We start from the raw sequence: 110,674 nt of genomic DNA on the forward strand, positions 1-110,674 counted from the left end.
CCGATGGTAGTGTGGGGCTTCCCCATGTGAGAGTAGGTCATCGTCAAGATTCATTTCGCAAAACCCCTATCTGCGCGAGCAGGTAGGGGTTTTGTCTTTTCCGCGTTTCTAAGCCAACGCCGGCTCTGTTGTGCAACACGCAGCGTGGGTGCGGGGGATCGTGTCGCCTGCGGAAAATGTGACCCGAACATCGATACAGTTCCTCATAATGGCCGTCTCCCACAATTCGAGTCGGAACACTAGAATAGAGCCGACGCATCCATTCAGAACCCCTTTATGCCCAACCCTGTCGATCCCGAAGCGCTCGCACAGCTGCCGCTGGACGAACTCGTGGCCTGCCACGAGTGCGACCTGTTGATGCGCAAGACCACGCTGCAGCATGACGAGAAGGCCTTGTGCCCGCGCTGCGGCTACGAGCTGTACGCTCATCGCCACAACCTGATCAACCGTAGCCTGGCCCTGGTCCTGACCGCCCTGCTGCTGTACGTGCCGGCCAATTTCCTGCCGATCATGCAATTGCACCTGCTCGGCCAGACCTCCGACGACACCGTCTGGAGCGGTGTATTAGGCCTATACAACTCAGAGATGCGCGGCATCGCCGTGGTGGTGTTCCTGTGCAGCATGGCCATCCCTTTGCTCAAGCTGCTCTGCCAGCTGATGGTGCTGTTGAGCATCCGCCTGGATATTGGCCGCAGCTATGGCCTGCTGATCTATCGTATCTATCACCACCTGCGTGAATGGGGCATGCTCGAGGTCTACTTCATGGGCGTGCTGGTGGCCATCGTCAAGCTGGTCGACCTGGCCGAGCTGAGCATCGGCCTGGGCCTGTTCTGCTTCATCAGCCTGTTGCTGGTGCAGGTATGGCTCGAGGTGGTCATGTCGCCACACCAGATCTGGGTGGCCTTGTCGGGGGAGGATGTCCATGCGGGCGATTGATGCAGGCATCCTGGTCTGCAATGAATGTCACCAGCTGAACCGCCAGGAGCCGGACAGCACCTCGCAGGCTTGCACCCGCTGCGGCGCGGTGGTGCATGCCCGGCGGCCCAACAGCATCGTGCGCACCTGGGCGCTGCTGATAACGGCCATGGTGCTCTATATCCCGGCCAATGTGCTGCCGATCATGACCGTCAGCGCGCTCGGCCAGGGCAGCCCGGACACCATCATGTCCGGCGTCATCACCTTGATGAAGCACGGCATGCTGCCGATCGCCGCTGTGGTGTTCATCGCCAGCATCCTGGTGCCGACCTTCAAGCTGGTCGGCATCGCCCTGCTGCTGTACTCGGTGCAGCGCCACCAGCCGCTCTCGGCACGTCAGCGCATCCTGATGTACCGCTTCATCGAATTCATCGGTCGCTGGTCGATGCTGGACATCTTCGTCATCGCCATCCTGGTCGCGGTGGTGAATTTCGGGCGCATCGCCAGTGTCGAAGCCAACCTGGGCGCCGTCGCCTTCGCCACCGTGGTGATCCTGACGATGCTCGCCGCTTTAACTTTCGATCCCCGACTGATCTGGGATAACACGGAGTCGGATGACGACCATGAGTGATTTGCCTACGGCTAAAACCCGGCCTGCTTCGAATTGGTCGGCCATCTGGATCCTGCCGCTGATTGCCCTGGCGATCGGCGGCTGGCTGGCCTGGCAGGCCTATCGCGATGCTGGTATCGAGATCCAGGTGCGCTTCGAGAGTGGCGAGGGCATCGTCGCCAACAAGACCGAGGTCATCTACAAGGGCATGTCGGTGGGCAAGGTCACCGCCCTGGTGCTGGATGACAAGGGTGACAACCGTGGCGTTGTCGCCACCATCGAGATGCGCAAGGAAGCGGGCCCGCACCTGACCAAGGGCACGCGTTTCTGGCTGGTCAAGCCAAGTGTCAGCTTGGCGGGTATCTCGGGCCTGGAGACGTTGGTCTCGGGTAACTACATCGCCGTTGATCCCGGGGAGGGGGAGCCGACCAAGCGTTTCACCGCGCTCAAGGAAGCTCCGCCGTTGTCCGATTCCGAGCCGGGCCTGCACCTTACCCTCAAGGCCGAGCGCCTGGGTTCGCTCAATCGTGACAGTCCGGTGTTCTACAAACAGATCCAGGTGGGTCGGGTGAAGAGCTATCGCCTGTCCGAGGACCAGGGCACGGTGGAGATCAAGGTGTTCATTGCGCCCGCTTACGCCAGCCTGGTACGTAAACACACGCGGTTCTGGAACGCCAGCGGGGTCAGCATCGACGCCGACCTGTCCGGCGTGAAGGTGCGCACCGAATCGCTCTCGAGCATCGTTGCCGGCGGCATCGCCTTTGCCACGCCAGAGAACCGCAAGGACAGCCCGCCCACCGACCCAAGCCTGCCGTTCCGTCTTTACGAAGACTTCGATGCCGCCCAGGCCGGTATCCGGGTCAAGGTCAAGCTGAGCGATTTCGAGGGGTTGCAGAAGGGCCGTACACCGGTGCTGTACAAAGGTATCCAGGTGGGATCGCTGAAGGAACTGAAAGTCGAAGGCGACCTCTCCACGGCCATGGCCGAGCTGACCATGGATCCCCTGGCCGAGGACTACCTGGTTGAAGGCACTCAGTTCTGGGTGGTCAAGCCGTCCATCTCCCTGGCCGGCATCACCGGTCTCGAGGCCTTGGTGAAGGGCAACTACATTGCCGTGCGCCCGGGTGAGCCAGGTGCCAAGCCGCTGCGCGAATTCGAGGCGCGTCCCAAGGCGCCGCCGCTGGACCTGAAGGCGCCGGGCCTGCACATGGTGCTGTTCGCCGACACCCTGGGTTCGCTGGAGGTAGGCAGCCCGGTGATGTATCGCCAGGTGCGGGTGGGAAGCGTGCAGAGTTACCAGTTCGCTCGCAACAGCAAACGCATCCTGATCGGCGTCCATATTGAGAAGGAGTACGCCAACCTGGTAAACGGCTCCACGCGCTTCTGGAATGCCAGCGGCATCACCCTGACTGGCGGGCTGTCGGGCATCCAGGTCAAGAGCGAGTCGCTGCAGACGCTGATGGCGGGTGGTATCGCCTTCGATACGCCGAAACCGGATGTGCCGCTCAAGCGCCATATTCCGCGTTTCCGCCTGCACGAGAGCCAGGATGCGGCCAACCGTGCCGGTACCTTGATCACTATCCGTGTGGACCGTGCCGAAGGCTTGAAGCCGGGCACGCCGATCCGTTTTCGTGGCCTGGATGTGGGCAGTGTCGAGAGCGTCGACCTGACCGCTGATCTGCAGGCCGTGGTGCTGCGTGCACGGATCACCCAAGCGGCCGAGCGTATCGCCCGTGCCGGCACCCAGTTCTGGGTGGTCAAGCCGGCCTTGGGGCTGGTGCGTACCCAGAACCTCGACACCTTGATCGGCGGCCAATATTTGGAGGTGTTGCCGGCGCTCAAGGACAAGGGGCCGCAGCGTGACTTCATCGCCCTGAGTGATGCGCCGGAGGTGAAAGGCGAGGAGGTCGGCCTGCCGCTGACCCTGAGCGCGGCGCGCCGCGGCTCGATCAAGCCGGGTGTGCCGGTGACCTATCGAGAGGTCACGGTGGGCAAGGTCACCGGCTTCGAGTTGGGCCAGACCGCCGACCGTGTGCTTATCCACATCCTGATCGAACCGCGTTACGCCGGGCTGGTTCGTGGCGGCAGCCGTTTCTGGAACAGCAGCGGGTTCGGCTTCGACTGGGGGCTGTTCAAGGGCGCCACGGTGCGCACCGAGTCGGTGGAGACCCTGATCGAGGGCGGAATTGCCTTCGCCACCCCGGACGGCGAACAGATGGGTAACCCGGCGCGGCCGCAGCAGACCTTCGCCTTGTTCGACAAGGCCGAGGATGCTTGGCTGGAGTGGGCGCCGAAGATTCAGATTGGTAAGTGATCGAACGGTTGGCCTGGTACCTGTAGGAGCGGCCTCGTGTCGCGAAAGGGCTGCACGGCAGCCCCAGGATTTCAGTGCAGACGCACAATCGCCGGGGCCGCTTTGCGGCCCTTTCGCGACGCAACGCCGCTCTTACAGATAGAGGAGTGTGGAGAGAAATCACAGGTATAAAAAAACCGACCCTAGGGTCGGTTTTTTCGACAAGAACGTCGCTTAGGCAGCTGCAGCTTCTTTCAGCGCCTTGATGTGGCCATTCAGACGGCCTTTGTGGCGAGCAGCTTTGTTCTTGTGGATGATACCTTTGTCGGCCATACGGTCGATTACAGGTACAGCCAGAACGTAAGCGGCTTGCGCTTTTTCGGCGTCTTTTGCGTCGATGGCTTTGACTACATTCTTGATGTAGGTGCGGACCATGGAACGCAGGCTGGCGTTGTGGCTGCGACGCTTCTCAGCCTGTTTTGCACGTTTCTTGGCGGAAGGTGAGTTGGCCACCGTCGAGCTCCTCGAAAGACTTTAGGTAAATAGCAAACAAAATAGGCCGCGAATCATGCCGATGAGTCGAGCGGATGTCAAGGCCACCTGCAGGGTTCCGCCGAGTGGTGAGCCAGCAGGAGGGAAATATTCCTTTCTGCCGCACGACCTGTAAACTCGGGAATTTTTGGCTCCCCTGCGAAGGCGCGGGAGTATCGCACATTCGGACGCTGTCTGGCAGCGCCCTCTGTCCCTGGCGTGAAATTTTTCGATGAACCTGCTCAAATCCCTGGCTGCAGTCAGCTCCATCACCATGATTTCCCGGGTGCTCGGCTTCGTGCGCGATACCATCCTGGCACGGGTGTTCGGCGCCGGCATCGCCACCGACGCCTTCTTCATCGCCTTCAAACTGCCCAACCTGTTGCGGCGGATCTTCGCCGAGGGGGCCTTCTCCCAGGCCTTCGTGCCGATCCTGGCCGAATACAAGACCCAGCAGGGCGAGGAGGCCACCCGTACCTTCATCGCCTATGTGAGCGGCCTGCTGACCCTGGTCCTGGCCCTGGTCACGGTGATCGGCATCCTTGCTGCGCCGTGGGTGGTCTGGGCCACCGCGCCGGGCTTCGTCGACAGCGCGCAAAAGTACGAGCTGACCACCGCGCTGTTGCGGGTGACGTTTCCTTATATATTGCTGATCTCGTTGTCGTCGCTGGTCGGCGCGATTCTCAATACCTGGAACCGCTTCAGTGTGCCGGCGTTCACGCCCACGCTGCTCAATGTGGCGATGATCGCCTTCGCCGTGCTGCTGACGCCGTACTTCGACCCGCCGATCATGGCCTTGGGCTGGGGCGTGCTGGCCGGTGGCCTGGCGCAGCTTTTGTACCAGCTGCCAGCGCTGAGGAAGATCGGCATGCTCGTGCTGCCACGCCTGAACCTGCGCGACAGCGGCGTGTGGCGCGTGCTCAAGCAGATGCTGCCGGCCATCCTGGGGGTGTCGGTGAGCCAGATTTCGCTGATCATCAACACCATCTTCGCCTCGTTCCTGGTGGCAGGCTCGGTGTCATGGATGTACTACGCCGACCGTCTGATGGAGCTGCCGTCCGGTGTGCTCGGCGTGGCCCTGGGCACCATCCTGCTGCCGACCCTGGCCAAGACCTATGCCAACAAGGATCGCGAGGAGTACTCGCGGATCCTCGACTGGGGCCTGCGCCTGTGCTTCCTGCTGGTGCTGCCCTGCACCCTGGCCCTGGCCATCCTTGCCGAGCCGCTGACCGTGGCGTTGTTCCAGTACGGCAAGTTCACCGCCTTCGACGCTGCCATGACCCAGCGCGCGCTCATCGCCTATTCGGTGGGCTTGCTGGCGATCATCCTGGTCAAGGTGCTGGCACCTGGCTTCTATGCGCAGCAGAATATCCGCACGCCGGTGAAGATCGCGGTCTTCACCCTGGTCTGCACCCAACTGTTCAACCTGGCCCTGGTCGGCCCGCTGGCCCATGCCGGGCTGGCCCTGGCCATCAGCCTGGGCGCGTGCCTGAACGCCGGCCTGCTGTTCTGGAAACTGCGCAGCCAGCAGCTGTTCCAGCCGCAGCCGGGCTGGATGCCGTTCCTGCTCAAGCTGGTGCTGGCCGTGACCCTGATGTCGGGCGTGCTGCTGCTGGGCATGCATTACCTGCCGGCCTGGGAACAGGGCAACATGCTTGCGCGCTTCCTGCGTCTCGGGGCGCTGATTGCCGCGGGCGTGGTGACCTACTTCGGCTGCCTGTTCCTGTGCGGGTTCCGCCCACGGCATTTCGCCCGCAAGGCGTTGCATTGAGGCGCATGAGGGGTCAGGCGTCGGTTTTTCGCATTCCATGCCCCCTGGGGGCGCTGCTGCCTGTCACCAGCGCCCGGGTGTGGTTATAATCGGCCACTTTATGAGCAAGAAGCGCGTTATGCAGCTGGTTCGAGGTCTTCACAACCTGCGCCCCGAGCACCGGGGCTGTGTCGCCACCATTGGCAACTTCGACGGGGTCCACCGCGGCCACCAGGCGATCCTCGCACGCCTGCGCGAACGCGGCCAGGCGCTGGGCCTGCCCACCTGCGTGGTGATCTTCGAGCCGCAGCCGCGCGAGTACTTCGCCCCGCAGAGCGCTCCGGCGCGCCTGGCCCGTCTGCGCGACAAGGTCGAGCTGCTGGCCGGCGAGGGCATCGACCGGGTCCTGTGCCTGTCGTTCAACCAGCGCCTGAGCCAGCTCAGCGCCGAGCAGTTCGTCAAGGCGGTGCTGGTCGATGGCCTGGGCGTGCGCCATCTCGAAGTGGGTGACGACTTCCGCTTCGGCTGCGACCGCGCCGGCGACTTCGCCTTCCTCACCGAGGCTGGCAAACGCCACGGCTTCACCGTCGAGGCGGCCAACACCGTGATCCAGGACGGCCTGCGGGTCAGCAGCACCGAAGTGCGCAAGGCCCTGGCCGAAGGCGACTTCGAGCTGGCCGAGCACCTGCTGGGCCGTCCGTACCGCATCACCGGGCGCGTGCTGCATGGCCAGAAGCTGGCCCGCCAGCTCGGCACCCCCACCGCCAACATCCAGCTCAAGCGCCGTCGCGTGCCGTTGTCCGGGGTCTACCTGGCCAGCATCGAAATCGACGGCAAGGCCTGGCCGGGTGTCGGCAATATCGGAGTGCGCCCCACCGTCGCCGGTGACGGGCGTCCTCACCTGGAGATTCATCTCCTGGACTACGCCGGCGACCTGTATGGCCGGCGCCTGACGGTGGAATTCCACCACAAGCTGCGTGAAGAGCAGCGTTTCGCCTCCCTGGAGGCGCTGAAGTCGGCGATCGACGCGGACATCGCCGCCGCACGTGCCCACTGGCACGCTCAACCGCTAACGAAGAGCCTGAAATGACCGACTACAAAGCCACGCTTAACCTTCCGGACACCGCCTTCCCCATGAAGGCCGGCCTGCCTCAGCGCGAACCGCAGATCCTGCAGCGCTGGGACAGTATTGGCCTGTACGGTAAGCTGCGCGAGATTGGCAAGGATCGTCCGAAGTTCGTCCTGCACGACGGCCCGCCCTATGCCAACGGCAAGATCCACATCGGTCATGCGCTGAACAAGATTCTCAAGGACATGATTGTCCGCTCCAAGACCCTGTCCGGTTTCGACGCGCCGTATGTGCCGGGCTGGGACTGCCACGGCCTGCCGATCGAGCACAAGGTCGAGGTCACCCACGGCAAGCACCTGACCGCCGACCGTACCCGCGAGCTGTGCCGCGAGTATGCCGCCGAGCAGATCGAAGGGCAGAAGACCGAGTTCATCCGCCTGGGCGTGCTGGGCGACTGGGACAACCCGTACAAGACCATGAACTTCGCCAACGAGGCCGGTGAAATCCGCGCCCTGGCCGAGATGGTCAAGCAGGGCTTCGTGTTCAAGGGCCTCAAGCCTGTGAACTGGTGTTTCGATTGCGGCTCCGCCCTGGCTGAAGCCGAGGTCGAGTACGCCGACAAGAAATCCCAGACCATCGACGTCGCCTTCCCGGTGGTCGATGCCGACAAGCTGGCCGCCGCCTTTGGCCTGGGCGCGCTGGCCAAGCCCGCCGCCATCGTGATCTGGACCACCACCCCGTGGACCATCCCGGCCAACCAGGCGCTGAACATCCACCCGGACTTCAAGTACGCCCTGGTCGATACCGGCGAGCGCCTGCTGGTGCTGGCCGAAGAGCTGGTCGAGTCGTGCCTCAAGCGCTACAACCTGGAAGGCTCGATCATCGCCACCGCTCCAGGCTCGGCCCTGGAACTGATCAACTTCCGCCACCCGTTCTACGACCGCCTGTCGCCGATCTACCTGGCCGACTACGTCGAGCTGGGCGCCGGTACCGGCGTGGTGCACTCCTCGCCAGCCTACGGTGAAGACGACTTCGTCACCTGCAAGCGCTATGGCATGGTCAACGACGACATCCTCACCCCGGTGCAGAGCAACGGCGTGTATGTCGAGTCGCTGCCGTTCTTCGGCGGCCAGTTCATCTGGAAGGCCAACCCGGCCATCGTTGAAAAGCTCAGTGAAGTCGGTGCGCTGATGCACACCGAGACCATCAGCCACAGCTACATGCACTGCTGGCGCCACAAGACCCCGCTGATCTACCGCGCCACCGCGCAGTGGTTCGTCGGCATGGACAAGCAACCGAGCACTGGCGAGCCGCTGCGTGAGCGCGCGCTCAAGGCCATCGAAGAGACCAAGTTCGTTCCGGCCTGGGGCCAGGCGCGCCTGCACTCGATGATCGCCAACCGCCCGGACTGGTGCATCTCGCGTCAGCGCAACTGGGGCGTGCCGATCCCGTTCTTCCTCGACAAGCAGACCGGCGAGCTGCACCCGCGCACCGTCGAGCTGATGGAAGAAGTCGCCAAGCGCGTCGAGCAGGAAGGCATCGAGGCCTGGTTCAAGCTGGACGCTGCCGAGCTGCTCGGTGACGAGGCTGGCCAGTACGACAAGATCACCGACACCCTCGATGTGTGGTTCGACTCTGGCACCACCCACTGGCACGTGCTGCGCGGCTCCCACGACATCGGCCACGCCACCGGCCCGCGCGCCGACCTGTACCTGGAAGGCTCCGACCAGCACCGTGGCTGGTTCCACTCCTCGTTGCTCACCGGTTGCGCCATCGACGGCCACGCGCCGTACCGCGAGCTGCTGACCCACGGCTTCACCGTGGACGAGAACGGCCGCAAGATGTCCAAGTCGCTGGGCAACACCATCGAGCCGCAGAAGGTCAACGACACCCTGGGTGCCGACATCCTGCGCCTGTGGGTCTCGGCCACCGACTACTCCGGCGAGATGGCGGTTTCCGAGCAGATCCTGCAGCGCAGCGCCGATGCCTATCGCCGCATCCGCAACACCGCGCGCTTCCTGCTTTCCAACCTGTCCGGCTTCGACCCGGCCCGCGACCTGCTGCCGGCCGAAGACATGCTGGCCCTGGACCGTTGGGCGGTCGACCGCACCCTGCTGCTGCAGCGCGAGCTGGAAGAGCACTACAGCGAGTACCGTTTCTGGAACGTCTACTCGAAGATCCACAACTTCTGCGTGCAGGAGCTGGGCGGCTTCTACCTCGACATCATCAAGGACCGCCAGTACACCACCGGCGCCAACAGTGTTGCCCGCCGCTCGTGCCAGACCGCGCTGTACCACATCAGCGAGGCGCTGGTGCGCTGGATCGCGCCGATCCTGGCGTTCACCGCCGACGAGATCTGGCAGTACCTGCCGGGCGAGCGCAACGAGTCGGTGATGCTCAACACCTGGTACCAGGGCCTGGCCGAGCTGCCGGCCGACGCCGAGCTGGACCGTGCCTACTGGGATCGCGTGATGGCCGTTAAAGCCGCGGTCAACAAGGAGCTGGAAAACCAGCGTACCGCCAAGGTCATCGGCGGCAACCTGCAGGCCGAAGTCACCCTGTTCGCCGAAGAGGGCCTGACCGCCGACCTGAACAAGCTCGGCGACGAGCTGCGCTTCGTGCTGATCACCTCGGCCGCCAGCGTGGTGCCGTTCGTCCAGGCGCCGGCCGATGCCGTGACAACCGAAGTCGAAGGACTCAAGCTGAAAGTGGTCAAGTCCGGCCATGCCAAGTGCGGCCGTTGCTGGCACTTCCGCGCCGATGTGGGCAGCCACCCGGAGCATCCGGAGATCTGCGCCCGTTGCGTCGACAACCTGAGCGGTTCGGGTGAGGTGCGCCACTATGCCTAATGCTCCTGCAGGGCGCTTCGGGCGCCTTGCCTGGCTCTGGCTGAGCCTGGTGGTCCTGGTCCTTGACCAGGCCACCAAGCTGTACTTCGACAACGAGCTGACCATGTACCAGCAGATCGTGGTCATTCCCGACTACTTCAGCTGGACCCTGGCCTACAACACCGGCGCCGCGTTCAGCTTCCTGGCCGACAGCTCCGGCTGGCAGCGCTGGCTGTTCGCGCTGATTGCCGTGGTGGTCAGTGCCGTGCTGGTGGTCTGGCTCAAGCGCCTGGGGCGCAACGAGACCTGGCTGGCCGTGGCCCTGGCCCTGGTGCTGGGCGGCGCGCTGGGTAACCTGTACGACCGCGTCGTGCTGGGCCATGTGGTCGACTTCATCCTGGTGCACTGGCAGAACCGCTACTACTTCCCGGCCTTCAACCTGGCCGACAGCGCGATCACCGTGGGCGCGGTGATGCTGGCGCTGGACATGTTCAAGAGCAAGAAGTCCGAGGAAGCCGTCCATGACTGAGACCCGCATTGGCCAGAACACCGAAGTCACCCTGCACTTCGCGCTGCACCTGGAAAACGGCGACACCGTCGACAGCACCTTCGACAAGGCCCCGGCCGTGTTCAAGGTCGGCGACGGCAACCTGCTGCCGGGCTTCGAGACGGCCCTGTTCGGCTTCAAGGCCGGTGACCAGCGCAAGCTGACCATCGCCCCTGAGAACGCCTTCGGCCAGCACAACCCGCAGAACGTGCAGGTGATGCCGCGCTCGCAGTTCGAAGGCATGGAGCTGTCCGAAGGGCTGCTGGTGATCTTCAACGACGCCGCCAACACCGAGCTTCCAGGCGTGGTCAAGGCGTTCGACGACAACCAGGTGACCATCGATTTCAACCATCCACTGGCTGGCAAGACCCTGAGCTTCGAGGTGCAGATCCTCGACGTGAAGGCCGTGTGAGCCTGGAGCCGAGCATGCAAATCAAACTCGCCAACCCGCGCGGCTTCTGCGCGGGGGTCGACCGGGCGATCGAGATCGTCAACCGCGCCCTGGAAGTCTTTGGCCCGCCGATCTACGTGCGCCACGAAGTGGTGCACAACAAGTTCGTGGTCGAGGACCTGCGCAACCGTGGCGCGATCTTCGTCGAAGAGCTGGACCAGGTGCCGGACGACGTCATCGTCATCTTCAGTGCCCATGGCGTTTCCCAGGCCGTGCGCCAGGAAGCCGCCGGCCGTGGCCTGAAGGTGTTCGACGCCACCTGCCCGCTGGTGACCAAGGTGCATATCGAGGTTGCCAAGTACAGCCGCGATGGCCGTGAGACCATTCTCATCGGCCACGAGGGGCACCCGGAAGTCGAAGGCACCATGGGCCAGTACGACGCCAGCAACGGCGGTGCCATCTACCTCGTCGAGGACGAGGACGATGTCGCCAGGTTGCAGGTGCGCAACCCTGATCACCTGGCCTTCGTCACCCAGACTACCCTGTCGATGGATGACACCAGCCGGGTGATCGACGCCCTGCGCGAACGCTTCCCGAACATCGGCGGCCCGCGCAAGGACGACATCTGCTACGCCACCCAGAACCGCCAGGATGCCGTCAAGCAACTGGCCGACGAGTGCGACGTGGTATTGGTGGTCGGCAGCCCCAACAGCTCCAACTCCAACCGCCTGCGCGAGCTGGCCGAGCGCATGAGCACACCGGCCTACCTGATCGACGGCGCCGAGGACCTGCAACGCAGCTGGTTCGACGGGGCCGAGCGCATCGGCATCACCGCCGGGGCCTCGGCGCCCGAGGTGCTGGTGCGTGGCGTGATCGACCAGCTCAAGGCCTGGGGCGCGACCGGCGCCGAAGAGCTCGACGGGCGCGAGGAGAACATCACCTTCTCCATGCCCAAGGAGCTGCGGGTTCGCTCGATCTGAGTCAGTCCGGTGCACAGCGGCGGCCCTCGTTGCTGCGCAGGCTGACCCGGCCACTGGGGCTGAGCACCACCTGATGACGGCTGTCGAGGGTGGTGCGCGGGCAGATGTCCAGCGTGGTGCCGACGAAGCCCACCCCCAGCGGCGCCCCCCGGGCGCTGAACCTCACGACCCGGTACGAGGTCGTGGCAATCTTCAGTGGCCTGTGCAGGCGATGTTCCTGTAACCGTTCGCCATCCTGTTCCAGCACCACCCGCCAGCCTTTGCCCCAATCTTCCTCCAGTGGCCTGACCAGCACGGCCTGGTGTCTCAGCGCTGCCTGGTTGCGGGCGCCGCGCAGGGTCTGCGCCAGCTCCCTGGCCACGGCACCGACGTAAAGCTCATCGCTGAACTTGGTGTAGGCCGATATGCCCTGGTGTGTCAGAAGGCTCAGCACGCCTAGTGCGAACATCATTTGTATCAGTGTTACGCCTTGTTGCCCCACGCTGCATTCCTCCCTGGAAGTGCTTCTCTGTAGCTTCCAGGGTGCCTGGCAAGGGCGCCAGTCGGCCGGTTCGTGTTGTGGGCGAGGAAAGATCCCAGGAGGGGCAATGGACGTGAGGGAAAGGGGCATGACGCTGCTGGAGGTGCTGCTGGCCGTCACGGTGCTGACACTGGGGCTGTTTGCATCGGCGGCCTTGCAGTTGCGCGGGCTGCAGGCGGTCGAGGGGGCGCGGCGGGAAGGGCAGGCGTTACAACTGGCCCAGGGCATGTTGGAGCGCGTGAGGGCAGCGGAGGCGATCGAGGCGGGCGAGGAAGCGGCCTGGCAGTTGCGTCTGACCCAGGTGCTCGGTGGTGCGGCGCAGGGGCGTATGAACCTGGCCGGGGGCGTGCTGGTGCTGGACGTCGATTGGCCGGGCATGGGCGAGGGGCGGCAGTCGCTGAGCGTGCAGGGCAGGGTGCTGCCATGAGGCGTCGGCAGACGGGGCTGGGCCTGGTCGAGGCACTGCTGGCCCTGGCACTGGGCCTGATGCTGCTGGTGGCAGCTGGCCAGGTGTTCGTCTCGGCGTATCAGGCCTGGCGACTGCAGGGCGCGGCGGCGCGCCTGCAGGATGACGCGCGCCTGGCCTTGCAGCGAATGGCCGAGGATATCCGCCAGGCGGGGATGTTCGGTTGTCTGCGTCTTGAAACCGAGGACTTCACCGATCCTGGCGCGGCCCAGGCCTTCGCGTCGCCCATAGAGGTCACCGGCGACAGCCTGACCCTGGTCGGCGCTGAGTTGCCCGGGTTGCTCGGCAGCCCGGACTGGACCGTGCTCAGCGACTGCCGCAGTTGGGCGCGCGTGCAGCCCGGGCAGCACGTCGGGGACGGCGAGTTGCTGGCGCTGCCGGTGCGTCGGGTAACCTACCGGGTGCGCAACGGCAGCCTGATGCTCACCAGCAATGCGCAGCATGCCAGCCTCATCGACCAGGTGCGGGCGCTGGAGGTCAGCCGTGTCGAGGCGGGAGCGGGCGAGCGGCTGGATATCCGCCTGACCTTGCATGACCGGCAGCACGGGCTTGAACAGCACCATTCACTGAGCGTGGCCTTGCGCAACCCGGGAGCCGGGTCGTGACGGGCCAGCGCGGTATCGTCCTGATGCTGGCGTTGATCCTGAGCCTGCTGTTCGGCCTGCTGGCAACCTTGGCCCTGCGCGAGGCGCTTTTGCAGCAACGTCAGGCAGGCGATCAGTTGGCCGGCGCGCGGGCCTTCGAGCAGGCGGAGGCGGCCTTGATCGAGGGCGCAGAACTGCTTGCAGGCGGCATCCCGGCCCGATGCCAGGCCTGTCCGCCACCCAGTCCACCTGATACGCAGCCTTCTCCACCCTGGCTGGCGACCCGCAGTGGCTTCGTTTACCTGCAAACCCTGGGAGACAGCCTGCGTGTCGCGGGTCAGCCCGTCGGGGGCAGGCTGACGCTGGTCCGGGTGACGGCGGTGGGCCTTCAAGCCCGCGGGCGGCAACTGCTGGAGGCGGTCTATGCCATCGACGGTGACGGCGCGGTGAAACGGATCAGCTGGCGCCAGCGCCTGGGGGAGGGCTGAGATGCAGCGCGGCCTTGGTCTGATCGAATTATTGATTGTCGTGGCGCTGATCGGCATGCTGGCAGCCATTGCCTACCCCAGCTACAGCGACCAGTTGCGCCGCGCCGCACGAAGCGAAGCGGTCGGCCTACTGCAGGACGCGGCATTGCGCCTGGAGCAGCACCGCGCACGCGTGGGCGGTTATGCCGACAACGAGCAACTGAGCACCGTGTTGCCCGCGGGCACGCGCTACTACCGCCTGCAGGCCTGGCGCGACACTGACCGTTTCAGCTTGCGCGCCAGCCGCACACCCGAAGCCTTCATGGCGGATGACCGCTGCGGCGACTTCCTGCTCGATCAGGCGGGCGTGCGCGATAACACGGGCGCGGGCGACCAGGCGTGCTGGGGAAGCTGAAGATCATGAGGTGCCCAGGCACCGTGGAATTACTTCAGGTGTTGGATCGAACCATGAGCAAGCAAGTAGTGATTGTCGGCGGCGGTGTCATCGGCCTGCTGACCGCGTTCAACCTGGCGGCGGATGTCGATCAGGTGGTGGTGTGCGACCAGGGCGAGGTGGGTCGGGAGTCTTCCTGGGCCGGTGGCGGGATCGTCTCGCCGCTGTACCCGTGGCGCTACAGCCCGGCGGTGACCGCCCTGGCACACTGGTCGCAGGATTTTTATCCACAGCTGGGCGAGCGTCTGTTCGCCAGCACCGGGGTCGACCCCGAGGTGCACACCACCGGCCTGTACTGGCTGGATCTGGAAGACGAAGCCGAGGCCCTGGCCTGGGCCGCTCGCGAGCATCGCCCGCTCAGTGCGGTGGATATCTCGGCGGCCTATGACGCCGTGCCGGTGCTTGGTCCGGGTTACCGCCATGCCATCTACATGGCGGGCGTGGCCAACGTGCGCAACCCGCGGTTGGTGAAGTCGCTGAAGGCCGCGCTGCAGGCGCTGGCGAACGTGACCCTGCGCGAGCATTGCCAGATCAGCGGTTTCGTCCATGACGGTGGCCGCGTTACCGGTGTGCAGACCGAGGACGGAGTGATCGCCGCCGACGATGTGGTGCTCAGCGCCGGAGCCTGGAGCGGTGACCTGCTGCAGACCCTCGGGCTGACGCTGCCGGTGGAGCCGGTGAAGGGGCAGATGATCCTGTTCAAGTGCGCCGAGGACTTCTTGCCGAGCATGGTCCTGGCCAAGGGGCGCTATGCGATCCCGCGCCGCGACGGGCATGTCCTGGTGGGCAGTACCCTGGAGCATGCCGGCTATGACAAGACCCCGACCGGTGATGCGTTGGCGAGCCTGAAGGCCTCGGCGGTGGAGTTGCTGCCGGCGCTGGCTGATGCCGAGGTGGTGGGGCATTGGGCTGGCCTGCGCCCAGGGTCGCCGGAAGGCATCCCGTACATCGGCGCGGTGCCGGGGCATGAGGGGCTATGGCTGAACTGCGGGCATTACCGCAACGGGCTGGTGCTGGCGCCGGCGTCGTGCCAGCTGTTCGGTGATTTGCTGCTGGGGCGCGAGCCGATCATCGATCCGGCGCCGTATGCGCCTGGGGGGCGGTTGGGCTGAGCGCATAGGGCTCATGCCTATTCACGGTAGGAGATTGCACAGCCCTTCCGGGCTGTGCGTCGGTCAGCGTTGCTGGCCTGGCCCTTGCTCCAGATGCTGCTGGCTGCAATACCACTCCTGGCCCCGCGATAACGCCCGGTCATTGGGCAGGTGAACGCCGCAATGGGCGCAGCGCACCATCTTCAGCGGATCCTGCAGGCGCGGCTCGGCAGGTGATTGCTGACTGGTCTTGAACTTGCGCCACAGCCAGAACGCGGCGGCGATCAGGGCGATCCAGAAGAGTAGGCGAACCATGGTGTCCAGCTTGTCGAGAAAAGAAGCCGACAGTCTAGGACGCAGGCATGAAAAAAGGGAGGCCTCGGGCCTCCCTTTCTTTGCGTGCGTGGTATCAGTCGAACAGACCGAAGGTCATGTAGCTGAACCAGGAACGGTCCTTCTCGGCTTCCTTCGGACCTTCCGGCAGGATCGGGTCGCCGTTCTCGTCCTTGGGCAGCAGCTCTTCGGGCATTTCCGAGCGAGCATCCTGGAACTGCTTGACCACGTCCTGGTTGGCGCGGGTCTCGCCCGGTGGCAGCGGCGCCTGGGTGTCGATCAGGCCCAAGGTGGCCTTGGACAGCCACGAGCGGTTGCCGTTTTCGTCCACCTTGGTGACGAACTGGCCATCGACCAGACTCGGGTGGTCCGGGTAGTTGAGCTTGAGAGTCTCGAGGCTGGTGGCCGCCAGTTCGTCCAGGTGCATGCGCTGGTACGACTCGACCATCACTGCCAGGCCATCACCCACCGACGGGGTTTCCTGGAAGTTCTCCACCACGTAGCGGCCACGGTTGGCGGCGGCGACATAGGCCTCGCGGCTCAGGTAGTAGTTGGCCACGTGGATTTCGTAGGAGGCCAGCAGGTTGCGCAGGTAGATCATGCGCTGCTTGGCGTCCGGGGCGTAGCGGCTGTTGGGGAAGCGGCTGGTCAGCTGGGCGAACTCGTTGTACGAGTCGCGGGCGGCGCCCGGGTCACGCTTGGTCATGTCCAGCGGCAGGAAGCGCGCCAGCAGGCCACGGTCCTGGTCGAACGAGGTCAGGCCCTTGAGGTAGTAGGCGTAGTCGACGTTCGGGTGCTGCGGGTGCAGGCGGATGAAGCGCTCGGCGGCGGATTTGGCGGCCTCGGGCTCGGAGTTCTTGTAGTTGGCGTAGATCAGCTCGAGCTGGGCCTGGTCGGCGTAGCGGCCGAACGGGTAGCGCGACTCCAGGGCCTTGAGCTTGTTCACGGCGCTGGTGTAGCTGGAGTTGTCCAGGTCGGCCTGCGCCTGCTGGTACAGCTCGGCCTCGCTGAGGTTCTCGTCAATGACTTCCTTGTTCGAGGAACAGGCAGCGGTGAGCCCGAGGATGGCGATCAGCAGCAGGTGTTTCACTTGCATGGCGGCTTGCGTCCCTTTGACGGCCGCTGTCTTGGGCGGTGCCGTCCTGTTATGATGAGCGCCCCCGGCCAAACCCCGGGGCAAAAGAAGCCGTATTTAACCACAAGCGCGCAGCCGAAACCAAAGGCTGAACGCCCGTCGATTCGAGCATGTCCGAGATCATTCAACTTAGCGCAGAGGTCCCGTCCGAACTGGGCGGCCAACGCCTCGACCAGGTCGCCGCCCAATTGTTCGCCGAGTACTCGCGTTCGCGCCTGTCCTCGTGGATCAAGGATGGCCGCCTGACCGTCGATGGCGCGGTGCTGCGACCGCGCGACACCGTCCACACCGGCTCCATCCTGGCCCTCGAAGCCGAGCAGGAGGCCCAGGGCGAATGGGTGGCTCAGGACATCGAGCTGGACATCGTCTACGAGGACGACCAGATCCTGGTGATCAACAAGCCGGCCGGGCTGGTGGTCCACCCGGCGGCCGGTCACCCCGACGGCACCTTGCTCAACGCCCTGCTGCACCATGTCCCGGACATCGTCAACGTGCCGCGCGCCGGCATCGTGCACCGCCTGGACAAGGACACCACCGGCCTGATGGTGGTGGCCAAGACCCTGCAGGCGCAAACCAACCTCGTCGACCAGCTGCAAAAACGTTCGGTCAGCCGTATCTACGAGTGCATCGTGGTCGGCGTGGTGATCGCCGGCGGCAAGATCGACGCGCCGATCGGCCGTCACGGCGGCGAGCGCCAGCGCATGGCGGTGACCGAGGGCGGCAAGCCGGCCGTCAGCCACTACCGCGTGCTCAAGCGCTTCCGTTCGCACACCCATGTGCGGGTCAAGCTGGAAACCGGCCGCACCCACCAGATCCGTGTGCACATGGCCCATGTCGGCTATCCGCTGGTCGGTGACCAGACCTACGGTGCACGCTTCCGCATCCCACCGGCCGCCAGCGTGGCCATGGTCGAGGCGGTCAAGCACTTCCCGCGTCAGGCCCTGCACGCGCGTTTCCTGGCGCTGGACCACCCGACCACGGGTGAGCGCATGGAATGGAAGTCGGAGTTGCCGGACGACTTCCAGTGGCTGCTGTCGCTGCTTGACCAGGACCGCGAGAGCTTCATCGGATGAGTGGCCTGGCGCAGTCGCTGATCCTTCCCGACTGGCCGGCCCCGGCCTCGGTTCGCGCCTGTGTCACCACCCGCGAGGGCGGCGTCAGCCTGCCGCCCTACGCCTCCTTCAATCTCGGTGACCACGTGGGCGATGACCCGCAGGCGGTCGCCGAGAACCGTCGTCGCCTGAGTGACGAATTCGCCATCCAGCCCGCCTGGCTCAAGCAGGTGCATGGGCTGGTGGTGGCCGACGCCAACCCCGCCGTGGTTGCCGAAGCCGATGCCAGCTGGACCGACCAGCCGGGCATCGCTTGCACTGTGATGACTGCCGATTGCCTGCCTGCACTGTTCTGCGACCGCGCCGGTACCCGTGTCGCGGCCGCCCATGCCGGCTGGCGCGGGCTGGCCGGTGGCGTGCTGGAGGCCACCCTTGACCGCCTGGCGCTGGCGCCTGAAGAGGTATTGGTGTGGCTGGGGCCCGCCATCGGGCCGCAGGCGTTCGAGGTGGGGCTGGAAGTGCGCGATGCCTTCACTGCCGTGCATCCCGAGGCGGCTGAGGCGTTTGTCGAGGGCGAGCGTGCGGGCAAGCTGATGGCCGATATCTACCAGCTGGCGCGGATCCGCCTGGCGGCGCGTGGCGTTACCGCCGTTTATGGTGGCGGGTTCTGCACGGTCAGCGACTCGCGTTTCTTCTCTTATCGCCGCACCCCGCAGGGTGGGCGCTTTGCTTCGTTGGTCTGGTTGCAGCCGCGCTGACCTTACGCTCCCATGTTGCCTGACGTCACTGGTGCTGACCTCTGTCAACCCCGCTACGCTTGAATCTTCCAGAATCACCCTTATGTATTGGTCATCTCAGGCAGGTTCTTCATTACAGGTGCTGTCCATCGCTCCGCCTGCCCTTTAAAGGAAGGTATCCCCCATGCGAATAGACCGACTGACCAGCAAGCTGCAACTGGCATTATCCGACTCCCAATCCCTGGCCGTGGGCATGGACCACCCGGCCATCGAGCCCCTGCACCTGATGCAGGCGCTGATCGACCAGCAGGGCGGCTCGATCAAGCCGCTGCTGATGCAGGTCGGCTTTGACATCAACAGCCTGCGCAAGGCGTTGACCAAGGAGCTCGACCAACTGCCGAAAATCCAGAACCCCACGGGCGATGTGAACATGTCCCAGGACCTGGCTCGCCTGCTCAACCAGGCCGACCGCCTGGCCCAGCAGAAGGGCGACCAGTTCATCTCCAGCGAGCTGGTGCTGCTCGCCGCCATGGACGAGAACAGCAAGGTCGGCAAGCTGCTGCTCGGCCAGGGCGTGAGCAAGAAGGCCCTGGAGAACGCCATCAACAACCTGCGCGGCGGCGCGGCGGTGAACGACGCCAATGCCGAGGAATCGCGCCAGGCCCTGGACAAGTACACCGTTGACCTCACCAAGCGCGCCGAAGAGGGCAAGCTGGACCCGGTGATCGGCCGTGACGACGAGATCCGCCGCACCATCCAGGTGCTGCAACGCCGCACCAAGAACAACCCGGTGCTGATCGGCGAACCCGGCGTGGGCAAGACCGCCATCGCCGAGGGGCTGGCCCAGCGCATCATCAACGGCGAGGTGCCCGATGGCCTGAAAGGCAAGCGCCTGCTGGCCCTGGACATGGGCGCGCTGATTGCTGGCGCCAAGTACCGCGGCGAGTTCGAAGAGCGCCTCAAAGGCCTGCTCAACGAACTGAGCAAGCAGGAAGGCCAGATCATCCTGTTCATCGACGAGCTGCACACCATGGTCGGCGCCGGTAAAGGCGAAGGCGCCATGGATGCCGGCAACATGCTCAAGCCGGCCCTGGCCCGTGGCGAGCTGCATTGCGTCGGTGCCACCACGCTCAACGAGTACCGCCAGTTCATCGAGAAGGACGCCGCCCTCGAGCGCCGTTTCCAGAAGGTGCTGGTCGAGGAGCCGAGCGAGGAAGACACCATCGCCATCCTGCGCGGCCTGAAAGAACGCTATGAAGTGCACCACAAGGTGGCCATCACCGACGGCGCGATCATCGCCGCGGCCAAGCTCAGCCACCGCTACATCACCGACCGCCAGCTGCCGGACAAGGCCATCGACCTGATCGACGAAGCGGCCAGCCGCATCCGCATGGAGATCGACTCCAAGCCGGAAGTGCTCGACCGCCTCGACCGTCGCTTGATCCAACTGAAGGTGGAATCCCAGGCGCTGAAGAAAGAAGAGGACGAAGCGGCGAAGAAACGCCTGGAAAAACTGACTGAGGAAATCGACCGCCTGGAGCGCGAGTACGCCGACCTCGAAGAGATCTGGGCCTCGGAAAAAGCCGAGGTGCAGGGCTCGGCGCAGATCCAGCAGAAGATCGAGCAGTCGCGCCAGGAACTGGAAGCCGCGCGACGCAAGGGCGACCTCAGCCGCATGGCCGAGCTGCAGTACGGGGTGATCCCGGACCTGGAGCGCAGCCTGCAGATGGTCGACCAGCACGGCAAGACCGACAACCAGCTGCTGCGCAACAAGGTGACCGAGGAAGAAATCGCCGAAGTGGTGTCCAAGTGGACCGGCATCCCGGTGGCCAAGATGCTCGAAGGCGAGCGCGAGAAGCTGCTGAAGATGGAAAGCCTGTTGCATGAGCGGGTGATCGGCCAGGACGAGGCGGTGACCGCCGTGGCCAACGCCGTGCGCCGTTCCCGCGCCGGGCTGTCCGATCCGAACCGCCCCAGCGGCTCGTTCCTGTTCCTCGGGCCTACCGGCGTGGGCAAGACCGAACTGTGCAAGGCGCTGGCCGAGTTCCTGTTCGACACCGAAGAGGCCATGGTGCGCATCGACATGTCCGAGTTCATGGAGAAACACTCGGTGGCTCGCCTGATCGGCGCACCGCCAGGCTATGTGGGTTATGAAGAGGGCGGCTACCTGACCGAGGCCGTGCGTCGCAAGCCGTACTCGGTGGTGCTGCTCGACGAGGTGGAGAAGGCCCACCCGGATGTGTTCAACGTGTTGCTGCAGGTGCTGGAAGACGGTCGCCTGACCGACAGCCACGGCCGCACCGTGGACTTCCGCAACACGGTGATCGTGATGACCTCCAACCTGGGCTCGGCGCAGATCCAGGAACTGGCCGGTGATCGCGAAGCGCAGCGCGCGGCGGTGATGGACGCGGTGGGTTCGCACTTCCGTCCGGAGTTCATCAACCGCATCGACGAGGTGGTGGTGTTCGAGCCGCTGGGCCGCGAGCAGATCGCCGGTATCACCGAGATCCAGCTCGGCCGCCTGCGTGGCCGCCTGGCCGAGCGCGAGCTGTCGCTGAGCCTGAGCCCGGAGGCATTGGACAAGCTGATCGCCGTCGGTTACGACCCGGTGTATGGCGCACGGCCGCTCAAGCGTGCGATCCAGCGCTGGATCGAGAACCCGCTGGCGCAGTTGATCCTGTCTGGCGAGTTCTTGCCGGGTGCGGCGATCACCGCGAAGGTGCAGGGCGAGGAAATCGTCTTCGCCTGATCACGGCAGTAGTTGAAGAGCCCCGCGAAAGCGGGGCTTTTTTATGTGGGCTTTCCCGACGCCATAGCGGGCTTGCCCCGCGATAAGGCCAGTGCAGGCGCCGCAAACCCCTGATTTTTCGGCTTCCTACCTAACTTGCTGAAAATTTTGAAAAAAGTGCTTGCACAAAACTCAGAGTGCCCCTAATATTCGCCCCGCTGTCAGGCACTGAGCGAATCACCAGCAACATCGGAGATCGCAAAACAACTTACAAATCAGTAAGTTGAACGAAAAAAAGTGGTTGACAAGCAAAACGAAGAATGTAGAATAGCCGGCCTCAGCAGCGACAACGCGAAAGCGAAGCAGCTAAAGAGTTCGAAGCTAACACAGACTTCGAAGCAGTAAAGATGTACCGAAGTTCAGTTCCGCGATAGCTCAGTCGGTAGAGCAAATGACTGTTAATCATTGGGTCCCTGGTTCGAGTCCAGGTCGCGGAGCCAATCTCGGGGTGTAGCGCAGTCCGGTAGCGCGCCTGCTTTGGGAGCAGGATGTCAGGAGTTCGAATCCCCTCACCCCGACCATTTTCCGGGTCGTTAGCTCAGTTGGTAGAGCAGTTGGCTTTTAACCAATTGGTCGTAGGTTCGAATCCTACACGACCCACCATGTAAAAAGGGCATCTCGACTGAGATGCCCTTTTTCTTTTGTCCGCGATTTATCTCCCCGCCCTTTGCTACCCTGTGGCCTTTGCCCGCAGGAGCGCCCGCGCATGCCACTCAAAGCCAGTGTTTTCATCGCCACCAGCCTGGACGGCTACATCGCCCGCGAAGACGGCGGCCTCGACTGGCTGATGGGCGCTACCCAGTCCGCTGACGACCATGGCTATGCCGGGTTCATGGCGGGCGTCGATACGCTGGTGATGGGGCGCGGGACGTTCGACAAGGTCATGACCTTTGGCGAGTGGCCGTATCCGGATACCCGGGTGGTGGTGGTCAGCAGTACCCTCGAGGCGCTGCCCAGAGGTGTGCCAGAGCGCGTCGAGCTGCACCCGGGGCCGATCCCGGCGTTGCTCGAGCACCTGCAGGCCACGGGCGCGAAAAGCCTGTACCTGGATGGCGGCAAGCTGATCCAGGGGTTCTTGCGCGAGGGGTTGGTGGACGAGCTGACCATCACCCGCATTCCCGTGCTGCTGGGGCAGGGGATACCGTTGTTCGGCGTGTTGGCGAAGGATGTGCTGTTGCAGCACATGAGGACGACCAGCTACGAGAGCGGGTTTGTGCAGAGCACGTATCGCGTGGTGCGTTGAATCGCTGGGGCTGCACTGCAGCCCCAGGATCTTGAAGCCTCAGTGCAGCTTCAGACGCGGCTCGGTGCCCCGGCCAATCTTGCTGCCCAGCATCAGCATCAAGGTGCGGAAGGTCCCGTACAGCGCCATCTGGTGCATACGATACAGCGACACATAGAACATCCGCGCCAGCCAGCCTTCCAGCTTCACGCTGCCCATCAGGTTGCCCATCAAGTTACCCACAGCCGAGAAGCGCGACAGTGACACCAGCGAGCCGTAGTCCTTGTACTCGTAGGTCGGCAGCGCCTTGTTCTCCAGGCGCAGCTTGAGGCTCTTGGCCAGCAGCGAGGCCTGCTGGTGCGCGGCCTGGGCCCTTGGCGGCACATTGCGGTCGCTGCCCGGTTGCGGGCAGGCGGCGCAGTCGCCGAAGGCGAAGATGTTGTCGTCCAGGGTAGTCTGCAAGGTCGGGCGCACCACCAGCTGGTTGATGCGGTTGGTCTCCAGGCCATCGATGTCCTTGAGGAAGCCCGGCGCGCGAATGCCTGCCGCCCAGACCTTCAAGCTGGCCTGGATCACTTCGCCCGAGGCGGTCTTCAGGCCATCGGCGGTCACTTCGCTGACCGCGGCGTTGGTCATCACCGTCACCCCGAGTTTTTCCAGGGTCTTGTGCACCGGCACGCTGATGCGCTCCGGCAGCGCCGGCAGCACCCGCGGGCCCGCTTCGATGATAGTGATGTGCATGTCTTTGGGCTGGATCTTGTCCAGGCCGTAGGCTGCCAGCTCATGGGCCGCGTTGTGCAGCTCGGCCGCCAGCTCAACACCGGTGGCGCCCGCGCCGACGATGGCCACGCTGATCTGCTCGCTGGCCACGTCGCCCGCGTGGGCACGCAGGTAGTGGTTGAGCAGCTGCTGGTGGAAGCGCTCGGCCTGCTTGCGGCTGTCGAGGAACAGGCAGTGCTGCGCCGCGCCCAAGGTGCCGAAGTCGTTGGTGTTGCTGCCTACGGCGATCACCAGGGTGTCGTAGCCGAGGGTGCGCGCAGGTAGCAGCTCGCGGCCCTCGTCGTCGAGGGTCGCGGCCAGCTGGATCAGTTTGTTCTCGCGGTCCAGGCCACTCATGCGGCCCATCTGGAAGTTGAAGTGGTTCCACTTGGCCTGGGCCACGTAGTTCAGCTCGTCTTCCGAGGAGTTCAGCGAGCCGGCCGCCACTTCGTGCAGCAGGGGCTTCCAGATGTGCGTCAGGTTGGCATCAACCAGGGTGATCTCGGCCTGTTTGCGCTTGCCCAGGCTTTTACCCAGGCGGGTCGCCAGTTCCAGGCCGCCGGCGCCGCCGCCGACAATCACGATGCGATGAGTCATGGGGATATCTCACAAGTTTTACGGAATTCGTGGACACAAGGTCCGGCCGCATCCGGCACGAGGGGCGGGCGAGCGCAAGGCAGCTCATAGCACCAGTCCACTCAGCAGGCGGCTCAACAGGCCCAGACCGATGGTCACGGCCACCACCAGCAGCAGGAGCAGCCATGGCCGGAAAGGCCGGCGCTCGACTTGATGCTGGGGGGCACTCAGATACTCATCGACGCGACGCTGATCTTCGGGATTCAGGCGGCTGGTCATGGTGGGCCTCGTCAGATAGACGTTTGTGACTGCGTGTACGCCACAGCGTTCACGCAAACGCATGGATCGAATGATAATGCTTTCTATCCCTGGCGCCGAGTGTACGTGAACGCAAAGACACCCGGCACTGGATCAAAGACTGATGCCTACGTCGAACACGATGCTGCGCCCCAGGTTGCCGCGCAGGAAATCCGGCGCGTCCGGATGGGCGAACAGCACCCGGGCGAAGGTCGGCCCCACCAGCGACAGCGAGCGCCAACCCTGGCGCAGGTACTCGGTGGGCGGCGGGAAATGGCTGTTGAGGTCGAGCACTTCGCGCTTGAGACTGGCGAAGGCGATGATGTCCAGATCGCCCAGATCCAGCCCGCGTTCGCGGTAGTTGTGTGATTTCTTGCGCAGCGTCGGCGCCAGGCGCGCCAGCAGTTCCTGGGCGCTGATCCGCCGGGGCCGCTGCTCGCGGCGCACCAGCTGGGCCAGGGAAAACGCGCTGCGCCGCCGTTGCAGCTCCTCGCGCCACTCGTCGTTGAGCCGGCGGCCCTCGTCGAGCACGAAGAACACTTCGAATGCCGCGTCGCGGAACAGCACGTCCGGCGGCTCCTGCCCGGCCGGGGTGAAGTCCTCGCTGCGGTAGGGAATGTTCAGCCCTTGCAGCAGGCGCTGGCAGACCCAACGCTCGCGCTCCCATTTGCGGGCATTGGACAGGAACGCATTGGCTTGTTCGGCCTGGATGGTAAGCAGGCGCAGGTAGTCTGAGTCATCCATGGGGACAAGCTTAGTCGCTAATTGATGACGGTAAGATGCTGTTTGTGCGTGGGAATCAGCCCAGCACCAGCCATTGCTGGAACACGCCGAGCAAATGCAGCAACCCGCCGCCCAGGCAGATCGCCGAACTGACCGCGATGAAACGCCGGCTGCGTCCGGTGCCGGCCAGCAACAACGGGCCCAGCAGGCCACGGGCCAGGTACACCAGGGTGATCAGGCAGATGATCGGCATCAGCAACGGCAAGGGTGCGATCATGCCGGCCGCCGACAGCGCGTAGGCGGCCCAGACCAGCAGTACCGATGAGATCACCAGGGTGACCAGGGCAGGGTAGGCGCGCCCTTGTTCGGCGGCCCGGGCCATGCGCTCGCCCGCGCCGAACAGACGGTACCAGCGCGGCCCCACGGCGATGACCATCAGGTGCAGTACCCCCGCGATGGCGCTGAACAGCGCGCCCAGCAGCAAGGGCAGGTTGATGCCTTCGGTCATCGGGGATGCGTCCTGCAGCGAAAGGAGTTGCCAGCCTATAGCAACCGGACGAAAGGGAGAATGGGTGTAGACTCAGGCTTGTCCACATGGCCGACAGGGATATTGTTCAGGTGATCAGCGCACAGGTCTTGTCCAGCACCAGCCTCACCCTTGGCTGGCTCGGTTACGTGCCCCTGCTGGTCTGGGCCGCCAGCCGCACGCGCTGGGTGGAGCTGTTTACCGACACCCGCCGCCAGCACCTGCTGTTCGGTACGGTGTTCTGCCTGTTCGTGCTGTGGCTGGTGCGGCGTGATTTCGATACCGGCGTGTCGTACCACTTCATCGGCATGACCGCCGTGACCCTGCTGCTGGATTGGCCGCTGGCGGTGCTCGGTGGCTTCCTGGCTCAGCTTGGCCTGTTGCTGCTCGGCCGCCAGGACCTTGCCGCCATCGGTGTCAATGGCCTGCTGATCGTTGGCTTGCCGGTGCTGGTCACCGAGGTGTGCGCGATCCTGGTCGAGCGCGCCCAGCCGCGTAACCTGTTTGTGTATATCTTCTGTTGCGGTTTTTTCCCCGCCGCGCTGACCGTGCTGGTATGCCTGGCGGCCGGGCTGGGGGTGTTGTGGATGGACGAGCGGTTCGCCATGCCGGAGTGGCTCAGCGACTTTGTTGGTTACCTGTGGTTGATGATGTTCCCCGAGGCGTTCATCAATGGCACGGTGATCAGTGCCTTGGTGGTGTTCTGCCCCGAGTGGCTGGAGACGTTCAACCGCACTCGTTATTTGCAGGCGCCGTGGAAGGATGAAGAGCGGTGATGCTTTCTGGGGCTGCTCTGCAGCCCTTTCGCGACACAAGGCCGCTCACAGGGGAATGCGATCACTTGTAGGAGCGGCCTTGTGTCGCGAAAGGGCCGCAAAGCGGCCCCAACAACGTCGAACCTATCAGCGTTCTAAAAACGCCTACCTCAATGCCGCGGCTCCAGATCCCCCGAATACAGCTCATCCTCGGACTCTTCGGCCCCCGCGATCTTATGCTCCTCGGCCGCCCAGGCCCCCAGGTCGATCAGCTTGCAGCGGTCCGAGCAGAACGGCCGGAACGGGCTCTTCTCCCCCCATTCCACAGGCGCCCCACAGGTCGGGCAATCAACGGTCATCGGCTGGCTCATGGCTGGCCTCCTCGCAAAGTCAGGTAAAAGTGGTGCAGGCGGTCGATCTCGTCGTGCAGCGATTGCAGGTCACGATCATTGACCACCACGTCATCGGCATGGCGCAGGCGCTCTTCCCGGGCCAACTGGGCCTTGAGAATCGCCTGCACCTGCTCAGGATTGGTGTTGTCCCGCTGCAAGGTGCGCTGCACCTGCAACTCGGTCGGCGCATCGATCACCAAGATGCGCTGGGTCTTGCTGAACTGCCCCGACTCGATCAACAGCGGCGACACATACACCGCATAGGGCGTCTCGGCCTTGGCCAGGTAGCTGAAGATCTCCTGGCCGATCAACGGGTGCAGCAGCTGCTCCAACCATTGCCGTTGCGCAGGGTCGGCGAAGATCTGCTGGCGCAAGGCGCCACGGTCGAGCTGGCCGTCCTCGAGCAATACGCCTGGGCCGAAGCGTTCGACGATGCTGGCCAGGGCAGGGCGCCCCGGCTCGACAACCCAGCGCGCGGCCTGGTCGGCATCGACCAGGTGCACGCCCAGCTCGACGAAACGCTCGGCGGCGGCGCTCTTGCCGCTGCCGATGCCGCCGGTCAGGCCGAGAATCCAGGGGGTGAAAGGCGCTGTGCTCATCAGGTTCCAAGCAGTTGCAGGTAAGAAGCGACTATTTCATCACCCCAGAGCACTGCGATCCACCCCGCAATGGCCAGATAAGGCCCGAAAGGAAGCGCAGCGCCCATTTGCGTGCGCTTCAGACGCACCAGCGTCAGCCCGATCAGCGCCCCTACCAAGGAGGCCAGCATCAAAGTCAGCGGCAAAATCTGCCAACCGCCCCAGGCCCCGAGCATGGCCAGCAGCTTGAAGTCGCCAAAGCCCATGCCCTCCTTGCCGGTTACCAGCTTGAACACCCAGTACACCGTCCACAAACTCAGGTAGCCCGCCACCGCGCCCCACACCGCGTCGGCCAGCGGCACCAGCAGCCCGAAAGCATTGACCACCAGCCCCAGCCACAACAGCGGCAGCACCAGCACATCCGGCAGCAACTGGTGCTCGGCATCGATCAGGCTCAAGCCGATCAAGCCCCAGGTCAGCAGCATCACCGCCAGCGCCTCCACGCCCGGCCCGAAATGCCAGGCCACCAGCAGCGACAACAGGGCGGTGGCCAGCTCCACCAGTGGATAATGCGCACTGATCCGCGTCTTGCACCCCGAGCAACGCCCGCGCAAGGCCAGGTAACTCAGTACCGGAATGTTTTCCCACGCCCGGATCGGGCGCTGGCAATGCGGGCAACGCGACGCCGGCAGGCACAGGTCGAAGCGCTCGTGCTCGGCCTGCGGCAGCCCCAGCACCTCCTGCGCCTCGCGCTGCCACTGGCGCTCGAGCATCAGCGGCAGCCGATACGCCAGCACATTGAGAAAACTGCCCACCAGCAACCCCAGCACCGCGGCCAGGGTATAGAAGAACGGCGGATGATCGACGACGACGGCCCAGGCATTCATGTTCAGATCAGGCTACCCAACTGGAAGATCGGCAAGTACATCGCCACGACAAGGCCCCCCACCAGCAGCCCGAGGATCAGCACGATGGCCGGCTCCAGCAGCGTGGTCAACTGCTCCAGCGCCTGGCTCACCTGCTCTTCGTAATGTAGCGCGGCCTTGTCCAGCATGGTGTCGAGGGTGCCGCTGGCCTCGCCGACCGCCACCAGCTGGCGCAGCAGCGGCGGGAACAGCCCGTCCGCCTCCATTGCCTGTTGCAAGCTTGCCCCGTTGGCCACACCCTGGCGCAACGCCAGGATCGCCCGCTCATGCAGGCAGTTGCCACTGACCGGCGCCACCGTTGCCAGCGCATCCAGCAACGCCACGCCCGCTGTATAAGAAGTCGCCAGGCTGCGCGCAAACCGCGCCAACGCCGCCTGCCCGAGCAAGGTGCCAACCACCGGCACCCGCAGCCCCCAGCGCACCATCCACAGCCGTGCAGGCAAATGCCGCCGATAAACCTCCCGCCCGCCAACCCCCAACACAGTTATCAACAGCACCAACCACCCCACGTGATTGCCCAGCCCTGTGGATAAATCGATCACCCACTGCGTAAACGCCGGCAGCGCCTTGTCGAAACTGGCGAACAGCCCCTGGAAGCGCGGCACCACCTCCAACAGCAACAACGCCGCCACCCCGAGCCCGGTCAACAGCAGCAGCGCCGGATACAGCATCGCCTTGCGCACCTTCTGCCGCAGCGCCTGGCGCTTCTCCAGCATGCCCGCCATCTGCTCCAGCTGCCGGTCCAGCGTGCCCGACTGCTCGCCCACCCGCACCAGGTTGCAGTACAGCGCATCGAACCACGCCGGATGCCGCTGCAACGCCTCCGCCAGCCCCAGCCCCAGCCCCGCCGCCACATCCTGCTTCAACCGCGCCAGCAACGCCGCCATGCCGCGGTCCACCGTGCTGCGCGCCATCACCTCGAACGCATGCAACAACGGCACCCCCGCCGTCAGCAAGGTCGCCAGCTGCCGGCTGAACCCCGGCGCATCCGGCTTGCCCGCCCGCTGTGGCCAGCGCCACTGCAACCCGCCCGCCAACCTCACCCGCGTGGCCCGGATGCCCTGGCGTTGCAGCCAGGCCTGCACGAACGCCGGGCTGCGCCCCGGTTGCTGGCCGTGTTGACGAGCGCCGGAGGCATCGATGCCCTCCCAGGCGTAGAGGCGGGTAGACGGTGGCATGCGAAGGTCCTTTGCAGTGCGGCGACAAGCCCCGTAACAGCTTGCCGGGCCCGAGGCCGGGCGCGTTTCCATGACGCTCACTAGAGTAGTTCAGCGAAGATGACGCCCTGCCGTGCAGGGGTGACAAAAGGTGTCGGTTCAGGCCTACTGCGCGCCTGCCGGCCGGGGCGCAACCCAAGATGAAATGCGCCGACCGCGCCTCCATGTATTACGAAGGAAGACCGTTCATGAAAGGGCAACGAGGTATCACCCTGATCGAACTGATGATCGTCGTCGCGATCATCGGCATCCTGGCGACCATCGCCATCCCCATGTACACCAACCACCAGGCCCGGGCCAAAGCCGCCGCGGCGCTGCTGGAAATCTCCGCGCTGAAAACGCCGATGGACATCCGCCTGAACGAAGGCAAGGACGTGCCCGACGTCGCCAGCCTCGGCGGCCAGCCCGCCACCGCCCATTGCGCGATCACCGCCAGCGGCACGGCGGCCGACGGCAGCGCCAGCATCGCCTGCACCCTGGCCGATGCGCCGGCCAATGTGCTGGGCAAGACCGTGACCCTGGCCCGCACCCAGGCAGGGTGGAGCTGCGTGACCACGGTGGAGGAAGACCTCGCGCCGAATGGCTGCAAGGCGCCGTGAAAGTGAGGTGAAACAGAGGTTTGCGTAACGGACACGGCAATGGTACGTTGCGCAACACGCCGGTGTAGCTCAGTCGGTAGAGCAGCGCACTCGTAACGCGAAGGTCGCAGGTTCGATTCCTGTCTCCGGCACCAGTTCAAGTTCCAGCGAAGGCTACCAAAATCTCTGGAACCCCCGCAAAACCCGCCTTCCGGCGGGTTTTTTCGTTATGGCGTTCCGTCGGATTCCGACAGCTGCCAGCCGATTTAGGGGTAACGTTTGGGATAAAGTCGATTCGATAAAGGGGTTTACCCTTATGGCTCGTACTACTGCTCCCCTGACCGACACCGCATGCCGTTCGGCCAAACCTACTGACCGCCCCTACAAGCTTTTCGACGGTGACGGTCTTTACCTCCTCGTTTACCCCAATGGCTGCAAAGGCTGGCGCTTCCGGTATGTGAAACCGGATGGGCGAGAGGGGCTGACCTCGTTTGGCAATTATCCCGTCATTGGTCTCGCAGATGCTCGGCAGAAGCGTCTGGAGACTAAGCGGATGCTGGCTGAGGGCATCGATCCGATTGCGTCCAAGCAGCAGGCCAAGGCCGAAGCGGTTGTGAGAGGCCACACATTCGAGCGCGTTGCGTTGGACTGGCATAAGGAAATGTCCGTGAAGTGGGCGCCTGGCCATTCGAGGACGGTGCTGAGTCGCTTGAAGACGCACGTATTCCCGCTGCTAGGCGCACGCGCCATCGTTGATCTGGATACCTTCGACCTCATGCAGCCGCTTGAGGCGATCAAGAAGCGCGGCACGATCGATGTGGCCTTAAGGGTACAAAACTACCTTCAGAGCATCATGCGTGAGGCGAAGCGGCTGAGGTTGATCACGGTGAACCCTGCATATGACCTTGAGGGCTTCATCAGCGCGCCACGGGTTACGCACCGGCCTGCACTTCCGCTGTCACGTTTGCCTGAGTTGATGGACCGCATCGAGAACTACAAGGGACGCATGCTCACTCGGCTGACTGTGATGCTGTCGCTTCATGTGTTTGTCCGCTCCAGCGAATTGCGCTTCGCACGTTGGAGTGAGTTTGATCTGAAGCGCGGCATATGGGAGATACCTGACACGCGGCCCGCTTTGGATGGCGTCCCGTATTCGACACGCGGGACGAAGATGGCAGGTGACATCCATCTTGTTCCTCTGTCATCGCAAGCGGTGGCGTTGCTCGAACAGATTCATGCGATCACAGGGTACTTCGATCTGGTGTTCACCAGCGACGCTCGCTCGTGGAAGCCTATGTCCGAGAACACTGTCAACAGCGCTTTGCGGAATATGGGCTATGACACCAAGACCGAAATCTGCGGGCATGGCTTCCGGTCAATGGCTTGCAGTGCCTTGGTCGAATCCGGGCTGTGGTCAGAGACGGCTATTGAGCGGCAGATGAGCCACAGGGAACGCAACAACGTTCGCGCGGCGTATATCCATAAGGCTGAGTTCCTGGAGGAACGGCGAATGATCATGAGTTGGTGGAGCCGTTACCTCGAAGCGAACCGGCAGGAGCATATCTCGCCACATGAGTTCGCCAATCAGACCGGAGCAAACGTTTCTCGCCTAAGAGCAAGGCGTGGCGCAGTCGAGTGAGCGCACGGCTTTGAAAATTTTGGTGATCTGCTTTCCATGCGGGTCCATCCAAACAGGGCTGCAAAGCCGCCCTGTTTGGATGGACCTCACCTAAAAAAACAAAAGCACCCAATCGGCCACTGGAAACCACGGGATTCCGTACACGCCCAATGCCATTTTCAACTGCAAAATCCTGCGGGCGAGTCGCTTGACCCTCCCGGATTGCGGGCGTAGAAAAGACAGTGCAAAGGCTGTCGTTGACAGCACCCCAGGTGACCCGAGCCTTCAAGGTCACGCCGCTCCCGCGGTGGTTCTTCCCAAGGGCGATTCGCATCCGGCAGCTCGCCCGGTCACTACCCATGTGATGGATGCTCTTACACATATAGCGCTCGTGCGCCAGATACACCGTACCTCGCTGCCCTGCAGCAACCTATCCGCTTGGCCGAATATTGCGCCAACCTGTGCCCGTCTCTTTCTTCTGGAAAGAGACGGGCACTTCTACCACTGCTACAGCCCTGATCGCACATGGCTTTGCGGTTTTCCCCCTCGTGACAATCGGCGTGACAAACGCCGATGTCACTAGCAACAGCGCTGTAGATGATGGTGCCGCAGACCAAGGAATGGACTGCACCTGACTGACAGTCAGGCATGCCCCGGTCATCGCATTGCTGCTTGCACCTGGCTCAGGATCTTCAGGCACTGGTCTCGTCAGCCAATGCTGCCTCCACCCGCCCACCGGTAACGGTGCTCAGGAGGCCAGATCATGAGATGCCCTTGCTCCCGGACGTAAGGAGCCGCCAGTCCCGCGTAGTGGACATTCCCACAGGTCGCAGGGGCCTTGATCCCTGATAACACTCAGCATTCTTGGCGGGATGACGTGGGGCGAGGATCGGAGATCGGACGATGAGGTGACTGACATGGAATTGGTGGGTAGACGCGATGGTCGTAATTTCGGCTACGGCAGGCAATTGAACTATGCAGGGCCGCAGGCGCTGAAAGACATGTTCGGCGGCCGTCATTACGGCACGGTAAAGGCGCACTGTGACCGGTAGTTGGCGTTCGTGAAGTGGCGTCGCTCCGACCAGGGCCCCGGTATCAATGATGCACGGCAGATTGATCGGAAAGTGTTGGCCGACTAGGCGGCGTATCTGCGCGACGTGGTTGCCTGCATGGGTGTTGTTGGACGCAAAATCCTACAACCAAAGGACGCCCCTCCGGATCGCAATAGTGTAGTTTTATGGCAGCTTGCCATCTATGTAATATGTCACTATCTTGTGGTTTATGGCTGGATCATAACTACATATGGTGGTTTTAAAGGGCGGGCGTCATCTGCGATGTTATCGCTTGGTTAGGGGCAATCGGGCTCCAGCGACATTCTCTGCACACGGGAGTGACACAACGCGCAGGGATGACATAAAAGGACTTCTATGCGGTTGATCAATTTCCATACTGAACACCCTGCAACTCAGGACGTGTTCCCCGGTGGTAGCCATGACAAGGTGGCGAGCGCAATCCACGGTCATTTGCTGAGTGACGGGCCCTCAAAGGTTGTGGGCCTAGATGGTGAGTTTGGCTCCGGTAAGAGCTCCATTCTGAGCATGCTGAAGACAAAGTTGACGGCTGCTGATTCTGATTTCAGGGTCTGGTTTTTCGACTGCGAGCAGAATTACCAGGGATCGACGAAGAGCAATTTCATCGAGCTCTTCACCGATGAGGTGCTCAAAGAAGTACCTCATGTCAGCAGGGCTGCGGAGACCCTGAAAGCCTCTCGCGATCGGGCCCTCGGACGCTTGTTCGAGTACAACAAACGAACAACGAGCCGGGTCAGTGCCTGGGCCTTGGCAGTGGTCGCCAGCCTGTTTTTCGCCGCCACGTCATTCCGGGAGCTTTTTGCACTTTCGCGTAGCTCTCATGCGGCCATCACAGGGACGTCGCCCGAAGCCGCCGCGCTTACCAACACGTTGCAAGACCCGTTTTGGTGGCTGATTGCGGTGCACCTTTTTTCCCTTTTGAGCCCTGTCCTGATCCTTGGCACTGCCAAGTTTTGCCATAGGAAGGTGCGGGTCGGCGCCCAGAAATGGAGCCTTCTGAGTCTATTCAAAGGCTCTAGTGACGATCATATTGAGGAGAAGATTGAAGTTGGCAAGGAGGTGACGCCCCTTGATCTCAAGAAGACGCTTCTCGAACAGCTGAAGGTGGTTGAAGACAAGCGTTTTATCATCATCCTAGACAACCTTGATCGCTTGCCAAAGGACAGCCTGCGGTCGGTGTGGAGTGACCTGGAGATCTTTATTGAGGTTGCTACCAAGGCTGCGAATCTGACGGTAATCGTTCCGTTTTGCTCAAACAAGGTGGCTGAATACCTGAAGGCAGACGGTGATCGACGGTACGATGCCAGGGACTTCATAGCGAAAAAATTTCCGGTGGTTTTCCGTTCGCCACCCATCATCACCTCGGGATGGAAAGATGGCTTCCGTCAGTTGTGGAACCATAGCTTCCCGGATGTTGACGGGAGCGTCATCGAGCAGTGCGCACAACTGCTACAGCGCCACAGCCCCATGGCCAACAACCTGGTCACGCCCCGGCTGCAGAAGAAATTCATCAACGACATCGCCACGACAGCATTGGTGGTGGGGGAGGAGATCAGCCTCCTGGCTATCGCCAGCCATCTTCTGCTTTGCAAATATGCCGATCTTTCGCTGGTGGAGATACTGCGCACGGATGGTTTCTCGGAAACCTATCAGAAAGAAATTGGGGAGGAGCAAACTGAGCTGGTAAAGGACACTAAAACCTTGCTGGGTGCCACCCTTGGCGATTCCATGGAGACCGGGTGGCAGATCCAGTTCCTGCAGATTCATTATCTGACTACGGGTGATATTGCGATCGCCGAGCTCTTGGACACGCCATTGGCAGAAGCCTTTGCCAACGAGGATCACGACGCGTTGGGCGAGCTTACTTCACTGTTCGGCTTCTCTGACGCCATGAAGCGCCTTCTATCCCAGCGTCCTTCGCTGGCTTCTCTGCTGCCAACCATTTCCCAGGCACATCAGGCGCGTGAAGGCGACTGGATTGAGCCTCTCCTGCAGTTGATCAATAGCGCGCAACTTGAACTGTTCGGCGAATCGAAAGCGGGAGCTGAGGAGTTCTACGAAGCCGTGCGGTATTGCAGAGGCCATGGATTGAAGGGGCAGCTACTGAGTGGTCATGGCGGCCAGCTGAAAACTAGCCTGCTGAAAATTCTGAACTCTGCGTTCGATCCTGAGCAGCTGAAGCCAGCCTGGAATCTCCTGCAGGAATACGACCATTATCTCCATGCGCTAGGACTGGAGTTTGAAGAGGCCGTTGTTAAACGTTCCGAATATGTGATGCACCTGCTGCCTGATATTGCCCATCTGGAAGTGATCAAGGCCAGTGGCTTTTCCTTTGCGAACGCAGGTCTGCCAGATGCACACGCGCAGCTAGCCAGCTGTGCTGATCACCAGATGGGTATAGCGGTATTGCCGACCGATTGCGTCGTGCCTGCGCTCGAATGGTTGTACGGGGGGCGTAATCTCGGTGGCGGTATTACGGGCGGTATCTCGGCTGGTGACGTGGCCATCTTAGCGAAATTTACAGGTGCTGCAGGCGAAGTAGATAGCGCGGTGCTGGGACTTGGGTTGGCCACGAATGTCGACCAGGTCATCGGCACTGCGATTACAACGTTGCTGGCGAACAATACCAGTCCGCTGATTAAGGCGGTGGCGGCGGTGACGTACATTCGGCAAGCCGACGCCGATTCGCTCGCCAAGCTCGATGATCTGGATGGCGTATTTGAGTCGTCAGTCTTCAGAGCCCTGGCGAATGCATCGCTTACCACAGGTGCTTTGTTCCAATTGGTTGACGACCCCCAAGTGGGAGAGTCGGTTGCTACCTACCTGGCTTACCTGATTCAAGAGCAGCGCATAGGGCCCCTGAACTGCGACAGGGTTACTACCAAATTTAGCGTGATTACCCAGGCGCTTTCGAAGGTTGGCCTTGTTGAGGCCGATGTCGCGGCTTGGCTCACAGCTTGGGATGTTCATATTGCAGAAGCCTCCAAGGACGCTCTGAAGGCGGACGCCCGATTAATCAGTGTCGTTATGGAGGCGGATGAAAATGTGCTGCCGAAAACTCGGGCGGGTCTACTCAATCAGCTCACGAGTGAGGAGCGGACTCGTGATGAGTGGGTACAGATCATCTCGGCAGGGGCCAAACAGCACCAGGCAATCCTGAATGGGATAGTGAGCAATGAAGTGCCCATGCAGTCGACCGCGGCTGTCGGCGATGCCTTGATCGACGTGCTCACCTCCCTCGCGAACGGTACCGTGACTTCGCCGTGGGGAGCGGCCCAGTACGCCATGATGGATTCGCTGCTCAAGTTGCTTGATGCCCAGCAGCGTGACGTCATCGGTATCCGATTGAGGTCGATGCTCTTCGCGGAGTCGGTGGAGCCTGACGATTTCGCAATCCCGCTATCGAAATATGGCCATCTCATCCCGGATGTTCAGCCGTCTAATCCGCAAGAGGTTCAACGGATCGTCCTGTTCCTGGCGTACCTGAGCCGCAACCCCGACAGCCTTCCAGCCTTGGCCAAACTCTTCGATGCGAAGGCCGAGCAGATAGCGGCGTTCAGGTACTCGACAGAACTCAGGAATACGATGGGGGAAGCTGTTGCCAAACTTTCAGAAATCACCCCGGCTCTCTACAAAAAGTTTGCTCAAACCAAGGGCTTCAAGCGCCTGATCCAGTCGCTCAAAAGGGCCGCGCGTGATCCAGAACCTGAGCAGGACGCGTGAAGGGCTGTTCCCGTTCAGAGCCCACGTACAGCGACGGTCGTGGTATGACCGTCGCTGTACGTCTAAACGCGGCCTATCTTCAGTAACTCGCCCCTCTCACTACTTCCAAGGGCAGTCACCTTTTTTGTGCTTATGCACTTCCAAATCAGGATGTTTGGATTTGTTTTCTTCGCTCAGTTAAAGGGGACAGATTTATTTTTTGTGACGCTCGTTGATGAAACATAAATTTTGAGCCTGCCCCGCGTCAATGGACGTCAAGAGGCGATGTTCGAGTCGCTCTCTTGAGGGTTGTGATGTTCACTCGAACCTACGGTAAAAATAAATCTGTCCCCTTCTTATGTGTTCAGATTAATTAGGGTGCGAAATGTTATGGGCTGATGGCTAGTTAGCAGTTTTGTTAGTGGTAAATGTGTTCTAAAAATAGCAATATAATAGCGATGTTGGAATAAGGTTTTAAATATGAGCGGTAAATTTCGGGTTGACGAGTTTTCTTTGCAGGCGCAGCGGCATATTTATCCGCTGTATCGTAAAGACGGGCGAGGGGGGTACGAATTTTCCTCTACTATGACATTTGTGAAATTTAAAGAGCTGTATTTTTGTGTGTTTGCAGCGCATGCTCTTACTTTGCGGGAAGATCAATTGAGTGGGATAGGAGCTCTTAAGACGGACGGAAGCTTTATGTCGCTGTCGGATGTGTCTTATTTTTATAAGATCTGTCGGGAGAGGGATTTGTGTATATGTGCAACTAATGAGTTTGAGTACAAAAATTATTTTGATCTTGATCATGAATCAACTACCGAGTTTGTTGATGATTTCGGGTGGATAGGTTTTCCGAAGAAAAAAGCTATACAAAGCATACATAGTAGCAAATCTTCGTCAGAGAAAATTAGAGAGTACCTTTCGGAAGGGGTTGATGGTCTTAAAAAATGGGAGCATGCTAATTTTCTCTTGCTCGGCGTTGAATTTGAGTCAGAATCAGAAAGGGAAGTGGTCGGAAAACATGTAAATGAAAATGTAGAATACGAGCACGAAGGATTCAAACAGAAAGGTTACTCACTTAAAGGTATGAGTGGTGGGGCTTTCTTTAAAGGTCCTAAAAAAATTCATTCAGATCAACCCCGTCTCGGTGATGTTTTCAAGTTTTTTGGTATAGGGCTAGAGTATAAAAATGGTATTTTGGTGAAAGGAGCGTCTAGACACTCTGTTCAAGAGATGATTAATGAATTGCTAGAAGCTTCGCTTTAATAAAGCTCTCGGGGGTGTGACTATTTAGTAACGCTTGAGTAATGTGGCGAATAGGGGAGGTTTCCTGATTTTGATTATTCTCGTTTCCCGTGGTGTTAGTTTGGTTGTGATTCGCTAGCTAAGAAAACTATCGCGCTAAACATTAAGTTATATTTTGGAGGGGTTATGCTTTCAGATGAGGAGTGTAGGTTTCTATCTGAACGTATGAAGATTTCGGTCTCTCATGTTGAGGAAAAACTGAGTGAGGTTTTTTTATCTGGGTATAGGGCAGGAATTGAAGAGTTTGTTTCTTTTTGTGTGAAGGCGATTCGCACATGTCAGCTTGATGTCCTTGCTGGTTCTCAACTTGTGTCAGGTTCTCATGAAGTAGTGGAGAGAATAAACAAGTGCGCCATTTTGTTACAAGGTAAAATATATGATCAAGGTGCTAGGGATATTCTTGATGCGTTTAGGCATGCTTTTCGACTCTATGCGCTTGGAGGACTTCATGATTTATGGGTGTATCAAGAGAATGAGATGTGGTATCCAAAAATAATTTTGGATTGTGAACTTAAGCCCAATTGCATCAATCTGCTGCCAGGAGAAATAGTAATTTATCGAGGTGCAAGCATCTCAGAATGGGAGGTGTCACGATATGGCCAATCTTGGAGCACCGAAGAGGCTGTGGCGCGGAGGTTTGCGTATCAAAGTTATGAGCACATGCCTTGGTTCAAAAGAGAAGAGCGTGTGATGTTTAGAACTACGGTAAATAAAAGTTTGGTGTTTTATGCTTGCCAAGCTCCGGAGTATGAGGTGGTTGTTGATTCTACGAAAATCGGTTGCGTCGAATTGTTGTCTTAGTTTGGGTGAGGCTAATTTGAGCACCTACAGTTTTCTTGTAGGTGCTTTTAGTATCGCATGAAAGCTTTTTATTGAATGTTGGGTGCGAACATTGTTGATAGGGGGCGTCCCCTTCTGACTAGCGCAAATTGATCTACTGAAAATCCGCTACATTCTTTCGTAAGCTGGTTATATGTAAAGCTGGCTAAAAAGCCAGGTCTAATATACAGGCTTATAGTAGATATTTCGTGGCTGTGCTCTTCTTCGAAGAAGCCATCACAAGCTGTGATTAGCTCGCGATGGTTTTCGAATTCTCTGGTCGTAATGTCAAGTATGAGCTCGGTAATTCTCAGTTCAAATTTGCAGGAAACATATACCTCATGATTTTCAAGCGCTTTTGTTTCTATGTAGAAGAAGTCTTCTAGTCCCTCCATGATGTGAGCGGACAAAGGGCTGCAGCTTGAAAGTATTCCGGTGTGACTGAAAAGCTCTTTGCTTAAGGCTGAGCGCACACTACTGTCCATACTTTGTAAGTATGATATAGCGCTTTCTTCGAGATACTCCCTGAATTCCTCCTCGTCTCTGTGTCGGTCCAGTGCATGTTCGTCAGAATTTACGTGGTTTTTCAGGAATTCGTTCAAGGAGCTAATTAGGTGGATTTTGCACTGAAGGTTTTTTTCGTCTATGTCGTTCTGTAGGTCGTCGTGGAAATGATCCTTGGTTTTTCCCATGAAGTCATTTGTATTTGATGTTATGAAGAATACGTCTTCTGTGATTTTGTTATTTTCCAGATGGTCGAGTAACGAAAGCCAGATTAGAGTGTCCCTGTATCCTTTTTCGTTTTCGCGAAATGGCCTGACCCTTAAAATAGCTCGACGCGCCATTTCTTCGTGAGAAATGTTTTTGTATTCAACTATTATGAGGTCTTCAATTTTTGCTTTTAATACGGACTCTAGACTATATGGTTCTTGCTGCTCTAGCCTTGGTGCCTCTAGCTTAATACTTGGTGCCACTTTTTCAAGAGCCTTGTTGGAATTCTCCACGTCTCGAATAGCATCATTGAGTGAACGCATGTATAGATTGTCGACTTCTTGTGTTACCACTCTCGGTATGACCAGTGTGCAGCCTTCATTGTTTATGTAGTGGATGAGCAGTCTTAGTGGTGCTGACCTAAGGAACCAGTTGTTGTGTATTATGTTTGAGTCGATAATTATATGCATGTGCTCGATGCCGGTCTGTATGGGGTGTGGTTTTTGGGGTGGGCAGTTAAAGTTTCGATTCAAGGTGTTGGTGAAGACCTTGTGCTGGTTGCCCATTAAAGAATTAGTGAACTATTACTGAAGCACCGGGCGCATGTCAACCAGCACCTGCCAGATTAAGGTATGAATCACAAGTGTAAATAATTACGATTTAATGAGGCTTTGTGCCTATAAGCCAATGTGCCAAGCAACTGATGATGGTAGGTTAAGGGGGCTTCAGTACCATTGCCTGGCGATGTGGCTTCTAAATTTTTGGCATGGATGCTTTTGTGACTAAACACCCGGGTGGCGTGACGAGTAGTTATACAGTTCTGTTACGGTAAACATGCTTGGATACAACATCCTTCAGATCGCTTTGTTTTCGGTTAAGTTATGAGGGGCTGCCATGGTTAAACGGCCATTACTGCGCGTTCAGTGGTGTTGTCTTTGGACTGCAAACTATCGATAAGGTGTCATGGGGTAGTTTTAGAGATAGAAAATTTTAGTCTCATTGAAATTAATCAAAAAATCAGTAGCTTGTGTATTGATTCGACTCCTGTCTCCGCACTGCTCGCTTCTCTCCGATTCAGCTTCATTTGGTCAGGCTGGGCCTGTCGCGTGAAAGGCTCACTGCCCATTCGTTACGATGTAGGCAATTTCTCGCAGCCACCATTGCCTTTTCTCAACCGTCCTAAGCTTGCATTAGCAGCCCCTAAGGAATAAATTCCCTCCGTCGCGGCCACTTCCGCGACCGGGTTTGGCGACCCGACCGAAAAAGGCGCAACGGCGCCCCGATCACGATTGCAGGCGCTTTTTTTGTGTCCGCAGTTCCGTGTAATGGCGGCTGTGCGTGGGAGACCTTCGGGTCTGCCGGGTTCCTTTTCCTCGGTTCGCCAACCTGCGTACAGCTGCCACCCTATTCGTTTGGCGACGATGGTGTGGTGCTTCAACCGAAAAGGACCTCATGCATGCATTTCGCAAATCTGTACAGGATCCTCGCATCCGCTCTCCGCCGGCCAACCCCCGCGGCCAACCCATCCCCAACCTTCTACCCAATCGACAGCCACTCCCTCGCCACCCGCACCAACCGGGAGGTGCCCCATGTCTGACCATGAACGCCTGTCCACCCTCCAAAGCTACGTCTGGACCCTCGAACTGCTAGGCGAGGCGCTGGTCCAGCACGACGAGGTGCTGGAGTGCGAGCACAACCCGCAACTGAGCTTCCGCAACACAGCGGGCATCCACCAGGCGATCCGGATCATCAGCCGGTTGGCCAGCGAGCAGTTCGGCAAGCTGGAGGCGATGAAAGAAGTGTGTGCTTCTGAAGACTGATGCCACGCATCATCGGGGCCGCCTTGCGGCCCTACTGCGTGGCGTGCCCTGATCGACCGCCACTTGCACCGCCCGGTTTTCAACCATCGCCAGAACAATATGGCTGCTTCACCCACCCCCTTCTCGTATCATCAGCGCCTTCGCATCCGGAACGAACTGTGTGAAATCGCCAACTGGTAAAGCGCCAACTGCCGCTGATGGGCCGAAGTGGGACGTCGCCGAGGCTGTCAATCAGCTCTCGTGGGACGACTTGCGCATCATCAAGACGCTCAGCGATTGCGGCAATCGTGCGGCGACGGCCAAGAAGCTTGGCATCAATGTCTCCACCGTTTCGCGCCGGGTTGCCCAGGTCGAGCGAACCCTCGGCATCGCGCTGTTCGACCACCGCAAGTCAGGCTATCTGCTCACCGCCGAGGGCGCGGAATTGCGAGCACTCGCCGAGCGCGTGGAGCTGGATATCGTCAGCGTCACGCGGCGTGTTTCACGTTCTGGCCAAGGCCCGCTGGGGAAACTTCGCATTACCACCAGCGACTCGTTGCTGCTGTACTTCTTCACCCCGATCATCGCGGACTTCAAGGCCCTGAACGAGGGGATCAGCCTCGAGGTGCTGGTGGGCAACGAAACCCTCAGCCTCGCCCGGGATGAATCGGATATCGCCATTCGGGCGACGAGAAAACCTGCGGAAAGCCTGGTGGGCCGTAAGCTGGCGAACATTGCCTGGGCACCGTACTGCAGCGCCAAGCAGGTGACTGGCGAGGCCCTTTTCGCAGAGGGGCAGGCATGGGTGTCCTACTCGGCAGCGCTCAGCGGTTTGAGGGCTACACGCTATGTCGAAAGCAGGGTCGCCGCTGAGCGCATTGCCTACCGCACCGATTCTGTTGCAGCCGCAAGCGTCGCCATCGCGGCGGGCCTGGGGTATGGATTCCTGCCCTGCATGCTCGGTGACATCACCCCGGGGTTGGTACGCGCAGGCCCGGTGGTGCCAGAGCTTCAGGACGAGTTGTGGCTGCTGACGCACCAGGACATTCGCAAGTCGTGGCGCGTCAAAGCATTCATGACCTTCTGCGCCGCTGCCGTGGCCAGTCAAAAGCCCTTGGTCGAAGGGCAATCGGTACTCCCGGTCAGCTGATCGCAACCGGGAGTGCAGCTTAGATGTCCCGGGCTCCAATCACGGCCTTGCAGGCGATCTCGATCAATTGCGGGCGCTGGGCAAGCCTCGACACCCCAATGATATTGCTCGCGCACTGAGGCCGCTCAGTGCCATAGGCCGCCTTGCGCACTTTGCCGACCACCGCGAAGGCAGCGTCCATGTCCAGGACATAGAGCGTTTCCTCGACAACGTCTTGCAGCGTCGCGCCATACAAGGCGAGCAGCTTTGAGATGTTGTCGTAGGCGACCTGCATCTGCTCGCCCATCGACGAGAAATCACTGGGCTTGCCGTCGGCGTTCAGCGGCGCCGGGGCCAGCAGATTACCGGCCTCGTCATGATTGAACTGGCCTGATACGTAGATCTCGTTGCCTGCCCGCCGTGCCTGCGGATAGCCATACGCCTCCTCCCAGGCAACGCCCCAGTAGGCGGTCTGCTTATTGATCGGTTGTGAAGCTGCCATTGCATTCTCCTGCACATGACGGACCGGCTTGATCCGAATGGAACGGCGAATGCTAGCAGCGCGGCTGCGTATTCAATGGCGCAAAAATGAGCCAGTAGAGGCGCAAACGTGCGCCACCGACAGGCGCTTTGTTTCGTTATCTTTTGCTCGTCCTCAAGCAACGACGCTGAGGCGAGCACTCGTGGCTACGGTGATGCCCGCAACGTGCAGGCCCCGAAACGGGTGCGATCGAACTTCATCAAATTGAAAGGAAACAACAATGAGCAATCCTAAGACTGAAGTCCTGACCCCGTTCAACAGCCAACTGATCTTCATCGATCAGCAGCCACAGATGGCCTTCGGCGTTCAGAGCATCGACCGGCAAACGCTGAAGAACAACACCGTTGGCCTGGCCAAGGCCGCGAAGATTTTCAATATCCCCACCACCTTCACCACGGTCGAGACACAAAGCTTCTCGGGCCACACCTACCCCGAGCTGCTCGCGGTGTTCCCGGACGCGCCGCTGCTGGAGCGCACCTCGATGAACTCCTGGGATGACCAGAAGGTGCGCGACGCCCTCAAGCGCAATGGCCGCAACAAGATCATCGTCTCCGGCCTGTGGACCGAGGTCTGCAACGCCACCTTCGCCCTGTCGGCTATGAACGATGCCGGCTATGAAATCTATATGGTCGCCGACGCCTCCGGCGGCACCACCAAGGAAGCCCACGATTACGCCATGCAGCGCATGATCCAGGCCGGCGTGGTGCCGGTGACCTGGCAGCAGGTACTGCTGGAATGGCAGCGGGACTGGAAGAACCGCGACACCTATGACGCCGTGATGGAGCTGGTGAAGGAGCATTCCGGTGCCTATGGCATGGGCGTCGACTACGCCTACACCATGGTGCACAAGGCGCCTGAGCGCGTTCAGCATGGCCCCACCTTGGCGCCTGTCGCTGCTGTCTGAGCCTTTGCCAGCCCCTGCCTTGGGGGCTGTTCACTGACGTGCGAAGGGTGCGCAGTGGGCTGATCCGAATCAACGAGCCTGGCCTGGAACCTCTGGGGTTTCCAGCGCCCAGCGCTGTTCGCGTCAGGCGCTCGCATCCTGCTACCTGGATTCGTGGGTGTGTATGAACAAGGACAACTCTACCGTGCTGGCGACGCTGACACTGGCTTCGACCGGGCAGCTCAAATCCTGGCAGTTGAGAACGGCCAAACAGCTGATGCTGGAGAGGCTGGATACCTGCCTATCAGTGACTGAAATCGCCCAAGCGTGCGCATTGTCGCGCAGTCACTTCTCACGCATGTTCAAGGAAAGTACCCGGATGTCGCCGCAACAATGGCTGCGTGAACAGCGGGTGATGAAGAGCAGGGAGCTATTGAAGACTTCCACGATGTTGCTCGCAGAGATCGCGCTGGAATGCGGCTTCTGCGATCAATCTCACTTCTGCCGCACCTTCGTGAAGGCTGAAGGCATGACACCAAAGGCTTGGCAGCAACAAGTTGTCTGCACGTGACCACCTGACTACCGCCTCAACAGAAACAGGGGAAATGAATTGAACGTTTTGACCAGAACACTCGCGGGCTCGCTCCTTGCCTTGTCGATCGGTAACGCATTCGCCGACGCTGGCGTCGAGCACAACACCCAGGCATTCCTCGATGTCTTGAACGCGGGCGGTGGCAAACCCATCGAGCAGCTTTCACCGAAGGATGCCCGCGCGGTGCTGAGCGGCGCTCAGGCCGGGGTGAAACTGACGCTGCCCAAGGCGGATGTCAGCGAGAAGACCATCACCGTCGATGGCCAGGCCATCCGCTTGACCATCGTGCGCCCGGCGGGTGTGAAGGGGACTTTGCCGGTGTTCATGTACTTCCACGGCGGCGGCTGGGTGCTCGGCGACTTCCCGACCCATGAGCGCCTGGTGCGCGACCTGGTCGTCGGGTCCGGGGCGGTGGCGGTGTTCGTCAACTACACCCCGTCCCCTGAAGCGCACTACCCGACGGCGATCAACCAGGCCTACGCGGCAACCCGATGGGTGGCCGAGCACGGCAAGGACATCAATGTCGACGGCAAGCGCCTGGCGGTCGCGGGCAACAGTGTCGGCGGCAACATGGCGGCGGTGGTCAGCCTGATGGCCAAGGACAAAGGCACCCCGGCCATCAAGTACCAGGTGCTGCTGTGGCCGGTGACCGACGCCAACTTCGAGACCGCGTCGTACAACCAGTACGCCGAGGGGCACTTCCTTACCCGCAACATGATGAAGTGGTTCTGGGACAACTACACCACCGACCCCAAGCAACGTGCCGAGATCTACGCCTCGCCGCTGCGCGCGACCACCGAGCAGTTGAAAGGCCTGCCGCCAGCGCTGGTGCAGACCGCGAGTGCCGATGTGCTGCGTGATGAAGGGGAAGCCTATGCGCGCAAGCTGGACCAAGCCGGCGTGCCGGTCACGGCGGTGCGCTACAACGGCATGATCCATGACTATGGCTTGCTGAACGTGGTCAGCCAGGTGCCGGCGGTACGCGCTGCAATGCTGCAGGCTGGCGAGGCGTTGAAAGTCCATTTGAAGTGATCCCACCCAAGCCCGCAGGTGGATGCCATGAACGGGCGATCAATGCGGGAAACGAAAAGCTGCCAGTCAGTTAGCGCTTCATCGCACTTATTGGGGCTGCTTTGCAGCCCTTCGCGGGTAAACCCGCTTCCACAAGTACAGTGCTCGATTCAGGGGCTGCGCGATCCTGTGGGAGCGGCCTTGCGTCGCGAAAGGGGCGCGCAGCGGCCCCAGGTTTTGAGCCACCATCAACATTGCCGGGGCTGCTGTGCAGCCCTTTCGCGACGCAAGGCCGCTCCCACAGGGACGGCGCTGGTTTGAGATTCTGCGTAGTCCTGTGGGGCGGTGCGCCGATGCTATTTGCCCGCGAAGGGCTGCAAAGCAGCCTCGTTATTGGCGATGAAGCGCTAACTGAGCAGGCCAATATTTCAAAGCACACCTGCGTCAGGCCCTACCAGAACCACCCACCCCGCGCGAGCTCCTGCTCGCAACTCCGATACTGCGCCCCGAACACCGAGGCCCGCGCCTGGACCTTCTGCGACACATTCTTCAGCCACGGCTTGGCGTCGTAGCTGCGGTTGCGGTAGCCGCCCCAGCCTTCGTGGTAATTCAGGTACTGGCCATACGCGTCCCACTTGGACACGCCGTTGACCTGCTGGCTCTTCTGCATATACCAGCCCATGAAGTCGAGGGCGTCGGCGAAGTCGTCGCGGGCGGCGCCCCAGCCGCCGGCATCGCGCTTGTAGTCGGCCCAGGTCTCGTCCTTGGCCTGGGCGTAGCCGTAGGCAGTGCTGACCCGGCCCCAGGGGATGAAACCGAGGAAGTAGTAGCGCGGCGGCAGGGCGTCGTGCTTGAACGAGGACTCCTGGTACATCATCGCCATCGGCACCTGCACCGGCGCACCCCAGCGCGCCTGCATCTTCAGCGCCGCCTCGTGCCATTTCGGCTTCTCGCGGAAGATCTCGCAGAGGTTGTCGAGGTTGGCCGGGGGCTTGGTGGCGCAGCCGGCAAGCAGCAGGAGCAGGGCTGGCATCAAGAGCCGAAGCATGGAGAGTTTCCTTTGGCAGACGTCGGGGGCGCGGGTTGCTGGCGCTTTATACCTGCTTTGGCGAGACATATGAATCAGCGGCCGGTTGCGCGATGCCGAGCCGGACACGGCAGGACGGTCGTCGCCCATGTATCGACGGGTAGGAATATCGGGTTTATATTTCTTGGTAATTTTATAGATTCGTAAACCGAGGGAGATAGCCGATGATCGGCGAGCGGCTCAAACGTGCCCGCGCTGCTGCTGGCCTGTCGATGCAGGCGCTAGGTGATCAGGTGGGCGTGAGCGCCAACATGGTCAAGAAGTATGAACATGACCAGAGCATGCCCAGTTCCGGCGTGCTCGTGCGTTTGTGCAAGGCGCTGTCGGTGCGCGCCGAGTACTTTTTCCGCCCTGCCACGGTCGAGCTGGCGGGTGTCGAGTATCGCAAGCGTTGCAGCACGCCCAAGGCGATCCTCAAGCGCATCGAGGCCGATGTGCTGGATCAGGCGGAGCGTTGGCAGGAGCTGATCAATCTATGGCCGGATTATCCCGTGCAGGCGTTCAGCGGGCCGGCAGGGCTGCCCGCGCAGTTGGATTCGCTGCAGGCGGTCGACAACCTGGCGGACCAGGTGCGGCAGCTGTGGGGCCTGGGGGCGAGCCCGATTCCCGATTTGATCGACGTGCTGGAGACGCATGGGATTCTGGTGATCATCACCCAGGTCGATGCGCAGGCGAAGTTCGATGGCTTGCAGGCCAGCGTGGCGGGGCAGCCGGTCATCGTGGTATCGGCCGACTGGCCGGGTGACCGGCAGCGGTTCACCTTGGCCCACGAACTTGGTCACTTGCTGATGCATGGTCGGTTGGCCGAAGGGCTGGACGAGGAAAAGGCCTGTAACCGTTTTGCCTCGGCATTGCTGGTGCCGGCCAGCGCAATGCGGCAGCATCTGGGCCACAAACGCCACATGCTGGAGGTGCGCGAGTTGTATCTGCTCAAGGCGGAATTTGGCCTCAGCATGCAGGGTTGCCTGTATCGCGCTGGCGACCTGGAGATCATCCCGCATGCCGTGCGCGAGCGGCTGTTCATGCTGTTCGTCAAACAAGGCTGGCGCAAGCAGGAGCCAGGGGCTGCGTACCGGCAGGAAACCACAGGGCTGTTCCAGCAACTGGTCTACCGCGCGTTGGGGGAGGGGATTATCGGCGAGTCCAAGGCGGCGGAGCTGCTTGGGATGACGGTCTACCAGTTCCACCAGGCGCGCAAACTGGAGTTACTGGATGCAGTTGCTCATCAGTGATGCCAACATCCTGATCGACCTTGAAGAGGGCGAGCTGCTGGCCCAACTCTTCACGCTGCCTTACCAGTTCACTGTGCCGGATATCCTCTATTTCGATGAGCTCGAAGCCCAGCATGCGCATCTGCTGGGCCTGGGGCTCGAGCTGGCTGAGCTCAGCCCTGCCACCATGCTCTATGCCGTGGAGTTGGTTGGTCGGGTCAGGGGGCCTAGCCGTAACGATTGCTTCGCGTTGGCGCTGGCAAGGCAGGAAAAATGTCCGTTGCTATCCGGGGATGAGGCGTTGCGCAAAGCGGCATTGTTGGAAGAGGTTGAGGTGAAGGGCACGCTCTGGGTAGTCGAGGAGCTTGTGCGAAGTGAGGTGATCACGGTCGAGCAGGCCCATGAGGCCTACCTCAGAATGCGGGCGAATGCGCGGCGGCTGCCCTGGGCGGTCGCCCATCAGCGGCTGGATGAGTTCTATCGATAGCGGGCTGTTCAACCTGGAGCTACTTTATATAGTGGCTGTTGGCTTGTCGCTGGATCGCCGGGGCCGCTTTGCGGCCCTTTCGCGACACAAGGCCGTTAGCGGGCGGTTGCCTGCTCGATCAGCAATTGCCAGTTGCGGGCTTCCTGCCAGTCATCGGCGAAGGGCAGTTGAATCCAATAGGGATGCTGGCCGGCGCTCTGCAATTGCACGTGCAGGGTGAAGGTGCGCACGGTGTCGTGGGTGGTGGTCGAGGTGGAGCGGGACTTGCCGCCGCCGATCATGCCGAACTGGTTGTTGAACGCGTAGACGTTGCGCCAGCCGTGCTTGGTGGTGGTCTGGGTGGTGCTGCGGGTGACGGCCTGTTCGTCCACGCGCACTTGCTTGACTACGCGTGGCGCGTCCATCAGCGCATGGCGCTCGCCGACCTCCGGGGCCAGCACATACAGCATGTGGCTGTCGGGGAACACCGCCAGCATGCGCCCGCCGCGGTAGACCCAGCGATACGCGCCCAAGGCCTTGCTGGCCAGGAACGCCTTGCCTTCTTCCATCCGCGCCGCATCGAGCGTGCGATAGGCCTTGTCCAGTGCGCGCTGGCGCGGGTACCACAGCACCGACACCGGGTAGTACAGCAGCCACAACAGGCACCAGAGCAACACGGCATAGATCGGCCCGCCGATGTAATGGCCCTGCCAGATCCACTTGAGCATCAGGTAGCCGCAGTAGGCGGCCTGGACGCACATGAATGTCAGGGTGACCTGGCGTCTGCGCTGCAGCAGCCGGATTTCGGCCTGCCGTACCTGCTCAAGGGCATGGTTGAGCGGCTCGAGCGCGGCAGTGAAGGTGGTATCGGCGGCGGCAACGTGTTGCTGAACTGACATAGGGCATCCTGCACATGAAGGCTACGCGCCACTCTGGGCGCGACGGGGCGGGAGTATACCTTGGGTGAAACGCAGGGTTCGAGCCGGGGCGGGTGAGCAATGCCAGTCCTGTATTTTCTGCCCGGTCAGTGCCTATGCCGATGATGAACATCCGGAAAATGCGCATGGCTATGTCGAAGCGGCACATGCACATGGGGGTGGCTGTGCGGCTCGGTGCCATCCCACTCAAAGTCATGCTCATGTTGATGGTGCTCATCGTGCGTATGCCGGTGGCTATGATCGAGGGCCTCATGCTGGTGTTCGTGAACATGGTTCTCCATCAAGTGAATCCACACACCCAAGGCCATCAACGTCGCAGCGAGCAGGAACGTCATGGACACCGACTCACCCAGCATCAGGATCGCGACCGCCGCGCCCAGGAACGGCGCTGTGGAAAAGTACGCCCCGGTACGCGCGCTCCCCAACCCGCGAAGGGCCAGGACGAACAGCACCAGGCTGACGCCATACCCAAGAAACCCAACCAGCAGGATCGACCCCAGCGTGCCCAGGGCCGGCAGTTGCGAGCCGATGGCCAAGGCCAGGCCGCCATTGACCACGCCCGCCGCCAGGCCTTTGCTGCCAGCGATGAACAGCGCGTCGGAGGCGGAGACCTTGCGGGTCAGGTTGTTGTCGATCGCCCAGCAAAGGCAGGCGAATGCCACCGCCAGCGGCCCGGTCCAGTCATGGTCCACCGCGGTCTCTTGCGGCCATGACAGCACGATACCGCCCAGGACGATGGCGATCATACCGATCACGATCCGGCGGTCGGCGTTTTCCTTGAACACCACCCATGCCAGCACTGCCGTGAGGACCGACTCGAGATTGAGCATCAACGATGCAGTGGCCCCCGCTGTGCGAGTGAGCCCGAACATCAGCGCCACAGGCGCAAGCACGCCGCCAAAGAAGATCGCACCTAGCAACCAGGGCCATTCTCCGGCAGGCAGCCCGGGCCGCTGCCAACCGCGATCGCGCACCAGACGGACGAGGGTCAGGCTGACGCCGCTGCCCAGGTAGAGCAGCCCGGCCAGCAGGATGGGCGGGGTATCGACACCCAACAGTTTGGCGAGCGGTGTGCTTGCGCCAAACAGTGCGGCTGCAACCAACGCGTAAAGAACACTCAGATTCATGATGGGGTCGCCCTGTCAGGCTGATTGCGTGCAGAAGAGCATCATAGCCATTCTGCACAAGGGCTGGAGCCACGCTGTGGGGCCAGTGGGAGAGCCATCGCGGGGCAAGCCCGCTCCCACGTTGATTCTATCGTTGATGCAAATGTTGTCTTCCGAGCGACAGCCGAGCAGAGTCTGCCTACCTTGTCAGGAGACGCCCATGCCATCAGCCGTTTTTGCCGCCGCCCAATGCGCCATTGGTGATGGCGACCTCCCCGCCAACCTGGCCTTGCACCTGGCGTTCATGCGCCAGGCCCATGAGCATGCCGTGGACCTGTTGCTCTTCCCCGAACTGTCGCTCACGGGCTATGCCCCCGCGTTGGCCAGTGGCCTGGCGCAGGATCTGGACACGCCGCTGCTGGCGCCACTGCGCCAGTTGGCCCAGGCAGCGGGCATGACCACGGTGGTCGGGATGCCGCTCACGGTACCGGGCCAGGACAAGCCGCGAATTGCGGCCTGCATCCTCCACCCGGATGGCTCGATTGCGGCCTATACCAAGCAGCACCTGCATACCGGCGAGGACGCGTTCTTCAGTGCGGGGAGCGGCGGTGAGTTGTTGTCCGTTTCCGGGCTGTCCGTGGCCTTGTCGGTGTGCGCCGATTTCAGCCATCCGCAGCATGCCGCCCAGGCGGCGCAGCGTGGCGCGCAGGTGTATGCGACAGGTGTGCTGATCGGGGAGGGTGGGTATCCGGCGGATAGCGCATTGCTGCAGGGTTATGCGCAGCGGCATGCCATGGCCGTGCTTATGGCCAATCATGGCGGCACCACGGGTGGCTGGGCGGCGGCTGGGCGCAGCGCGTTCTGGGACGAGCAGGGGCGGTGTGTCGTGGCTGCTTCAGCTGCCGGGAATCGGCTGTTGGTTGTATCCGGTCAGGCTGGGGAGTGGCAGGGAGTGGAGGTTTCACTGGCTCAGCACGCAGGCTGATCCGCTCGTGCCTGGCTACAGGTCGTCCAGTGAGACCTTCACTCGTTGTGGCGCAGCCAGGCGCTCCCGTGTTTTGGCAAGCAGGTCGTCGTCGCTCATCGGTGTGGGCTCAAGTGGCGCAGGCTCGAACCACACCGGCCACGAACTGCGATGCCGGCTCTCCACCTGCACGCAAGGAATCAACCGCTCGCGCAATACCTCGGTCCGGCCCACGCTCACCGCCAGCCGATACTTGGCACTGTGCACGCACTCCCGGTCGCCAAACTCGCAACGGTCCAGGCTCGTGCCGCCGCATGGCCCGTTCGCCAGGCCTTTGGGGCAGGTCTCGGGGCAGATGTAGAGGGTGTCCTGCAACCGGCAACTGCCGCAGGTATCGCACCCCACCAGCGGGCGTTTGATACGTCGCTCCAGCCGATGCAGCCACTGCGCCGCCATGGGGTTGGCCCACAGCGACCGGGTCACGGCCCAGCCGAAGCCCTTGCTCAAGGCCGTGGTGCGGCTGAACAACTGATGGTGCATCGCCGAGAGCAGGTGATAGCGGGCCTTTTCCTTGTTGGACGCGGTGATCTGCCGTTGCCCGAGGCGCCAGGCGTGCCCCGGTGGATGGAAGGTGACCGGCGCTAGGTTTGCTTCCTGCCAGGCCGCTTCCCAGGCCGGGGTCCAGTCCTGCAGTGAAGTGAACTGCGGCTGCAGCGCATCGATGGCCTGCTCCAGCGCTTCGAACTGCGCCACTTCGTGGATACCGGACAGGTGCACGCCGGCATAGCCCATCAACTTCAGGCCGATCACCTGCAAGGCCAGGCGATGGTTGGCGCGTTCCCTGGCGTAGGCCTTGGACACCGCCGTTTCGGCGGCCAGCAGCGCGCGCATTGATGGCGTGACGGTTACCCCGGCAACGTGATCGAGCATCCCGGCGCGGCCCTCGGTCAGCGCCATGATGCAGGCCATCAGCGGCTTGGGCCGGGGCTGGCGTTGCATCCAGTCGAAGGCTTCCTGGTGTTTGTCGATGTCGAAACCGAGCTGCAGGATGAACAGGTCGGCGCCGGCGGCGAGTTTCTTTTCGGCCTTGCAGTACTGCGCGCCGCCTTCTGCTTCCTGGTACTTGAACGGGTTGAGCGCGGCGGCCAGCAGCCAGTGTGGACGGGCCTGGCGGACGATCTGCAGGGCGGCGACGGATTCCAGATAGCGTACCGGGCGTTCGCCGGGGGTGTGGCCGGGCAGGCGGTCGCCGGTCAGCAGCAGAAGCTGGTCGAGGCCGGCGGCGTCCATGCGTTGCAACTGGGCCAGCAGGTCGCGGCGTTCGCGGTCCTTGCCGGAGAAGTGCAGCAGGGCGGGAACGGGGTTCGCGAGGCTGCTGAAGGCCTCCAGCGGCGAAATGTCCAGGGCGCTGCTGACGCGGTCGCCGATGGCTACGGTCATCGGCCAACCACACAGCCGGGTGCGGGCCATGAGGGTTTCGAGGGTGGCGAAACGCTCGGCGCCGGGCTTGGGGACGAATTCCAGGATGCAGGCGAAGGCGTTGGCGTCCAGGGTCGTTTTCAGCAGGCTCATTGGGTACGGGCTACCGGGTTGGGGCAGGGTGGCAGTGTGCGGCAGATTGGCGGGTGGGGCATGTCTGATTGCGCGGGGTACTGTGCTGGTTGAGACATTCACAACGCTCTGTCAGGTGGCCTAGATCCCTGTGGGAACGGCCTTGCCGAGGCGTCGGACCGGTCGGAAAGGGCTGCGCAGCGGCCCCAGGATTTCAGCATTCATGCACAGATCGCCGTGGCCGCTTTGCGGCCATTTCGCGACACAAGGCCGCTCCCACAGGGATCATCATTTCTGTAAGGCATCATGAACAGTTCTTGAGTTCATCTCAAATTTAATGAGTTTGTCTCACCTTAGCCCCGCGCCCAGAATGCCCTCATTCACTTTAAGGTTCGAGGGACGACAACATGGCACTGGCACACAACCTGGGGTTTCCGCGCATCGGCCGCGACCGCGAGCTGAAGAAAGCCCTGGAGGCCTTCTGGAAGGGCGAGCTGGACGAAGCCGGCCTGCGTGCCGTGGGCCGTGGCCTGCGCGCCGCGCACTGGCAGGTGCAGAAGGCCGCCGGCATCGAGCTGCTGCCGGTGGGCGACTTCGCCTGGTACGACCAGGTGCTCACCCACTCGCTGACCTTCGGCGTGATCCCTGAGCGTTTCCGTGCCAAGGACGGTGCCAAGCCGACCCTGCAGACCCTGTTCGCCATGGCTCGTGGTGCCGTAGGAACAAAGGGCAGCGATAGCTGCTGCGGCGACGCCCACGCCCAGGAAATGACCAAGTGGTTCGACACCAACTACCACTACCTGGTCCCCGAATTCACCGCCGACCAACAGTTCACCCTGAGCTGGGAGCAACTGTTCGAAGAGGTCGAGGAGGCCAAGGCCCTGGGCCATGCGGTCAAGCCGGTGCTGATCGGCCCGCTGACCTACCTGTGGCTGGGCAAGACCAAGGGCGCTGACTTCGACAAGCTGGAGCTGCTCGATCGCCTGTTGCCGCTGTACGACCATATCCTCAACCGCCTGGCCGTGCAGGGCGTGGAGTGGGTGCAGATCGACGAGCCGATCCTCGCCCTCGACCTGCCGCAGGATTGGAAGAACGCCTACGAGCGCGTCTACAACATCCTCCAGCGTGCCCCTTTGAAAAAGCTGATCGCCACCTACTTCGGCGGCCTGGAAGACAACCTGGGCCTGGCCGCCAATCTGCCGGTCGATGGCCTGCACATCGACCTGGTGCGTGCCCCGGACCAGTATCCGACCATCCTCGACCGCCTGCCGGCCTACAAGGTGCTGTCGCTGGGCGTGGTCAACGGCCGCAACGTCTGGCGCTGCGACCTGGAAAAGGCACTGGACGTGCTGCGCCATGCCCATGAACGCGTGGGCGATCGCCTGTGGGTGGCGCCGTCGTGCTCGCTGCTGCACAGCCCGGTGGACCTGGAGCGTGAAGACCAGCTCGATGACGAACTGAAGAGCTGGCTGGCCTTCGCCGTGCAGAAGTGCCAGGAAGTGGCGCTGCTGGCCAAGGCGCTCAACCAGCCCGAGGCTGCCGAGGTTGTCGAGGCGCTGGCGCAGAGCCGCGCCGTGCAACACCGCCGCGCCACCTCGCCACGGATTCACAAGCCAGCGGTGCAGGCCCGTGTCGCCGCGATCAAGCCAGCCGACAGCCAGCGAGCCTCGGCTTTCGAGCAGCGGATCGCCAAGCAGCGTGCCGGGCTGGACCTGCCGGCGTTTCCGACCACCACCATTGGTTCGTTCCCGCAAACCTCGGCGATCCGTCTGGCGCGTCAGTCGTTCAAGCAGGGCAAGCTGAGCGAGGCCGATTACGTCGAGGCCATGCACAGCGAAATCCGCCACGCGGTGCAGATCCAGGAAAACCTGGGGCTGGATGTGTTGGTGCACGGCGAGGCCGAGCGCAACGACATGGTCGAGTACTTCGCCGAGCAACTGGACGGTTATGTGTTCACCCGCTTCGGCTGGGTGCAGAGCTACGGTTCGCGCTGCGTGAAGCCGGCGGTGATCTTCGGTGACCTGAGCCGCCCGAAGGCCATGACCGTGGACTGGATCAAGTACGCCCAAGGCCTGACCCGCAAGGTGATGAAGGGCATGCTGACGGGCCCGGTGACCATGCTGACGTGGTCATTCCCGCGCGAGGACGTGAGCCGTGAGGTCCAGGCGCGCCAGCTGGCGCTGGCGATCCGCGACGAGGTGGTGGACCTGGAGGCTGCGGGTATCAAGATCGTGCAGATCGACGAGGCCGCCTTCCGCGAAGGCCTGCCGCTGCGTCGCAGTGCCTGGCCGCGTTACCTGGAGTGGGCCACCGAGGCGTTCCGCCTGTGCGCCTCGGGCGTGCGTGACGAAACACAGATCCACACCCACATGTGCTACAGCGAGTTCAACGACGTGATCGAGTCGATCGCGGCGATGGATGCCGATGTGATCACCATCGAGACCTCGCGTTCGGACATGGAATTGCTGGAGGCGTTCGAGCGCTTCGACTACCCGAACGAGATCGGCCCGGGGGTGTACGACATCCACTCGCCACGGGTGCCGTCCAAGGAGGAAATGGTCAAGCTGCTGCGCAAGGCCGCCCAGCGGATTCCGGCCGAGCGGTTGTGGGTCAATCCGGATTGCGGGTTGAAGACGCGCGGTTGGCCGGAGACCGAGGCGGCGTTGGTGAACATGGTGGCGGCAGCCCGGGAGCTGCGTGCCTCAGCTTGATGACGCGTTGGCAGTACCGGCCCTATCGCGGGGCTGGTACAGGTTTTCCATATTTCGGCTAGAGTGCCCGGACATTCCTGCCAAAGCCTCGCCATGAAGCCTACCCACCTCACCCTGATCTGCCACGCCCGCACCGAGGCGCAACGGGTGGGGCGTTTCGCCATGGACGACGAGGCGCTGCGCGATCCACCGTCGCTTTTGACAGACCTGCCTGCAACCGCCCGCTATCTCATGGCACCTGAACTACGTAGCCGCCAGACTGCCGAGGGCCTGAACGCGACTGTCGACGAAGGCCTGCGCGACTGCGACCTCGGCAACTGGAAAGGCATCCCGCTCAAGCAACTGGACGAAGCCACCCTGCGGGTCTGGCTTTGCGATCCCCAGGCTACCCCTCACGGCGGTGAATCCATCGCCATGCTGTGCGAGCGTGTCGCGACCTGGATGGATACAGCGCTGACGCCGGGCGAGTGGGTCGCGATCACCCATCCCTTTGTCATCCGCGCCGCGATGCTGCATGCGTTGGGCGCGCCTTTCGAGTCGTTTCATCGCATTGATGTGCCGCCCTTGGCCCGTGTGTGCTTGAGCTATTACGGGCAATGGAGGCTGCAGTTGGGCTGATGCCTGTGCACAAGGCTGCTATCGCCGGGGCCGCTTCGCAGCCCTTTCGCGACACAAGGCCGCTCCCACAGGTACGACGTTGACCTTGAGGCTAGCGCAGTCCCGTGTCATGCCTAACGCCGAACCAACGCCGGCACGGCCCGCACATAGACCAGCTCGCTCACCAGCTCCACCAACGTCTGGGTAATCACCGCCGCCGCCGCCAATGCCCGGATCGACTCCGGCAGCGCCAACGCCAACGGCAGCACCACCAGCGAATTACGCGTGGCGGCGCTGAAGGTCACGGCCCGTGCTTCCCCTGTGGACAACGTGAACAGCCGCGCCGCGAACCAGCCAAGCAGCGGCGCCAGCAGGGCAAAACCGAGATACACCGGCACAACCGGCAGCAGGTTGTCCAGCTGGCTGGCCACCACGCCGATCTGCGAGCCGATCACTGTAATCAGCACCAGCGCCATGGCCGGCACCGGCAGCCAGGCCCAGGTGTCGTTCCATTTGGCGACCAGCGCCGAGCGCCGCGCGCCGGCACTGGTGACGACCGCCAGCAACAGCGGCAGCACGATCAGCAGCACGAAGGCTTCGATGAACGGCGCCACGGAAATCTCGACATCAGCCGCGCCACCGAGCATCAGCGCCAGGTACAGCGGCAACAACGCCAGCTGCACCAGCAGCAGCACCGGCGTGGCGGCGAGGGTCAGGCGCGAGTCGCCCTTGCCGATATGGGTGAACACCACCACGTAGTCGATGCAGGGCGTCAGCAGCACCAGCAGGGCGCCGACCAGCACGCCGGGGTGCTCGACCAGGCCGCGCGTCCCGGCCCACACCAGCAGCGGCACCAGCACGAAATTGGCCAGCAGCAGCGCGCCCATGAAACGCCGGTTGCCCAGGCCCGCGCGCAGGTCGAGGAAGGGGATCTGCAGGAACATCGCGTACATCAGCACGGCGATGGCCGGTGTCACCAGCATCTCCAGTGCCTGGGCAACGCCGGGTGCAAGCAGGCCGACGGCGCAGGCAAGCACCACGGCGATGAAGTACAGGGGGATCTGGTTGCGTTCGAGTTGATCTCTGTCCACGGATGGCCTGGCTTTTCCGACTGAATTACTAGGTGGGGCAGGGTACTATCTGGCGCAATCCATAGGGAGTGATGCGATGCGAATTCTAGTGGTGGGTGCGAGCAAGGGATTGGGTAAGGCACTGGTCGAGGGCCTGGGTAACGCGGGTGATACGTTGATCGGCGTGTCGCGCACCCGGCCGGCGTCGTTGCCGAGCGCGGTGCGCTGGATCGAGGCCGACCTCGGCCAGCCTCGCCAGGCCGCGGCGGTCATCCATGAGGCGGTGGCCGAGGGCGGGCTGGATGTGCTGGTGTACAACGTCGGGATCTGGGAACAGCGGGCCTTCGAGGAGGACTACAGCTTCCTCGACGATGACGAGGGGCAGATCGAGCGCATGGTTGCCACCAACCTCACCGCGCCGCTGTTGTTGATCAAGCGCTTGCTGCCGGTGCTGCTCAAGAGCGCACGGCCACGAATCATCCTCACCGGCTCCACATCGGGCCTGCCAGGTAGCGGTCGGCCAGAAGTCACCTTCGGCGCCAGCAAGTTCGGCCTGCGCGGCATTGCCGAAACCTTGCGTGAAGGCTTCCGCGAGCAGGGGCTTGGCGTGAGCTGCCTGAACCTCGGCTACCTGAATACCGAGGATGGACTGGAGGTGCCGCTGGCCGAAGCCGAACAGCGCGGCGAGGGGACGCTGATCCCGCTGCACGACGTGGTCCAGGTGTGCCGGATGCTGCTGAGCCTGTCGGCGGCCAGCTACGTGCGCGACATCACCTTGCCCGCGCTGCGTGACGAGCGTTTTTAAGGTGAGTTTCGAACGGCAGGTCCAGACCCTGATCTGCAATGACCCTGTGCGCTGGCCCCTGCTGGCGCTGGTGCGCGATCTTGGCGTGCCGGATGCCTGGATCGGTGCGGGTTTCGTGCGCAATGCCGTGTGGGACCATCTGCATGGACGGGCCATGACCGCGCTGCAAGGGGATGTGGATGTGCTGTGGTTCGATCCGGCGCGTAGCGATCCGGCCGAGGACCTGCGGCTGGAGGCGCGGTTGCAGGCCCAGGCGCCGGAGGTGTTGTGGTCGGTGAAGAACCAGGCGCGCATGCACCTGCGTCATGGCCAGGCGCCTTATGCCTCGACCGGCGATGCCATGTGCTACTGGGCGGAGGTCGCCACGGCAGTGGCGGTGCGGCGCACGGCCGATGACCAGTGCGAGGTGCTGGCGCCGCTGGGGCTGGACGATCTGTTCGGCCTGCGGCTGCGGTCCACGCCGGGCAAGGCCGAGGTGATGGCCGCTCGGGCGCGGGAGAAGGGCTGGTTGCAGCGCTGGCCGAAGTTGCGCTCGCTTGGTTGAAAAGCCCGGCAGGGAAACTGCCGGGCTTGGCGCGCGGCCTCAACTGACCAGGCAGATTGCCCGCAGTGACGAGCCTGGTTTCACTGGCGTGGTGGTGTCACCGAGCCATTGCTGGGTATCGGTTTTCTGCTGTTTGGCGAACACATCCCTGACGTTTTCCCAGCTTTCCACCGACAGCTGGTAAACCGCCTGGGACAGGGTATAGGACGACTGGAAGGTGATGGTGCCTTTCTTGCTGGTGGCCTTGATGGTGAATTCGCTGGCATACAGCATGAAGTTCACCGAGCCGGCGATCCCCGTCTGCAGGATATTCTGGTTGAAGTTGGACTGGCGCTCGGTCTGTTCGGAATAGGACAGCGCCGCATTCACCAGGCTGCTCAGGGATTTCTTGATTTGCTCGACATCTTTGGCCGCCAGGCCGATGAAGCCTTTGACGAACGAATCGATCAGCGCATTGGCGTCATGGCTTTTCTGCTGGATCTGCGTCACCTGGGCGGCGAGCAGCGACAGGAAGGGAATCTCGGCGATCTGCTGGGTGAAGGCGATGAAGTGTTCGCGGTCGCCCTTGGCCTTGGGCCTCTGATCGGTAGGCTGGTCAAGTGGGTTGTATTCCGAGCGCCGGCGGGCGATGTCGATGGCGGTCTGCAGGCCTTCGTAGATGCTGACCGGCGCTTTGCCCGGGCTGACGTTCTTGTTGGCGTCGTTGGCGTAGCTGTCGGTCGCCGCGCCGGCTGCCGGGCTGAAGAACGGGTTGATGGCATCAGCGCCGGTGCGCATGGCGCGGCCTGTCGAGGTGAGCTGGTGAGGGTGGTTGTAGTCGTGGGCGAAGATATTGCCGTGTGCCGTGGTCGACTTCACCCGGGCCTTTCCTTCCAGCCAGGCATGTGCAACTTCTTTCTCGGATGGGGCGGCTCCTGGAGCGTTCATGTCAAATCCCTTTAGCAGATTTATTAATAGGGTCGAGTGCGCTGGAACCTAAGCAGTTCATAGGGCGCCTGACTCAGGCTAGAGGGGAGTTTTAAGGTGTCAAAGTGTCTTTTTTTACGCAGTAGGAAAGTGGTGGGGGATATGGAGCCAATCGAATTAAGTAGTGGCTGGCTTATCGTGAAGTTATTGTTTTTTTCGTTTTAATGTATGTAATTGAGTGTGTTTCTGTTTGAAGCGTATTCGGATGTGTTTTCAAGTCAATTGCAACTAATGCTTCGGCGAGTTGGTGTGATCCGCGTCGAACGCTTCGCGGATAACCCGCTCCCACAGGTTTGAATATCGCCGTGTGGGAGCGGGCTGCTGGGTGTGATCAGCGCTCGATGGCCAGTGCCACGCCTTGGCCGCCACCGATGCACAGGGTTGCCAGGCCTTTGTTGGCATCGCGCTTGATCATCTCGTGCAGCAAGGTCACCAGCACCCGGCAGCCGGACGCACCGATCGGGTGACCCAGGGCGATCGCGCCGCCATTGACGTTGACCTTGGAGGCATCCCACTCCAGCTGCTTGCCCACGGCCAGTGCCTGGGCGGCGAAGGCTTCGTTGGCTTCGATCAGGTCCAGGTCGGCCAACTGCCAGCCGGCCTTGTCCAGGCAGCGTTGGGTCGCCGATACCGGGCCGATGCCCATGATCGCAGGGTCTACGCCGGCGCTGGCGTAGGCGGCGATCTTCGCCAGTACCGGCAGGCCCAGGGCCTTGGCCTTGCTGGCGCTCATCAACAGCACGGCGGCGGCACCGTCGTTGAGGCTGGAGGCATTGCCGGCAGTGACGCTGCCATCTTTCTTGAACGCGGCGCGCAGCTTGCCCAGGGACTCTGCAGTGGTGCCGGGGCGTGGCTGTTCGTCGGTGTCGAACACCAGCGGCTCGCCTTTCTTCTGCGGGATGTGGATGGGGGTGATTTCGTCCTTGAAGCGCCCGGCCTCGATGGCGGCCACGGCCTTGCGCTGCGACTCGGCGGCGAAGGCGTCCTGTTGTTCACGGGTGAGGGCGTACTTGTCCACCAGGTTCTCGGCGGTGATGCCCATGTGGTAGTCGTTGAAGGCGTCCCACAGGCCGTCGGTGATCATGCTGTCGACCAGTTGGCCGTGGCCCATTCGTTGGCCGGTGCGCGCCGAGGGCATCACGTAGGGCGCCAGGCTCATGCTCTCCTGGCCACCGGCGATCACCACCTCGGCGTCGCCGCAGCGGATGGCCTGGGCGGCCAGGTGCAGGGCTTTCAGGCCCGAGCCGCAGACCTTGTTCAGGGTCAGGGCCGGCACTTCGTAGGGCAGGCCGGCCTTGACGGCGGCCTGGCGGGCGGGGTTCTGGCCGGCGCCGGCGGTAAGCACCTGGCCGAGGATCACTTCGTCGACCTGGGCCGGGTCGAGCTGGGTCTGGGCCAGCAGCTGGCGGATCACGGCGGCGCCCAGCTCCACGGCGGACACATTGGCCAGGGCCCCCTGGAAACTGCCGATGGCAGTGCGGGTGGCGGCGACGATGACGACTTCGTTCATTGTTGTTCTCCGGGATGCGGGCGTGATCCTGACAGCATCCCCGCCCGAGGCTTATTTGAGAAATTTGTTTTTCTTTGCCATTGATCCGAAATTCAAATGAATGGCGCATGCAATTCTGTACCGCCGTTCGGATGAAACTAAGCTTGGCTTCAGCTTCGCTGGGCAGAATGAGGCTTCCATCAACAAGCAGGAGTTTCCCAATGCGCCGTTCACTTATCGCGATCACCCTGTTGCTGGGTAGCGCCGCCGCTTTCGCCGCCGAGCCCAAATGCACCACGGCTGACAAGGGTACCTGGCAGGACGCCGAGCAGTTCCAAGCCAAGCTCAAGGACGAGGGCTACAAGATCAACAAGTTCAAGGTGACCAAGGGCAACTGCTACGAGATCTACGGCTTCGACAAGGATGGCCGCAAGGTCGAGATTTATCACGATCCGGTCAGCGGCAACGCGGTCAAGACCGAGATCCATAAATGACCGCCGGCGTGCGGCTGTGGGACCCGCTGCTGCGGGTGTGCCACTGGTCGTTCGCCGCGGTGTTCCTCGCCAACTACGTCTTCAACGAGGCCGGTGACGACTGGCACCAATGGCTGGGTTACTACGCGTGCGGCTGCCTGGCCGTGCGCTGCGCATGGGGTTTCGTCGGGCCCCGCAGTGCACGTTGGGCGGATTTCTGGCCGACCCTGGAAAGGTTACGAACCCATGGACGCGCGTTGTGGCGTGGCGAGCCTTACCACCGCATGGGTCACACGCCGATCGGCGCGCTGGTGATGGTGCTGATGATGACGGGCATCGCCAGCCTGGGCCTGACCGGCTGGATGATGCTGGAGGTGGATGCGTTGTGGGGCGCCGAGTGGCTGGAAACGCTGCACAGCTGGTTGGCCGATGGCCTGCTGGCGCTGGTTTGCGTGCACCTGCTGGCGGCGCTGGTGGAGAGTGTGCGCCTGCGTGAGAACCTGCCCTGGTCGATGGTGACGGGGCGGCGCAGGTCCGAGGATCCGTGAAGTGTAGCCCATCGCGGGGCAAGCCCGCTCCCACGCCAGACCTGCATGTTCAAAACTGGCGTGGGAGCGGCGGTTCGGCGCCCCGACTTGCCCCGCGATGATCGTCTCTACACCGCCGGGCACTGGTTGGTCACGCAGTGAATCCCGCCGCCACCCGCCGCGATCGCATCGATATCCAGTTGCACCACCTTGCGCCCCGGATACAGCTTCACCAGCAACGCCCGCGCCTTCTCGTCGGCACTGCGATCACCAAACTGCGGCGCGATCACCGCGCCATTGATGACGAAGTAGTTGATGTACCCCGCCGCGAAGTCCGGGTTGTCCTCGCTGAACTTGCTGCGCCGTGGCTTCAGTGGCGGTGACATCGTGTGGATCTCCAGCTTGCGGCCATCGGCATCGGTGGCATTGCGCAGGATTTCCAGGTGCTTGAGGGTCACTTTGTGATCGTACGAGTCTGGATCGTTGTCCAGGTTCGCCACTACCACGCCGGGCGCCGCGAAGCGCGCGTAGAAGTCCACATGGGCATCGGTGATGTCCTTGCCCTTGATGCCCGGCAGCCAGATGATCTTGCGCAGTCCCAGCCGCTCCTTCAGTTCGGCCTCGACCTGGGCCTTGCTCCAGCCGGGGTTGCGGTTGCTGTTGATCCAGCTGCTCTCGGTCATGATCCCGGTGCCATGGCCGTCCACCTCGATACCGCCGCCTTCGCCCACCAGTTCGCTCTGCTGGTACTGGGCGCCAGCCAGCCTGGCGACGCGGGCCGCCAGCTTGGCGTCGTAGCGGTGCTGCTGCTTGCCGCCCCAGCCGTTGAAGTTGAAGTCCACCGCGCCCAGCACGCCGTCGTCGTCAACCACGAAGTTGGCGCCGATGTCGCGCATCCAGATGTCGTCCAGCTCAGTCTCGACATAGGTGATGTTGTGGCTGCCGCATTCCTCCTCGGCGATGTCGCGCTCGCTGGCGCGGCAGAACACCGTCACCGGCTGGAACGCGGCGATGGCCCGGGCGATGCGCCCTAGCGCGGCCTGGACGTCTTCGGTGAAATCTTCCCAGATGGCGTCCTGGGCGCCGAAGGCGATGTAGGCGCGCTGGTGCTTTTCACCCTCGTCGGGCATGAACCAGCGGCCCGACTCGGCGGCGCGGGCGCGGGTGCCGCCGAAGGGCAGGCCGAAACTGGCGGCGGCGCCGAGGCCGGCGACGACGCTCATCTGTTGGAGGAAGGTGCGGCGAGTTGGCATGGGGTCAGTCCTGTGCAGTCTTGAAGCGGGTCCAGACGCGCATGCGCGCACGCATGTCGGCCTGGGGGATGTCCTTGCCCGGAATTAACCGGGTGTAGGTGGCATCGCTGAGGTAGATGTCCGGGTTGTCACGCAGGCGCGCATCCACCAGGGGGCGGGCCTTGGCGCTGGCGGTGGGGTAGCCGGTGAAGTTGCTGATCGCGGCCATGTTCTCCGGGCGCATGACGAAGTTGATGAAACGATAGGCGTATTCCGGGTGCTTGGCGTCGGCAGGGATGGCCATGGTGTCCATCCACACCGTGGTGCCTTCGCGGGGCACGCGGTACTGGAAGTCGATGGTCTTGCCCGCGGCCTCGGCGGTGCGCTGGGCCTGGATCACGTCGCCGCTGTAGCCCAGCGATAGGCAGGTGTTGCCGTTGACCAGCTCGGTGACCGGCTGCGACTGCAGCTTGCGCACATAGGGGCGAATGCCCTTGAGCAGTTCGCTGGCGGCGGCCAGGTCTTCGCGTTTGGCGCTGCGCGGCTCGCGACCGAGGTAGTGGAGGACCACGGCCAGCACTTCGTCGGGCGAGTCGATCATCGAGATGCCGCAGTCGGCGAACTTGGCCGCCAGTTCCGGCTTGAACAGCAGGTCGAGGCTGTCCAGCGGGGCGTCGGGCATGCGCTCGCGGATCTTCGCCGCATCCATGGTCAGGCCGATGGTGCCCCAGGTGTAGGGCACGGTGGCCTGGCTGGCCTTGGGGTAGCGGTCGTGCAGCTGGCGCAGGCCGGGCTCGATATCGTCGAGCGCGGTCAGTTGCTTGCGATCAAGCGCCTGCAGGCTGCCGGCGCGCATCAGTCGCTCGGCCACGGTGTCGCCGGGGAACACCAGGTCGTAGCCGCTGCGACCGGACATCAGCTTGGCCTCGAGCACTTCGCTGCCGTCCATGACGTCGTAGATCACCGGGATGCCGGTTTCGGCGGTGAAGCGCTTGAGGGTGTCCTCGGCAAAATAATCGGCCCAGTTGTACAGGCGCAGGGCATCCTGCTCGGCCTGGGCAGCGCTGGCGCAGGCCACCAGGGCGGCGATGGCGAGCAGTTTCGATGGACGGCTTGGCATGGTTCAGGCCCTCGCGGTCTGTGGGGTGCGGCCGTCCAGGCTGAGCAACGGCGCGTACATGCTGGGGCGACGGTCGCGGTAGATGCCCCAGCTAAGGCGGTCTTCGCGCATGCGTTCCAGGTCCAGGTCGTGCAGCCAGACGCCGCTGCTGTCGCGGTCGGCCTCTTGCAGCATCGCGCCCTTGTGGTCGCAGATGAACGAGGAGCCGTAGAAGCGCATCGACAGGTTGTCGTCGCTGCGCGCCACCTCGTGACCGACGCGGTTGGCGGCCACCACCGGCAGCAGGTTGGCGGCGGCGTGGCCGCGCATGGCCATCTGCCAATGGTCACGCGAGTCCAGCTCGGCGGCGCCCGGCTCCGAGCCGATGGCGGTGGGGAACAGCAGCACCTCGGCGCCCATCAGCGCCAGGCAGCGGGCGGTCTCGGGGAACCACTGGTCCCAGCAGATACCGATGCCCAGGCGGCCGAAGGCGGTGTCCCAGACCTTGAAACCGGTGTCGCCGGGGCTGAAGTATTCCTTTTCCTGGTAGCCGATGGCGTTGGGGATGTGGGTCTTGCGGTACACCCCCAGCAGGCGGCCGTCGGCGTCGGCCACGGTCAGCGAGTTGAAGAAGGCGTTGCCGGCGCGCTCGTACCAGCTCAGCGGCAGCACCACGCCCAGCTCCTTGGCCAGGGCGGCGAAGCGCTTGAGCAGCGGGCTGTCGTGGTAGTCCTGGGCCAGGGCCTGGTGGCTGTGGCACTGCTCGATGCAGAAATACGGGGTGGCGAACAGCTCCTGCAGCAGGATCACTTGGGCACCCTGGGCGGCGGCCTGGCGCACCAGCTGCTCGGCGCGCTCGAGGTTGGCGGCCAGGTCCCAGCTGCAGGCCATCTGCGTGGTGGCGATGCGCAAGGTGCTCATGGGCGCGCTCCCTGCCAGGCCGGCTGCTGCTGGGTGATGCAGTGGATGCCGCCGCCGCCGTGGGCGATATGGTCGATGCGCACCGGCACGACCTCGCGGCCGGGGAAGGCCAGGGCCAGCTGCCGGGCGGCGGCCTGGTCGGCGTCGATGCCGTAGGCCGGCATGATCACCGCGCCGTTGGCCAGGTAGAAGTTGGTGTACGAAGCGCAGAACACCTCGGCCTCGGTATCCACGGCCGCCGTGGCCTCGTACAGGTCGAGCAGCTCGAACGAGCGGCCTTGGGCATCGGTGGCCAACTCCAGGGCGCGGCGGTTCTCGCGGGCCACCTCGGCGTACACCGAGCCCTGGTCGTGGGTGGCGTCCACCAGCAGCACGCCGGGGCGGGCGAAGGCGCACACGCCATCGACATGGCCGTCGGTCATGTCGCCGGTGACGTACTGCGGGTCACCCGGCAGCCAGATGGTCTTGCGGATGCCCAGCAGGCGGGCGAAGCAGTCCTCGAAGTCAGCCTTGCTCAGGCCCGGGTTGCGGTTGGGGTTGAGCAGCACCGACTCGGTGGTGATCAGCGTGCCTTCGCCGTCGACATGGATGGCGCCGCCTTCGTTGCACAGCGGAGTGCTCAGGCCTTCGAGGCCGAGATGATCGAGGATGCGTCGGGCCAGGCTGCGGTCCTTGCCGTGCTCGGACTTGTCGCCCCAGGCGTTGAAGCGCCAGCTCAGGCCGGCCACGCCCTGCTGCGGGTGGATGAGGAAGGTCGGGCCGCTGTCGCGGCACCAGCTGTCGTCCACGGCCAGTTCGACCAGCTCGATGCCGGGGCCGCACAGTTCGCGGGCAATGGCCATGGCCGAGGGATCGACCACCATCTTCACCGGCTCGAAGCGCGCGATGGCGGCGGCCACGCGGGCATAGTCGCGCTGCACGTCGGCCAGGGTCACGCCCCAGCCCGCCTCCCACAGTGGCTTGTTGTGTGGCCAGATCATCCAGGTGGCGGCGTGGCGGGCCCATTCGGCAGGCATGCGCCAGCCGCTGTCGCGGGACAGGGTCATAGTGAACTCCGATCTATTAGGGATTTTTATCAACGAAGCCCGCCGTCGCGGGTGTTGCTGCCCATGTTATGGCTGGGAAACCGGAGCGACAAACGATAGATTTAGCGTATTTCTGATCAGTCAGGCTTATCAGCATGCTCAAGCATTGGCCCCCGCTCAACGCCCTGCGTGGCTTCGAAGCCGCCGCCCGTCTGGGCAGCTTCCACAAGGCCGCCGAGGCCCTGAACCTTACCCAGTCGGCGATCAGCCAGCAGATCCGCAGCCTGGAAAGCTATCTGGAGCAACCGTTGTTCCACCGCAGCGGGCGGAGCGTCAGCCTGACCGACGCCGGGCATGACCTGCTCAGCACCACCCAAGCCCTGTTGCAGCAACTGGCGGTGGGCATCCGTCGCCTCGACCAATACCGCAAGCCCAACCAGTTAGTGGTCAATACCACCCCGGCCTTCGCCCGGCATTGGCTGTTGCCGCGCCTGGCGGATTTCCACCAGCGTCACCCGGATGTCGACCTGTGGCTGTTTACCAGCTTCGAGGTCCCGGACATGGCCAACGAGACCATCGACCTGGCGATTCGCGACGATATCGGGCCGCAGGCTGAATGCAGCTTCACCGTGCTGCACCAGGACAGGTTGTATCCGGCTTGTCACCCGACGTTGCCCGAGACCGGGCGCACGACCTTGCACGGCGAGCGCGAGATGGACTGGAGTCACTGGCAGCTGGAAGGCGGCGAGGAGGTGGGGCAGCAGGGCAAGGGGCTGAACTTCTCAGACCCGGGGTTGCTGCTGGAGGCGGCGGGCGAGGGGCTGGGGATTGCCCTGGTCAGTCAACTGCTGGCGCAGCGGATGGTCGATGAGGGACGTTTGCGGCCCTTGTCGGCACAGCGCGTACGCGGGCCGGTGTGGAGCTGCCTGGTGCATTGGGAGAGCCAGGAGGATCCGCTGGCGCGGCAGTTCCTGGCGTGGTTGCGAGAGGCCCTGTCGCCTGTGTTGTCCTGATGGAACGGAACCTGTGGGAGCGGCCTTGTGTCGCGAAAGGGCCGCACAGCGGCCCCGGCGATCTTCGCGTCAACACTGGAACCCTGGGGCTGCTGCGCAGCCCTTTCGCGACACAAGGCCGCTCCCACAGGACCGCGCCAGCCTCAAGATCAACGCCGTACCTGTAGGCGCTGGCTTTGCCGGCAAATGGGAGCGTGCGGACAATGCAGCAATGCGAATCACCCCGTAATATGTGTCGGATATCCCGCGAGGGTAGTCTCACCCTCTAGATCAAACGGCAGCGCCCCGAATCCGGGCGCTGCCCCAGCCTAAACCTGACGAGGTACAGACATTGGCCATCATTCATCCCAAGGTTCGCGGTTTCATCTGCACCACGACTCACCCCAAGGGCTGCGAGCTCAACGTCCGTGACCAGATCGAAGCCACCCGCAAGCTGGGCGTGCGCGAGGATGGTCCGAAGAAAGTCCTGGTGATCGGCGCCTCCAGCGGCTACGGCCTGGCCGCGCGCATCACCGCGGCGTTCGGCTTCAAGGCCGACACCCTGGGCGTGTTCTTCGAAAAGCCGGGCACCGAGACCAAGGCCGGTACCGCCGGCTGGTACAACGCCGCCGCCTTCGACAAGTTCGCCAAGGCCGAAGGCCTGTACAGCAAGTCGATCAACGGTGACGCTTTCTCCGACGAAGCCCGCGCCAAGGTCATCGAGCTGATCAAGAACGAAATGGGCGGCCAGGTCGACCTGGTGATCTACTCGCTGGCCTCGCCAGTGCGCAAGCTGCCGCAGACCGGTGAAGTGGTCCGCTCGGCGCTCAAGCCGATCGGCCAGCCGTACAAGTCGACCGCCATCGACACCAACAAGGACACCATCATCGAGGCCAGCATCGAGCCGGCCACCGAGCAGGAAATCGCTGACACCGTCACCGTCATGGGCGGCCAGGACTGGGAGCTGTGGATCGACGCCCTGAACGCTGCAGGCGTGCTGGCGCCGCAGGCCCGCACCGTGGCCTTCAGCTACATCGGCTCCGACATCACCTGGCCGATCTACTGGGACGGCGCCCTGGGCAAGGCCAAGCAGGACCTGGACGAAACCGCCCAGCGCCTGGGCAAGAAAGTCGGTGGCAGTGCCAACGTTGCGGTGCTCAAGTCGGTCGTTACCCAGGCCAGCTCGGCGATCCCGGTGATGCCGCTGTACCTGTCGATGGTCTTCAAGATCATGCAGGAGAAGGGTATCCACGAAGGTACCCAAAACCAGCTGGACCGCATGTTCCGTGACCGCATGTACCGTGCGGACGGTGCGCCGGCTGCACTGGACGACGAAGGCCGCCTGCGTCTGGACGACTGGGAACTGCGTGATGACGTGCAGGACGCCTGCCGTGCCATGTGGCCGAAGGTAACCACCGAGAACCTGTTCGAACTGACCGACTACGCCGGCTACAAGAAGCAGTTCCTCAACCTGTTCGGCTTCGAGCGCGCTGACGTCAACTACGACGAAGACGTGGCCACCGACGTACGGTTCGACTGCATCGAGCTGTAAGCAAGTCCTTGACCGCGCAGCCGTTGATGACGGCTGCGCGGTTCCCACCGACGACTTGTTAATATTCTGAAACAAATCCTCCAATGGCCCTTTGCCATGGGCACCCTCTGCCTGATCTATACCCCAGCTATTGGCCTGGCAATTCCGCGGGGGCCGAGGAGGGAGCAATGGGCGCACTGCAAAAACTACAAGAACGCATTCGCCAGAAGGGCCTCAAGCGCACCTTCAAGACCTTGTTCGAACGTTACGTGTTCTTCCACTGGGAATTGTTGTGGATGGAACGCGACCTGATCAGTCCGGTGCCTCCCTACAACCTCAAGGCCCACACACCGGTCACCCTGGTGCAGATCACCACCGCCAATGCCGACGCCTTCGCCGCGAATTTCGGCGACCGCGTCGAGACCATGCGCGAACTGGCCGCCGAAGGGCACACCGGGCACATGTACCTGGACGAGCAGGGCGACGCCGTGGCCTTCATCTGGGCCAGCGTGGTCGACTATCACGACAAGCACTACTACGGTTGCACCTTCCCGGTGAAACCGGGCGAGTTCTTCGAGTTCGGCGGCGAGATGACCCGCCCCTATTTTGGCAGCGAGCTGTCGGTGACGGCCCAGGTCGAGCTGTGGAACACCATGCGTGAAAAGGGCTGCCACAAGGTGGTGGACGTGGTGGAGACCCACAACGTGCCGGCCATGAAGCTGCACCTGCGCATGGGCTACCACGAGCAGGGACGGGTGATGCACGTGTACGGGCTGTTTGGGCGCTGGAAGCTGTTCCGCGAGACCCGCTACGACGGCTCGCGCCTGGCCGTGCTGCGCAAACCGGGTGTGGCCGGCGCGCTGCCCACCACCTAGCTATAACGGGGGTATGTTTGCTAGCGTTGGCGGACAACGCAGGGAGCGCGCCATGAGCAGCCTCACCCAACCCGCCAGTGCATTTCGCCAGCTCGCCGCCGACGGCTACAGCCTCGGCGGTTTTCGTTGGCGTCACGCCCAGACCGACGCCCAGCGCCCGCTGGTGATCATCAATGCCGCCACCTCGGTGCGCTGCCGTTATTACTCGCGATTCGCCGATTACCTGTTCGCCCAGGGCTTCGATGTGCTCACCTATGACTACCGAGGTATTGGCGAATCACGCCCGGCTTCGTTGCGCGGTTTCAAGGCGTCGTGGAGCGACTGGGGGCGCCTGGATTTCGAGGCAATGTTGCAACTGGCCGCAGCCGAACAGCCCGGGCAACCGGTGCATGTGGTCGGCCACAGCTTCGGCGGCTGGGCGCTGGGGCTGGCACCTTCGGCCGCGCAGGTGCGCCGAGCGGTGCTGGTGGGCGCGCAGTTCGCCTATTGGCGCGACTATGCGGCGGACCAGCGCTGGCAACTGTTCGGCAAGTGGCATGTGGTCATGCCTTTGCTGACCCGGGTATTCGGCTATTTCCCCGGCAAGCGCCTGGGCTGGCTGGAGGACACCCCGGCCGGGGTGGTGCGTGACTGGAGTACCCGCACGCCGCGCTACGAGCACCGGCCCAGTGGGCGCCTGCTCGAGGCGCTGCCGTTCGAACAGGTGCGGGCGGCGACCCTGGCCATCAGCCTGACCGACGATCCGTTCGGCACGGTGGCGGCCACCGAACGGTTGTTGGGGTACCTGCGCCAGGCCGAGCGTCGGCACCTGCGGGTGGCGCCTGTGGATATCTCGGTGGAGGAGATCGGGCATTTCGCGTTCTTTCACGATCGGTTTCGTGAAAGTTTGTGGCCGATTGCGCTGGGGTGGCTGCGAGAAGGGCAGTTAGAGGGCCAGGTGCCGGGTAGCGTTATCAGTTGAGGGCCTCGTCGCGGGGCACGTCGCATCGGCGCACCGCCGCGACTTGCCCCGCGATGGGCGAGAGGCGAAGTCAGGCCATGCGCGCCAGCGGCTGGGCGGTGAACTTCACGCCGGCCAAACCATGCTTGATCAGCGCACGGATGTTGCCATGGTCGCTGCCCTCGGGGGTGGCCACCACGCTGCGGTAGTGCTCGCCGAAGGCCAGCAGCGCTTCCTGGTCGCTCAGCCCTTCCAGCAGCGCCAGGCCCAGGGTCTTGCACGAACCTTCGTTCTGCCCGACGGCGTTGTGCACGTCGCCGTTGTCGAAGGCCTGGGGCTGGTAGCTGTAGTTCGCGGCGATGAACGCCAGGGTATCGGCGAAAACGTGCTCGCCGCTGGCGAGGCTGCTGCGCAGGGTGTTCAGGTCAGTCACGGGGTTTTCCTTGTTCGAACGCCGCCTGTTGCTCGGCGCTGGCTTCTTTCTGGTATTGGGCTTTCCACTCGGCGTAGGGCATGCCGTACACCTGCTCGCGGGCATCGTCCAGGCTCAGCTCGATCTGGCGATCGTCGGCGGCGGCCTTGAGCCATTTCGACAGGCAGTTGCGGCAGAAGCCGGAGAGGTTCATCAGGTCGATGTTCTGCACGTCGGTGCGTTTCTGCAGATGGTCGACCAGGCGCCGGAACGCGGCGGCTTCGAGTTCGAGCTGTTGTTGCGGGGTCATGGGCGGTGTCTCTTCAGGTCATGCGGTTCTTCAGATGGCGGCCACCGTTGATGACCACCTGGCTGCCGGTGCTGTACTGGCTTTCGAGCAGGAACAGCACGGCGTCGATCAGCGGGCGGGCGCCGGGTTCGAATTCGAGCAGGGCCTTTTTCAGGGTCTGCTGGCGGTACTGCTCGTCGCCGCCTTCCTTGAGGATCAACAGGCCCGGCAGGATACCGTTGACGCGCACCTTGGGCGCGTACTTTTCGGCAAACGACAACACCATGTTCTGCAGCGCGGCCTTGGTCGCGGCGTAGCCGATATGGCTCTTGCTGCCGCGCGAGGAGGTCTCGTCGCAGATATGGATGATGTCGGCCTTGTCCACCTTGTTCAGCCACTCGCCGAGGGCCAGGTTGAGGTGGTAGGGCGCCTCGACGTGCAGGCGGAACATGGTGTCGAGGTTGTCCAGGCCATCGTCGAGCCACAGCGAGGCGTTGTGGATGATCCCGCGCAGGCCATCGTAGTGGCCGTGCAGGTGGTCGATCAGGGCCTGGCGGTCTTCGCTGCGGGTCAGGTCGGCCTGGAACTGCCGGATGTTCGGGTGGGCTGCCTGGGGATGCAGGCTGCGGCTGGCGCTGACCACCGTATGGCCGGCCTGGGCCAGCTCCAGGGCCAGGGCCAGCCCGACGCGCTGGCTGGCGCCGGTGATGAGGATTGGGCTGTTCATGTGCGGGCGGTCTGTTCGTCTGTCCGTGCGTGATGCCCCAGCATACCCGAACTGCGCGGCCTTGCGAGCCCGTGCCTCAGCGGCTGCGCAGCCCCTGGGCCCGGCCGCTCGGGGCAGGCGGCGCGGCGTTCAGCCAGCCGGCCAGCAGGCGGGTGGACAGCGGGATGAACAGGTACACCATCAAGGGGGTCAGGGCCAGGGTGCTGAGCAGTACGCGGGGCAGCAGTTCCAGCGCTGCCAGCCAGTGGCCGAACAGCAGGTTGAACAGCAGCGAGACCGGGAAGAACGCCAGCCAGATGGCCGTGGCCTGCTTCCAGCGCGGCGGTTTCTGCACTGTATTGGTGCCGAACCAGTCGTCGATGCCGCTTACGCGCCTCTCTTTGGGGCGTTCGAACAGGCCGTTGCCGCGCTCAAGCCAGGTCCGGCGCGAGGCGGAGTGCTCCCAGGCGTGCAGGGTCTGCTCGTCGGTGAAGCGGAAGATGATCTGGAATTCATCGCCCTCGGCCGGCGGCGCGAGGATGCCCGAGCCCAGGTAACCGGGGAAGTCGGTGGCCAGTTGCTCGCCTTCGTGCAGCCAGGCCAGCAGGTCCTGGTAGCGGCCACAGGCGGCGCGGCGCGACACCATCAGGGTGACGGGTGGGGTAGACATCGTGTATCTCCTGGCGACGGGGCTGGCGGGTAGCCGGCCCCTTGGCATGCGGCCCGGGGTGGTGGGCTGCGCAGGCGTGCTTGCAAGAATCGGGCGCAGATTATGCGCAATCCGTCATGACCGGTCAGTTTCAGCGGCTGGACGGTCGTCAGCAGGCGGCGGGGGCCTGGGCGTGCAGCTCGGGGTGGGCTTGGCGGTGGGCCTGCAGGATGTACTCGCGCAGACGTTCGATTTCTTCGGCCGGGCTGTGCGACAGGTCATAGGCGGCCAGGCGCGGGCCGATGCGCCGACGCAGCACGCCGTGCAGGCCGATCGGCGGTATATCCGCGGCGGCGAAGCGCAGCTTGAAGTGGGACGGCGCCTCGCGCCGGCCACGGACCTCCAGCAGCACGCCCTTGAACGAGATATCCCGCACCCACAGGTCGCTGGCCTGGCCGCGGTCGTCGAGCAAGGCACTCGGCCGCTCCAGCGACAGGCGCCAGGGCCGCAGCATGGGGCCGTCTTCGTAGATGTCCGGCGAGCCCAGTTGCAGGTGCAGGGCGTGGAATTCGTCCTCGACCAGTTGCAGGGGGAAGCTCAGCTGCTGGTTGTTGAAGCTGGCCTGCAGGGTGACCTGCTCGTTGGCCACCAGGCGGGTGAGCAGGTCCTTCAGACGACGGTCGCCATTGACCAGCAGGCTCGACATGGGGTCGGCCAGGTTCAGTTGGGGCGAATGCTGCATGTCCTGGATGAAATCCAGTTCGTCCTGGGAGAGTAGGGCGTCTGCTTGCATGGTCGAACTCGAAGGGGCGATCGGTAAGGGCGATTTCTTCACGACTGTCGACAGTAGCCAATACGCTTCGTTCCGGTCATTCGTCGGATAATCCTGAAGTGTGTGACTTTAGGCATAGGCGGCCTTTTGCCACTGTCGAGTGCTAGTATCCTACGTTTTCACTCAGTTTCGGAATCCTCACCCGATGAAAGTCGCCATTATTTCCGGTTCGGTATACGGCACCGCCGAAGAAGTCGCCCGTCACGCCGAGTCGCTGCTCAAGGCCGCCGGCCTTGAAGCCTGGCATGCCGCCCGCGCCACCCTGCAGGACATCGAGGGCTTTGCCCCGGACGCGTTGTTGGCAGTGACCTCGACCACGGGTATGGGCGAACTGCCCGACAGCCTGATGCCGCTGTACAGCACCATGCGTGACGTACTGCCGGCGGCCTGGCGCGGGTTGCCCGGGGCGGTGATCGGCCTTGGCGACTCCAGCTATGGCGACACCTACTGCGGCGGCGGCGAGCAGATGCGCGAGCTGTTCGCCGAACTGGGGGTGAACGAGGTGCTGCCGATGTTGCGGCTCGATGCCAGCGAGACGGTGACGCCGGAGACCGATGCCGAGCCGTGGCTGGCGGAGTTTGTGGCAGCACTCAAAGGTTAAATCGCCCGTGTAGGAGCGGTCTTGCCGCTCCTACAGGTTCGCGTCATGCTTCGTCGCGTTCACGCAACAACGCCAGCCACGCCTGCGCCGCCCGCGACAGATAAGCCCCGCGCCGCCAGATGAAGGCGATGTCCCAGCGCAGATGTTCCGGCGCCCGTAACGGCAAACGCACCACCCCGGGCCGCTCCAGCGCCCGCGCGACGATCGCCGGCAGCAGCACCACGCCTTGGCCGGCCGCCACCAGCGCGGCGAGAAAGTCCGCCTGGCCGCTGCGTCCGCCTTCCCTGGGCGTGAATCCCTCCTGCTGGCAGGCACTGAGCAACCGATCGTTCAACACGAAGCTGCGTTGGTACAGCAGGAACGGCGTGTCGGCCAGTTGCGCCAGGGCGACGTCGGCTTGCCCGGCCAGTGGGTGGCTCGCGGGCAGCAGGGCCTCCAGTGGCTCGTTGCAAAAGGGTTGGTAGTCGAACGCCGGATCGCTCGGCGTCAGGCTGCCGCCCAGTTCCAGCTCGCCGCTTCTCACCGCCTGCTCGACCATGCGGCTGCCGCCTTCGAGCAGCTGGATTGAGATGTTCGGATGCCGCCGCCGGTACTCGGCGAACAACCCGGCAAACAGCGCGTCGCTGCCCAGCAGCGGCAGGCCCAGGCGCAGCTCGCCGCGGGCCATCTGGCTGAGGTCGTCCAGTTCGCTCTGCAGCTCCTGGCGCTGGCGCAACAGCGCCTCGCCCCGTACGAGGACGATGCGCCCGGCGGCGGTCAGCAGTAACTGCGAACCCTGGCGCTCCAGCAGCGGCTGGCCGATATCCTGTTCCAGCTGGGCGACCTGCTTGCTCACCGCCGACTGGCTGATGTGCAGGGTGATCGCCGCTTGGGTGAAACCGCCCCTGTGGACGACCTCGATGAAACTGCGCAGCTGTTTGAATTCCATGATCACTCGATTCCATTTTGGAATGGCTATCAGTCTAACAATTCGCTTCTGGCCTGGGGGCGCGACTTCTACAATGGGCACGTTGTCGAGGAACCCCCGCCCATGAATCCTGCATTGCTGAAGAAAACCCTGCGCCTCTTCGCCGAGCTGGCGGTGCTGCTGGCCCTGTTCCTGATCGGCGGCCAGCTGGCCGCCTGGCTGTCCTGGCCGATCCCCGCCGGGGTGATGGGCCTGGCGCTGCTGCTGGTGCTGTTCGCCTGCGGCGTGCTCAAGCCGGCCACCCTGCAACTGGGCGCCGGCTGGCTGATGGCCGAGATGCTGCTGTTCTTCATTCCGGCGTTGATGAGCCTGCTGGACTACGGCAGTCTGCTGCGCAGCGAAGGCTGGCGCATCCTGCTGGTGATCGCGCTGAGCACGCTGCTGGTGATGGTGGTCACCGCGCTGACCGTGGAACTGGTGTGCCGCTGGAGGTTGCGCCATGAGCCTTGAACCCATGCCGCTGTTCTGGTTGGCGCTGACCCTGGGCGCCTACCTGGGCAGCCGCTGGCTGTACCGGCGCAGCGGGCGCTATCTGCTGTCGCCGCTGATCCTGGTGCCGGCGCTGCTGCTGGCGGTGGCCGTTCCGTTGCACACCGCCTACGCCGAGTACGCCCGTAACACCCACTGGCTGATGGGCGTGCTGGGCCCGGTCACCGTCGCCTTCGCGGTGCCGATCTGGCAGCAACGGGCATTGCTGGCACGGCATTGGCCGGCGCTGCTGGTGGGCATGCTGGCCGGCAGCGTGGCCTCGATCGGCAGCTCCTGGGCGCTGGCGCATTTGCTGGCGCTGGACGAGGCGGTCAGCCTGTCGCTGCTGCCGCGCTCGATCACCACGCCGTTCGCCATGCCGGTGGCCCAGGACCTGGGCGGCGTGCCGGAACTGACGGCGGTGTTCGTGATGTTCACCGGCGTGCTCGGGGCGATGTTCGGCGGCATCCTGCTGCGTTGGTTGCCACTGCGCACGCCATTGGCGCGGGGCGCGCTGTTCGGCGTCGGCGCCCATGGCGCGGGCGTCAGCCGGGCCCAGGAGGTCGGCCGCGAGGAGGGCTCGGTGGCCGGCCTGGTCATGGTCCTGACCGGGCTGCTCAACCTGCTGGCGGCGCCGCTTCTGATGAAGTTGATCTGACCGTTCGTGCTACTGACTCGCACGGTCATCAGGCTGGCTGCCAAGGCGACTTATCACCTTCGTATAGGCTTCTAGACTGAGCCTCGACATAGAGAGCACATGTATGTGCCGAGGTGACATGCAATGAACGCAGCCTTGCCCTCTTCCGACACTTATCCACCGGGACGACCGTGATGCCACTGGCCGAGATTCCATTGTGCGTCTGGCGCACCCGGAGCCAGGGTTTCACCTTCCGGGGCCAGAGCATCCGCTACTGGACGGCAGGGCAAGGAGAGCCCCTGCTTTTGCTTCACGGTTTCCCCACGGCCAGCTGGGATTGGCACTACCTGTGGGCACCCCTGGCCCAGCGTTTTCGCGTGGTGGCCTGCGACATGCTCGGCTTCGGCGATTCGGCCAAGCCCGCGGACCACGACTACAGCCTGCTCGAGCAGGCCGATCTGCAGCAGGCGTTGCTGGCGCACCTGCACATCGACCAGCCGGTGCACTTGCTGGCTCATGACTACGGTGGCAGCGTCGCCCAGGAACTGCTGGCCAGGCACCATGAGCAGCGGCTCAAGGTGGCCAGTTGCGTGTTCCTCAACAGCGGGCTGTTCCCCGAGAGCTGCCGCGTGCTGCTGGTGCAGAAGCTGCTGCTCAGCCGCCTGGGCTGGCTGGTCGGGCGCTCGTTCGGGCGCGACGACCTGGTGCGCAACGTCACCCAGGTCTACGGCCCCTGCACCCACCCCAGCGAAAGCGCCCTGGACGACTACTGGAGCCTGATCGCCTCCAATCGCGGCCCGCGCATCCTGCACCGGCTCATCAGCTTCCTGCCCGAGCGCAAGGCCCAGCGCGAACGCTGGGTCGCGGCGCTGCAACGCCCGGGCGTGCCGCTGCGCTTCATCAATGGCGCGGTCGATCCGTTGTCCGGCGCGCACATGGTCGAACGCTACCGCGAACTGGTGCCGGAGCCGGACACCGTGGTGCTGCAGGGCATTGGCCATTACCCGCATACCGAGGCGCCGGTGCAGGTGCTGCGCCACTACCTGGCCTTTCGTGAACAACCGATGAGCTATGTGCCGCTGAAGGTCGCCTGGTCCTGACCGGGTGATCATCGCCGGGCGTTATCGGGCGGCATTCGCCACGGTGCGCTTGATTGCCCGGCCCCGGCGGCTGGCGGAGACTGCGTTGCATCCCTTCATTGCCAGGAGCCTTGAGCATGAGCGAACCAGTACGTCTGCAGGATCGAGTGGTGATCGTCACGGGGGCCGGTGGCGGCCTGGGCCGGGCCCATGCGTTGCTGTTCGCCGCGCGCGGCGCGCACGTGGTGGTCAACGACCTGGGCGGGTCGACCCACGGTGAAGGCGCCAACGCCTCGGCGGCCGACCGCGTGGTGGAGGAGATCCGCGCCGCGGGCGGTTCGGCGATCGCCAACCATGACTCGGTCACCGATGGCGCGCGCATTGTCGAGCAGGCCCTGGACACCTACGGCCGGGTCGATGTGCTGGTCAATAACGCCGGCATCCTGCGCGACAAGACCTTCCACAAGATGGAAGACAGCGACTGGGAGCTGGTCTACCGCGTGCATGTCGAGGGCGCCTACAAGGTCACCCACGCTGCCTGGCCGCACCTGCGGGCGCAGAACTGGGGGCGGGTGATCTTCACCTCGTCCACCTCGGGCATCTATGGCAATTTCGGCCAGGCCAACTACGGCATGGCCAAGCTCGGCCTCTATGGGCTGACCCGCACCCTGGCCATCGAAGGCCGCAAGCACGGCATCCTGGTCAACGCCATCGCCCCGACCGGCGGCACGCGCATGACCGAGGGGCTGATCCCGCCGCAGGTGTTCGAGCGGCTGCAGCCCGAACTGATCAGCCCGCTGGTGGTGTACCTGGGGAGCGAACAGTGCCAGGACAGCGGCGAGCTGTTCGAGGTGGGCGGCGGCTGGGTCGGCAAGTTGCGCTGGGAGCGCAGCCAGGGCGTGGGGTTCGACCCGCGCGAAGGGTTCACGCCCGAGCAGGTGGCGGACAACTGGGCGCGCATTGGCGACTTCGAGGGCGCCGGGCATCCGCAGGACAGCCTGCAGGCGTTGCAGCAGATGATGGCGAACCTGCAGAAGTATCCGTTGGGTTGAACAATGCCGGGGCCGCGCTGCGGCCCTTTCGCCGGTCTTGCGAATCCTGCACAAATAAAAAAGGCCGCTGCAATCGCAGCGGCCAATCGAGACGTTAGATCAAGGAGCTTCAAAATCAACGTCGGTGAACCTGGGCGGGCCCGAAAGGCAGGGGGGAGAGCCCTTCGTGCCGGCCAGTGAGATCAGAATAAGCGCTTGATCTCGTGGGAAAAATAGCGGCTTATGACATTCACCTTTACGTTTCGGGTAAAAGTGCCAGGCGGACTATAGCCAGCCTGCGCAGTGAAAATCCGTAATGCTTTGTAAGCCTTTTCACTGATCCGCGCCGTATCCCATCCGCCAGCTGGTGGCTTGGGTGGCGGCTAGCAGGCGCCGGGCGGCCGGGCCGTGCTCGTCGGCATGGAAGATCGAGGTCGGCCCGACCACGGTCATCACCGCGGCGACCTGACCCATGGCGTTGAACACCGGCGCGGACAGCGCATCCACCCCCGGCATCAGCAACCCGTGCACATGGTGCAGGCCGCGCTGGCGGATCTGCTCCAGCAGGGGCGCATAGTCGCTCGCCTTCTGGCCCAGCGTGGCCAGTTCCTGGTCGCGCAGCTCCACGGTCTCCCGCTCGGGCAGATGCGCCGCGAACACCAGCCCGGTGGACGAACTCAGCAATGGCAGCACCGAGCCGATCTGGGTCACCACCGTCACCGCCCGCACCGCCGGCTCGATGCTCACCACGGTCGCGCCTTGGTTGCCCCACACGGCGATGAAGCAGCTTTCGTTGAGCTCGTCGCGCAGCTGCGACAGCGGCAGCGCCGCCACCTTCAGCACATCGATGCTGCCCAGTGCCGCCATGCCCACCCGCAACGCCTCGCGCCCGAGCCCATAGTGGTTGGTGGCCGGGTCCTGTTCGGCGAAGCCGCTGGCGATCAGCGCCTGCAGGTAGCGGTGCACCTTGCTCGCCGGCATGTCCACGTGCTCGGCCAGGCGCGACAACGAGGTGGAGGGGGAGAGTTCGGCCAGGGCCTTGAGGATGTCGGTGCCGACTTCCGCCGAGCGGACCTTCTGTTTGCCGTTGTCGGCGCTGCTGCTGGCTTTGGCCATGGGGGACTTCTATGCGGAATTCTTGGGGTGGCGCCTTTATAGCTTGACGCCTGCGCGCGGGCAAATTACGTTATTCGTAATCTGATTACGATAAAAACAATGCAGACGCGCTGCCGCCCCTGGTGCCGGTTTCAGGATCGGGCCCGCAGCCAGCTGCCCGCAACGGCTCCCAGCAGCCCGGAGGCACCGATGACCCGCGACACTTCCCCTGAACTCGAGTACCTGAGCGGCTTCGGCAACGAATTCGCCAGCGAAGCCTTGCCCGGTGCCCTGCCGGTCGGGCAGAACTCGCCGCAGAAAGCCCCCTACGGGCTGTACGCCGAGCTGCTGTCGGGCACCGCTTTCACCATGACCCGCAGCGAACTGCGCCGTACCTGGCTGTACCGCATCCGCCCGTCGGCGCTGCACCCGCGTTTCGAGCGCCTGGAGCGCCAGCCGCTGACCGGCGCGCTGGGTGCCATCAACCCCAATCGCCTGCGCTGGAGCCCCCAGCCGATTCCGCCCGAGCCGACCGACTTCATCGATGGCTGGCTGCCGATGGTGGCCAACTCGGCATCGGAAAAGCCGGCCGGGGTGAGCGTCTACATCTACCGCGCCAACCGTTCCATGGAGCGGGTGTTCTTCAATGCCGACGGCGAGCTGCTGCTGGTGCCGGAACAAGGTCGCCTGCGCATCGCCACCGAGCTGGGCGTGCTCGAAGTCGGGCCGCTGGAGATCGCGGTGATCCCGCGGGGCATGAAGTTCCGGGTCGAACTGCTCGACGCCCAGGCCCGTGGCTATATCGCCGAGAACCACGGCGCGCCGCTGCGCATCCCGGACCTCGGCCCGATCGGCAGCAACGGCCTGGCCAACCCGCGTGACTTCCTTACCCCGGTCGCCCATTACGAAGAGAACAACGGCCCGGTACAGCTGGTGCAGAAGTTCCTCGGTGAACACTGGGCCTGCGAGCTGCAGCATTCGCCGCTGGACGTGGTCGCCTGGCACGGCAGCAACGTGCCGTACAAGTACGACCTGCGCCGCTTCAACACCATCGGCACGGTCAGTTTCGACCATCCCGACCCGTCGATATTCACCGTGCTGACCTCGCCCACCAGCGTGCACGGCATGGCCAACATGGACTTCGTGATTTTCCCGCCGCGCTGGATGGTGGCCGAGAATACCTTCCGTCCACCATGGTTCCACCGCAACCTGATGAACGAGTTCATGGGCCTGATCCAGGGCGCCTACGACGCCAAGGCCGAAGGCTTCCTGCCCGGCGGCGCCTCGCTGCACGGGGTGATGAGCGCCCACGGCCCGGACGCCGAGACCTGCGACAAGGCCATCTCGGTGGACCTGGCGCCGCACAAGATCGACAACACCATGGCCTTCATGTTCGAGACCAGCCAGGTGCTGCGTCCGAGCCGCCAGGCCCTCGAAAGCCCGCAATTGCAGGCCGACTACGATAGTTGCTGGGCCACCTTGCCGAGCACCTTCAACCCGAACCGGAGATAACCGATGAACCACACCGCCATTGCCCGCAGCTGGGTCGAGCACGCCAACGGGCACCGCGACTTCCCGCTGCAGAACCTGCCCCTGGGCATCTTCAGCCGCCCAGGGCAGGCGCCACGTTGCGGCGTGGCCATCGGCGACGCGATCCTCGACCTCGAGGCCGTGCTGGCCGCTGGCCTGTTCGACGGCGCGGCCAAGGCCGCCGTCGAGGCCACCGTCGGCGGCGCGCTGAACGCCTTCTTCGCCCTGGGCCGTACGGCCCGCGTGGCCCTGCGCGAGCGCCTGCTGGCACTGCTGGACGAGGGCAGCGAGCACCAGGCTGCGCTGAAGGCAGCGCTGTACCCGGCCAGCGAATGCCAACTGCACCTGCCGGCGAAGATCGGTGACTACACCGACTTCTACGTCGGCATCGAGCATGCCAAGAACGTCGGCAAGCTGTTCCGCCCGGACAACCCGCTGCTGCCCAACTACAAGCATGTGCCGATCGGCTACCACGGCCGCGCCTCGACCATCCGTGCCTCCGGTGCCGATGTGCGCCGCCCCAAGGGCCAGACCCTGCCGGCGGGCCAGACCGAGCCGAGTTTCGGCCCTTGCGCGCGCCTGGACTACGAGCTGGAGCTGGGTATCTGGATCGGCCAGGGCAACGACATGGGCCAGCCGATCCCGGTGGGCGATGCCGCCGAGCACGTGGCCGGCTTCTGCCTGCTCAACGACTGGTCGGCGCGGGACATCCAGGCCTGGGAATACCAGCCGCTGGGCCCGTTCCTGTCCAAGAGCTTCATCACCACGGTGTCGCCGTGGGTGGTAACCGCCGAGGCACTGGAGCCATTCCGCTGCGCCCAGCCGGCCCGTCCGGAGGGTGACCCGCAGCCGCTGTCGTACCTGCTGGACAAGCGCGACCAGGCTGCCGGCGCCTTCGACGTCGAGCTGGAAGTGCTGCTGCTGACCGAGCGCATGCGCGAGCAGAACCTGCCGGCGCATCGCCTGACCCTGAGCAGCACCCGCAGCATGTACTGGACCGTGGCGCAGATGGTTGCCCACCACAGCGTCAACGGCTGCCAGCTGCAACCGGGCGACCTGTTCGGTTCGGGTACCCTGTCGGGCGCCGCGCCGGGGTCGTTCGGCAGCCTGCTGGAGATCACCGAGGGCGGCAAGCACCCGGTGGAACTGGCCAGCGGCGAGGTGCGCAAGTTCCTCGAGGACGGCGACGAGATCATCCTGCGCGCCCGTTGCGTGCGCGAGGGCGTGGCCAGCATCGGCTTCGGCGAGTGCCGCGGCACCATCGTCGCGGCCAACTGAGGGGGCAGGGCGATGGAACTGTTCACCTACTACCGCTCCACCTCGTCGTATCGGGTGCGCATCGCCCTGGCGCTCAAGGGCCTGGACTACCAGGCCCTGCCTGTGAACCTGCTCAAGGGCGAACAGCGCGGCGCGGACTACCTGGCGCTCAACCCCCAGGGCCGGGTGCCGGCCCTGCGCCTGGAGAGCGGCGAGCTGCTGGTGCAGTCGCCGGCGATCATCGAGTACCTGGAGGAAGCCTTCCCCGAAACGCCACTGTTGCCCCGTGCGCCCGAAGCCCGGGCCAGGGTGCGCGGCGTGGCGGCGATCATCGGCTGCGATGTCCATCCGTTGCACAACGTCAGCGTGCTCAACCAGCTGCGTCAGTTGGGGCACGACGAGGCCCAGGTCAACCAGTGGATCGGCCACTGGATCAGCCAGGGGCTGGCGGCGGTGGAGCAACTGATCGGCGATGACGGCTTCTGCTTCGGGGCGACGCCGGGCGTGGCCGACGTCTACCTGATCCCGCAGCTGTACGCGGCCGAGCGCTTCAACATCGACCTTGGTGGTTACCCGCGCATTCGCCGGGTGGCCGCCCTGGCCGAGCAGCACCCGGCCTTCCACCAGGCCCACCCGGCGAGGCAGCCCGACACCCCCGACTGATCGCCACCGCCCGCACCTGCACTCATAACAACAAAAGACAGGGACCTTGCGATGCACAACCAGATAGCCAGCTTTCGCGCGGCGCTCGACGCGCGCCCGGTGTCACCCTACCAGTGGCGCCTGCTGCTGCTGTTGATCCTGCTGTTGGTCACCGATGGTTATGACGCCCAGGTGCTGGGCTATGTGATCCCCGCGCTGGCCCAGGACTGGGGGCTGGAGAAGGCCGCCTTCGGGCCGGTGTTCAGCGCCAACCTGCTGGGCCTGACGGTCGGCTCGCTGGCGGTGACGCCGCTGGCCGACCGCTTCGGCGTGCGCCGGGTGCTGCTGTGCTGCGTGCTGCTGTACGCCAGCCTGACGGTGCTGATGGTGTTCGCCTCTTCCCTCGACAGCCTGATGCTGGCGCGCTTTCTCTGCGGCATCGGCATGGGCGGCGCCATGCCCAGCGCCATGGCGCTGATGGCCGACTATGCGCCGCCTCGGCTGCGTACCCTGATGGTCACCCTGGCGGCTTGCGGATTCTCCCTGGGCGGCGCGGCGGGCGGCTTCGTCGCCGCGGGCTTCATCGATCATCACGGTTGGCAGGCGGTGTTTCTCGCCGGCGGCGTGGCGCCCTTGCTGCTATTCCCGTTCCTGGTACTGTTCCTGCCCGAGTCGCTGCCGCGCCTGCTGCGCGACGCCCCACCCTATGCGCGGTTGCAGCGGGTGACTGCCCGGTTGTTGCCCGGTTGGCAGATACCAGTGGCGCGGATCGCCAGCGACGAGCCGGCGGACAGCAAGCTCACCATGGTGGCGCTGTTCCGCGACGGTTTTGCCCGCCCGACCCTGCTGCTGTGGAGCACCTTCTTCGTCAGCCTGATCCTGCTGTACTTCATGATCAGCTGGCTGCCGTCGCTGCTGCAGGAAAGCGGGCTGGCGCTGAACCAGGCCAACCTGGTCACCTCGCTGTTCCTGTTCGCCGGCACCTTCGGTGCCGTATGCCTGGCCTGGTGCGCCGACCGCATGGCCAACAAGGCCTATCTGCTGGCCGCCGTGCTGCTGGGGGCAGCGCTGTTCAGCGTGCTGGTCGGCCTGAACCATGATGACCCGCGCTGGCTGGTGCCCAGTGTGTTCGCCGCCGGCTTCTGCATCATCGGTGGCCAGCTGACGCTCAATGCCTTCGTCAGCAACTTCTACCCGGCCCAGGTGCGCGCCACCGGCACCGGCTGGGCCCTGGGCGTCGGGCGCTTCGGCTCGATCCTCGGGCCGCTGCTGGGCAGCCTGCTGCTGACGTTGCACATGCCAGTGGAGCAGATCTTCTTCTTCTGTGCCGTCCCGGCCGTGCTGGGAGCGTTGTTGATCAGCCGGGTGCGGGCGCCGCGGCCGCGTGAGCCGAAGGTCGCGGGCGAGGCCTTAATGGATTGAGCGCTTGGCGCTGGGCAGCTGGCCGAGGCGCTCGCTGAGTTTCAGGCGTTGCAGCGGGTCGTCAGTGAGCAACAGGGCGTGCTCCAGGTCGAAGCGTTCGGCCTGGGGGCAGTCCAGGTGCTGGTACAGCGTGGCGCGGGCCAGGTAATCGCTGACCTGCACCGGGCCCAGTTGCATGACCCGTTCGGCATCGATCAGGGCGGCCAGGTTGTTGTCGTTGCTGGTATGCAGCTGGCGCAGGTTACGCGACAGTCGCTGGAGCATCTGCCTTGGCGAAGCGCCGCGCAGGTGCTCGGCGGTCAGCGGCAACTGCGGGCCGTACTGGCGGGCGAGCAGTTCGCGGCAGTCGTTGGGGTAGAGGCGCCGGCCACCACAGGGGTCGAGCAGGTGATCGGCGCCGGGTACGCGCAGCAGGAAATGGCCGGGGAAGTTGACGCCCTCCAGCGGGATCGACAGGCGGCGGGCCAGTTCCAGGGCGAGGATGGCCAACAGCAACGGCTGGCCGCGGCGGCGCTGCAGCACCTTGTCCATCAGGGCCGCCTGCGGTCGCAACGGGTGGTATTCGTCCTGCTGGAAGCCCAGGGCGTTGAGCTGGCGTAGCAAGGGCTGGGCCAGCTCGTTGAGCGGCAGCATCGGCAGGCTGGTGCTGACGTCGCGTTGCAGTTCGTGCAGTCGGGCCAGGCCGGCTGCGGGCTCGACACTGGCGTCATGCTCGGCGGCAATCCACAGGGCAGCTTCCAGCAGGGCGACCGGCTCGCGTTCCAGGCAGGCCAGGCAGGCTTGGCGTGGGTTCATGGGACCTCTCCATCACGCTTAACTTGTAGCCCTGGCGCGGCTTTTCGTCCAGTGGTCCGTCCGTGCGGTGTCCGGCCTCGACCTGTTTATACTGGTAGGAGCACCTCTTTGGGGAGCCCGTCTATGTTCGAGCTCATGCAAAGCACCCGCGCCCAGTCACTGCACCTGTTCATCGACCCGCCCACGGGCCTGAAGGCCGTGGTGGTGATTCACAGCGAACAACTGGGGCCGGCCATGGGCGGCTGCCGCTACCTGCCCTATGCCGACGACGAGAGCGCCATGGCCGACGCCATCCGCCTGGCCCAGGGCATGAGCTACAAGGCGGCCCTGGCCGGGCTGCCGATGGGCGGTGGCAAGGCGGTGATCGTGCGTAATCCGCACGTGGAAAACCGCGCGGCGCTGTTCGAGGCCTTCGGCCGCTTCGTCGACAGCCTACAGGGGCGATTCATCACGGCGGTGGACAGCGGCACCTCGACCCTCGACATGGACTGTATTGCCCAGTCCACTCCCTACGTGACCAGCACCACGGCCTCGGGCGATCCGTCGCCCCATGCGGCCATGGGTGTGTTCGCCGGCATTCGCGCCACCTCCATGGCCCGGCTGGGCAGCGACAACCTGGAGGGGCTGCGGGTGGCGGTACAGGGCCTGGGCAATGTGGGCTACGCCCTGGCCGAGCAACTGCATGCGGCGGGCGCCGAGTTGCTGGTCAGCGACCTGGACCCGGGCAAAGTGCGCCTGGCGGTGGAGCAGTTCAGTGCCCATCCGGTGGCCCATGAGGCCTTGATCAGCACCCCGTGCGACATCTTCGCCCCCTGTGGCGTGGGGCCGGTGCTCAACGGGCAGAGCGTGATGCAACTGCGCTGTGCGGCGGTGGCGGGGTCGGCGAACAACCAGCTGACCACGTTGCAGGTGGCCGACCAGTTGGAGAGTCGGGGGATCCTGTACGCGCCGGACTACGTGATCAATGCGGGCGGGTTGATCTATGTGGCGTTGACCCACCGGGGGGAAACCGTGGGTAGCATCACCGCGCACCTGGCGCGAATTCCCACGCGGCTGACCGAGGTGTTCGCCCATGCCCAGGCAGAGAAACGGTCGCCGGCGCGGGTGGCGCAAATGTTGGCGGAGCGCTTGCTGTATGGCTGAGGGCCTGGTCGCGGGGCTTGCCCCGCGATGCGGTCATTCGGCCGCGCCACCTTCGAGCAGCTCCGCCAGCGCATCCGGCTGGCTCTTGAACGCCCGGGCGAACACGTCGCGGTTCTTGGCCATGTAGATACCGGCTTCCTCGACCTGCTGTTCGCTCAGCGACGGCACGGCCTTTTGCAGCACCTCGGCCAGGCGCTCGGCCAGTTCGAGCATCTTGTCGTGACGGTCTGCTTCGGCCTTATCCATGAACAAGCGCTCCGGGTCGCGGCTGCTGCGGTACACCACTTCGACGGCCATTCATCACCTCTGTGCCTTTTTGCTGGTTGGGTTGCGGACAACTGTATTTTTATACAGTACATCGCTCGACCATCATCCTGCAACCGCAATGATGGCCCGGCAAACTGAAAATCAGCGTAGCCCACAGGTGCCCTGCGGCAATCGGCCGCCTTCCAAGACAGGGGCCGTGGCCCTTTAACTGCATGGCACAAGACCTTCAGCCGTATCTAGGAATCGAACATCGTGAACATCAAATGGGCAGAAAGACTGCGCAAAGGCCTGCACGGCTCCGCCGACTCGCTGGGCAACCTGTGCGTGGAAGCCTTCCACTACCTGGCGCTGTTCGGCATCGGCGCGATCACCGCCTATGCGGCGGTGGCGACCTTCATGGACATGCTGGGCAAGGGCGGGGTCAGCGTCGATGACATCCTGCTGCTGTTCATCTACCTGGAGCTGGGGGCGATGGTGGGGATCTACTTCAAGACCAACCACATGCCGATCCGCTTCCTGCTCTATGTGGCGATCACTGCATTGACCCGCCTGCTGATCGGCGATGTCTCGCACCACAAGGCGCCGGATGTCGGGCTGCTGTACGTGTGCGGGGGCATCCTGCTGCTGGCATTCGCCATCCTGGTGGTGCGCTACGCCTCGTACCGTTACCCGTCGACCAAGGCGCTGGATGCCAGCGGCAAGGAAGTGGACGAGGGCAAGTAGCGCTTAGTTGGCACTGCCGGCGGCAGGAAAGCGCTGCTCGCCGTGCCAGGTGCGGGTCAGGGCCGCCAGCACCTCCAGTGGGTTCTGCCCCAGCTCGATGGCCAGGCCCAGGCGGATGCTGTCGATGACCCGCTGCAGGCGCACTGGGTCGTTGCGCTGGGCCTGGCTGATCAGGCGCCTGGCGACCACGCCGCTGTCGTCGGACAGGGTCAGCATGATGCTGCCGTCCAGGCGCTCGATGCTCAGGTTGACCCGGTACTCGGGGGCGAAGGCGGCGCTGATCTGATCGAAAGGGTTGTTCATGGTCGGGGTCTGCAGTGAATGACTGCAGGGGTTGACCGGAGGCGGCCGGGGTTGGTTCAGGCCCGCTGATCGGCCAACAATGAAAACGCCCGGCGCAAGGCCGGGCGTGCTTGTCTGAACCCTTGTCGGTCAGGCGTCTGGATCGCTCAGTTCCAGGGCGCCGCGCTTGCTGCGCAGTTTGCCGTAGAAGTGTTCCAGCGCGTGGTTCAGCTTGCTGGCGGCGCCATCGACGGCATGTTCCAGCGAAGTGGCGGTGTGGGTCACGGAGATCGGCTGGTGGCCTTTCGGGCGAGCCTCCATCTGGCAGCGTTTGTCGTGGGGACCGGGCTTGGCGCCGTTTTCGTCACGCAGGTGGACTTCAATGCGGGTGAGGTCGTCCTCGTAACGTTCGAGGCTGCTTTGCAGGGTACTGCGGACCCATTGGTCGAGACGGATGTTGCCTTCGATGTGGTTGCTGCTGTTGACCTGGATTTGCATGATTCAATCCTTATTCAGCTTGCTCGCGAGAGGCGTGCCTAGGCCACTGAGGGCGTTGGGTTTTCTGCGCCTCTTGACTCTAAAGTCAGGCAACCGACGGACGAATTCAAGCCCTTTTGCAAAATAAATTTCCTGTTGCAAATCGGTCCGCCCGCAGCGATACCTGCCGATCACTGCAATCAATGATGCTGTGACACGCACTTGGCGGCCCCTAAGCTCGGGCGCATCCATTTCATCCCTCGGGAGCGCCGCATGTCCAGCAACCCTCTGTTCCAGCCCTTCACCCTCGGCTCCCTCGACCTGCCGACCCGCGTGGTCATGGCGCCGATGACCCGTACCTTCTGCCCCGGCGGCGTGCCCCACGACGGCGTGATCGAGTACTACCGCCGCCGCGCCGCCGCCGGTGTCGGCCTGATCATCACCGAGGGCACCACGGTCGCGCACAAGGCCGCCAACGGCTACCCCAACGTACCCCGTTTTCACGGTGAGGATGCCCTGGCCGGCTGGAAACGCGTGGTCGAGGCCGTGCACGCCGAGGGCGGGCGCATCGTGCCGCAGTTGTGGCATGTGGGCAGTGTGCGGCGCCTGGGCACCGAGCCGGACGCCGCGGTCCCGGGCTATGGCCCGAGCGGCAAGGAAAAGGACGGCCAGGTGCAGGTCCACGGCATGAGCCGGGAGGATATCCGCGAGGTGATCGCCGCCTTCGCCCAGGCGGCGCGCGATGCCCAGGCCATCGGCATGGACGGCGTGGAGATCCACGGCGCCCACGGCTACCTGATTGACCAGTTCTTTTGGGAAGCCAGCAACCGTCGCGATGACGAATATGGCGGTGACCTGGCCGGGCGCTCGCGTTTCGCCATCGAACTGATCAAGGCCGTGCGCGCGGCCGTCGGCCCGGACTTCCCGATCATCCTGCGTTTCTCGCAATGGAAGCAGCAGGACTACAGCGCGCGCCTGGTGGATACCCCCGAGGCCCTGGCGGCGTTCCTCAAGCCCCTGTCCGAGGCGGGCGTGGATATCTTCCACTGCTCCACCCGGCGCTTCTGGGAGCCGGAGTTCGAGGGCAGCGAGCTGAACCTCGCCGGCTGGACCCGCCAGCTCACCGGCAAGCCGACCATCACCGTGGGCAGTGTCGGCCTGGATGGCGAGTTCCTGCAGTTCATGGTCGCCACCGACAAGGTGGCCAAGCCCGCCAGCCTCGAAGGGTTGCTGCGCCGCCTGCACGACCAGGAGTTCGACCTGGTGGCCGTGGGACGCGCTTTGCTGGTGGATGCCGAGTGGGCGCGCAAAGTGCGGGACGGGCGTGAGGACGATGTGCTGCCGTTCAGCCGTGAGGCGCTGACGACCTTGGCTTGATCACCAGTGGCGGGGCCTGCGGCTCGCGGCAGGCGCCGTACAGGTAGCCCTCGAACTGCTCGACGATCGCCGGCCAGCCCTGGCGGCTGGCGTGCTGGCGGGCGTTCAAGCGCACCCGGCGCAGGGTTTCGCCTTCCTCCAGCAACCAGCAGGCGGCGTCGATGAACGCTGCCTGGTCCCCCGGCATGGCCAAGGCGCCACTGTGGCCGTGGCGGATATGCTGGGCGGCGGCGGCTTCGTCGTAGGCGACCACGGCCAGTCCCGAGGCGAGCGCTTCGAGCACGACGTTGCCGAAGGTTTCGGTCAGGCTTGGGAACAGGAAAAGGTCGCCGCTGGCGTAGTGCTCGGCCAGTACCTCGCCGCGCTGCGCGCCACAGAACACGGCATCGGGCAGTTGCTGTTCGAGTTGTCCACGCAGCGGGCCATCACCGACGATCACCAGGCGCAGGCGCCGCTGCGGATAGACCTTGCCCAGGGCCTCCATGCAAGGACGCAGCAGGGCCAGGTTCTTCTCCGCGGCCAGGCGCCCGACGTGTAGCACGGCAATATCGTCCACACCCAGCCCCCACTGCTCGCGCAGGGCCTGGCTGCGGCGTGCCGGGGTGAACAGGCTGGCATCGACCCCGCGGGCCATCAGGCCGAGCCGTTCGAAGCCGCGGCGCTCCAGCTCCAGGCGCTGGCTGACGCTGGGCACCAGGGTGATGGCGGTGCGCCGATGGAACCAGCGCAGGTAGTGGGTGAGCATCCGCGACAGCAGGCCCAGGCCATACTGCCCCGAATATTGCGGGAAGTTGGTGTGAAAGCCGCTGACCACCGCCACGCCCAGGCGTCGGGCGGCGCGCAGGGCGCTCAGGCCCAGCGGGCCTTCGGTGGCGATGTACAGCACATCCGGGCGCTGCCTGCGCCAGCGACGCCACAGCTTGTGCATCGACACCTCGCCCCATTGCAGGCCTGGGTAGCCCGGCAATGGCCAACCTCGGCACAACAGCAGGGTCTCGTCGTTGCCGGCCCCGTTGTCGGTGGCCTGGCGCGGGCGGATCAGTTCCACCTGGTGGCCGCGCCGGCGCAGCCCTTCGCTGAGGCGTCCAAGGGTGTTGGCCACGCCATTGATCTCGGGTGGGAAGGTTTCGCTGACCAGGGTAATACGCAGGGACGGTGTGCTCATGGGAAAAAGTCTGGGCCGCCCCCGTTTCGGGCATGTGACGCCTTTGTGACGGGTACGTGACGCCTGATTTCCGGCACTTGCATCCGTTTGAATATTTCCTTGCAAGGCACTCAAGAACCCTCGCCACGCAGCCGATGCAGAGGCATTCGACTCTATGAATTCGCTCCGGGAGAGCGGCCATGTTCAACAGCAAATTGAAGAAAGAAATCCAGCAACTGCGCGAAGAGCTGATGTCCATCGAGCAGGTCAAGAACAGCCTCGACAGCGAAATGCTGGTGCTCCAGCTCGATCCCCAGGGGCGCATCGAGTCGGTCAACGGCAACTTTGAGGCCGAGATGGGCTATCGCGCCGAGCAACTGATCGGGCGCAACATCGAGGAGATCGTGCCCGCGCATGTGAAGAAGCTCGATTTCTACCAGCGCATGAAGCAGGCCATCACCCGTGGCGAGCACCTCAACGGTGCCTTCCGTCTGCTGCGCGGCAACGGTGACGAGGCGTGGCTGCGATCGATCCTGCAGCCGGTCAAGAACAGCGAAGGGCGCATCAAGTACTTCTCCCTGCACTCCAGCGACCTGACCCGCACCATCGAGACCTCCCGCGAGCACGAGAGCCTGATCAAGGCGCTGATGCGCTCCACCGCGGTAATCGAGTTCAACCTCGAAGGCCAGGTACTGACTGCCAACGACCGCTTCCTGCAGACCATGGGCTACAGCCTGGAGCAGGTGCGCGGCAAGCCGCACCGTATGTTCTGCGAGCCGGAAGAAGCCAACTCGCCTGGCTACCAGGAGTTCTGGAACCGCCTGCGCCGCGGCGAGTTCGTCGCCGAGCGCTTCAAGCGTATTGATTCCCATGGCCGGGTGGTCTGGTTGGAGGCTACGTACAACCCGATCATCGACGCCCACGACGTGCTCTACAAAGTGGTCAAGTTCGCCACCGTGATCACCGACCAGGTCAACCAGGAACTGGCCGTGGCCCAGGCCGCCGACATTGCCTACACCACCTCGCTGGAGACCGACGACAGCGCGCGCAAGGCCACCGACGTGGTGACCCAGACCGTCGAGGTGATGCGCGGCCTGGAAGGTTCGATGCAAAACGCCGCCGATGGCATCCAGGCGTTGGACAAGCAGTCAAAGGTGATCGGCGCGATCATCAAGACCATCAGCGACATCGCCGGTCAGACCAACCTGCTGGCGCTCAACGCCGCCATCGAAGCCGCCCGCGCCGGCGAGCAGGGGCGCGGCTTCGCCGTGGTCGCTGATGAAGTGCGTCAGTTGGCCTCGCGCACCAGCAGCGCCACCGAGGAGATCGCCAAGGTGGTGCAGCAGAACGAACAGCTGGCCCAGGCCGCGGTGGACATCATCGACACCAGCAAGCGCCAGGCCGAGCAGGGCCTGGCCCTGGCCGCCGATACCGGCGGGGTGATCGTCGAGATCCAGGAAGGGGCGAAGAAGGTGGTGGATGCGGTGGGGCAGTTTTCCAGCCAGTTGAGCCACTGACCGGACTTAAGCCATCGCGGGGCAAGCCCGCTCCCACGCATTGCGCGTGGGAGCGGGCTTGCCCCGCGATGGCTTCATTCAGGTACGCTCACGCACCCAGAACAGCGTCGCTCCGGCCACCGCCGCCGGCATCATCAGCACGTTGACTCCAGGAATCATCAGCGCAAGATAAGTGATCCCGCCAAACCCCATCGATTGCCAGCGCTTCTGCCGCAGCCAGGCGAGCATGTCCTGCCAGCTCATCTTGTTGTTGTCCGCCGGGTAGTCGATGTACTGGATCGCCATCATCCAGATCCCGAACACCAGCCACAGTGGCGCGGCGATCACGTTCACCACCGGGATGAACGAGAGGATGAACAGGCCGATGGCCCGAGGCAGGAAGTAGCCCAGCTTGCGCATCTCACGGCTGAGGGTGCGTGGCACCATGGCCACCAGCTCGGCCCAGCTGAAGGGCGGGAAGTTGTCCTGGCCGCGCACCACCACCTCGACCTTTTCCGCCAGGAAGCCGTTGAACGGCGCGGCGATGACGTTGGCCAGCAGGGTGAAGGTGAAGAACACCATCAACAGCACCAGGGCAACGAACAGCGGCCACAGGATGTAGGTGAGAAAGCCCAGCCAGTCGGGCAGGGTGGGCATCAGCGCATCGACCCACAGGCTGAACTGATGGCCGGCGAAATAGATCAGGCCGCCGAACAGCAGCAGGTTGACCGCCAGGGGCAGCAGCACGAACAGGCGCAGGCTCGGGCTCAGGACCAGTTTCAGGCCTTCGCGCAGGTACTGGGGGCCGGACAGGACGGGGGCTTGCATCGGAATGCTCCGCTTTAGGAAAACGCGCTGACCTTACCGAGTTTGGCGCGCGGACGAAAGGCACCGCGCCTCTGGGAAACGGTGTGTAACAAAGCACTGGGACAATGGCTGCCGGATAGAGACTGTCTATAAGGTGGATTGTCGAAGGATATTTCCTTAATCTCTGCGGCCTCGCTACAGTGCGCTCAACTTTTTCGGTTTTGGACCAACGCGTTGTAGCCTTCCCCAAGTGCTGCGTGGGTCCCTTTTAATTCCAGCTGGCGCAACCGGCACCTAGATGCCCCGTGCGGCCCGCTCGACAGGAGTTCGACATGTCTGAAGTACGTCATTCGCGCGTCATCATTCTCGGTTCCGGCCCTGCCGGTTACAGCGCCGCGGTGTACGCCGCCCGTGCCAACCTCAAGCCGCTGCTGATCACCGGCATGCAGGCCGGCGGCCAGCTGACCACCACCACCGAAGTCGACAACTGGCCGGGCGACCCCCACGGCCTGACCGGCCCGGCCCTGATGCAACGCATGCAGGAGCACGCCGAGCGCTTCGAGACCGAGATCGTCTTCGATCACATCAACGCCGTCGACCTGGCCAACAAGCCGTTTACCCTGCGCGGTGACAGCGGCACCTACACCTGCGACGCGCTGATCGTCGCCACCGGCGCCAGCGCCCGCTACCTGGGCCTGCCGTCGGAAGAAACCTTCATGGGCAAGGGTGTGTCGGCCTGCGCCACCTGCGACGGTTTCTTCTACCGCAACAAGCCGGTCGCCGTGGTCGGTGGCGGCAATACCGCCGTGGAAGAAGCTCTTTACCTGGCCAACATCGCCAGCAAGGTGACCCTGGTGCACCGCCGCGACACCTTCCGCGCCGAGAAGATCCTGATCGACAAGCTGCACGCCCGTGTCGCCGAAGGCAAGATCGAGCTCAAGCTCAATGCCACCCTGGATGAAGTGCTGGGTGACAACATGGGCGTGACCGGTGCGCGCCTGAAGAACAACGACGGCAGCTTCGACGAAATCAAGGTCGACGGCGTGTTCATCGCCATCGGCCACACCCCGAACACCTCGCTGTTCGAAGGCCAGCTGACCCTGAAGGACGGCTACCTGGTGGTCCACGGTGGCCGTGAAGGCAATGCCACCGCCACCAATGTCGAGGGCGTGTTCGCCGCTGGCGACGTGGCCGACCACGTCTACCGCCAGGCCATCACCTCGGCCGGTGCCGGCTGCATGGCGGCCCTGGACGTCGAGCGTTACCTGGACGGCCTGGCCAACGCCGCGCACTGATCCAGCCTTTGCGGGCCAGCCCCGCGATAAAAAAACCGGCCATCTGGCCGGTTTTTTCATGCCTTGCGAAAACCTCAGAGGCTCAAGCGCATCGACAGGTCCACCGCCTTCACGTCCTTGGTCATCGCGCCGATCGAGATGTAGTCCACCCCCGTCTCGGCAATCACCCGCAGGGTGGTCTCGTTGACGCCGCCGCTGGCCTCCAGCTTGGCCTTGCCGGCGGTGATGCTTACCGCTTCGCGCATCTCATCCAGGGTCAGTTCGTCGAGCATGACGATATCGGCCCCCGCCGCCAGCGCCTGACGCAGTTCGTCCAGGCTTTCCACCTCGATTTCCACCGGCTTGCCCGGGGCGATGCGATGCGCCGCCGCCACGGCTTCGGCCACGCCACCGCTGGCGGCGATATGGTTTTCCTTGATCAGGAAGGCGTCGTACAGGCCGATGCGGTGGTTGTGGCAGCCGCCGCAGGTGACCGCGTACTTCTGCGCCAGGCGCAGGCCGGGCAGGGTCTTGCGGGTGTCGAGCAGGCGCACCTGGGTGCCTTCCACCAGGTCGGCCAGGAAGCGCGCGCGGGTGGCCACGCCCGAAAGCATCTGCAGGAAGTTCAGCGCCGTGCGCTCGCCGCTGAGCAGCGAGCGCGCCGGGCCTTCGAGGTGGAACAGCACCTGGTTGGCCGTGGCCCGCTCGCCGTCGGCCACCTGCCAGTGCACCGCCACCCGTGGGTCGAGCTGGCGGAACACCGTATCGACCCAGGCGGTGCCGGCGATCACGCAGTCCTCGCGGGTGATGATGGTCGCCTTGGCCAGGCGCTCGGCCGGGATCAGCTGGGCGGTGATGTCGCCGCTGCCGATGTCCTCGAGCAGCGCGCGGCGCACGTTGGCTTCGATTTCGGCGGTCAGGTCGGCGAGGCGTAGGTTCGGCATGGTCGGCTCCACAAGCTAGGTGCCGCGATTATAGGGCAGGGGGGCGGCGTGTACAGCTGCCGGGCAGATGACCTTTGGTCAGGCGGTTTGAGCATTCCTGCGAACGCACTGTCAGTTGAGGCGCACGAATGGGGTGCTGGCAGCTGTCGGTGTTTTCACCGATAATGGCGACCAGTATTTGGCGTCATAGCTTTGACGATCCCCTTTCAGTCGAACAACGCAACATCCAGCAAGGAGTTCGGGATGCATGATGAAGGCAAGGTGGTGCCCCTGGCGGCCGCCATCGACCGGGGTGCGCGCGCGCCCTCGCCATGCCTTCCCGTGCTGCTCCTGCAGGTGCGCGACAAGGCCGCCCTGCAATTGCGCCAGGGATTGCAGGCGTTGTTCGACAATGCCGATGACACCCTGTTTGAAATGGCCGACAAGGCCAGCGGCCGCCTCGACCAGAACCTGTATTTCGAAGCCATGCGCGACTTGCGCCTCAAGCGCAAGAGCATCGAGCGGGGCTTCCTCGACACGTTCTACGAGGCCTTCGCCCGCATCGGCCAGGGCGACGGGCTCGAGTCCCTGGTCAGGGCGCAGACGCAGGACAAGCCGTCACTGGAGCGCTCGGTGGCCGTGCAGGCCATGGTCGACCGGGTGCTCTCGCGCGACGGCTTTCTGCTTGAGCAACTGAATCTGCGCTTCACCACGCTACTGGAGCTGCCGGTGGCCAGCGCAAGCAATCCCCTGGGGCCCGGCAACCTGTGTGGCTACTTCCTGGATGCCGGGCGCAACCTGGGAGTCGGCGCCAGCGTCAAGATGGTGCTGCTCAAACTGTTCGAGCGCTACGTGCTGCGCGACCTCGACCTGCTCTACGGCGAGGCGAGCCAGTTGCTCGCCAGCGCCGGCGTGCTGCCGGAGCTGATGCCCGCCCCGCGGCGCCGCGCCGAGGACCGCCGCAGCATCGCCCGGCGCGTCCCGACCAGCCCGGCGCAGGGCGGCTTGTCCGACTCGGCCGGCCAGGCGTTCTTCGCCTCGGTGCAGGCGTTGCTGGCGCCGGTGCGTGGGCGTGTCGCGCCGCGGCTGCAGGCGGCCGGATCCGCGCAGCCGACCAGTACCGGCGACCTGCTGCGCCTGCTCACCCACCTGCAGCACTATGTGCCGGCCCCCGGCGAGCCGGATGACTTCAACCTCGGTCAGCAACTCGAGCAGCTGCTGCTGCGGGTCAGCGTGCGCAGCGGCACGCGGCGACGCATAGCCACCGACGACGAGGACACGATCAACCTGGTCGACCTGCTGTTCGCCTACATCCAGGGCGACGACAACCTGCCGGCCAGCCTCCGGGCGCTGATCGCCCGCCTGCATATCCCGGTGCTCAAGGTCGCGCTGATCGACAAGGGCATGTTCAGCCGTGCCGGCCACCCGGCGCGCCGCCTGCTCAACGAGATCGCCGCCGTGGCCATCGGCTGGGAAAGCGATGCCGAGGGACTGCGCGACAGCCTGCACCTGCGGGTCGAGCGTATTGTCCAGCGCCTGCTCAATGATTTCTCCGACGACTGCGCGGTGTTCAACGAGCTGCTCGATGAGTTTCTGGCCTTCAGCCAGGACGAGCGCCGACGCAACGAACTGCTCGAGCAGCGCACCCGTGACGCCGAGGAGGGCCGTGCCCGCACCCTGCAGGCCCGCCAGCGGGTGCAGCGGGAGTTGAACGACCGTCTGCACGGCCGGGTGCTGCCGCAGGTGGTGGTGCAGATGCTGGTGCAGTCCTGGAGCCAGGTGCTGCTGCTGGCCTGGCTGAAGCAGGGCGAGGGCTCGGCGGCCTGGGCCGACGCCTTGGCGACGGTGGACGACCTGCTGGTCAGTATTGCCCCGTACCGTGAACCGCAGCGCCTGCTGGAGCAGGTGCCGGGCCTGCTCAAGGCCCTGCGCGACGGCCTGGCGGGGATAGCGCTGGACTCCGCCGCCACCCGTGATTTCTTCCTGCAACTGGAGAAACTGCACCTGCGTGCCTGCGGTGGCACGCAGGAGCCGGATGCCGCGCTAGACGAGGTGTGGATTGAGGACGATATCGTGCTGGCGGTCAGCGACGAGTCCGCCCTTGCCCCTGGCCTGCCTTTCGACGATCAAGAGCCGGCATTGCGCCAGGTGCAACGCTTGCAGGTCGGTACCTGGGTCGAAGTGATGGACGACGACGAGCCGCTGCGTTGTAAGCTGGTGGCGCGCATCGACAGCAATGATCGCCTGGTCTTCACCAACCGCACCGGCATGAAAGTGCGTGAATGGAATCGCATGGGCCTGGCCCTGGCCTTGCGTCGTGGCGAGGTGCGCTTGCTGGACGGCGGCCTGCTGTTCGAGCGGGCGCTGGAGGCGGTGCTGGAGCAGTTGCGCGGGCAGCAGGCGCAGTAACGCTGACTTTCCCTACACAATCATTTACATGCAAGCGCCGGTTGGTCACGGCATACTGGGTACCTGTCTCGGGCGTCATTTCAGGATCTGCACCATGCAATTGGACCGTGCGACCGGCTGGTTCACCGGCGTCAGCCACTGCCCCTCGCCGAACTTCAACGCCCGCCCCGAGGGTGAGGCCATCGCGCTGCTGGTCATCCACAACATCAGCCTGCCACCCGCCTGCTTCGGTACCGGCAAAGTCCAGCAGTTCTTCCAGAACTGCCTTGACCCGAACGAGCACCCTTATTTCGCCACCATCAACCACCTGACTGTCTCGGCGCACCTGTTCGTCGAGCGCGATGGCGCGGTGACCCAGTTCGTCTCGTTGCTCGACCGTGCTTGGCATGCCGGCGTGTCGCGCTTCGGCGAGCGCGAGGGCTGCAACGATTTTTCCATCGGCATCGAGCTGGAGGGCACCGATGAACTGCCCTATACCGATGCCCAGTACGCCACCCTGGAGCGGCTGACCCGCGAGATCCGTGCGGCCTGGCCGGTGATCGACGCCCAGCGCATCTGTGGCCACAGCGATATCGCCCCGCAGCGCAAGACCGATCCGGGGCCGGCCTTCGACTGGCCGCGCTACCGGGCCGCGCTGCAATGCAACGAGGACAAGGCATGAGTTTTCTGGTGTTGGTGCTGGCGCTGTGGGTCGAGAAGTTCTCGGCCCTGCGCCAGCGGTTGCAACGCGACGGCTTCTACCTGGGCGAACTGGTGCGCCTGGAGCGCAGCGGCAAGGTCCATCCCTGGTGGACGCTGGGCATCCTGGTCCTGGCGCCGGTGGCGCTGCTCGTGCTGCTGCTGCATGTGCTGGAACCGGTGGCCTACGGCCTGCTGGCGTTGCCGGTGCACCTGCTGGTGCTGGTCTACAGCCTGGGTCGCGGCGATGTGAAAGCGGCGCTCGGGCCGTTTCGCGACGCCTGGCGCCGCGGTGACGACCAGGCCGCGCTGCACGTGGCCGAACGCGACTTGGGGCTGGCCGCCGACGATCCCCAACGCCTGATCAAGCAGGTCCAAGGCCACTTGCTGTGGCAGGCCTACCAGAGCTTCTTCGCGGTGATCTTCTGGTACTTCCTGCTGGGCCCGGGCGCGGCGTTGGCCTACCGCCTGCTGGCGCTGACCATGGACCATAGCCGCCAGCCGGCGCTGCAGACCCTGGCCGGGCAATTGCGCCATGCCATGGACTGGCTGCCGGTGCGGGTGATGACGGTGAGTTTCGCCCTGGTCGGCAATTTCGTCGCGGTGACCCGGGTGATGTTGCACGAGCTGCTCGACTGGCACGTCAGCGCCGGGCACCTGGTGGCCAAGGTCGGTCGGGTGGCCGACGACATTCCCGAGGAAGAAGACCGCCAGCGTGGCCTGGAACGCCTGGACAGCCTGTGGGAGCTGCTGCTGCGCTGCGCCGTGTTGTGGTATGCCTGCCTCGCCCTGTGGACCGTGCTGGTCTGAGCCGCTTATCAACGCGTTGGTTGCTTAACCATAAGTTACAAACCTTGATTCCAATCTGCGCTATACAAAGCCACTGGCCCTAGATGGTTTTGTGCTACCCCGCAGAACAACAAGAATTCAAGGAGGTGACCTGTGAAGCGTCTGCTCTATCCGGCCATCGCACTGATGAACCGGCTGAGCTTCGGCATGAAGTTCAGCCTGATCAGCGTCCTGTTCTTCCTGCCCATGCTGGTCACCAGCTTTTACCTGGTCCGCGATGCCTACAACCAGCTACAGGCCACCCGTGGTGAACTCCAGGGGCTGGCGCCGCTGTCCGAGAGCCTGGCCTTGCGTGGCGACCTGGAGTCGCTGGGCAATCTGCTGCAGATCAACGCCGTGCTGGGCCAATCGGGCCAGGCCGGCGATGTGGAAAGCCGTATCGGTGCCCTGCAGGACAAGGTCCAGGCCCGCCTCGAGGGTCTCAAGGGCAGCGATCCGGCGCTCGAAGCCAAGCGTGCCGAGCTGGCCGAGGCCTTTGCCCGCGCCCGTGACGAAAGCTCGCTGCAGAACAAGGCGGCACTGTTCGACAAGCTGCTGGCCCAGGCTCAGGTGCTGGGCAAGCTGGTCGCCAGCCAGTCGGGCTTGAACCAGGACAGCCAGGCTTCGGTGCGCCAACTGAGCGAACTGATCGGCAACGCCACGGCGCAGGTCACCCAGGCCCTGGGCGAAGGCCGGGCGATGGGCGCGGTGGCCCTCGGTCGCGGCTTCATGGATTCCTCGGGCAGCGCGCGCTTCGAAGACCTGCTGCAGCGCCTGGAGCGGCTGTCCGCCGACTATGCCATCCGTCTCGACGACGTCCTGGCCAGCGATGCCGGGCTCAAGGCCGCGCTGGCCAGCGATGCCCAGGCCAGCCAGGCCACGGTCAAGCAGGCCGCGACCCTGTTCGAGGACCAGGTGGTGGTGGCCGAGACCCTGGATGCGCCCTGGAGCGGCTTCTACCAGCAGACCAGCGACCTGATGGCGCAGACCTACCGCTTCAACGACGCTGTCCTCGCCCACCTGCATGGCCAGCTGGAAGAGCGCCTGGGCGAGCACCACCTGCGTACGACCGCGTTGGTCGCGGCTCTGGCCATGGTGTTCGCGCTAATCCTCTACCTCTACGGCGGCTTCTACGTCTCCACCCGGGAAACCCTGGGCAACCTGGGCAACGCCATGGACAAGGTCGCCGCCGGCGACATGACCATCAGCTTCAAGGCCAACAGCCAGGACGAACTGGGCGAGCTGGGGCGTGGCTTCAACGAGACGGTACGGCGCATTCGCGGGCTGATCGAGCAGGTCGGCAAGACCGTGACCACGGTCGAGGAACAGGCCGGGCAGGTGCTGTCGGTGTCGAGCCGCAGCAACCAGGCGGTCAGCGGCCAGCGCGAGCAGATCGAGCAGGTGGCCACGGCCATGAACCAGATGAGCGCCACCGCGCAGGAGGTCGCCCGCAGCGCCGCCCTGGCCGCCGAAGGCGCGCAGCGGGTCAACCACGAGAGCGCTTCGGGCCGCGACCTGGTGGCAAGCCAGCAGGGTAGCATTGCCCGCCTGGCCGGCGAGATCGACCAGAGCGTGGCGGCGGTGAACCAGCTGGCGGGCGACAGCCAGGCCATCGGTCGGGTGCTGGAAGTGATCCGCAGCATCGCCGAGCAGACCAACCTGCTGGCCCTCAACGCCGCCATCGAGGCAGCCCGGGCCGGCGAGCAGGGCAGGGGCTTCGCGGTGGTCGCCGACGAAGTGCGGACCCTGGCCAGGCGTACACAGGACTCCACCGAAGAGATCGCGCAGATGATCCAGCGCCTGCAGGATGGCGTGGGCGCGGCGGTGCGGGTGATGGGCAGCAGCCACCAGATGGCCGCCGGCACCGTGGACGAGGCACGCCAGGTGCAACAGGCCCTGGGCAATATCCTCGGCGCGGTGGGCGGTATCGTCGAGCAAAACCAGCAGATCGCCGCCGCCGTCGAGCAGCAGACCGCCGTGGCCCACGATATCGACCAGAACATCGTGGCGATCAACCGCGCGGCACAGGACACCACCGAGGGCGCCTGTCAGACCGAGGACGCCAGCCGGGCGTTGTCGGCGCAGGTGGTGGAGCTCAAGCGGTTGATCGGGGCGTTCAGAGTGTGATCATGGCCGGCGCGAATCCGTGTCGGGCTTCCAGCCAAACACCTCGCAGGCATTGCGACTACTGGCTTCGGCCAGCAGCCCTGGCTCGATCCCCATGACGTCGGCCAACGCCTCGGTTATCTCGGGCAGGTGCTCCGGGCTGTTGCGCCGCCCTGGGAACATCACCGGCGCCATGTCCGGCGCGTCGGTCTCCAGCACCACGCTGTCCAGCGGTAGCCGTGGCAGGGTCTTGCGCAGGCGCAATGCCTGGGGCCAGGTGCCGGCGCCGCCGAGTCCCAGCTTGAAGCCGAGCTTGATGTATTCCCGCGCCTCTTCGTAGCTGCCGGCAAAGGCATGGATGATCCCCGCCCGCGCCGGCTTGTAGCGTTTGAGCGTGGCGATCACCTGGGCGTGGCTGCGGCGCACATGCAGCAGCGACGGCAGCTCGAATTCGCAGGCCAGTTGCAGTTGGGCTTCGAACAGCGCCTGCTGGCGCGTCGGGTCCAGCTGGGGCAGGTAGAAGTCCAGGCCGAACTCACCCACCGCGCACAGCCGTGAATCGCCGCGCAAGCGCTCGAGCCAGTCGCGCAGCTGCGCCAGGTGTTCGGGGCGGTGCTGCTCGAGGTAGATCGGGTGCAGCCCCAGCGCCGCGTACACGCCTTGGTTGGCGCAGGCCAGGTCCCAGACCCGCTGGAAGTTGTCCTGGAACACCCCCAGCACCACCATGCGCTCCACCCCGCGCGCCGCCGCGTTGGCCAGCAGGCGCGGGCGGTCGGCGTCGAAATCGGGGAAGTCGAGGTGGGTGTGGGTGTCGATCAGGCGCATGTTCAGGCCTTGGCGATCCGTTGCTTGAAGGTGCGGCCGATGGCGTGCACACCGGGCTCGTAGCGCTTGTCCTCGATGGCGGCCAGGGCCAGTTCCAGCGCGGTGGCGGCGATCAGGCCGTGCTGCTGGGCCATGGCGTTGACCGGCAGCGGCAGGAAGTCGAGCAACTGGTTGTCGCCGAAGGTGCCCAGTTGCAGCTCACGGGAATCCTCAGGGCGCGCCTGGAGGGTGTCGAACACGCCCTGCAGCAGCACGTAGGAGGTGGTCACCAAGGCATCCGGCAGACCGCCCAGTTCGTCGATCAGTTGCTGCATCAGGCGCTGGCCGCATTCACGGCTGAAGGCCTCGCCCTGGTAGCGCCGCACGTCGCCGTCGAAGCCTTGCAGGGCCTCGTCGAAGCCACCGGCGCGGGCCTGGCTCACTGACAGCTCGGGGCGGGCGCCGATCAGGGCGATGCTGCGCGGGCGGGTTTTCAAAAGGCTCTGGGCCAGCTGGCGGCTGGCGTCGCGGTCGTCGCTGATCACCGAGCAGAAATGCGCCGGGTCCAGGCGTCGGTCAATGGCGATCACCGGCAGGCCCTTGGCCTGCAGCTCGCGGTAGCTGTCGTCCTCCGGCGGCAGGCAGCTGGCGACGAACAGCGCATCGCAGCGGCGGGCGCGGAACAGCTGCTGCAACTGGCGTTCGCTGTCGGGCTGGTCGTCGCTGCTGGCGATCAGCAGCTGGTAGCCACGGGCGCGGGCGCCTTGCTCCAGTTGCTTGGCGATGCGGGCGTAGCTGGGGTTCTCCAGATCCGGGAGAATGAAGCCCAGGGTGCGCGTGTGGCGGCTGCGCAGGCCGGCGGCCTGGGGGTTGGGCGTAAAGCCGTGGGCCTCGACCACCGCACGCACGCGCTCGACGGTGCTGTTGCTGATGCGCTGCTGTTCGGCCTTGCCATTGATGACGTAGCTGGCGGTGGTCACGGACACACCGGCCAGACGGGCGATATCGCTGAGTTTCACCGAATTTTCCTTGTTGTTTCCGGGACTGGCCACGGGGCTTGACCGGCTAGTTTCACCCATCCGCGGGCCCGCGCGCAGACGACCATTGTCGCAATTGTCCGACAGGATGGGGCTTTTTCGTTGGCAGATTATCGAGTAACGTGGCCGTCTGGTCAGATTAAACGTTTCAGCAAGACGAAATTTCCTGCCTGGAAATACGCATTCGCCCGTTGCGCTGATCGTTTTGGCGGCTTTTGCCGTCGAATTCCACAACAATACCTCGGTAGCCAACAGGGCTGCCGCAAAAGGAGAGGGTCATGCTCGAGCTTGCCGTGGAGCAGATTGCCATGGGCCAGCGTGCCGCCGACAAGGGCGAGGCACTGGCGTTGCTGGCCGATCGACTGGTTGCCGATGGCTTGGTCGCCGAGGGCTACCTGGCGGGGCTGCAGGCCAGGGAGGCGCAGGGCTCGACCTTCCTCGGCCAGGGTATCGCCATCCCCCACGGCACGCCGCAGACCCGCGCGCTGGTGTACGCCACCGGTGTGCGTCTGCTGCAGTTCCCCGATGGCGTGGACTGGGGCGACGGCCAGATCGTCTACCTGGCCATCGGCATCGCCGCCCGCTCCGATGAACACCTGCGTCTGCTGCAGTTGCTGACCCGTGCCTTGGGCGAAACCGACCTGGCCGAGGCGCTGCGCCGGGCCAGCTCCGCCGAGGCGCTGCTCAAACTGCTGCAGGGCGCGCCGCGCGAGCTGGCGCTGGATGCCCAACTGGTCGGCCTCAACCTGGCGGCGGAAGATTTCGACGAGCTGGCCTGGCGCGGCGCCCGCCTGTTGCAACGCGGCGGCTGTGCCGACAGCGGCTTTGCCGCCGTGCTGCAGCAGACCGAGCCGCTGCCGCTGGGCGAAGGCCTGTGGTGGCTGCACAGTGAACGCGAGGTGCGTCAACCGGGCCTGGCCTTCGTTACTCCACAGCAGCCACTGCGCTACCGCGACCAGCCGCTCAATGGCCTGTTCTGCCTGGCCAGCCTCGGCGCCGCCCACCAGGCCTTGCTCGAGCGCTTGTGCGAGGTGCTGATCGAGGGCCGTGGGCAGATGCTCTACCAGGCCACCAGCAGCCGCGCCGTGCTCGAAGTGCTCGGCGGCGAGGCGCCCGCCGACTGGCCCAGCGCCCGGGTGGTGCTGGCCAACGCCCATGGCCTGCATGCGCGTCCGGCCAAGGCGCTGGCGCAGTTGGCCAAGGGCTTCGAGGGCGAGATCCGCATCCGCCTGCATGATAGCGCCCAGCCCGCCGTCTCGGTGAAGAGCCTGAGCAAGCTGCTGAGCCTCGGCGCTCGCCGTGGCCAGGTGCTGGAACTGATCGCCGAACCTGGCGTTGCCGCCGATGCCTTGCCGGTGCTGCTGGCCGCCATCGAGCAGGGGTTGGGCGAGGAGGTCGAGCCCTTGCCGCAAACGGCAGCTGTGGAGCAGCCACCCATCGAAACCCTCCAGGCTCCGGCGCCCGGCAGCACCCTGCAGGGTGTCGCGGCCGCGCCGGGCATTGCCAGTGGCCCGGCCCATGTGTGCGTCGAGCGCGAGATCGACTACCCGCTGCGCGGCGAGTCGCCGGGCCAGGAACGCGCCCGGTTGCGAGTGGCCATCGACAAGGTGCACGCCGACCTGCAGGCCCTGGTGCAACGCAGCGACAAGGCCATCGGCGAAATCTTCATCACCCACCAGGAAATGCTGGCCGATCCGGCCCTGACCGATGATGTCGAGGTGCGCCTGGCCCAGGGCGAGAGCGCCGCCGCCGCGTGGATGGCGGTGATCGAGAGCGCCGCCCGCCAGCAGGAGGTGCTGCACGACGCCCTGCTGGCCGAGCGCGCCGCCGACCTGCGCGATATCGGTCGCCGTGTGCTGGCCCAGTTGTGTGGCGTGCAGACGGTGGTCGAGCCCGAGCAGCCCTACGTGCTGGTGATGGCCGAGGTGGGCCCGTCCGATGTGGCGCGCCTGGACCCGGCGCGGGTCGCCGGCATCGTCACCGCCCAGGGCGGCGCCACGGCCCACAGCGCCATCGTCGCCCGGGCGCTGGGCATTCCGGCGGTAGTCGGGGCCGGCGCAGCCGTGCTGCTGCTGGAGAACGGCACGCCACTGCTGCTCGATGGCCAGCGCGGGCAGGTCGAGGTCGCGCCGCCCGAGGCCCGCTTGCAAAGGGCGCTGGCCGAGCGCGATGCCCGCGAGCGGCGCTTGCAGATCGCCTGGGCCAACCGCCATGAGCCGGCCCTGACCCGCGACGGCCACGCCGTCGAAGTGTTCGCCAACATCGGCGAAAGCAGCGGCATCGGCAAAGTCGTCGAGCAGGGCGCCGAAGGCGTCGGCCTGCTGCGCACCGAGCTGATTTTCATGGCCCACCCGCAACTGCCCGATGTGGCCACCCAGGAGGCCGAGTACCGCCGGGTGCTCGACGGCCTGGGCGGGCGCCCGCTGGTGGTGCGCACCCTTGATGTGGGCGGCGACAAGCCCTTGCCGTACTGGCCGATCGCGGCGGAAGAGAACCCGTTCCTCGGCGTGCGCGGCGTGCGCCTGACCCTGCAACGCCCGCAAGTGATGGAAGACCAGCTGCGGGCCCTGCTGCGCGCAGCGGATAATCGCCCGCTGCGCATCATGTTCCCCATGGTCGGTCAGCTCCATGAATGGCGTGCCGCCAAGGCCATGGTCGAGCGGCTGCGCCAGGAGGTTCCAGTGGCCGACCTGCAGGTGGGCATCATGGTCGAGGTACCGTCGGCCGCCCTGCTGGCGCCGCAGTTGGCCCGCGAGGTGGACTTCTTCAGCATTGGCACCAACGACCTGACCCAGTACACCCTGGCTATCGACCGTGGCCACCCGAGCCTCTCGGCCCAGGCCGACGGCCTGCACCCGGCGGTGCTCAACCTGATCGACATGACCGTGCGCGCCGCCCATGCCCAGGGCAAGTGGGTTGGCGTGTGCGGCGAACTGGCGGCCGATCCGCAGGCCGTCGCCGTGCTGCTGGGCCTGGAGGTGGACGAGCTGAGCGTCGCCGCCCGCAGCATCCCTGAAGTCAAGGCTCTGGTACGCCAGGCCGACCTTTCGACGGCACGCGCCCTGGCGCGCGAGGCCCTGCAACAAGACAGCGCCGAGGCAGTCCGGGCGCTGGTGGAGCGTTACTGATGGCCAAGATCCTCACCCTTACCCTCAACCCGGCGCTGGATATCACCATCAGCCTCGAGCGCCTGCGCCCCGGCGCGGTCAACCGCAGCCAGGCTCAGCACAGCCATGCCGCCGGCAAGGGGCTTAACGTCGCCCAGGTGCTGGCCGACCTGGGCCACAGCGTGACCGTCGGCGGTTTTCTCGGGCTCGACAACCTGGCGCCGTTCGAGGCGCTGATTGCCTGGCGTGGGTTCGCCGACTGCTTCGTCCGCGTGCCCGGCGAGACCCGCAGCAACATCAAGCTGGTCGAGGCCGATGGCCAGGTCACCGATATCAACGGGCCGGGGCCGCAGGTCGACGAGGCCGCCCGCGACGCCTTGCTGCGCCGACTGGCCGAGGTGGCCCCGGGGCATGACGCCGTGGTGGTGGCCGGTAGCCTGCCGCAGGGGGTCAGCCCCGAATGGCTGCGCGAGTTGCTGCTCATGCTCAAGTCACAGGGATTGAAGGTGGCCCTGGACAGCAGCGGCGAAGCCTTGCGTGCCGGCCTTGAGGCCGCGCCCTGGCTGGTCAAGCCCAACACCGAGGAGCTGGGCGAGGTGCTTGGGCAGCCCGTGCTTGACCCGGCCGGCCGGCGCGCCGCTGCGCAGCGCTTGCTGGCCAGCGGTGTCGAGCATGTGGTGGTGTCCCAGGGCGAGCAGGGCGTGACCTGGTTCGCCGCCGGCCTGGCGCTGCATGCGCAGCCGTCGAAGGTGCACATCGCCAGCACCGTCGGCGCCGGTGATTCGCTGGTCGCCGGCATGGTCCATGGCCTGCTCCAGGCCGAGGCGCCCGCCGCCACCTTGCGCCGTGCCACCGCCATCGCCGCCCAGGCGGTCACCCAGGTCGGCTTCGGCATCCAGGATCGCGAGCAACTGGCCCGCCTGGAGGCCGCCGTGCACCTGGTAGAACAACAAGAAGAGGGTTGCTGATGAACATTGCCATTGTCACCGCCTGCCCCAACGGGCAGGTGTCCAGCGTGCTCAGCGCCCGCCTGCTGGCCGCCGCGGCCCAGCGTCGGGGCTGGAGCACCAGTGTCGAGGTGCAGGATGCCGAGCACCCCGAGCGCCGCCTGACCATGGCGCAGATTGCACAGGCCGACTGGGTGCTGGTGGTCAGCACCGGGGCGCTGGACCTGGCGCGCTTCGCGGGCAAGCGCGTGTACCAGAGCACGCCGGCCCAGGCACTGGCGGACCGCGAGGGGTTTCTTGACCAAGCCGCCGCCGAGGCTCGGGTGCACGAGGCGACAACGGCTCCACTGGGCAGCGCGCCGAAAATCGTCGCGGTGACCGCCTGCCCGACCGGCGTGGCCCATACCTTCATGGCCGCCGAAGCGCTGCAACAGGCGGCGCAGGCCATGGGCTACCAGCTCACCGTGGAGACCCAGGGCTCGGTTGGCGCGCGTAACCCGCTGCCGGCCGAGGCCATCGCCGAGGCCGACGTGGTGCTGCTGGCCGCCGATATCGAGGTGCCGGCTGCGCGTTTCGCCGGCAAGCGCATCTACCGCTGCGGTACCGGCATTGCCCTCAAGCAGGCCCGCGCCACGCTGGACAAGGCGCTGGCCGAGGGCAAGGTAGAGGCTGCGGGGGGGGCGCCTGGCGCGGTGCAGCAGGCCGAGAAGACTGGCGTCTACAAGCACCTGCTGACCGGGGTGTCGTTCATGCTGCCGATGGTGGTGGCCGGCGGCCTGCTGATCGCGCTGTCGTTCGTGTTCGGTATCGAGGCCTACAAGGAGCCCGGTACGTTGCCCGCCGCGCTGATGCAGATCGGCGGCGAGGCGGCGTTCAAGCTGATGGTGCCGCTGCTCGCCGGCTACATCGCCTGGTCCATCGCCGACCGCCCGGGCCTGGCGCCCGGGATGATCGGCGGCCTGCTGGCGAGCACGCTGGGGGCGGGGTTCATCGGCGGCATCGTCGCCGGCTTCCTGGCCGGCTACAGCGCCAAGGCCATCGCCCGCTGGGTGCGCCTGCCCAGCAGCCTCGACGCGCTAAAGCCGATCCTCATCATCCCGCTGCTGGCCAGCCTGTTCACCGGCCTGGTGATGATCTACGTGGTCGGCCAGCCCGTGGCCGCCATGCTTGAAGGGCTGACCCATTTTCTCGACAGCATGGGCACCACCAACGCAATTCTGCTCGGGCTGCTGCTCGGCGGCATGATGTGTGTAGACCTGGGCGGACCGATCAACAAGGCTGCCTATGCGTTCTCGGTAGGGCTGCTGGCGTCGTCGAGCTATGCGCCAATGGCCGCGACCATGGCCGCCGGCATGGTGCCGCCGATCGGCCTGGGCATTGCCACCTTTCTGGCCCGGCGCAAATTTGCCCAGAGCGAGCGCGAGGCCGGCAAGGCCGCGCTGGCGCTGGGGCTGTGTTTTATCTCTGAAGGGGCGATTCCGTTCGCCGCCAAGGATCCGTTGCGGGTGATCCCGGCGAGCATCGCCGGTGGCGCGCTGACCGGGGCCTTGTCGATGTACTTCGGCTGCAAGCTGATGGCGCCCCATGGTGGCCTGTTCGTGCTGCTGATCCCCAACGCGATCAACCATGCGCTGCTGTACCTGCTGGCGATCGTGGCCGGCAGTCTGCTGACGGCGGTGGTGTATGCCGTGATCAAGAAGAGCGAACAGGTGGAGATGGTGGTGGCGCCGGCCAAGGGGTAGGTACGCCCGCCCGGGCCCTGTGCTGTCCCTGTAGGAGCGGCCTTGTGTCGCGAACGGGGCGCGAAGCGGCCCCGGCGATTGTTGCATGAACGCTGAAATCGAGGGGCCGCTTTGCGGCCCGTTCGCGACACAAGGCCGCTCCTACACCGGGGCCGTCACCCCCGGGGCTTGCCCCGCAACGGTTTCAGCAGATCACCCAACCCGTTGTGGTCGATCTCATGCATCAACGCCAGCAACCCGCCCAGCTCCCCGGGCGGGAAGCCCTTGCGGGCGAACCACGCCAGGTAGTCGCCCGGCAGGTCAGCGATGATACGGCCCTGGTACTTGCCGAAGGGCATGGTGCGGGTGACCAGCAGTTGCAGGGTTTCAGGTTTCATCGAGCATCGGCCTGTGGCGGGTTGAGCGCGGACCATACTGCAAACTGCACGACGACCCAAGCGGCGATCATGCAGAACGCCGTTTTCAGGTTTTTGATTGTTTGGTTCAACTTGTTGATTTTTATAGTTATTTTTCTATTCATTAGCCTGGCACGAAGTCTGCTCCGGTAAAGGTGACTATCACCTGCCAAGGAGTTTGTTGCCATGAGCAATCCCAACAAAGACACGATTGACGTACTCAACGACCTGATCGAGTACAGCAAGGATGGTGAGAAAGGCTTCAAGACCTCTGCCGAGGATGTGAAGAATCCCCAACTCAAAGCCTTCTTCGTACAGCGCGCCAGCGAGTGCGCCAGTGCTGCGGCCGAGCTGCAGAGCGAAGTGCGCCGGCTGGGTGGCGATCCAGAGACCAGCACCAGCATCAGCGGCGACCTGCACCGTGGCTGGGTCAACCTCAAGTCAATGGTCACCGGCAAGGATGAAGAGGCGGTGCTAAACGAGGTGGAGCGCGGTGAAGACCATGCGCTCAAGGCCTACAAAGAGGCCCGTGAGAAGCTGGTCAAGTTGGGGCGCTCGGTCAATGACCAGAGCTATGCACTGGTAGAGAAGCAACTGCAGGGTGTGCAGCGCAATCATGACCAGGTGAAGGCTCTGCGTAACGCAGCTCGCGCTCAGTCTTGAGTTTGAGGGGCTGCTCTGCAGCCCTCTCGCTGGCAAGCCGGTTCTCAAGAGATGGCACATGGCTGCATTTTGATGTGGTCGTTGTGGGAGCCGGCTTGCCGGCGAAAGGCCGCATAGCGGCCCCAGCGCCTCAAGCCTCAGGCCCTTCCACCCGATTACGGCCATTGGCCTTGGCGCGGTACAACGCCTCATCCGCATCGGCCAGCAGTGCCGACAGATCCTGCGCGGTGCCCGGTACATACAAGCCGATTCCTACGCTGACCGTCACTGATCGCTCATCATCGCCGAACGGCGGCATCGCCTCTACGCTGGCGCGAATGCGCTCGGCCAGCAGCCGCGCACCCGCCAGGTTAGTCTCCGGCAACACCACCTGGAATTCCTCACCGCCATAGCGCGCCGCCAGGTCCGCCGGGCGCCGGATGCACAGCTCCAGGGTCGTGGCCACCTCGCGCAGCACATGGTCGCCGCCCGCATGGCCGTGGCGTTGGTTAAATGCCTTGAAGTGATCCACATCCACCATCAGCACCGCCAGTGGTTTGCGGTTTCGCTGCGCCCGCGCCCACTCCTGACGCAGCACCTGATCCAGGCGGCGGCGGTTGGCAAGGCCCGTGAGGCTGTCGGTGGCGGCGAGGGTGGCCAGGCCTTGCTCGGCATCGTGGCGACGGCGCAGTTCACGACCCAGCAGCAGGGTCAGCCAGAGGATGCCGATGCACAGCACGCCGGTGGCTACGCTGACCACGATCGCGGTGCGCCGCCACGACTGGAACACCTCGTCGGCCGAGTGCGCCACCAGCACGATCAGCGGCAGGTCGGCGACCCGGGCGAAGGTGTAGATACGCAGGCCTTCATAGACCGTTGAGTGGGCGGTGAAGCTGCCGCTGCGCTGCTCGAGGATGCGCTTGAAGTTGGGGCGCTCGCTGAAGCTGGTGCCGATCAACGGATCCTGCGGCCGGGTCGGCTGGCGCGCCAGCAGCTGGCCGTCGGTGTTGAGCAGGTTAATGCTGCTGTCCACGCCGATGTCCAGGCGCTGGAACAATTCGTTGAAGTAGGACAGGCGCAGGGCCCCGGCGGCCAGGCCCTGGAACTCGCCGTTGGCGCCGGAGATGCGCCGGCTGAAGCTGATGCACCAGTCCAGGTTGCCCAGCCGCGCCTTGAACGGTGGGCTGATCAGCAGGCCCAGGCCCGGGCGGTCGCGGTGGGCTTGGAAGGGCACGGTGTCGGC

105 protein-coding genes, 4 tRNA genes and 5 pseudogenes (1 of these 114 cut by a window edge) are annotated in these 110,674 nt (G+C 64.0%); 71 read left to right on the forward strand and 43 right to left on the reverse strand.

The window, feature by feature from the left end; genetic code table 11:
- Positions 1-276 precede the first annotated feature (276 nt).
- The 3 genes from AC25MA_RS11920 to AC25MA_RS11930 are packed head-to-tail and all read left to right on the forward strand — an operon-like array spanning position 277 to position 3,839.
- Complete coding sequence (locus tag AC25MA_RS11920; protein WP_062363899.1) at positions 277-936, forward strand: paraquat-inducible protein A; 660 nt, start codon at positions 277-279, stop codon at positions 934-936.
- Positions 923-1,546 carry a paraquat-inducible protein A gene (locus tag AC25MA_RS11925; protein WP_028689909.1) on the forward strand — a complete coding sequence of 208 codons (624 nt, stop codon included), beginning with the start codon at positions 923-925 and terminating at the stop codon, positions 1,544-1,546. Before AC25MA_RS11920 ends, AC25MA_RS11925 begins: the two co-directional genes overlap by 14 nt.
- Complete coding sequence (locus AC25MA_RS11930) at positions 1,539-3,839, forward strand: PqiB family protein (RefSeq protein WP_069016177.1); 2,301 nt, start codon at positions 1,539-1,541, stop codon at positions 3,837-3,839. Before AC25MA_RS11925 ends, AC25MA_RS11930 begins: the two co-directional genes overlap by 8 nt.
- A gap of 213 nt (positions 3,840-4,052) precedes the next feature.
- On the opposite strand, the gene rpsT is transcribed toward AC25MA_RS11930, so the two are convergent.
- Positions 4,053-4,331 (reverse strand): 30S ribosomal protein S20, encoded by a 279-nt coding sequence (rpsT, locus tag AC25MA_RS11935; RefSeq protein WP_023533220.1) that lies wholly within the window; start codon positions 4,329-4,331, stop codon positions 4,053-4,055.
- 250 nt (positions 4,332-4,581) lie between these two features.
- On the opposite strand from rpsT, the gene murJ reads away from it, so the two are divergent.
- From murJ to ispH, 6 genes are all read left to right on the forward strand, one after another.
- Positions 4,582-6,120: a murein biosynthesis integral membrane protein MurJ gene (gene murJ / locus AC25MA_RS11940; RefSeq protein ID WP_028689907.1), complete on the forward strand. Its 1,539-nt coding sequence runs from the start codon at positions 4,582-4,584 to the stop codon at positions 6,118-6,120.
- A gap of 118 nt (positions 6,121-6,238) precedes the next feature.
- Positions 6,239-7,189, forward strand: a complete 951-nt coding sequence (gene ribF / locus AC25MA_RS11945; RefSeq protein ID WP_028689906.1) for a bifunctional riboflavin kinase/FAD synthetase — start codon at positions 6,239-6,241, stop codon at positions 7,187-7,189.
- Positions 7,186-10,017 (forward strand): isoleucine--tRNA ligase, encoded by a 2,832-nt coding sequence (gene ileS / locus AC25MA_RS11950; protein ID WP_232854060.1) that lies wholly within the window; start codon positions 7,186-7,188, stop codon positions 10,015-10,017. Before ribF ends, ileS begins: the two co-directional genes overlap by 4 nt.
- Positions 10,010-10,525 carry a signal peptidase II gene (lspA, locus tag AC25MA_RS11955; RefSeq protein ID WP_486972042.1) on the forward strand — a complete coding sequence of 172 codons (516 nt, stop codon included), beginning with the start codon at positions 10,010-10,012 and terminating at the stop codon, positions 10,523-10,525. Before ileS ends, lspA begins: the two co-directional genes overlap by 8 nt.
- Positions 10,518-10,955 (forward strand): FKBP-type peptidyl-prolyl cis-trans isomerase, encoded by a 438-nt coding sequence (gene fkpB, locus AC25MA_RS11960; protein WP_028689903.1) that lies wholly within the window; start codon positions 10,518-10,520, stop codon positions 10,953-10,955. The genes lspA and fkpB overlap by 8 nt, the downstream gene beginning before the upstream one ends.
- 14 nt (positions 10,956-10,969) lie before the next feature.
- Positions 10,970-11,914 carry a 4-hydroxy-3-methylbut-2-enyl diphosphate reductase gene (gene ispH / locus AC25MA_RS11965; RefSeq protein ID WP_028689902.1) on the forward strand — a complete coding sequence of 315 codons (945 nt, stop codon included), beginning with the start codon at positions 10,970-10,972 and terminating at the stop codon, positions 11,912-11,914.
- A 1-nt stretch (position 11,915) separates the two neighbouring features.
- Here ispH and AC25MA_RS11970 read toward each other — a convergent pair whose 3' ends face one another.
- Positions 11,916-12,365, reverse strand: a complete 450-nt coding sequence (locus tag AC25MA_RS11970) for a GspH/FimT family pseudopilin (RefSeq protein WP_367869666.1) — start codon at positions 12,363-12,365, stop codon at positions 11,916-11,918.
- Between the two features lie 136 nt (positions 12,366-12,501).
- On the opposite strand from AC25MA_RS11970, the pseudogene AC25MA_RS11975 reads away from it, so the two are divergent.
- The 5 genes and pseudogenes from AC25MA_RS11975 to thiO form a co-directional block, all read left to right on the forward strand.
- Positions 12,502-12,678 (forward strand): annotated as a pseudogene (locus AC25MA_RS11975) (prepilin-type N-terminal cleavage/methylation domain-containing protein); the annotation flags it as partial.
- 179 nt (positions 12,679-12,857) lie between these two features.
- Positions 12,858-13,505, forward strand: coding sequence for a PilW family protein (locus AC25MA_RS11980; RefSeq protein WP_069016173.1), 648 nt, complete (start codon positions 12,858-12,860; stop codon positions 13,503-13,505).
- Entirely contained in the window at positions 13,502-13,972 is a 471-nt protein-coding gene (locus tag AC25MA_RS11985) for a hypothetical protein (RefSeq protein ID WP_139121021.1), read from the forward strand. The genes AC25MA_RS11980 and AC25MA_RS11985 overlap by 4 nt, the downstream gene beginning before the upstream one ends.
- Position 13,973: 1 nt before the next feature.
- Positions 13,974-14,366, forward strand: coding sequence for a type IV pilin protein (locus AC25MA_RS11990; RefSeq protein ID WP_028689898.1), 393 nt, complete (start codon positions 13,974-13,976; stop codon positions 14,364-14,366).
- A 53-nt stretch (positions 14,367-14,419) separates the two neighbouring features.
- Positions 14,420-15,517, forward strand: a complete 1,098-nt coding sequence (gene thiO, locus AC25MA_RS11995) for a glycine oxidase ThiO (protein ID WP_069016172.1) — start codon at positions 14,420-14,422, stop codon at positions 15,515-15,517.
- A gap of 63 nt (positions 15,518-15,580) precedes the next feature.
- Here thiO and AC25MA_RS12000 read toward each other — a convergent pair whose 3' ends face one another.
- Positions 15,581-15,811 carry a PP0621 family protein gene (locus AC25MA_RS12000; protein ID WP_028689896.1) on the reverse strand — a complete coding sequence of 77 codons (231 nt, stop codon included), beginning with the start codon at positions 15,809-15,811 and terminating at the stop codon, positions 15,581-15,583.
- 94 nt (positions 15,812-15,905) lie between these two features.
- Positions 15,906-16,925 (reverse strand): outer membrane protein assembly factor BamD, encoded by a 1,020-nt coding sequence (locus AC25MA_RS12005; RefSeq protein WP_028689895.1) that lies wholly within the window; start codon positions 16,923-16,925, stop codon positions 15,906-15,908.
- Between the two features lie 149 nt (positions 16,926-17,074).
- On the opposite strand from AC25MA_RS12005, the gene rluD reads away from it, so the two are divergent.
- The 7 genes from rluD (at position 17,075) to AC25MA_RS12040 (ending at position 22,784) form a co-directional block, all read left to right on the forward strand.
- A complete protein-coding gene (gene rluD, locus AC25MA_RS12010; protein ID WP_028689894.1) occupies positions 17,075-18,037 on the forward strand; it encodes a 23S rRNA pseudouridine(1911/1915/1917) synthase RluD in 963 nt (320 codons plus the stop codon).
- The gene (gene pgeF / locus AC25MA_RS12015) at positions 18,034-18,774 is read left to right on the forward strand and encodes a peptidoglycan editing factor PgeF (RefSeq protein ID WP_028689893.1); all 741 of its coding nucleotides are present in this window, start codon (positions 18,034-18,036) and stop codon (positions 18,772-18,774) included. Before rluD ends, pgeF begins: the two co-directional genes overlap by 4 nt.
- 163 nt (positions 18,775-18,937) lie before the next feature.
- Complete coding sequence (clpB, locus tag AC25MA_RS12020) at positions 18,938-21,502, forward strand: ATP-dependent chaperone ClpB (RefSeq protein WP_069016171.1); 2,565 nt, start codon at positions 18,938-18,940, stop codon at positions 21,500-21,502.
- Positions 21,503-21,905: 403 nt separating this feature from the next.
- A tRNA-Asn gene (locus tag AC25MA_RS12025) sits at positions 21,906-21,981 on the forward strand.
- Positions 21,982-21,985: 4 nt separating this feature from the next.
- A tRNA-Pro gene (locus AC25MA_RS12030) sits at positions 21,986-22,062 on the forward strand.
- Positions 22,063-22,068: 6 nt separating this feature from the next.
- Positions 22,069-22,144, forward strand: a tRNA-Lys gene (locus AC25MA_RS12035).
- A 103-nt stretch (positions 22,145-22,247) separates the two neighbouring features.
- Positions 22,248-22,784 carry a dihydrofolate reductase family protein gene (locus AC25MA_RS12040; RefSeq protein ID WP_069016170.1) on the forward strand — a complete coding sequence of 179 codons (537 nt, stop codon included), beginning with the start codon at positions 22,248-22,250 and terminating at the stop codon, positions 22,782-22,784.
- Positions 22,785-22,823: 39 nt separating this feature from the next.
- Here AC25MA_RS12040 and AC25MA_RS12045 read toward each other — a convergent pair whose 3' ends face one another.
- The 4 genes from AC25MA_RS12045 to AC25MA_RS12060 form a co-directional block, all read right to left on the reverse strand.
- Positions 22,824-24,119, reverse strand: a complete 1,296-nt coding sequence (locus AC25MA_RS12045) for an NAD(P)/FAD-dependent oxidoreductase (RefSeq protein ID WP_069016169.1) — start codon at positions 24,117-24,119, stop codon at positions 22,824-22,826.
- Between the two features lie 84 nt (positions 24,120-24,203).
- Complete coding sequence (locus AC25MA_RS12050) at positions 24,204-24,377, reverse strand: DUF3094 family protein (RefSeq protein ID WP_023631877.1); 174 nt, start codon at positions 24,375-24,377, stop codon at positions 24,204-24,206.
- 132 nt (positions 24,378-24,509) lie between these two features.
- Positions 24,510-25,139: a DUF1780 domain-containing protein gene (locus tag AC25MA_RS12055; RefSeq protein ID WP_069016168.1), complete on the reverse strand. Its 630-nt coding sequence runs from the start codon at positions 25,137-25,139 to the stop codon at positions 24,510-24,512.
- A gap of 55 nt (positions 25,140-25,194) precedes the next feature.
- Entirely contained in the window at positions 25,195-25,626 is a 432-nt protein-coding gene (locus AC25MA_RS12060; protein ID WP_197865938.1) for a hypothetical protein, read from the reverse strand.
- A gap of 86 nt (positions 25,627-25,712) precedes the next feature.
- On the opposite strand from AC25MA_RS12060, the gene AC25MA_RS12065 reads away from it, so the two are divergent.
- On the forward strand, positions 25,713-26,420 hold the full coding sequence (locus AC25MA_RS12065; RefSeq protein WP_088851380.1) for an energy-coupling factor ABC transporter permease: 708 nt from the start codon (positions 25,713-25,715) through the stop codon (positions 26,418-26,420).
- A 149-nt stretch (positions 26,421-26,569) separates the two neighbouring features.
- Here AC25MA_RS12065 and yacG read toward each other — a convergent pair whose 3' ends face one another.
- Genes yacG through AC25MA_RS12085 form a run of 4 tightly spaced genes read right to left on the reverse strand, consistent with a single transcriptional unit; the run spans position 26,570 to position 29,473 of the window.
- On the reverse strand, positions 26,570-26,770 hold the full coding sequence (gene yacG, locus AC25MA_RS12070; RefSeq protein ID WP_011535705.1) for a DNA gyrase inhibitor YacG: 201 nt from the start codon (positions 26,768-26,770) through the stop codon (positions 26,570-26,572).
- Complete coding sequence (gene coaE, locus AC25MA_RS12075; protein WP_028689885.1) at positions 26,767-27,390, reverse strand: dephospho-CoA kinase; 624 nt, start codon at positions 27,388-27,390, stop codon at positions 26,767-26,769. The genes yacG and coaE overlap by 4 nt, the downstream gene beginning before the upstream one ends.
- Positions 27,390-28,256, reverse strand: coding sequence for a prepilin peptidase (locus AC25MA_RS12080; protein ID WP_486972043.1), 867 nt, complete (start codon positions 28,254-28,256; stop codon positions 27,390-27,392). The genes coaE and AC25MA_RS12080 overlap by 1 nt, the downstream gene beginning before the upstream one ends.
- A 2-nt stretch (positions 28,257-28,258) precedes the next feature.
- Positions 28,259-29,473: a type II secretion system F family protein gene (locus tag AC25MA_RS12085; RefSeq protein WP_486972044.1), complete on the reverse strand. Its 1,215-nt coding sequence runs from the start codon at positions 29,471-29,473 to the stop codon at positions 28,259-28,261.
- A gap of 227 nt (positions 29,474-29,700) precedes the next feature.
- Between AC25MA_RS12085 and AC25MA_RS12090 the strand changes: the two genes are divergently transcribed.
- From AC25MA_RS12090 to AC25MA_RS12120, 7 genes and pseudogenes are all read left to right on the forward strand, one after another.
- Positions 29,701-30,111, forward strand: a complete 411-nt coding sequence (locus AC25MA_RS12090) for a pilin (protein ID WP_088852781.1) — start codon at positions 29,701-29,703, stop codon at positions 30,109-30,111.
- Between the two features lie 58 nt (positions 30,112-30,169).
- Positions 30,170-30,245, forward strand: a tRNA-Thr gene (locus AC25MA_RS12095).
- Positions 30,246-30,406: 161 nt separating this feature from the next.
- Complete coding sequence (locus AC25MA_RS12100) at positions 30,407-31,729, forward strand: tyrosine-type recombinase/integrase (protein WP_486972045.1); 1,323 nt, start codon at positions 30,407-30,409, stop codon at positions 31,727-31,729.
- A gap of 896 nt (positions 31,730-32,625) precedes the next feature.
- Positions 32,626-32,844: pseudogene (locus tag AC25MA_RS12105) on the forward strand (integrase domain-containing protein); the annotation flags it as partial.
- Positions 32,845-33,135: 291 nt separating this feature from the next.
- Positions 33,136-36,522: a P-loop NTPase fold protein gene (locus AC25MA_RS12110; protein WP_486972046.1), complete on the forward strand. Its 3,387-nt coding sequence runs from the start codon at positions 33,136-33,138 to the stop codon at positions 36,520-36,522.
- A gap of 459 nt (positions 36,523-36,981) precedes the next feature.
- A complete protein-coding gene (locus AC25MA_RS12115) occupies positions 36,982-37,767 on the forward strand; it encodes a hypothetical protein (protein ID WP_486972047.1) in 786 nt (261 codons plus the stop codon).
- A 165-nt stretch (positions 37,768-37,932) separates the two neighbouring features.
- Positions 37,933-38,607 carry a hypothetical protein gene (locus tag AC25MA_RS12120; RefSeq protein ID WP_486972048.1) on the forward strand — a complete coding sequence of 225 codons (675 nt, stop codon included), beginning with the start codon at positions 37,933-37,935 and terminating at the stop codon, positions 38,605-38,607.
- A gap of 68 nt (positions 38,608-38,675) precedes the next feature.
- On the opposite strand, the gene AC25MA_RS12125 is transcribed toward AC25MA_RS12120, so the two are convergent.
- Positions 38,676-39,806, reverse strand: a complete 1,131-nt coding sequence (locus AC25MA_RS12125) for a PIN domain-containing protein (RefSeq protein ID WP_486972049.1) — start codon at positions 39,804-39,806, stop codon at positions 38,676-38,678.
- Positions 39,807-40,925: 1,119 nt separating this feature from the next.
- Between AC25MA_RS12125 and AC25MA_RS12130 the strand changes: the two genes are divergently transcribed.
- Positions 40,926-41,156 (forward strand): hypothetical protein, encoded by a 231-nt coding sequence (locus AC25MA_RS12130; RefSeq protein ID WP_486972050.1) that lies wholly within the window; start codon positions 40,926-40,928, stop codon positions 41,154-41,156.
- Positions 41,157-41,316: 160 nt separating this feature from the next.
- Positions 41,317-42,285, forward strand: coding sequence for a LysR family transcriptional regulator (locus AC25MA_RS12135; protein WP_486972051.1), 969 nt, complete (start codon positions 41,317-41,319; stop codon positions 42,283-42,285).
- Between the two features lie 19 nt (positions 42,286-42,304).
- Here the strand turns inward: AC25MA_RS12135 and AC25MA_RS12140 are convergent, their stop codons facing one another.
- A complete protein-coding gene (locus AC25MA_RS12140) occupies positions 42,305-42,766 on the reverse strand; it encodes a RidA family protein (protein ID WP_486972052.1) in 462 nt (153 codons plus the stop codon).
- A 259-nt stretch (positions 42,767-43,025) separates the two neighbouring features.
- On the opposite strand from AC25MA_RS12140, the gene AC25MA_RS12145 reads away from it, so the two are divergent.
- From AC25MA_RS12145 to AC25MA_RS12155, 3 genes are all read left to right on the forward strand, one after another.
- Positions 43,026-43,709 (forward strand): hydrolase, encoded by a 684-nt coding sequence (locus tag AC25MA_RS12145; RefSeq protein ID WP_028689876.1) that lies wholly within the window; start codon positions 43,026-43,028, stop codon positions 43,707-43,709.
- A gap of 163 nt (positions 43,710-43,872) precedes the next feature.
- Complete coding sequence (locus tag AC25MA_RS12150; RefSeq protein WP_280062915.1) at positions 43,873-44,259, forward strand: helix-turn-helix domain-containing protein; 387 nt, start codon at positions 43,873-43,875, stop codon at positions 44,257-44,259.
- A 39-nt stretch (positions 44,260-44,298) separates the two neighbouring features.
- Positions 44,299-45,312 carry an alpha/beta hydrolase gene (locus AC25MA_RS12155; protein WP_280062913.1) on the forward strand — a complete coding sequence of 338 codons (1,014 nt, stop codon included), beginning with the start codon at positions 44,299-44,301 and terminating at the stop codon, positions 45,310-45,312.
- A gap of 430 nt (positions 45,313-45,742) precedes the next feature.
- Here the strand turns inward: AC25MA_RS12155 and AC25MA_RS12160 are convergent, their stop codons facing one another.
- Complete coding sequence (locus AC25MA_RS12160; RefSeq protein ID WP_486972053.1) at positions 45,743-46,339, reverse strand: transglycosylase SLT domain-containing protein; 597 nt, start codon at positions 46,337-46,339, stop codon at positions 45,743-45,745.
- 203 nt (positions 46,340-46,542) lie between these two features.
- On the opposite strand from AC25MA_RS12160, the gene AC25MA_RS12165 reads away from it, so the two are divergent.
- Together AC25MA_RS12165 and AC25MA_RS12170 are read left to right on the forward strand one after the other, a co-directional pair.
- Entirely contained in the window at positions 46,543-47,610 is a 1,068-nt protein-coding gene (locus tag AC25MA_RS12165) for a helix-turn-helix domain-containing protein (protein WP_486972054.1), read from the forward strand.
- Entirely contained in the window at positions 47,591-48,076 is a 486-nt protein-coding gene (locus tag AC25MA_RS12170) for a PIN domain-containing protein (protein ID WP_486972055.1), read from the forward strand. Before AC25MA_RS12165 ends, AC25MA_RS12170 begins: the two co-directional genes overlap by 20 nt.
- 95 nt (positions 48,077-48,171) lie before the next feature.
- Here AC25MA_RS12170 and AC25MA_RS12175 read toward each other — a convergent pair whose 3' ends face one another.
- The gene (locus AC25MA_RS12175; protein ID WP_213883039.1) at positions 48,172-48,954 is read right to left on the reverse strand and encodes a hypothetical protein; all 783 of its coding nucleotides are present in this window, start codon (positions 48,952-48,954) and stop codon (positions 48,172-48,174) included.
- Positions 48,955-49,079: 125 nt separating this feature from the next.
- Positions 49,080-50,120, reverse strand: a complete 1,041-nt coding sequence (locus tag AC25MA_RS12180; RefSeq protein WP_486972056.1) for a DMT family transporter — start codon at positions 50,118-50,120, stop codon at positions 49,080-49,082.
- Positions 50,121-50,319: 199 nt separating this feature from the next.
- Here AC25MA_RS12180 and AC25MA_RS12185 point away from each other — a divergent pair, with 199 nt between their 5' ends.
- Positions 50,320-51,084 carry a carbon-nitrogen hydrolase family protein gene (locus tag AC25MA_RS12185; protein ID WP_486972057.1) on the forward strand — a complete coding sequence of 255 codons (765 nt, stop codon included), beginning with the start codon at positions 50,320-50,322 and terminating at the stop codon, positions 51,082-51,084.
- A 15-nt stretch (positions 51,085-51,099) separates the two neighbouring features.
- Here AC25MA_RS12185 and AC25MA_RS12190 read toward each other — a convergent pair whose 3' ends face one another.
- Positions 51,100-52,635, reverse strand: a complete 1,536-nt coding sequence (locus AC25MA_RS12190; RefSeq protein ID WP_486972058.1) for a methylenetetrahydrofolate reductase C-terminal domain-containing protein — start codon at positions 52,633-52,635, stop codon at positions 51,100-51,102.
- Positions 52,636-53,021: 386 nt separating this feature from the next.
- Between AC25MA_RS12190 and metE the strand changes: the two genes are divergently transcribed.
- Positions 53,022-55,325 (forward strand): 5-methyltetrahydropteroyltriglutamate--homocysteine S-methyltransferase, encoded by a 2,304-nt coding sequence (gene metE, locus AC25MA_RS12195; RefSeq protein WP_486972059.1) that lies wholly within the window; start codon positions 53,022-53,024, stop codon positions 55,323-55,325.
- A gap of 93 nt (positions 55,326-55,418) precedes the next feature.
- The gene (locus tag AC25MA_RS12200) at positions 55,419-55,943 is read left to right on the forward strand and encodes a histidine phosphatase family protein (RefSeq protein WP_062363956.1); all 525 of its coding nucleotides are present in this window, start codon (positions 55,419-55,421) and stop codon (positions 55,941-55,943) included.
- Positions 55,944-56,056: 113 nt separating this feature from the next.
- Here the strand turns inward: AC25MA_RS12200 and AC25MA_RS12205 are convergent, their stop codons facing one another.
- A complete protein-coding gene (locus AC25MA_RS12205) occupies positions 56,057-57,013 on the reverse strand; it encodes an arsenic resistance protein (protein WP_028689866.1) in 957 nt (318 codons plus the stop codon).
- Between the two features lie 76 nt (positions 57,014-57,089).
- Here AC25MA_RS12205 and AC25MA_RS12210 point away from each other — a divergent pair, with 76 nt between their 5' ends.
- Positions 57,090-57,797 carry an SDR family oxidoreductase gene (locus tag AC25MA_RS12210; protein WP_062363960.1) on the forward strand — a complete coding sequence of 236 codons (708 nt, stop codon included), beginning with the start codon at positions 57,090-57,092 and terminating at the stop codon, positions 57,795-57,797.
- 1 nt (position 57,798) lies between these two features.
- Positions 57,799-58,341 (forward strand): nucleotidyltransferase family protein, encoded by a 543-nt coding sequence (locus AC25MA_RS12215; RefSeq protein ID WP_069016147.1) that lies wholly within the window; start codon positions 57,799-57,801, stop codon positions 58,339-58,341.
- A gap of 39 nt (positions 58,342-58,380) precedes the next feature.
- On the opposite strand, the gene AC25MA_RS12220 is transcribed toward AC25MA_RS12215, so the two are convergent.
- Positions 58,381-59,268, reverse strand: a complete 888-nt coding sequence (locus AC25MA_RS12220) for a hypothetical protein (RefSeq protein WP_139121020.1) — start codon at positions 59,266-59,268, stop codon at positions 58,381-58,383.
- A 370-nt stretch (positions 59,269-59,638) separates the two neighbouring features.
- Positions 59,639-60,817 carry an acetyl-CoA C-acetyltransferase gene (locus AC25MA_RS12225; protein ID WP_028689863.1) on the reverse strand — a complete coding sequence of 393 codons (1,179 nt, stop codon included), beginning with the start codon at positions 60,815-60,817 and terminating at the stop codon, positions 59,639-59,641.
- Positions 60,818-61,017: 200 nt separating this feature from the next.
- Here AC25MA_RS12225 and AC25MA_RS12230 point away from each other — a divergent pair, with 200 nt between their 5' ends.
- Both AC25MA_RS12230 and AC25MA_RS12235 read left to right on the forward strand, forming a co-directional pair.
- Entirely contained in the window at positions 61,018-61,290 is a 273-nt protein-coding gene (locus AC25MA_RS12230; protein WP_028689862.1) for a PepSY domain-containing protein, read from the forward strand.
- Positions 61,287-61,817 (forward strand): cytochrome b/b6 domain-containing protein, encoded by a 531-nt coding sequence (locus tag AC25MA_RS12235; RefSeq protein ID WP_028689861.1) that lies wholly within the window; start codon positions 61,287-61,289, stop codon positions 61,815-61,817. Before AC25MA_RS12230 ends, AC25MA_RS12235 begins: the two co-directional genes overlap by 4 nt.
- A gap of 107 nt (positions 61,818-61,924) precedes the next feature.
- On the opposite strand, the gene AC25MA_RS12240 is transcribed toward AC25MA_RS12235, so the two are convergent.
- Genes AC25MA_RS12240 through AC25MA_RS12255 form a run of 4 tightly spaced genes read right to left on the reverse strand, consistent with a single transcriptional unit; the run spans position 61,925 to position 66,094 of the window.
- The gene (locus AC25MA_RS12240; RefSeq protein ID WP_280062901.1) at positions 61,925-63,049 is read right to left on the reverse strand and encodes an agmatine deiminase family protein; all 1,125 of its coding nucleotides are present in this window, start codon (positions 63,047-63,049) and stop codon (positions 61,925-61,927) included.
- 4 nt (positions 63,050-63,053) lie between these two features.
- Positions 63,054-64,148, reverse strand: a complete 1,095-nt coding sequence (locus tag AC25MA_RS12245; RefSeq protein ID WP_069016146.1) for an extracellular solute-binding protein — start codon at positions 64,146-64,148, stop codon at positions 63,054-63,056.
- 3 nt (positions 64,149-64,151) lie between these two features.
- Positions 64,152-65,048, reverse strand: a complete 897-nt coding sequence (aguB, locus tag AC25MA_RS12250; RefSeq protein WP_028689858.1) for an N-carbamoylputrescine amidase — start codon at positions 65,046-65,048, stop codon at positions 64,152-64,154.
- Positions 65,045-66,094, reverse strand: coding sequence for an agmatine deiminase family protein (locus AC25MA_RS12255; protein ID WP_028689857.1), 1,050 nt, complete (start codon positions 66,092-66,094; stop codon positions 65,045-65,047). Before AC25MA_RS12255 ends, aguB begins: the two co-directional genes overlap by 4 nt.
- A gap of 134 nt (positions 66,095-66,228) precedes the next feature.
- Between AC25MA_RS12255 and AC25MA_RS12260 the strand changes: the two genes are divergently transcribed.
- The 4 genes from AC25MA_RS12260 (at position 66,229) to AC25MA_RS12275 (ending at position 70,432) form a co-directional block, all read left to right on the forward strand.
- Complete coding sequence (locus tag AC25MA_RS12260; protein WP_028689856.1) at positions 66,229-67,086, forward strand: LysR substrate-binding domain-containing protein; 858 nt, start codon at positions 66,229-66,231, stop codon at positions 67,084-67,086.
- 331 nt (positions 67,087-67,417) lie between these two features.
- Positions 67,418-68,617 carry an enoyl-ACP reductase FabV gene (gene fabV, locus AC25MA_RS12265; protein ID WP_028689855.1) on the forward strand — a complete coding sequence of 400 codons (1,200 nt, stop codon included), beginning with the start codon at positions 67,418-67,420 and terminating at the stop codon, positions 68,615-68,617.
- Between the two features lie 167 nt (positions 68,618-68,784).
- The gene (locus AC25MA_RS12270; RefSeq protein WP_028689854.1) at positions 68,785-69,471 is read left to right on the forward strand and encodes a GNAT family N-acetyltransferase; all 687 of its coding nucleotides are present in this window, start codon (positions 68,785-68,787) and stop codon (positions 69,469-69,471) included.
- A gap of 52 nt (positions 69,472-69,523) precedes the next feature.
- Positions 69,524-70,432 (forward strand): alpha/beta hydrolase family protein, encoded by a 909-nt coding sequence (locus AC25MA_RS12275; RefSeq protein ID WP_028689853.1) that lies wholly within the window; start codon positions 69,524-69,526, stop codon positions 70,430-70,432.
- Positions 70,433-70,502: 70 nt separating this feature from the next.
- On the opposite strand, the gene AC25MA_RS12280 is transcribed toward AC25MA_RS12275, so the two are convergent.
- From AC25MA_RS12280 to AC25MA_RS12300, 5 genes are all read right to left on the reverse strand, one after another.
- A complete protein-coding gene (locus AC25MA_RS12280) occupies positions 70,503-70,844 on the reverse strand; it encodes a HopJ type III effector protein (protein WP_486972060.1) in 342 nt (113 codons plus the stop codon).
- Entirely contained in the window at positions 70,837-71,133 is a 297-nt protein-coding gene (locus tag AC25MA_RS12285) for a DUF1244 domain-containing protein (protein ID WP_028689851.1), read from the reverse strand. The genes AC25MA_RS12280 and AC25MA_RS12285 overlap by 8 nt, the downstream gene beginning before the upstream one ends.
- A gap of 13 nt (positions 71,134-71,146) precedes the next feature.
- Positions 71,147-71,839, reverse strand: a complete 693-nt coding sequence (gene folM / locus AC25MA_RS12290) for a dihydromonapterin reductase (RefSeq protein ID WP_028689850.1) — start codon at positions 71,837-71,839, stop codon at positions 71,147-71,149.
- A gap of 76 nt (positions 71,840-71,915) precedes the next feature.
- On the reverse strand, positions 71,916-72,488 hold the full coding sequence (locus AC25MA_RS12295; protein WP_349738791.1) for a putative antibiotic biosynthesis monooxygenase: 573 nt from the start codon (positions 72,486-72,488) through the stop codon (positions 71,916-71,918).
- Positions 72,489-72,636: 148 nt separating this feature from the next.
- Complete coding sequence (locus AC25MA_RS12300) at positions 72,637-73,260, reverse strand: hypothetical protein (protein WP_028689848.1); 624 nt, start codon at positions 73,258-73,260, stop codon at positions 72,637-72,639.
- Positions 73,261-73,444: 184 nt separating this feature from the next.
- On the opposite strand from AC25MA_RS12300, the gene AC25MA_RS12305 reads away from it, so the two are divergent.
- Entirely contained in the window at positions 73,445-73,900 is a 456-nt protein-coding gene (locus tag AC25MA_RS12305) for a flavodoxin (protein ID WP_028689847.1), read from the forward strand.
- A 43-nt stretch (positions 73,901-73,943) separates the two neighbouring features.
- On the opposite strand, the gene AC25MA_RS12310 is transcribed toward AC25MA_RS12305, so the two are convergent.
- Positions 73,944-74,828 carry a LysR substrate-binding domain-containing protein gene (locus AC25MA_RS12310; RefSeq protein WP_486972061.1) on the reverse strand — a complete coding sequence of 295 codons (885 nt, stop codon included), beginning with the start codon at positions 74,826-74,828 and terminating at the stop codon, positions 73,944-73,946.
- A 102-nt stretch (positions 74,829-74,930) separates the two neighbouring features.
- Here AC25MA_RS12310 and AC25MA_RS12315 point away from each other — a divergent pair, with 102 nt between their 5' ends.
- The 4 genes from AC25MA_RS12315 to AC25MA_RS12330 all read left to right on the forward strand — a co-directional run bounded on the left by AC25MA_RS12315 (position 74,931) and on the right by AC25MA_RS12330 (position 78,103).
- Positions 74,931-75,317 carry a CidA/LrgA family protein gene (locus AC25MA_RS12315; RefSeq protein WP_486972062.1) on the forward strand — a complete coding sequence of 129 codons (387 nt, stop codon included), beginning with the start codon at positions 74,931-74,933 and terminating at the stop codon, positions 75,315-75,317.
- Positions 75,307-75,993: an LrgB family protein gene (locus AC25MA_RS12320; RefSeq protein WP_028689844.1), complete on the forward strand. Its 687-nt coding sequence runs from the start codon at positions 75,307-75,309 to the stop codon at positions 75,991-75,993. The genes AC25MA_RS12315 and AC25MA_RS12320 overlap by 11 nt, the downstream gene beginning before the upstream one ends.
- A gap of 173 nt (positions 75,994-76,166) precedes the next feature.
- Positions 76,167-77,072 (forward strand): alpha/beta fold hydrolase, encoded by a 906-nt coding sequence (locus AC25MA_RS12325; RefSeq protein WP_062363974.1) that lies wholly within the window; start codon positions 76,167-76,169, stop codon positions 77,070-77,072.
- 116 nt (positions 77,073-77,188) lie between these two features.
- Entirely contained in the window at positions 77,189-78,103 is a 915-nt protein-coding gene (locus tag AC25MA_RS12330; RefSeq protein WP_062363975.1) for an SDR family oxidoreductase, read from the forward strand.
- Positions 78,104-78,415: 312 nt separating this feature from the next.
- Here the strand turns inward: AC25MA_RS12330 and AC25MA_RS12335 are convergent, their stop codons facing one another.
- A complete protein-coding gene (locus tag AC25MA_RS12335; protein WP_028689841.1) occupies positions 78,416-79,198 on the reverse strand; it encodes an IclR family transcriptional regulator in 783 nt (260 codons plus the stop codon).
- A gap of 189 nt (positions 79,199-79,387) precedes the next feature.
- Here AC25MA_RS12335 and hmgA point away from each other — a divergent pair, with 189 nt between their 5' ends.
- The 4 genes from hmgA to AC25MA_RS12355 are packed head-to-tail and all read left to right on the forward strand — an operon-like array spanning position 79,388 to position 84,028.
- Positions 79,388-80,689: a homogentisate 1,2-dioxygenase gene (hmgA, locus tag AC25MA_RS12340; RefSeq protein ID WP_486972063.1), complete on the forward strand. Its 1,302-nt coding sequence runs from the start codon at positions 79,388-79,390 to the stop codon at positions 80,687-80,689.
- Positions 80,690-80,692: 3 nt separating this feature from the next.
- Positions 80,693-81,985, forward strand: a complete 1,293-nt coding sequence (gene fahA, locus AC25MA_RS12345) for a fumarylacetoacetase (RefSeq protein WP_486972064.1) — start codon at positions 80,693-80,695, stop codon at positions 81,983-81,985.
- 12 nt (positions 81,986-81,997) lie between these two features.
- A complete protein-coding gene (gene maiA, locus AC25MA_RS12350; protein ID WP_028689838.1) occupies positions 81,998-82,627 on the forward strand; it encodes a maleylacetoacetate isomerase in 630 nt (209 codons plus the stop codon).
- A gap of 51 nt (positions 82,628-82,678) precedes the next feature.
- Complete coding sequence (locus tag AC25MA_RS12355) at positions 82,679-84,028, forward strand: MFS transporter (protein ID WP_247284034.1); 1,350 nt, start codon at positions 82,679-82,681, stop codon at positions 84,026-84,028.
- Here AC25MA_RS12355 and AC25MA_RS12360 read toward each other — a convergent pair.
- Positions 84,017-84,823, reverse strand: coding sequence for a SirB1 family protein (locus AC25MA_RS12360; RefSeq protein WP_062363983.1), 807 nt, complete (start codon positions 84,821-84,823; stop codon positions 84,017-84,019). The two genes, AC25MA_RS12355 and AC25MA_RS12360, sit on opposite strands and share 12 nt — an antisense overlap.
- Positions 84,824-84,946: 123 nt before the next feature.
- Here AC25MA_RS12360 and AC25MA_RS12365 point away from each other — a divergent pair, with 123 nt between their 5' ends.
- Positions 84,947-85,966, forward strand: a complete 1,020-nt coding sequence (locus tag AC25MA_RS12365; protein WP_028689836.1) for a Leu/Phe/Val dehydrogenase — start codon at positions 84,947-84,949, stop codon at positions 85,964-85,966.
- A 33-nt stretch (positions 85,967-85,999) separates the two neighbouring features.
- Here AC25MA_RS12365 and AC25MA_RS12370 read toward each other — a convergent pair whose 3' ends face one another.
- Positions 86,000-86,263: a YebG family protein gene (locus AC25MA_RS12370; protein ID WP_028689835.1), complete on the reverse strand. Its 264-nt coding sequence runs from the start codon at positions 86,261-86,263 to the stop codon at positions 86,000-86,002.
- Between the two features lie 222 nt (positions 86,264-86,485).
- On the opposite strand from AC25MA_RS12370, the gene AC25MA_RS12375 reads away from it, so the two are divergent.
- On the forward strand, positions 86,486-86,956 hold the full coding sequence (locus AC25MA_RS12375) for a phosphate-starvation-inducible protein PsiE (protein WP_028689834.1): 471 nt from the start codon (positions 86,486-86,488) through the stop codon (positions 86,954-86,956).
- 3 nt (positions 86,957-86,959) lie between these two features.
- On the opposite strand, the gene AC25MA_RS12380 is transcribed toward AC25MA_RS12375, so the two are convergent.
- Together AC25MA_RS12380 and AC25MA_RS12385 are read right to left on the reverse strand one after the other, a co-directional pair.
- Positions 86,960-87,259 (reverse strand): DUF3509 domain-containing protein, encoded by a 300-nt coding sequence (locus AC25MA_RS12380; RefSeq protein WP_051555641.1) that lies wholly within the window; start codon positions 87,257-87,259, stop codon positions 86,960-86,962.
- Positions 87,260-87,388: 129 nt separating this feature from the next.
- Positions 87,389-87,736, reverse strand: coding sequence for an HPF/RaiA family ribosome-associated protein (locus AC25MA_RS12385; RefSeq protein WP_023630676.1), 348 nt, complete (start codon positions 87,734-87,736; stop codon positions 87,389-87,391).
- A 252-nt stretch (positions 87,737-87,988) separates the two neighbouring features.
- On the opposite strand from AC25MA_RS12385, the gene AC25MA_RS12390 reads away from it, so the two are divergent.
- A complete protein-coding gene (locus AC25MA_RS12390; protein ID WP_486972065.1) occupies positions 87,989-89,092 on the forward strand; it encodes an NADH:flavin oxidoreductase in 1,104 nt (367 codons plus the stop codon).
- On the opposite strand, the gene AC25MA_RS12395 is transcribed toward AC25MA_RS12390, so the two are convergent.
- On the reverse strand, positions 89,061-90,257 hold the full coding sequence (locus tag AC25MA_RS12395; RefSeq protein WP_486972066.1) for a glycosyltransferase family 4 protein: 1,197 nt from the start codon (positions 90,255-90,257) through the stop codon (positions 89,061-89,063). The two genes, AC25MA_RS12390 and AC25MA_RS12395, sit on opposite strands and share 32 nt — an antisense overlap.
- 269 nt (positions 90,258-90,526) lie before the next feature.
- Here AC25MA_RS12395 and AC25MA_RS12400 point away from each other — a divergent pair.
- Together AC25MA_RS12400 and AC25MA_RS12405 are read left to right on the forward strand one after the other, a co-directional pair.
- Positions 90,527-91,159 (forward strand): annotated as a pseudogene (locus AC25MA_RS12400) (PAS domain-containing protein); the annotation flags it as partial.
- Positions 91,160-91,336: 177 nt separating this feature from the next.
- Positions 91,337-91,753, forward strand: a pseudogene (locus tag AC25MA_RS12405) (methyl-accepting chemotaxis protein); the annotation flags it as partial.
- Between the two features lie 78 nt (positions 91,754-91,831).
- Here the strand turns inward: AC25MA_RS12405 and cysZ are convergent.
- Complete coding sequence (gene cysZ, locus AC25MA_RS12410; RefSeq protein ID WP_028689830.1) at positions 91,832-92,560, reverse strand: sulfate transporter CysZ; 729 nt, start codon at positions 92,558-92,560, stop codon at positions 91,832-91,834.
- A gap of 311 nt (positions 92,561-92,871) precedes the next feature.
- Between cysZ and trxB the strand changes: the two genes are divergently transcribed.
- Positions 92,872-93,834, forward strand: coding sequence for a thioredoxin-disulfide reductase (gene trxB / locus AC25MA_RS12415; protein WP_028689829.1), 963 nt, complete (start codon positions 92,872-92,874; stop codon positions 93,832-93,834).
- A gap of 74 nt (positions 93,835-93,908) precedes the next feature.
- On the opposite strand, the gene nadC is transcribed toward trxB, so the two are convergent.
- A complete protein-coding gene (nadC, locus tag AC25MA_RS12420; RefSeq protein ID WP_028689828.1) occupies positions 93,909-94,757 on the reverse strand; it encodes a carboxylating nicotinate-nucleotide diphosphorylase in 849 nt (282 codons plus the stop codon).
- A gap of 243 nt (positions 94,758-95,000) precedes the next feature.
- Here nadC and AC25MA_RS12425 point away from each other — a divergent pair, with 243 nt between their 5' ends.
- From AC25MA_RS12425 to AC25MA_RS12445, 5 genes and pseudogenes are all read left to right on the forward strand, one after another.
- A complete protein-coding gene (locus tag AC25MA_RS12425) occupies positions 95,001-97,145 on the forward strand; it encodes a DUF1631 domain-containing protein (RefSeq protein ID WP_069016132.1) in 2,145 nt (714 codons plus the stop codon).
- Positions 97,146-97,239: 94 nt separating this feature from the next.
- The gene (gene ampD, locus AC25MA_RS12430; protein WP_028689826.1) at positions 97,240-97,806 is read left to right on the forward strand and encodes a 1,6-anhydro-N-acetylmuramyl-L-alanine amidase AmpD; all 567 of its coding nucleotides are present in this window, start codon (positions 97,240-97,242) and stop codon (positions 97,804-97,806) included.
- Positions 97,803-98,633 carry a regulatory signaling modulator protein AmpE gene (gene ampE / locus AC25MA_RS12435; RefSeq protein ID WP_486972067.1) on the forward strand — a complete coding sequence of 277 codons (831 nt, stop codon included), beginning with the start codon at positions 97,803-97,805 and terminating at the stop codon, positions 98,631-98,633. The genes ampD and ampE overlap by 4 nt, the downstream gene beginning before the upstream one ends.
- 1,110 nt (positions 98,634-99,743) lie before the next feature.
- A pseudogene (locus AC25MA_RS12440) lies at positions 99,744-99,920 on the forward strand (HAMP domain-containing protein); the annotation flags it as partial.
- Positions 99,921-100,073: 153 nt separating this feature from the next.
- Positions 100,074-100,778 carry a methyl-accepting chemotaxis protein gene (locus tag AC25MA_RS12445; protein WP_371877791.1) on the forward strand — a complete coding sequence of 235 codons (705 nt, stop codon included), beginning with the start codon at positions 100,074-100,076 and terminating at the stop codon, positions 100,776-100,778.
- Here AC25MA_RS12445 and AC25MA_RS12450 read toward each other — a convergent pair whose 3' ends face one another.
- Positions 100,779-101,582 carry a TatD family hydrolase gene (locus AC25MA_RS12450; protein WP_062363995.1) on the reverse strand — a complete coding sequence of 268 codons (804 nt, stop codon included), beginning with the start codon at positions 101,580-101,582 and terminating at the stop codon, positions 100,779-100,781.
- Between the two features lie 2 nt (positions 101,583-101,584).
- The gene (cra, locus tag AC25MA_RS12455; RefSeq protein WP_028689822.1) at positions 101,585-102,580 is read right to left on the reverse strand and encodes a catabolite repressor/activator; all 996 of its coding nucleotides are present in this window, start codon (positions 102,578-102,580) and stop codon (positions 101,585-101,587) included.
- A gap of 296 nt (positions 102,581-102,876) precedes the next feature.
- Between cra and ptsP the strand changes: the two genes are divergently transcribed.
- From ptsP to AC25MA_RS12470, 3 genes are read left to right on the forward strand one after another with little or no spacing between them, the layout of a single operon-like run.
- Positions 102,877-105,726: a phosphoenolpyruvate--protein phosphotransferase gene (ptsP, locus tag AC25MA_RS12460; RefSeq protein ID WP_088852760.1), complete on the forward strand. Its 2,850-nt coding sequence runs from the start codon at positions 102,877-102,879 to the stop codon at positions 105,724-105,726.
- Positions 105,726-106,673, forward strand: a complete 948-nt coding sequence (gene pfkB, locus AC25MA_RS12465; protein ID WP_069016126.1) for a 1-phosphofructokinase — start codon at positions 105,726-105,728, stop codon at positions 106,671-106,673. The genes ptsP and pfkB overlap by 1 nt, the downstream gene beginning before the upstream one ends.
- On the forward strand, positions 106,673-108,394 hold the full coding sequence (locus AC25MA_RS12470) for a PTS fructose-like transporter subunit IIB (RefSeq protein ID WP_486972068.1): 1,722 nt from the start codon (positions 106,673-106,675) through the stop codon (positions 108,392-108,394). Before pfkB ends, AC25MA_RS12470 begins: the two co-directional genes overlap by 1 nt.
- Positions 108,395-108,549: 155 nt before the next feature.
- Here AC25MA_RS12470 and AC25MA_RS12475 read toward each other — a convergent pair whose 3' ends face one another.
- The gene (locus AC25MA_RS12475; protein ID WP_062363998.1) at positions 108,550-108,771 is read right to left on the reverse strand and encodes a DUF3820 family protein; all 222 of its coding nucleotides are present in this window, start codon (positions 108,769-108,771) and stop codon (positions 108,550-108,552) included.
- Positions 108,772-108,975: 204 nt separating this feature from the next.
- On the opposite strand from AC25MA_RS12475, the gene AC25MA_RS12480 reads away from it, so the two are divergent.
- The gene (locus AC25MA_RS12480) at positions 108,976-109,452 is read left to right on the forward strand and encodes a ferritin-like domain-containing protein (protein WP_028689816.1); all 477 of its coding nucleotides are present in this window, start codon (positions 108,976-108,978) and stop codon (positions 109,450-109,452) included.
- Between the two features lie 130 nt (positions 109,453-109,582).
- Here AC25MA_RS12480 and AC25MA_RS12485 read toward each other — a convergent pair whose 3' ends face one another.
- A protein-coding gene (locus tag AC25MA_RS12485) for a sensor domain-containing diguanylate cyclase (protein ID WP_213883049.1) crosses the window boundary here: on the reverse strand, positions 109,583-110,674 show its 3' portion. The gene runs 405 nt beyond the window's last position; the window shows 1,092 of its 1,497 coding nt (coding positions 406-1,497); the start codon falls outside the window, past its right edge; the stop codon is at positions 109,583-109,585.

This window comes from Pseudomonas sp. P65(2024), from assembly GCF_057480955.1.

Excerpts from the sequence above, each read along its gene's own strand:
- AC25MA_RS12355 (WP_247284034.1), top strand. The coding sequence starts at position 82,679 with ATGCACAACCAGATAGCCAGCTTTCGCGCGGCGCTCGACGCGCGCCCG.
- AC25MA_RS12370 (WP_028689835.1), bottom strand. The coding sequence starts at position 86,263 with ATGGCCGTCGAAGTGGTGTACCGCAGCAGCCGCGACCCGGAGCGCTTG.
- AC25MA_RS12325 (WP_062363974.1), top strand. The coding sequence starts at position 76,167 with ATGCCACTGGCCGAGATTCCATTGTGCGTCTGGCGCACCCGGAGCCAG.
- metE (WP_486972059.1), top strand. The coding sequence starts at position 53,022 with ATGGCACTGGCACACAACCTGGGGTTTCCGCGCATCGGCCGCGACCGC.
- AC25MA_RS12220 (WP_139121020.1), bottom strand. The coding sequence starts at position 59,268 with ATGAACGCTCCAGGAGCCGCCCCATCCGAGAAAGAAGTTGCACATGCC.
- AC25MA_RS11980 (WP_069016173.1), top strand. The coding sequence starts at position 12,858 with ATGAGGCGTCGGCAGACGGGGCTGGGCCTGGTCGAGGCACTGCTGGCC.
- AC25MA_RS12165 (WP_486972054.1), top strand. The coding sequence starts at position 46,543 with ATGATCGGCGAGCGGCTCAAACGTGCCCGCGCTGCTGCTGGCCTGTCG.
- AC25MA_RS12360 (WP_062363983.1), bottom strand. The coding sequence starts at position 84,823 with ATGAACCCACGCCAAGCCTGCCTGGCCTGCCTGGAACGCGAGCCGGTC.
- coaE (WP_028689885.1), bottom strand. The coding sequence starts at position 27,390 with ATGAGCACAGCGCCTTTCACCCCCTGGATTCTCGGCCTGACCGGCGGC.
- AC25MA_RS12210 (WP_062363960.1), top strand. The coding sequence starts at position 57,090 with ATGCGAATTCTAGTGGTGGGTGCGAGCAAGGGATTGGGTAAGGCACTG.
- AC25MA_RS12395 (WP_486972066.1), bottom strand. The coding sequence starts at position 90,257 with ATGAGCACACCGTCCCTGCGTATTACCCTGGTCAGCGAAACCTTCCCA.
- folM (WP_028689850.1), bottom strand. The coding sequence starts at position 71,839 with ATGAACAGCCCAATCCTCATCACCGGCGCCAGCCAGCGCGTCGGGCTG.
- AC25MA_RS12145 (WP_028689876.1), top strand. The coding sequence starts at position 43,026 with ATGAGCAATCCTAAGACTGAAGTCCTGACCCCGTTCAACAGCCAACTG.
- AC25MA_RS12425 (WP_069016132.1), top strand. The coding sequence starts at position 95,001 with ATGCATGATGAAGGCAAGGTGGTGCCCCTGGCGGCCGCCATCGACCGG.
- ampE (WP_486972067.1), top strand. The coding sequence starts at position 97,803 with ATGAGTTTTCTGGTGTTGGTGCTGGCGCTGTGGGTCGAGAAGTTCTCG.
- hmgA (WP_486972063.1), top strand. The coding sequence starts at position 79,388 with ATGACCCGCGACACTTCCCCTGAACTCGAGTACCTGAGCGGCTTCGGC.
- maiA (WP_028689838.1), top strand. The coding sequence starts at position 81,998 with ATGGAACTGTTCACCTACTACCGCTCCACCTCGTCGTATCGGGTGCGC.
- AC25MA_RS11920 (WP_062363899.1), top strand. The coding sequence starts at position 277 with ATGCCCAACCCTGTCGATCCCGAAGCGCTCGCACAGCTGCCGCTGGAC.
- AC25MA_RS12300 (WP_028689848.1), bottom strand. The coding sequence starts at position 73,260 with ATGCAAGCAGACGCCCTACTCTCCCAGGACGAACTGGATTTCATCCAG.
- AC25MA_RS12450 (WP_062363995.1), bottom strand. The coding sequence starts at position 101,582 with ATGCGCCTGATCGACACCCACACCCACCTCGACTTCCCCGATTTCGAC.
- trxB (WP_028689829.1), top strand. The coding sequence starts at position 92,872 with ATGTCTGAAGTACGTCATTCGCGCGTCATCATTCTCGGTTCCGGCCCT.
- AC25MA_RS12055 (WP_069016168.1), bottom strand. The coding sequence starts at position 25,139 with ATGGATGACTCAGACTACCTGCGCCTGCTTACCATCCAGGCCGAACAA.
- AC25MA_RS12180 (WP_486972056.1), bottom strand. The coding sequence starts at position 50,120 with ATGAATCTGAGTGTTCTTTACGCGTTGGTTGCAGCCGCACTGTTTGGC.
- AC25MA_RS12000 (WP_028689896.1), bottom strand. The coding sequence starts at position 15,811 with ATGGTTCGCCTACTCTTCTGGATCGCCCTGATCGCCGCCGCGTTCTGG.
- AC25MA_RS12060 (WP_197865938.1), bottom strand. The coding sequence starts at position 25,626 with ATGACCGAAGGCATCAACCTGCCCTTGCTGCTGGGCGCGCTGTTCAGC.
- murJ (WP_028689907.1), top strand. The coding sequence starts at position 4,582 with ATGAACCTGCTCAAATCCCTGGCTGCAGTCAGCTCCATCACCATGATT.
- AC25MA_RS12445 (WP_371877791.1), top strand. The coding sequence starts at position 100,074 with ATGAGCGCCACCGCGCAGGAGGTCGCCCGCAGCGCCGCCCTGGCCGCC.
- AC25MA_RS11970 (WP_367869666.1), bottom strand. The coding sequence starts at position 12,365 with ATGATGTTCGCACTAGGCGTGCTGAGCCTTCTGACACACCAGGGCATA.
- AC25MA_RS12335 (WP_028689841.1), bottom strand. The coding sequence starts at position 79,198 with ATGGCCAAAGCCAGCAGCAGCGCCGACAACGGCAAACAGAAGGTCCGC.
- fahA (WP_486972064.1), top strand. The coding sequence starts at position 80,693 with ATGAACCACACCGCCATTGCCCGCAGCTGGGTCGAGCACGCCAACGGG.
- AC25MA_RS12080 (WP_486972043.1), bottom strand. The coding sequence starts at position 28,256 with ATGAATGCCTGGGCCGTCGTCGTCGATCATCCGCCGTTCTTCTATACC.
- AC25MA_RS12315 (WP_486972062.1), top strand. The coding sequence starts at position 74,931 with ATGAATCCTGCATTGCTGAAGAAAACCCTGCGCCTCTTCGCCGAGCTG.
- AC25MA_RS12120 (WP_486972048.1), top strand. The coding sequence starts at position 37,933 with ATGCTTTCAGATGAGGAGTGTAGGTTTCTATCTGAACGTATGAAGATT.
- fkpB (WP_028689903.1), top strand. The coding sequence starts at position 10,518 with ATGACTGAGACCCGCATTGGCCAGAACACCGAAGTCACCCTGCACTTC.
- AC25MA_RS12140 (WP_486972052.1), bottom strand. The coding sequence starts at position 42,766 with ATGGCAGCTTCACAACCGATCAATAAGCAGACCGCCTACTGGGGCGTT.
- AC25MA_RS12260 (WP_028689856.1), top strand. The coding sequence starts at position 66,229 with ATGCTCAAGCATTGGCCCCCGCTCAACGCCCTGCGTGGCTTCGAAGCC.
- AC25MA_RS12040 (WP_069016170.1), top strand. The coding sequence starts at position 22,248 with ATGCCACTCAAAGCCAGTGTTTTCATCGCCACCAGCCTGGACGGCTAC.
- AC25MA_RS11990 (WP_028689898.1), top strand. The coding sequence starts at position 13,974 with ATGCAGCGCGGCCTTGGTCTGATCGAATTATTGATTGTCGTGGCGCTG.
- AC25MA_RS12050 (WP_023631877.1), bottom strand. The coding sequence starts at position 24,377 with ATGACCAGCCGCCTGAATCCCGAAGATCAGCGTCGCGTCGATGAGTAT.
- AC25MA_RS12275 (WP_028689853.1), top strand. The coding sequence starts at position 69,524 with ATGAGCAGCCTCACCCAACCCGCCAGTGCATTTCGCCAGCTCGCCGCC.
- AC25MA_RS12480 (WP_028689816.1), top strand. The coding sequence starts at position 108,976 with ATGAGCAATCCCAACAAAGACACGATTGACGTACTCAACGACCTGATC.
- rluD (WP_028689894.1), top strand. The coding sequence starts at position 17,075 with ATGTCCGAGATCATTCAACTTAGCGCAGAGGTCCCGTCCGAACTGGGC.
- ribF (WP_028689906.1), top strand. The coding sequence starts at position 6,239 with ATGCAGCTGGTTCGAGGTCTTCACAACCTGCGCCCCGAGCACCGGGGC.
- AC25MA_RS12245 (WP_069016146.1), bottom strand. The coding sequence starts at position 64,148 with ATGCCAAGCCGTCCATCGAAACTGCTCGCCATCGCCGCCCTGGTGGCC.
- AC25MA_RS12255 (WP_028689857.1), bottom strand. The coding sequence starts at position 66,094 with ATGACCCTGTCCCGCGACAGCGGCTGGCGCATGCCTGCCGAATGGGCC.
- thiO (WP_069016172.1), top strand. The coding sequence starts at position 14,420 with ATGAGCAAGCAAGTAGTGATTGTCGGCGGCGGTGTCATCGGCCTGCTG.
- nadC (WP_028689828.1), bottom strand. The coding sequence starts at position 94,757 with ATGCCGAACCTACGCCTCGCCGACCTGACCGCCGAAATCGAAGCCAAC.
- cysZ (WP_028689830.1), bottom strand. The coding sequence starts at position 92,560 with ATGCAAGCCCCCGTCCTGTCCGGCCCCCAGTACCTGCGCGAAGGCCTG.
- AC25MA_RS12285 (WP_028689851.1), bottom strand. The coding sequence starts at position 71,133 with ATGACCCCGCAACAACAGCTCGAACTCGAAGCCGCCGCGTTCCGGCGC.
- ispH (WP_028689902.1), top strand. The coding sequence starts at position 10,970 with ATGCAAATCAAACTCGCCAACCCGCGCGGCTTCTGCGCGGGGGTCGAC.
- AC25MA_RS12090 (WP_088852781.1), top strand. The coding sequence starts at position 29,701 with ATGAAAGGGCAACGAGGTATCACCCTGATCGAACTGATGATCGTCGTC.
- AC25MA_RS12170 (WP_486972055.1), top strand. The coding sequence starts at position 47,591 with ATGCAGTTGCTCATCAGTGATGCCAACATCCTGATCGACCTTGAAGAG.
- AC25MA_RS11930 (WP_069016177.1), top strand. The coding sequence starts at position 1,539 with ATGAGTGATTTGCCTACGGCTAAAACCCGGCCTGCTTCGAATTGGTCG.
- AC25MA_RS12190 (WP_486972058.1), bottom strand. The coding sequence starts at position 52,635 with ATGAGCCTGCTGAAAACGACCCTGGACGCCAACGCCTTCGCCTGCATC.
- AC25MA_RS12065 (WP_088851380.1), top strand. The coding sequence starts at position 25,713 with ATGGCCGACAGGGATATTGTTCAGGTGATCAGCGCACAGGTCTTGTCC.
- AC25MA_RS12225 (WP_028689863.1), bottom strand. The coding sequence starts at position 60,817 with ATGAACGAAGTCGTCATCGTCGCCGCCACCCGCACTGCCATCGGCAGT.
- AC25MA_RS12390 (WP_486972065.1), top strand. The coding sequence starts at position 87,989 with ATGTCCAGCAACCCTCTGTTCCAGCCCTTCACCCTCGGCTCCCTCGAC.
- AC25MA_RS12115 (WP_486972047.1), top strand. The coding sequence starts at position 36,982 with ATGAGCGGTAAATTTCGGGTTGACGAGTTTTCTTTGCAGGCGCAGCGG.
- ampD (WP_028689826.1), top strand. The coding sequence starts at position 97,240 with ATGCAATTGGACCGTGCGACCGGCTGGTTCACCGGCGTCAGCCACTGC.
- AC25MA_RS12475 (WP_062363998.1), bottom strand. The coding sequence starts at position 108,771 with ATGAAACCTGAAACCCTGCAACTGCTGGTCACCCGCACCATGCCCTTC.
- yacG (WP_011535705.1), bottom strand. The coding sequence starts at position 26,770 with ATGAGCCAGCCGATGACCGTTGATTGCCCGACCTGTGGGGCGCCTGTG.
- AC25MA_RS12100 (WP_486972045.1), top strand. The coding sequence starts at position 30,407 with ATGGCTCGTACTACTGCTCCCCTGACCGACACCGCATGCCGTTCGGCC.
- AC25MA_RS12230 (WP_028689862.1), top strand. The coding sequence starts at position 61,018 with ATGCGCCGTTCACTTATCGCGATCACCCTGTTGCTGGGTAGCGCCGCC.
- AC25MA_RS12380 (WP_051555641.1), bottom strand. The coding sequence starts at position 87,259 with ATGAACAACCCTTTCGATCAGATCAGCGCCGCCTTCGCCCCCGAGTAC.
- AC25MA_RS12160 (WP_486972053.1), bottom strand. The coding sequence starts at position 46,339 with ATGCTTCGGCTCTTGATGCCAGCCCTGCTCCTGCTGCTTGCCGGCTGC.
- AC25MA_RS12185 (WP_486972057.1), top strand. The coding sequence starts at position 50,320 with ATGCCATCAGCCGTTTTTGCCGCCGCCCAATGCGCCATTGGTGATGGC.
- lspA (WP_486972042.1), top strand. The coding sequence starts at position 10,010 with ATGCCTAATGCTCCTGCAGGGCGCTTCGGGCGCCTTGCCTGGCTCTGG.
- pgeF (WP_028689893.1), top strand. The coding sequence starts at position 18,034 with ATGAGTGGCCTGGCGCAGTCGCTGATCCTTCCCGACTGGCCGGCCCCG.
- AC25MA_RS12200 (WP_062363956.1), top strand. The coding sequence starts at position 55,419 with ATGAAGCCTACCCACCTCACCCTGATCTGCCACGCCCGCACCGAGGCG.
- AC25MA_RS12150 (WP_280062915.1), top strand. The coding sequence starts at position 43,873 with ATGAACAAGGACAACTCTACCGTGCTGGCGACGCTGACACTGGCTTCG.
- pfkB (WP_069016126.1), top strand. The coding sequence starts at position 105,726 with ATGGCCAAGATCCTCACCCTTACCCTCAACCCGGCGCTGGATATCACC.
- AC25MA_RS12310 (WP_486972061.1), bottom strand. The coding sequence starts at position 74,828 with ATGGAATTCAAACAGCTGCGCAGTTTCATCGAGGTCGTCCACAGGGGC.
- clpB (WP_069016171.1), top strand. The coding sequence starts at position 18,938 with ATGCGAATAGACCGACTGACCAGCAAGCTGCAACTGGCATTATCCGAC.
- ileS (WP_232854060.1), top strand. The coding sequence starts at position 7,186 with ATGACCGACTACAAAGCCACGCTTAACCTTCCGGACACCGCCTTCCCC.
- AC25MA_RS12130 (WP_486972050.1), top strand. The coding sequence starts at position 40,926 with ATGTCTGACCATGAACGCCTGTCCACCCTCCAAAGCTACGTCTGGACC.
- AC25MA_RS12385 (WP_023630676.1), bottom strand. The coding sequence starts at position 87,736 with ATGCAAATCCAGGTCAACAGCAGCAACCACATCGAAGGCAACATCCGT.
- AC25MA_RS12270 (WP_028689854.1), top strand. The coding sequence starts at position 68,785 with ATGGGCGCACTGCAAAAACTACAAGAACGCATTCGCCAGAAGGGCCTC.
- AC25MA_RS12330 (WP_062363975.1), top strand. The coding sequence starts at position 77,189 with ATGAGCGAACCAGTACGTCTGCAGGATCGAGTGGTGATCGTCACGGGG.
- AC25MA_RS12320 (WP_028689844.1), top strand. The coding sequence starts at position 75,307 with ATGAGCCTTGAACCCATGCCGCTGTTCTGGTTGGCGCTGACCCTGGGC.
- AC25MA_RS12005 (WP_028689895.1), bottom strand. The coding sequence starts at position 16,925 with ATGCAAGTGAAACACCTGCTGCTGATCGCCATCCTCGGGCTCACCGCT.
- AC25MA_RS12365 (WP_028689836.1), top strand. The coding sequence starts at position 84,947 with ATGTTCGAGCTCATGCAAAGCACCCGCGCCCAGTCACTGCACCTGTTC.
- AC25MA_RS12235 (WP_028689861.1), top strand. The coding sequence starts at position 61,287 with ATGACCGCCGGCGTGCGGCTGTGGGACCCGCTGCTGCGGGTGTGCCAC.
- AC25MA_RS12085 (WP_486972044.1), bottom strand. The coding sequence starts at position 29,473 with ATGCCACCGTCTACCCGCCTCTACGCCTGGGAGGGCATCGATGCCTCC.
- AC25MA_RS12295 (WP_349738791.1), bottom strand. The coding sequence starts at position 72,488 with ATGTCTACCCCACCCGTCACCCTGATGGTGTCGCGCCGCGCCGCCTGT.
- AC25MA_RS12175 (WP_213883039.1), bottom strand. The coding sequence starts at position 48,954 with ATGTCAGTTCAGCAACACGTTGCCGCCGCCGATACCACCTTCACTGCC.
- AC25MA_RS12470 (WP_486972068.1), top strand. The coding sequence starts at position 106,673 with ATGAACATTGCCATTGTCACCGCCTGCCCCAACGGGCAGGTGTCCAGC.
- AC25MA_RS12125 (WP_486972049.1), bottom strand. The coding sequence starts at position 39,806 with ATGCATATAATTATCGACTCAAACATAATACACAACAACTGGTTCCTT.
- ptsP (WP_088852760.1), top strand. The coding sequence starts at position 102,877 with ATGCTCGAGCTTGCCGTGGAGCAGATTGCCATGGGCCAGCGTGCCGCC.
- AC25MA_RS12110 (WP_486972046.1), top strand. The coding sequence starts at position 33,136 with ATGCGGTTGATCAATTTCCATACTGAACACCCTGCAACTCAGGACGTG.
- aguB (WP_028689858.1), bottom strand. The coding sequence starts at position 65,048 with ATGAGCACCTTGCGCATCGCCACCACGCAGATGGCCTGCAGCTGGGAC.
- AC25MA_RS12045 (WP_069016169.1), bottom strand. The coding sequence starts at position 24,119 with ATGACTCATCGCATCGTGATTGTCGGCGGCGGCGCCGGCGGCCTGGAA.
- AC25MA_RS12305 (WP_028689847.1), top strand. The coding sequence starts at position 73,445 with ATGAAAGTCGCCATTATTTCCGGTTCGGTATACGGCACCGCCGAAGAA.
- AC25MA_RS12240 (WP_280062901.1), bottom strand. The coding sequence starts at position 63,049 with ATGCCAACTCGCCGCACCTTCCTCCAACAGATGAGCGTCGTCGCCGGC.
- AC25MA_RS11925 (WP_028689909.1), top strand. The coding sequence starts at position 923 with ATGCGGGCGATTGATGCAGGCATCCTGGTCTGCAATGAATGTCACCAG.